Annotated in this window: 105 protein-coding genes (1 of these 105 only partly in view); 44 read left to right on the forward strand and 61 right to left on the reverse strand. The window is 63.2% G+C overall.

The features are described from left to right. Positions 1 to 252: 252 nt before the first annotated feature. Positions 253 to 876, forward strand: coding sequence for a hypothetical protein (locus Q1A71_RS03820; protein ID WP_299671983.1), 624 nt, complete (start codon positions 253 to 255; stop codon positions 874 to 876). Here Q1A71_RS03820 and Q1A71_RS03825 read toward each other — a convergent pair. Then, complete coding sequence (locus Q1A71_RS03825; protein ID WP_299671984.1) at positions 873 to 1,916, reverse strand: quinoprotein relay system zinc metallohydrolase 2; 1,044 nt, start codon at positions 1,914 to 1,916, stop codon at positions 873 to 875. The two genes, Q1A71_RS03820 and Q1A71_RS03825, sit on opposite strands and share 4 nt — an antisense overlap. A gap of 124 nt (positions 1,917 to 2,040) precedes the next feature. Between Q1A71_RS03825 and Q1A71_RS03830 the strand changes: the two genes are divergently transcribed. Next, complete coding sequence (locus tag Q1A71_RS03830; RefSeq protein ID WP_299671986.1) at positions 2,041 to 2,853, forward strand: quinoprotein dehydrogenase-associated SoxYZ-like carrier; 813 nt, start codon at positions 2,041 to 2,043, stop codon at positions 2,851 to 2,853. A 64-nt stretch (positions 2,854 to 2,917) separates the two neighbouring features. On the opposite strand, the gene Q1A71_RS03835 is transcribed toward Q1A71_RS03830, so the two are convergent. The 15 genes from Q1A71_RS03835 to Q1A71_RS03905 all read right to left on the reverse strand — a co-directional run bounded on the left by Q1A71_RS03835 (position 2,918) and on the right by Q1A71_RS03905 (position 16,030). Then, complete coding sequence (locus tag Q1A71_RS03835; protein ID WP_299671988.1) at positions 2,918 to 3,271, reverse strand: hypothetical protein; 354 nt, start codon at positions 3,269 to 3,271, stop codon at positions 2,918 to 2,920. Further along, positions 3,268 to 3,927: a hypothetical protein gene (locus Q1A71_RS03840; protein ID WP_299671990.1), complete on the reverse strand. Its 660-nt coding sequence runs from the start codon at positions 3,925 to 3,927 to the stop codon at positions 3,268 to 3,270. The genes Q1A71_RS03835 and Q1A71_RS03840 overlap by 4 nt, the downstream gene beginning before the upstream one ends. A gap of 46 nt (positions 3,928 to 3,973) precedes the next feature. Further along, positions 3,974 to 6,202: a PAS-domain containing protein gene (locus Q1A71_RS03845; RefSeq protein WP_299671992.1), complete on the reverse strand. Its 2,229-nt coding sequence runs from the start codon at positions 6,200 to 6,202 to the stop codon at positions 3,974 to 3,976. 2 nt (positions 6,203 to 6,204) lie between these two features. Then, entirely contained in the window at positions 6,205 to 7,362 is a 1,158-nt protein-coding gene (locus Q1A71_RS03850) for an FIST N-terminal domain-containing protein (protein WP_299671994.1), read from the reverse strand. A 9-nt stretch (positions 7,363 to 7,371) separates the two neighbouring features. Next, complete coding sequence (locus tag Q1A71_RS03855; protein ID WP_299671997.1) at positions 7,372 to 8,085, reverse strand: response regulator transcription factor; 714 nt, start codon at positions 8,083 to 8,085, stop codon at positions 7,372 to 7,374. Between the two features lie 181 nt (positions 8,086 to 8,266). After that, positions 8,267 to 9,340, reverse strand: coding sequence for a hypothetical protein (locus tag Q1A71_RS03860; protein WP_299671999.1), 1,074 nt, complete (start codon positions 9,338 to 9,340; stop codon positions 8,267 to 8,269). Positions 9,341 to 9,444: 104 nt separating this feature from the next. After that, complete coding sequence (locus Q1A71_RS03865) at positions 9,445 to 10,119, reverse strand: hypothetical protein (protein ID WP_299672001.1); 675 nt, start codon at positions 10,117 to 10,119, stop codon at positions 9,445 to 9,447. Further along, a complete protein-coding gene (locus tag Q1A71_RS03870; protein WP_299672003.1) occupies positions 10,116 to 11,051 on the reverse strand; it encodes a VWA domain-containing protein in 936 nt (311 codons plus the stop codon). The genes Q1A71_RS03865 and Q1A71_RS03870 overlap by 4 nt, the downstream gene beginning before the upstream one ends. After that, positions 11,012 to 11,974: a VWA domain-containing protein gene (locus tag Q1A71_RS03875; protein WP_299672005.1), complete on the reverse strand. Its 963-nt coding sequence runs from the start codon at positions 11,972 to 11,974 to the stop codon at positions 11,012 to 11,014. The genes Q1A71_RS03870 and Q1A71_RS03875 overlap by 40 nt, the downstream gene beginning before the upstream one ends. Beyond that, positions 11,967 to 12,329: a hypothetical protein gene (locus tag Q1A71_RS03880; protein ID WP_299672006.1), complete on the reverse strand. Its 363-nt coding sequence runs from the start codon at positions 12,327 to 12,329 to the stop codon at positions 11,967 to 11,969. Before Q1A71_RS03880 ends, Q1A71_RS03875 begins: the two co-directional genes overlap by 8 nt. Further along, a complete protein-coding gene (locus Q1A71_RS03885; protein ID WP_299672008.1) occupies positions 12,326 to 13,231 on the reverse strand; it encodes a DUF58 domain-containing protein in 906 nt (301 codons plus the stop codon). The genes Q1A71_RS03880 and Q1A71_RS03885 overlap by 4 nt, the downstream gene beginning before the upstream one ends. Then, entirely contained in the window at positions 13,228 to 14,184 is a 957-nt protein-coding gene (locus tag Q1A71_RS03890; protein ID WP_299672010.1) for an AAA family ATPase, read from the reverse strand. Before Q1A71_RS03890 ends, Q1A71_RS03885 begins: the two co-directional genes overlap by 4 nt. 92 nt (positions 14,185 to 14,276) lie before the next feature. Next, positions 14,277 to 15,194 (reverse strand): hypothetical protein, encoded by a 918-nt coding sequence (locus Q1A71_RS03895; protein WP_299672012.1) that lies wholly within the window; start codon positions 15,192 to 15,194, stop codon positions 14,277 to 14,279. Positions 15,195 to 15,269: 75 nt separating this feature from the next. Continuing rightward, positions 15,270 to 15,599, reverse strand: a complete 330-nt coding sequence (gene soxZ / locus Q1A71_RS03900) for a thiosulfate oxidation carrier complex protein SoxZ (RefSeq protein WP_299672014.1) — start codon at positions 15,597 to 15,599, stop codon at positions 15,270 to 15,272. A gap of 5 nt (positions 15,600 to 15,604) precedes the next feature. Then, entirely contained in the window at positions 15,605 to 16,030 is a 426-nt protein-coding gene (locus Q1A71_RS03905; protein WP_299672016.1) for a thiosulfate oxidation carrier protein SoxY, read from the reverse strand. Positions 16,031 to 16,234: 204 nt separating this feature from the next. On the opposite strand from Q1A71_RS03905, the gene Q1A71_RS03910 reads away from it, so the two are divergent. Continuing rightward, positions 16,235 to 16,954, forward strand: coding sequence for an ABC transporter ATP-binding protein (locus tag Q1A71_RS03910; RefSeq protein WP_299672018.1), 720 nt, complete (start codon positions 16,235 to 16,237; stop codon positions 16,952 to 16,954). Next, positions 16,951 to 17,742 (forward strand): ABC transporter permease, encoded by a 792-nt coding sequence (locus tag Q1A71_RS03915; RefSeq protein ID WP_299672020.1) that lies wholly within the window; start codon positions 16,951 to 16,953, stop codon positions 17,740 to 17,742. The genes Q1A71_RS03910 and Q1A71_RS03915 overlap by 4 nt, the downstream gene beginning before the upstream one ends. Positions 17,743 to 17,752: 10 nt before the next feature. On the opposite strand, the gene Q1A71_RS03920 is transcribed toward Q1A71_RS03915, so the two are convergent. Continuing rightward, a complete protein-coding gene (locus Q1A71_RS03920) occupies positions 17,753 to 17,956 on the reverse strand; it encodes a hypothetical protein (protein ID WP_299672022.1) in 204 nt (67 codons plus the stop codon). Between the two features lie 167 nt (positions 17,957 to 18,123). On the opposite strand from Q1A71_RS03920, the gene Q1A71_RS03925 reads away from it, so the two are divergent. The 6 genes from Q1A71_RS03925 (at position 18,124) to pqqE (ending at position 23,081) form a co-directional block, all read left to right on the forward strand. After that, on the forward strand, positions 18,124 to 19,722 hold the full coding sequence (locus tag Q1A71_RS03925) for a HAMP domain-containing sensor histidine kinase (protein ID WP_299672024.1): 1,599 nt from the start codon (positions 18,124 to 18,126) through the stop codon (positions 19,720 to 19,722). A gap of 10 nt (positions 19,723 to 19,732) precedes the next feature. Continuing rightward, complete coding sequence (locus tag Q1A71_RS03930) at positions 19,733 to 20,413, forward strand: response regulator transcription factor (protein WP_299672026.1); 681 nt, start codon at positions 19,733 to 19,735, stop codon at positions 20,411 to 20,413. Between the two features lie 103 nt (positions 20,414 to 20,516). Beyond that, on the forward strand, positions 20,517 to 20,615 hold the full coding sequence (gene pqqA / locus Q1A71_RS03935; RefSeq protein WP_299672028.1) for a pyrroloquinoline quinone precursor peptide PqqA: 99 nt from the start codon (positions 20,517 to 20,519) through the stop codon (positions 20,613 to 20,615). Positions 20,616 to 20,951: 336 nt separating this feature from the next. Continuing rightward, positions 20,952 to 21,701: a pyrroloquinoline-quinone synthase PqqC gene (gene pqqC, locus Q1A71_RS03940; RefSeq protein WP_299672030.1), complete on the forward strand. Its 750-nt coding sequence runs from the start codon at positions 20,952 to 20,954 to the stop codon at positions 21,699 to 21,701. A 1-nt stretch (position 21,702) separates the two neighbouring features. Continuing rightward, the gene (gene pqqD, locus Q1A71_RS03945; RefSeq protein WP_299672032.1) at positions 21,703 to 21,978 is read left to right on the forward strand and encodes a pyrroloquinoline quinone biosynthesis peptide chaperone PqqD; all 276 of its coding nucleotides are present in this window, start codon (positions 21,703 to 21,705) and stop codon (positions 21,976 to 21,978) included. Beyond that, positions 21,975 to 23,081 carry a pyrroloquinoline quinone biosynthesis protein PqqE gene (gene pqqE, locus Q1A71_RS03950; protein ID WP_299672034.1) on the forward strand — a complete coding sequence of 369 codons (1,107 nt, stop codon included), beginning with the start codon at positions 21,975 to 21,977 and terminating at the stop codon, positions 23,079 to 23,081. Before pqqD ends, pqqE begins: the two co-directional genes overlap by 4 nt. 43 nt (positions 23,082 to 23,124) lie before the next feature. On the opposite strand, the gene Q1A71_RS03955 is transcribed toward pqqE, so the two are convergent. After that, positions 23,125 to 24,102, reverse strand: a complete 978-nt coding sequence (locus Q1A71_RS03955; RefSeq protein WP_299672036.1) for a CoA ester lyase — start codon at positions 24,100 to 24,102, stop codon at positions 23,125 to 23,127. Positions 24,103 to 24,180: 78 nt separating this feature from the next. Next, on the reverse strand, positions 24,181 to 24,846 hold the full coding sequence (locus Q1A71_RS03960) for a response regulator transcription factor (RefSeq protein ID WP_299672039.1): 666 nt from the start codon (positions 24,844 to 24,846) through the stop codon (positions 24,181 to 24,183). Between the two features lie 207 nt (positions 24,847 to 25,053). Here Q1A71_RS03960 and Q1A71_RS03965 point away from each other — a divergent pair, with 207 nt between their 5' ends. The 11 genes from Q1A71_RS03965 (at position 25,054) to Q1A71_RS04015 (ending at position 37,448) form a co-directional block, all read left to right on the forward strand. Next, positions 25,054 to 26,301 (forward strand): aminotransferase class V-fold PLP-dependent enzyme, encoded by a 1,248-nt coding sequence (locus Q1A71_RS03965; protein WP_299672041.1) that lies wholly within the window; start codon positions 25,054 to 25,056, stop codon positions 26,299 to 26,301. 27 nt (positions 26,302 to 26,328) lie between these two features. Next, positions 26,329 to 27,528 (forward strand): malate--CoA ligase subunit beta, encoded by a 1,200-nt coding sequence (locus Q1A71_RS03970; protein ID WP_299672043.1) that lies wholly within the window; start codon positions 26,329 to 26,331, stop codon positions 27,526 to 27,528. Then, complete coding sequence (sucD, locus tag Q1A71_RS03975; RefSeq protein WP_299672045.1) at positions 27,525 to 28,412, forward strand: succinate--CoA ligase subunit alpha; 888 nt, start codon at positions 27,525 to 27,527, stop codon at positions 28,410 to 28,412. Before Q1A71_RS03970 ends, sucD begins: the two co-directional genes overlap by 4 nt. Continuing rightward, positions 28,412 to 29,386, forward strand: a complete 975-nt coding sequence (locus Q1A71_RS03980; RefSeq protein WP_299672047.1) for a D-glycerate dehydrogenase — start codon at positions 28,412 to 28,414, stop codon at positions 29,384 to 29,386. Before sucD ends, Q1A71_RS03980 begins: the two co-directional genes overlap by 1 nt. 12 nt (positions 29,387 to 29,398) lie before the next feature. After that, complete coding sequence (glyA, locus tag Q1A71_RS03985) at positions 29,399 to 30,685, forward strand: serine hydroxymethyltransferase (RefSeq protein WP_299672049.1); 1,287 nt, start codon at positions 29,399 to 29,401, stop codon at positions 30,683 to 30,685. Between the two features lie 500 nt (positions 30,686 to 31,185). Continuing rightward, positions 31,186 to 32,319 (forward strand): sugar ABC transporter substrate-binding protein, encoded by a 1,134-nt coding sequence (locus Q1A71_RS03990; RefSeq protein ID WP_299672051.1) that lies wholly within the window; start codon positions 31,186 to 31,188, stop codon positions 32,317 to 32,319. A 72-nt stretch (positions 32,320 to 32,391) separates the two neighbouring features. Next, entirely contained in the window at positions 32,392 to 33,927 is a 1,536-nt protein-coding gene (locus Q1A71_RS03995; protein ID WP_299672053.1) for a sugar ABC transporter ATP-binding protein, read from the forward strand. After that, entirely contained in the window at positions 33,924 to 34,964 is a 1,041-nt protein-coding gene (locus Q1A71_RS04000; RefSeq protein ID WP_299672055.1) for an ABC transporter permease, read from the forward strand. The genes Q1A71_RS03995 and Q1A71_RS04000 overlap by 4 nt, the downstream gene beginning before the upstream one ends. Next, positions 34,961 to 35,941, forward strand: a complete 981-nt coding sequence (locus Q1A71_RS04005; protein ID WP_299672057.1) for an ABC transporter permease — start codon at positions 34,961 to 34,963, stop codon at positions 35,939 to 35,941. Before Q1A71_RS04000 ends, Q1A71_RS04005 begins: the two co-directional genes overlap by 4 nt. 12 nt (positions 35,942 to 35,953) lie before the next feature. After that, positions 35,954 to 36,868: an SMP-30/gluconolactonase/LRE family protein gene (locus tag Q1A71_RS04010; RefSeq protein ID WP_299672059.1), complete on the forward strand. Its 915-nt coding sequence runs from the start codon at positions 35,954 to 35,956 to the stop codon at positions 36,866 to 36,868. 22 nt (positions 36,869 to 36,890) lie between these two features. After that, positions 36,891 to 37,448, forward strand: coding sequence for a hypothetical protein (locus tag Q1A71_RS04015; protein ID WP_299672061.1), 558 nt, complete (start codon positions 36,891 to 36,893; stop codon positions 37,446 to 37,448). Positions 37,449 to 37,572: 124 nt separating this feature from the next. Here Q1A71_RS04015 and Q1A71_RS04020 read toward each other — a convergent pair whose 3' ends face one another. The 5 genes from Q1A71_RS04020 to Q1A71_RS04040 all read right to left on the reverse strand — a co-directional run bounded on the left by Q1A71_RS04020 (position 37,573) and on the right by Q1A71_RS04040 (position 52,820). Further along, positions 37,573 to 49,734 (reverse strand): Ig-like domain-containing protein, encoded by a 12,162-nt coding sequence (locus Q1A71_RS04020; protein WP_299672063.1) that lies wholly within the window; start codon positions 49,732 to 49,734, stop codon positions 37,573 to 37,575. Between the two features lie 9 nt (positions 49,735 to 49,743). Beyond that, positions 49,744 to 50,583, reverse strand: coding sequence for a hypothetical protein (locus Q1A71_RS04025; RefSeq protein ID WP_299672065.1), 840 nt, complete (start codon positions 50,581 to 50,583; stop codon positions 49,744 to 49,746). Between the two features lie 569 nt (positions 50,584 to 51,152). Continuing rightward, positions 51,153 to 51,878: a transporter substrate-binding domain-containing protein gene (locus Q1A71_RS04030; RefSeq protein WP_299672067.1), complete on the reverse strand. Its 726-nt coding sequence runs from the start codon at positions 51,876 to 51,878 to the stop codon at positions 51,153 to 51,155. Beyond that, positions 51,871 to 52,470 carry a short chain dehydrogenase gene (locus Q1A71_RS04035; protein WP_299672069.1) on the reverse strand — a complete coding sequence of 200 codons (600 nt, stop codon included), beginning with the start codon at positions 52,468 to 52,470 and terminating at the stop codon, positions 51,871 to 51,873. The genes Q1A71_RS04030 and Q1A71_RS04035 overlap by 8 nt, the downstream gene beginning before the upstream one ends. Next, positions 52,467 to 52,820: a MerR family transcriptional regulator gene (locus Q1A71_RS04040; RefSeq protein WP_299672071.1), complete on the reverse strand. Its 354-nt coding sequence runs from the start codon at positions 52,818 to 52,820 to the stop codon at positions 52,467 to 52,469. The genes Q1A71_RS04035 and Q1A71_RS04040 overlap by 4 nt, the downstream gene beginning before the upstream one ends. A 221-nt stretch (positions 52,821 to 53,041) precedes the next feature. On the opposite strand from Q1A71_RS04040, the gene Q1A71_RS04045 reads away from it, so the two are divergent. Continuing rightward, on the forward strand, positions 53,042 to 53,962 hold the full coding sequence (locus tag Q1A71_RS04045) for a LysR family transcriptional regulator (protein WP_299672073.1): 921 nt from the start codon (positions 53,042 to 53,044) through the stop codon (positions 53,960 to 53,962). A 12-nt stretch (positions 53,963 to 53,974) separates the two neighbouring features. Here the strand turns inward: Q1A71_RS04045 and Q1A71_RS04050 are convergent, their stop codons facing one another. The 14 genes from Q1A71_RS04050 to Q1A71_RS04115 all read right to left on the reverse strand — a co-directional run bounded on the left by Q1A71_RS04050 (position 53,975) and on the right by Q1A71_RS04115 (position 71,823). Then, on the reverse strand, positions 53,975 to 55,345 hold the full coding sequence (locus Q1A71_RS04050; RefSeq protein ID WP_299672075.1) for an HlyD family type I secretion periplasmic adaptor subunit: 1,371 nt from the start codon (positions 55,343 to 55,345) through the stop codon (positions 53,975 to 53,977). Further along, positions 55,342 to 57,087 carry a type I secretion system permease/ATPase gene (locus Q1A71_RS04055; RefSeq protein ID WP_299672077.1) on the reverse strand — a complete coding sequence of 582 codons (1,746 nt, stop codon included), beginning with the start codon at positions 57,085 to 57,087 and terminating at the stop codon, positions 55,342 to 55,344. The genes Q1A71_RS04050 and Q1A71_RS04055 overlap by 4 nt, the downstream gene beginning before the upstream one ends. Positions 57,088 to 57,150: 63 nt before the next feature. Beyond that, positions 57,151 to 60,321 (reverse strand): CHRD domain-containing protein, encoded by a 3,171-nt coding sequence (locus tag Q1A71_RS04060; RefSeq protein WP_299672079.1) that lies wholly within the window; start codon positions 60,319 to 60,321, stop codon positions 57,151 to 57,153. 527 nt (positions 60,322 to 60,848) lie between these two features. Then, entirely contained in the window at positions 60,849 to 61,274 is a 426-nt protein-coding gene (locus Q1A71_RS04065; RefSeq protein WP_299672081.1) for an SRPBCC domain-containing protein, read from the reverse strand. After that, the gene (locus Q1A71_RS04070; RefSeq protein WP_299672083.1) at positions 61,271 to 61,588 is read right to left on the reverse strand and encodes a metalloregulator ArsR/SmtB family transcription factor; all 318 of its coding nucleotides are present in this window, start codon (positions 61,586 to 61,588) and stop codon (positions 61,271 to 61,273) included. Before Q1A71_RS04070 ends, Q1A71_RS04065 begins: the two co-directional genes overlap by 4 nt. An 82-nt stretch (positions 61,589 to 61,670) precedes the next feature. After that, complete coding sequence (locus tag Q1A71_RS04075; RefSeq protein ID WP_299672085.1) at positions 61,671 to 62,318, reverse strand: RluA family pseudouridine synthase; 648 nt, start codon at positions 62,316 to 62,318, stop codon at positions 61,671 to 61,673. 136 nt (positions 62,319 to 62,454) lie between these two features. Then, complete coding sequence (locus Q1A71_RS04080) at positions 62,455 to 64,899, reverse strand: FAD-dependent oxidoreductase (protein WP_299672087.1); 2,445 nt, start codon at positions 64,897 to 64,899, stop codon at positions 62,455 to 62,457. Positions 64,900 to 64,913: 14 nt separating this feature from the next. After that, entirely contained in the window at positions 64,914 to 65,804 is an 891-nt protein-coding gene (locus tag Q1A71_RS04085; protein ID WP_299672089.1) for a homocysteine S-methyltransferase family protein, read from the reverse strand. Then, positions 65,801 to 68,254, reverse strand: coding sequence for an FAD-dependent oxidoreductase (locus tag Q1A71_RS04090; RefSeq protein ID WP_299672091.1), 2,454 nt, complete (start codon positions 68,252 to 68,254; stop codon positions 65,801 to 65,803). The genes Q1A71_RS04085 and Q1A71_RS04090 overlap by 4 nt, the downstream gene beginning before the upstream one ends. A gap of 12 nt (positions 68,255 to 68,266) precedes the next feature. Then, the gene (locus Q1A71_RS04095; protein ID WP_299672093.1) at positions 68,267 to 68,650 is read right to left on the reverse strand and encodes a GFA family protein; all 384 of its coding nucleotides are present in this window, start codon (positions 68,648 to 68,650) and stop codon (positions 68,267 to 68,269) included. Next, positions 68,650 to 69,270: a LysE family translocator gene (locus tag Q1A71_RS04100; protein WP_299672095.1), complete on the reverse strand. Its 621-nt coding sequence runs from the start codon at positions 69,268 to 69,270 to the stop codon at positions 68,650 to 68,652. The genes Q1A71_RS04095 and Q1A71_RS04100 overlap by 1 nt, the downstream gene beginning before the upstream one ends. Then, positions 69,271 to 69,843 (reverse strand): XRE family transcriptional regulator, encoded by a 573-nt coding sequence (locus tag Q1A71_RS04105; protein ID WP_299672097.1) that lies wholly within the window; start codon positions 69,841 to 69,843, stop codon positions 69,271 to 69,273. Positions 69,844 to 70,081: 238 nt separating this feature from the next. Beyond that, complete coding sequence (locus Q1A71_RS04110) at positions 70,082 to 70,537, reverse strand: GAF domain-containing protein (RefSeq protein ID WP_299672099.1); 456 nt, start codon at positions 70,535 to 70,537, stop codon at positions 70,082 to 70,084. Continuing rightward, positions 70,534 to 71,823, reverse strand: a complete 1,290-nt coding sequence (locus tag Q1A71_RS04115; protein ID WP_299672101.1) for an acetyl-CoA C-acyltransferase — start codon at positions 71,821 to 71,823, stop codon at positions 70,534 to 70,536. The genes Q1A71_RS04110 and Q1A71_RS04115 overlap by 4 nt, the downstream gene beginning before the upstream one ends. Between Q1A71_RS04115 and Q1A71_RS04120 the strand changes: the two genes are divergently transcribed. The 3 genes from Q1A71_RS04120 to Q1A71_RS04130 all read left to right on the forward strand — a co-directional run bounded on the left by Q1A71_RS04120 (position 71,786) and on the right by Q1A71_RS04130 (position 74,431). Further along, entirely contained in the window at positions 71,786 to 72,121 is a 336-nt protein-coding gene (locus Q1A71_RS04120; RefSeq protein ID WP_299672103.1) for an STAS domain-containing protein, read from the forward strand. The two genes, Q1A71_RS04115 and Q1A71_RS04120, sit on opposite strands and share 38 nt — an antisense overlap. A gap of 32 nt (positions 72,122 to 72,153) precedes the next feature. After that, entirely contained in the window at positions 72,154 to 72,606 is a 453-nt protein-coding gene (locus Q1A71_RS04125; RefSeq protein WP_299672105.1) for an ATP-binding protein, read from the forward strand. 250 nt (positions 72,607 to 72,856) lie between these two features. Continuing rightward, positions 72,857 to 74,431, forward strand: coding sequence for a gamma-glutamyltransferase family protein (locus Q1A71_RS04130; protein ID WP_299672107.1), 1,575 nt, complete (start codon positions 72,857 to 72,859; stop codon positions 74,429 to 74,431). A 37-nt stretch (positions 74,432 to 74,468) separates the two neighbouring features. Here the strand turns inward: Q1A71_RS04130 and hspQ are convergent, their stop codons facing one another. Then, a complete protein-coding gene (hspQ, locus tag Q1A71_RS04135; protein WP_299672109.1) occupies positions 74,469 to 74,795 on the reverse strand; it encodes a heat shock protein HspQ in 327 nt (108 codons plus the stop codon). A gap of 249 nt (positions 74,796 to 75,044) precedes the next feature. On the opposite strand from hspQ, the gene Q1A71_RS04140 reads away from it, so the two are divergent. After that, positions 75,045 to 75,629, forward strand: coding sequence for a lytic transglycosylase (locus Q1A71_RS04140; RefSeq protein ID WP_299672111.1), 585 nt, complete (start codon positions 75,045 to 75,047; stop codon positions 75,627 to 75,629). Positions 75,630 to 75,634: 5 nt separating this feature from the next. Here the strand turns inward: Q1A71_RS04140 and Q1A71_RS04145 are convergent, their stop codons facing one another. The 4 genes from Q1A71_RS04145 to Q1A71_RS04160 form a co-directional block, all read right to left on the reverse strand. Further along, positions 75,635 to 76,240: an outer membrane lipoprotein carrier protein LolA gene (locus tag Q1A71_RS04145; protein ID WP_299672113.1), complete on the reverse strand. Its 606-nt coding sequence runs from the start codon at positions 76,238 to 76,240 to the stop codon at positions 75,635 to 75,637. Between the two features lie 118 nt (positions 76,241 to 76,358). Further along, positions 76,359 to 79,169 carry a DNA translocase FtsK gene (locus Q1A71_RS04150; RefSeq protein ID WP_299672115.1) on the reverse strand — a complete coding sequence of 937 codons (2,811 nt, stop codon included), beginning with the start codon at positions 79,167 to 79,169 and terminating at the stop codon, positions 76,359 to 76,361. An 18-nt stretch (positions 79,170 to 79,187) separates the two neighbouring features. Then, the gene (locus Q1A71_RS04155) at positions 79,188 to 80,369 is read right to left on the reverse strand and encodes an aminotransferase class I/II-fold pyridoxal phosphate-dependent enzyme (RefSeq protein ID WP_299673178.1); all 1,182 of its coding nucleotides are present in this window, start codon (positions 80,367 to 80,369) and stop codon (positions 79,188 to 79,190) included. 108 nt (positions 80,370 to 80,477) lie between these two features. Then, a complete protein-coding gene (locus tag Q1A71_RS04160) occupies positions 80,478 to 81,806 on the reverse strand; it encodes an amidase family protein (protein ID WP_299672117.1) in 1,329 nt (442 codons plus the stop codon). An 83-nt stretch (positions 81,807 to 81,889) separates the two neighbouring features. Between Q1A71_RS04160 and Q1A71_RS04165 the strand changes: the two genes are divergently transcribed. Next, positions 81,890 to 83,116, forward strand: coding sequence for an FAD-dependent monooxygenase (locus tag Q1A71_RS04165; RefSeq protein WP_299672119.1), 1,227 nt, complete (start codon positions 81,890 to 81,892; stop codon positions 83,114 to 83,116). 70 nt (positions 83,117 to 83,186) lie between these two features. Here the strand turns inward: Q1A71_RS04165 and Q1A71_RS04170 are convergent, their stop codons facing one another. From Q1A71_RS04170 to Q1A71_RS04190, 5 genes are all read right to left on the reverse strand, one after another. Beyond that, entirely contained in the window at positions 83,187 to 83,372 is a 186-nt protein-coding gene (locus Q1A71_RS04170) for a Trm112 family protein (RefSeq protein WP_299672121.1), read from the reverse strand. Beyond that, complete coding sequence (locus Q1A71_RS04175) at positions 83,369 to 84,013, reverse strand: LON peptidase substrate-binding domain-containing protein (RefSeq protein ID WP_299672123.1); 645 nt, start codon at positions 84,011 to 84,013, stop codon at positions 83,369 to 83,371. The genes Q1A71_RS04170 and Q1A71_RS04175 overlap by 4 nt, the downstream gene beginning before the upstream one ends. Before the next feature lie 27 nt (positions 84,014 to 84,040). Next, positions 84,041 to 84,958: a thioredoxin gene (gene trxA, locus Q1A71_RS04180; protein WP_299672125.1), complete on the reverse strand. Its 918-nt coding sequence runs from the start codon at positions 84,956 to 84,958 to the stop codon at positions 84,041 to 84,043. A gap of 52 nt (positions 84,959 to 85,010) precedes the next feature. Next, on the reverse strand, positions 85,011 to 85,799 hold the full coding sequence (gene xth, locus Q1A71_RS04185) for an exodeoxyribonuclease III (protein ID WP_299672127.1): 789 nt from the start codon (positions 85,797 to 85,799) through the stop codon (positions 85,011 to 85,013). 248 nt (positions 85,800 to 86,047) lie between these two features. Continuing rightward, complete coding sequence (locus Q1A71_RS04190; protein ID WP_263842530.1) at positions 86,048 to 86,734, reverse strand: response regulator transcription factor; 687 nt, start codon at positions 86,732 to 86,734, stop codon at positions 86,048 to 86,050. 161 nt (positions 86,735 to 86,895) lie between these two features. On the opposite strand from Q1A71_RS04190, the gene ribA reads away from it, so the two are divergent. Together ribA and Q1A71_RS04200 are read left to right on the forward strand one after the other, a co-directional pair. Next, entirely contained in the window at positions 86,896 to 87,984 is a 1,089-nt protein-coding gene (ribA, locus tag Q1A71_RS04195; RefSeq protein WP_299672132.1) for a GTP cyclohydrolase II, read from the forward strand. Beyond that, positions 87,981 to 88,490, forward strand: a complete 510-nt coding sequence (locus tag Q1A71_RS04200; RefSeq protein ID WP_299672134.1) for a L,D-transpeptidase family protein — start codon at positions 87,981 to 87,983, stop codon at positions 88,488 to 88,490. Before ribA ends, Q1A71_RS04200 begins: the two co-directional genes overlap by 4 nt. Here Q1A71_RS04200 and Q1A71_RS04205 read toward each other — a convergent pair. After that, complete coding sequence (locus tag Q1A71_RS04205; RefSeq protein ID WP_299672136.1) at positions 88,487 to 89,140, reverse strand: YggS family pyridoxal phosphate-dependent enzyme; 654 nt, start codon at positions 89,138 to 89,140, stop codon at positions 88,487 to 88,489. The two genes, Q1A71_RS04200 and Q1A71_RS04205, sit on opposite strands and share 4 nt — an antisense overlap. Positions 89,141 to 89,246: 106 nt before the next feature. Continuing rightward, positions 89,247 to 90,230: a porin gene (locus Q1A71_RS04210; RefSeq protein WP_299672138.1), complete on the reverse strand. Its 984-nt coding sequence runs from the start codon at positions 90,228 to 90,230 to the stop codon at positions 89,247 to 89,249. 283 nt (positions 90,231 to 90,513) lie between these two features. On the opposite strand from Q1A71_RS04210, the gene Q1A71_RS04215 reads away from it, so the two are divergent. From Q1A71_RS04215 to holA, 4 genes are all read left to right on the forward strand, one after another. Next, positions 90,514 to 91,011: a DUF3576 domain-containing protein gene (locus Q1A71_RS04215; protein WP_299672140.1), complete on the forward strand. Its 498-nt coding sequence runs from the start codon at positions 90,514 to 90,516 to the stop codon at positions 91,009 to 91,011. Positions 91,012 to 91,098: 87 nt separating this feature from the next. Then, on the forward strand, positions 91,099 to 93,636 hold the full coding sequence (leuS, locus tag Q1A71_RS04220) for a leucine--tRNA ligase (RefSeq protein WP_299672142.1): 2,538 nt from the start codon (positions 91,099 to 91,101) through the stop codon (positions 93,634 to 93,636). Further along, positions 93,623 to 94,099: an LPS assembly lipoprotein LptE gene (gene lptE / locus Q1A71_RS04225; RefSeq protein ID WP_299672144.1), complete on the forward strand. Its 477-nt coding sequence runs from the start codon at positions 93,623 to 93,625 to the stop codon at positions 94,097 to 94,099. Before leuS ends, lptE begins: the two co-directional genes overlap by 14 nt. Further along, positions 94,099 to 95,100 (forward strand): DNA polymerase III subunit delta, encoded by a 1,002-nt coding sequence (holA, locus tag Q1A71_RS04230; protein ID WP_299672148.1) that lies wholly within the window; start codon positions 94,099 to 94,101, stop codon positions 95,098 to 95,100. Before lptE ends, holA begins: the two co-directional genes overlap by 1 nt. A 195-nt stretch (positions 95,101 to 95,295) precedes the next feature. Here the strand turns inward: holA and Q1A71_RS04235 are convergent, their stop codons facing one another. After that, positions 95,296 to 95,721: a GFA family protein gene (locus Q1A71_RS04235; protein ID WP_299672150.1), complete on the reverse strand. Its 426-nt coding sequence runs from the start codon at positions 95,719 to 95,721 to the stop codon at positions 95,296 to 95,298. Positions 95,722 to 95,855: 134 nt separating this feature from the next. On the opposite strand from Q1A71_RS04235, the gene Q1A71_RS04240 reads away from it, so the two are divergent. Beyond that, positions 95,856 to 96,440, forward strand: coding sequence for a glutathione S-transferase family protein (locus tag Q1A71_RS04240; protein ID WP_299672152.1), 585 nt, complete (start codon positions 95,856 to 95,858; stop codon positions 96,438 to 96,440). Here the strand turns inward: Q1A71_RS04240 and Q1A71_RS04245 are convergent. Together Q1A71_RS04245 and Q1A71_RS04250 are read right to left on the reverse strand one after the other, a co-directional pair. Then, positions 96,419 to 97,603: a TIGR03862 family flavoprotein gene (locus Q1A71_RS04245; protein WP_299672154.1), complete on the reverse strand. Its 1,185-nt coding sequence runs from the start codon at positions 97,601 to 97,603 to the stop codon at positions 96,419 to 96,421. The two genes, Q1A71_RS04240 and Q1A71_RS04245, sit on opposite strands and share 22 nt — an antisense overlap. After that, a complete protein-coding gene (locus tag Q1A71_RS04250; protein ID WP_299672156.1) occupies positions 97,600 to 98,934 on the reverse strand; it encodes a mechanosensitive ion channel domain-containing protein in 1,335 nt (444 codons plus the stop codon). The genes Q1A71_RS04245 and Q1A71_RS04250 overlap by 4 nt, the downstream gene beginning before the upstream one ends. Before the next feature lie 73 nt (positions 98,935 to 99,007). Here Q1A71_RS04250 and Q1A71_RS04255 point away from each other — a divergent pair, with 73 nt between their 5' ends. Continuing rightward, on the forward strand, positions 99,008 to 99,301 hold the full coding sequence (locus tag Q1A71_RS04255; RefSeq protein WP_299672158.1) for an HNH endonuclease: 294 nt from the start codon (positions 99,008 to 99,010) through the stop codon (positions 99,299 to 99,301). Here the strand turns inward: Q1A71_RS04255 and Q1A71_RS04260 are convergent. Both Q1A71_RS04260 and Q1A71_RS04265 read right to left on the reverse strand, forming a co-directional pair. Then, positions 99,269 to 99,913 carry an enoyl-CoA hydratase/isomerase family protein gene (locus Q1A71_RS04260; protein WP_299672160.1) on the reverse strand — a complete coding sequence of 215 codons (645 nt, stop codon included), beginning with the start codon at positions 99,911 to 99,913 and terminating at the stop codon, positions 99,269 to 99,271. The two genes, Q1A71_RS04255 and Q1A71_RS04260, sit on opposite strands and share 33 nt — an antisense overlap. Beyond that, on the reverse strand, positions 99,910 to 100,659 hold the full coding sequence (locus Q1A71_RS04265; RefSeq protein ID WP_299672163.1) for an SDR family oxidoreductase: 750 nt from the start codon (positions 100,657 to 100,659) through the stop codon (positions 99,910 to 99,912). The genes Q1A71_RS04260 and Q1A71_RS04265 overlap by 4 nt, the downstream gene beginning before the upstream one ends. Before the next feature lie 127 nt (positions 100,660 to 100,786). On the opposite strand from Q1A71_RS04265, the gene Q1A71_RS04270 reads away from it, so the two are divergent. The 6 genes from Q1A71_RS04270 (at position 100,787) to lpxK (ending at position 107,083) form a co-directional block, all read left to right on the forward strand. Next, positions 100,787 to 102,310 carry a DUF2125 domain-containing protein gene (locus Q1A71_RS04270; protein ID WP_299672165.1) on the forward strand — a complete coding sequence of 508 codons (1,524 nt, stop codon included), beginning with the start codon at positions 100,787 to 100,789 and terminating at the stop codon, positions 102,308 to 102,310. 121 nt (positions 102,311 to 102,431) lie between these two features. Next, complete coding sequence (locus Q1A71_RS04275) at positions 102,432 to 103,778, forward strand: TldD/PmbA family protein (RefSeq protein WP_299672167.1); 1,347 nt, start codon at positions 102,432 to 102,434, stop codon at positions 103,776 to 103,778. Further along, entirely contained in the window at positions 103,765 to 104,550 is a 786-nt protein-coding gene (locus tag Q1A71_RS04280) for a 3'(2'),5'-bisphosphate nucleotidase CysQ (RefSeq protein ID WP_299672169.1), read from the forward strand. The genes Q1A71_RS04275 and Q1A71_RS04280 overlap by 14 nt, the downstream gene beginning before the upstream one ends. Before the next feature lie 57 nt (positions 104,551 to 104,607). Further along, positions 104,608 to 104,850: a DUF4170 domain-containing protein gene (locus Q1A71_RS04285; protein WP_299672171.1), complete on the forward strand. Its 243-nt coding sequence runs from the start codon at positions 104,608 to 104,610 to the stop codon at positions 104,848 to 104,850. 6 nt (positions 104,851 to 104,856) lie between these two features. Further along, on the forward strand, positions 104,857 to 106,104 hold the full coding sequence (locus Q1A71_RS04290; RefSeq protein WP_299672173.1) for a glycosyltransferase N-terminal domain-containing protein: 1,248 nt from the start codon (positions 104,857 to 104,859) through the stop codon (positions 106,102 to 106,104). After that, positions 106,091 to 107,083, forward strand: a complete 993-nt coding sequence (gene lpxK / locus Q1A71_RS04295; protein WP_299672175.1) for a tetraacyldisaccharide 4'-kinase — start codon at positions 106,091 to 106,093, stop codon at positions 107,081 to 107,083. Before Q1A71_RS04290 ends, lpxK begins: the two co-directional genes overlap by 14 nt. A gap of 53 nt (positions 107,084 to 107,136) precedes the next feature. Here the strand turns inward: lpxK and Q1A71_RS04300 are convergent, their stop codons facing one another. The 3 genes from Q1A71_RS04300 to Q1A71_RS04310 are packed head-to-tail and all read right to left on the reverse strand — an operon-like array spanning position 107,137 to position 109,461. Next, entirely contained in the window at positions 107,137 to 108,261 is a 1,125-nt protein-coding gene (locus tag Q1A71_RS04300) for a CaiB/BaiF CoA-transferase family protein (RefSeq protein ID WP_299672177.1), read from the reverse strand. Next, positions 108,261 to 108,938, reverse strand: a complete 678-nt coding sequence (locus Q1A71_RS04305; protein WP_299672179.1) for a DsbA family protein — start codon at positions 108,936 to 108,938, stop codon at positions 108,261 to 108,263. Before Q1A71_RS04305 ends, Q1A71_RS04300 begins: the two co-directional genes overlap by 1 nt. Positions 108,939 to 108,951: 13 nt before the next feature. Next, complete coding sequence (locus Q1A71_RS04310) at positions 108,952 to 109,461, reverse strand: DciA family protein (RefSeq protein ID WP_299672181.1); 510 nt, start codon at positions 109,459 to 109,461, stop codon at positions 108,952 to 108,954. Positions 109,462 to 109,545: 84 nt separating this feature from the next. On the opposite strand from Q1A71_RS04310, the gene mutY reads away from it, so the two are divergent. The 3 genes from mutY (at position 109,546) to Q1A71_RS04325 (ending at position 112,338) form a co-directional block, all read left to right on the forward strand. Beyond that, a complete protein-coding gene (mutY, locus tag Q1A71_RS04315; RefSeq protein WP_299672183.1) occupies positions 109,546 to 110,622 on the forward strand; it encodes an A/G-specific adenine glycosylase in 1,077 nt (358 codons plus the stop codon). A gap of 69 nt (positions 110,623 to 110,691) precedes the next feature. Then, positions 110,692 to 111,843 (forward strand): alkane 1-monooxygenase, encoded by a 1,152-nt coding sequence (locus Q1A71_RS04320; protein ID WP_299672185.1) that lies wholly within the window; start codon positions 110,692 to 110,694, stop codon positions 111,841 to 111,843. Between the two features lie 69 nt (positions 111,844 to 111,912). Next, entirely contained in the window at positions 111,913 to 112,338 is a 426-nt protein-coding gene (locus tag Q1A71_RS04325) for a response regulator (RefSeq protein ID WP_299672187.1), read from the forward strand. Positions 112,339 to 112,379: 41 nt separating this feature from the next. Here Q1A71_RS04325 and Q1A71_RS04330 read toward each other — a convergent pair whose 3' ends face one another. The 3 genes from Q1A71_RS04330 to Q1A71_RS04340 form a co-directional block, all read right to left on the reverse strand. Further along, on the reverse strand, positions 112,380 to 113,132 hold the full coding sequence (locus Q1A71_RS04330) for an SDR family oxidoreductase (protein ID WP_299672189.1): 753 nt from the start codon (positions 113,130 to 113,132) through the stop codon (positions 112,380 to 112,382). Between the two features lie 42 nt (positions 113,133 to 113,174). Then, a complete protein-coding gene (locus tag Q1A71_RS04335; RefSeq protein WP_299672191.1) occupies positions 113,175 to 113,735 on the reverse strand; it encodes a TetR/AcrR family transcriptional regulator in 561 nt (186 codons plus the stop codon). A gap of 138 nt (positions 113,736 to 113,873) precedes the next feature. Beyond that, positions 113,874 to 114,381, reverse strand: the 3' portion of a protein-coding gene (locus Q1A71_RS04340) for a site-specific DNA-methyltransferase (RefSeq protein ID WP_299672193.1). Its footprint extends 587 nt past the window's final position; only the last 508 of its 1,095 coding nucleotides appear in the window; its start codon lies off the right edge, out of view; its stop codon occupies positions 113,874 to 113,876.

Genomic DNA, 114,381 nt, shown 5'->3' on the forward strand with positions numbered 1-114,381 from the left:
CGCGGCCCCTCAAGCATCACCTCCATCACCTCAAGCGGCTGACCAGCAGCAACCGCAACCGCTGCGCGGGTTTTCATTCTTCAAGATCCTCCCTTGCGGCATGGCTTTGAAAAGCCGCGCGCTTTCTACCAGAAGTATGCGCGTCGCATCCCGGCCCGAACAATTAAGACAATGGTGGGTATTCGGTGCTGTGGACAGCCCACAACGCCATGGCCCATAGTCGAAAAGATCGCAAAGATTAGGAGAGCCCGGATGCCGTACCGCTTGTCCTCTGCCGTTGTCGCGACGGCGCTCGCCTGTGCGCTATCAGCTCAGGCCGCCGATTATTCGGACCCCACATGGCCCTGCGTCCAGCGCAAGGTCGAGACATTGTCGCTAGGTCTGATGTGGCCGCATCCGCTCGATCCGGAGGCTGCCCCGATCAGCGACGCCATGAAAGCCGATGTTATCGAATTGGCGGGATATCTTTCGCTGCGCCGCGTCGAACTCGAGAGCTTGCAGCCCCGCGTTGCCGCTTTCGCCGAGACCTATGACGGCGATCCCGAGGCACTGGGCCTGGTGTTCTCCGAAGTCTTCGACACGCTCTCCAAACGCAGAAGCCGAATCATGACCGGTATCGAGGATTTCTCACTCGGTCAGATTGCGCTCGCCGACAAGATCGACTCGCTCCGCATGGAGATGGATACGATCATGAGCACGGACGAGCCAGACTTCGACAAGGTCGATATGCTGGAAGAACGGCTGGACTGGGATCAGGTGATCTACACGGACCGGCAGCGTAACATTGCGTATCTGTGCGAGACGCCCACCTTGCTGGAACGGCGTCTGTTCAGCATTGCCCAGATGCTAAATCAATCTGTCCAAGAGCAGGGCTAGTCCCACTCCAGTTCCGTGAACGCCACGGTTGCGTTGCGCGGATTGTAGGCCTCGAACAGCGCCCAGTGCTGCGACTCTCCGGCGGCAATCTCCTCTACCGCCTCGCCCAGCCGCTGGCCCGCGTCAATCGCCGCGCGCGTGTCAGCCTCCAGCACACTCAGGTAGCGGTCCATCGGCACCAGCCCATCCGGCCATTCCACAACCGGACCACCATGCCCCGGGACGACCTGACCGAATGCCTCCGAACCCAATTCCGCCAGAACCGCACGCCACCCGCGCAAACGGCCGTCAAGCGCAGGTGTATGCAAATCAAAGATCAAATCGCCTGCGAAGAAGGTGCCCGTGGTTTCATCCAGCACCGTGAGGTCGGTTCCCGTGTGCGCCATCGGCCAGGCCCGAAGGTGCAGCACCCGTCCACCGAGGTCGATTTCTGCCGTCTTTTCAATGGGCCAGTCTACGGCAACGGCCCGCGTGCCCAGCATGATCTCTGGCCCCACCAACAGACCCAAGCTCTCAAGATAGTTCGCCTGCCGATCCGAAAGAGCCCGCGACAGGTTCGCATGACCGACACTCTCGGACCCTGCCTCGACAAACGGGCTTGCGCCGAGGGAATGATCGGGATGCATATGGGTGATGATGACGTGGCTGATGGGCTTCGAGGTCTCAGCCCGGATCGCGCGCCAGAGCGCCTCGCCCATCCACCGCGCCGTCCCGGTGTCGATCACTGCAACGCTGCTCTCGCCAATGACGAAGCCCAGATTGCTGGTATCGCCTCGGTTGGACCGGTTCGGCTCTGCAATCGCACCCACATGGACAAAGACGCCAGGGCCGACCTCCACAACTTCGAGCGCGGAACCAACGACCTCACATCGTGGCGAGCCCCGCGCCTCCAGACCCGCGAAAACCGTCAAATCGGGCATACGGTCGTCGAGCGCGGCCTCGCAGGCGGCCAGGGTGTCGCTCTCATACCCCGGCAGAAGGTGATCGCGGCACGGACCATCTTCGAGGCTGGCGCAGAGGGCAATGATGGCTTCGAACATGGCGGCTCCTTCCCGCCGCAGCATTCCACAGCGACCGCGCTCACCCAATCAGCCATAGGTATGTGTGTCATTTTCCGCCGTTTTATGCGATATAACCCGCACATCTGTGCTGGAGGAGGCAGATATGGCGATGAAATTTGTGCACACCGCAGCTCTCGTTGCGTTGATGGCAGGGCCCGCCTGGGCGACTGATGCCGTGAAAAATCCGCTGACCGAGAGCGAAACGTGGAACGACCTGCGCGAGGATGTGGTGGGGGATGCCAGCATCGGCTCCGCAGACGGGCTGCTGAGCATCGACGCGCCCTATCGCGCACATGACGCAGCCACCGTACCGATCGTTCTCAAGCAGACCGACCCTTCGGCAACGATTTCAGCCGCGACAGTCGTCATCGACGAAAACCCCGCCCCCGTGGCTGCTGTTTTTGGCTTCTCGCCCGCCATGGGCACGCTGGATTTCGAAATGCGCGTCCGGGTGAATCAGTACTCCAACGTCCGCGTCATCGTCGAGACACCGGATGGTCTGCATATGACCGGGCGCTATGTGAAAGCCTCAGGAGGCTGCTCGGCACCTGCCACAAAGGACCCCGACGTGGCACTCGCCAACATGGGCAAGATGAAACTGCGCAGCTTTGATGACAGCGCCCAGATGTCCACACCGCGCCGCGAGGCGCAGATCATGATACGTCATCCGAACTATTCCGGCCTGCAGCGCGATCAGATCACGCAGCTGTTCATCCCTGCACATTTCATTGACCACCTGGAGGTCTGGCAGGGGGAGGAGTTGCTCTTCACCATGGACGGTGGCATCTCGATATCCGAAAACCCGGTTTTCCGCTTCGCGTATAATGACAATGGTGCCACCGCATTGACGGTGAAGGCGACCGATACGGACGGCAACAGCTTCGAGAGCAATTTGCCGAAGTCCGTCAGTGGCTGACAAAACTGGTTTTTGAAGCAGTCGCGCCTGCCCGAGCGCGGCCTTTTCCCTGGCCAGATCAATCCTAGAAGCAGATGATCTCGGCTTCCGCCTGCGCGCGCCGAAGGTCGGCAACCATATTCTCGGCCATGGCAGCACTTTGGAAGAACGACATCCGCTCGCCACCCACGCGGCGCATGGACAGGACGGTCTCCGCCTCCAGATACTTCTCGTACGGCAGGATCGAAGCGATCTCGTCTATGGAGCAGGCACAGCGGTCGAGCATCTCGCGCGTCTGCCCGTTTGTGACCATGCAGGCGAAGACATAATCCGCCCGCGCAGCTGTGGGGTAATCATTCAATTGCTCCGCCACCGACTGCGCAAGCGTTGCGCCCGGCAAGCTGGCAGCCATCACAACGGCGCAAAGGACATGTCTCATGGCGTGTCATCCATCCGGTCGAACAGGATTTCGGACTTGTAGATCTCCCCACCCGACGCTTCAGCAACGAGGCTGGTGTACCAGCCCGGCACCTCTTCGGACATGGTCACGCGCAATTCCAGATCGCCGAACCCTCGCATCCGGTCGCGGTTGGGATCGTTCGCAAAGGGATAAAGGCGGATGGTCTGCGTGCTGACAGTCTTGCCCGCCACCACCGCCTGGCCGGCCTCGATATCCGACGTCTGAATAAGCGCGTCCTTCACGCGATTGCGAATATAGAACGGGCTGCCACCTGCAGCCTCGGCCATGTCGCGGACCACGGTTTCATAAAAGTACATGATGACGGGGTTTCCAACGCTCGCCGGGAAACTGCCAAGCGCCTTATGTTTGCTGCCCTGCCGGAACTCGAGCAGCGCCATTGGGGCCTCGCCTTCACGGAAGCTCAGTGCGATGTCGCCCGTGTCGCGACCCTCTGCATCTGGCTTCAGTGCGCTCGCCACCTCGCGGCGATAGACCAGCTCCGCATCCCGGTCGATCCGGTCCAGCGTGCCGGTGCGGAACAGCATGTCATAGGTCTTCTCCCCCGCAAGCGGGCTGGCCGAAACCACGCTCGCACAAAGCCCCGCTACAAGTGCAAATGCCGTCAGCCTGATCATTGTCTCTCCTCCCGGTCCTCAGTGTGCGCCCCGTTCCCCGGACCTGTCACCGCCGACTTTTGTCGGTGTCCCTCGCAGCGTCCGCCCCTCGAATTTTCCAGTCAATCAGCGGCAGTAACCGTGACAACTCGGCCGGTTTCGTCAACACCGACATATCGTTCTGTGTCCCAAGGCGCCGCACACTATCGCTGCGGTCGGCGGTGATGAGGATGGCGGGCACATTGGCCTGCGTTGCCGCCCGGATGTCCTGGGTGGCCTGAACTCCGGTGTCGTCGCCATCGAGCTGATAGTCTGCCAAGATGATATCCGGCGGCATGCCCAGATCGGCGACATGGGTGAGCGCTTCCTGCGTCGAGCGCGCAGGCAGCACACTCGCGCCGCGCAGCTCCAGCCATTGCGTGGCGCCATAAAGCACGTCCGCATCGTTCTCGATCACCAGCGCGATGCAATCGAGCGTGCCGTCGAAACTGTCCTCGGCCGGGCCGAAAGGCACGATGTTGACTGCCTGCCGGTCCACCACATCCATCTCGATGCTAAAGACCGACCCAGTTCGGGGTTTTGAACGCACCTTGAGATCATGCCCCAGCAGGCGGCAGGCCCGATCCACCACCGACAGGCCCAGACCGACACCCGAGCCGATGGGAACATTCTCCGCCCGGGTAAACTCGTCGAAAATGCGCAGCTGATCCCGGGCAGAAATCCCGATGCCCGTATCCCAGACCTCCAGCGCCACGCGCGCGCCCCTGCGGCGGCATCCCAGCAGAACGCGGCCTCCGGGGTCGGTATATTGGATCGCATTCACCACCAGGTTCTGGATTGAGCGCAGCAGGTAGACCGGGTCCGACCGCACAACGAGGCTACACGGGACCACGTCGAGCCGGACGTGCTTCTGCGCTGCCACGAGCGCCTGATCGGCGCGCACGCCTTCCATCAACCCCTGAAGGCTCACGTCGGTGACCGTAACCGTATCCGGATCCGCGCTTTCCAGGCGCGAGATATCGAGGAGCGAGTGCAGCAGATATTCGGCAGACGCAAAGGCCCCCTGCAGACGCTCAACCATTGGGCGGAACCGGGTCTCGCGCGTCGTTTCCTCGAGGGAGGAAATCAGCAGCTTTGCCGCATTGATCGGCTGCAAGAGATCATGGCTCGCGGCGGCCAGAAAGCGTGTCTTGGAGGAGACCGCCGCCTCCGCACGCTCCTTGGCGACGCGCAACTCCTCCTCGACCCGTGCTTTTTCCTCGTATTGTTCGGTGAGGCTGGCATTGGCACGCGTCAGCTCTGCAGTGCGCTCCAGCACCCGGTTCTCAAGAATTTCCGTGGAGCGCGTTTCGAGTGTCACGTCCTTCAGCTCCACGATGAACCCGTCATCCGGCAACGCGTTGACCTGCACGTCCAGCACGCGGTCAGCCCCGTGCGAGACACGGGCGGTCAGCGCGCCCTTGCGCGACAGCTCCGCCCGCCAGACCTCCTTGCGTGTCAGCGCTGCATCGTCGATCAGCCCGCGGGTCCGCATGAAATCCAACAGGTCCTGCAATGGTGTACCCGGCTGCACCATCGCCAGCGGCACGCCCAGAATGTCCCGGAAGCGGCCGTTGTGCATCATCACTTCACCAGAGGCCGAAAACGTACAGACACCCGCGGTCATGTTCTGAAAGACCGCCTGCAGATAGTCGGACTGGCGGTCAATCAGATGCTCCTTTTCGCGGCGGTTATGCCGCACGAGCGCCGTGATCTCAGTAAGCAGCAGCACCGTATTCTCATGGGAGGTCTGCTGCGCGCTCAGCTGATACCACCGGTCCCGCGGCACCTCCACGATCACCGACACAACCGCGCCCGCCGCCTGCGCACTGCCGAGCGCGCGGGTCAGCTTCGACAGCTTGCGGTCGGTCGACACCAGGTGTTTGCTCTGCGCCATAAGGCGGAAATACTGCTCCAGCGTCAGCCCCGGCACGATCTGGTCGGAGACATCGGGCAACAGACCGATGAACAGATCGTTGCATATATTGAGCGCCCCATCGGAGAAGAGGGCAAGCCCCTCCTCCATCGTGGCCAGCGCCTCCGCAAGCGTCTTGCGGGTGCGCTCCCGCTCCGACCGCGCGCTTTCCAGCTCGATGGTCTGCGCCGCGACCTGCTGTTGCAGATCAATAGCGGACTGAAACGCACGGTAAGCCGAAGGACCCACGTCTTTCTGACGGCTCGCCCGGCGGATCAACGCGTCGATGATCTTGGCCTGCTTCTCAACCTGCGCCTGAGGCGGGTCGTCTGGGTCAATCATGCTCAATAGAGGTTCCTCTGATCCGGCCCGAAAAACGCCACGCCTACCAGGGTCTGGTTCATGTGCACGCCGCAATGCTGCTCGCCATAGGTGTTGAAACCAACCACGTTTGCCGCACTCAACACCTCCGAGACGGCGCGACCCAGTTGTTTCTGCTCGATCTCCAGCTTGCGCAAGACGCAGTCGAATCCGAGGATGAAATCCGGGCGTCGACCTTGCTCATCCCGGATGTCGAGGCCGCTTTGCAGGGTGTGGACGATCTCCTGCCCCTGCCCAAGTGTCATGATCAGCCCATCGTCAATTGCTGCCAGAAACGACAGTGCGTCATCCTCCCCCGCATCGGAAATCGCACGGACATAATGGCGATCCTTGTACTCGATCAGCATGGGGTTCTCGGCAAAGATCTGGGGCGAGAGATCCGCCACCGAGCAGCCCACCAGCCGCGCATACTCCTGCGCGGCCGGCGCGCCGTTGATCTCGAACACCTTGCGCTCGTCCGGGTCCGCGTCAGTGATCACGATCGGGCTGCCACCCGGCAAGAAATGATCGAACCCGATGCCGCGGAAGGGCAAATCCGTTTCCAACAGCAAAAGCGTCGCCGCATTGCTGTAACAGCGGCCCTGGTGCAGCACATAGGTTTCCTCAAAGCGCAGCGCATCCCCGGCGGACCCCCCGAAGACTGGCAGATCGTCCAGCACCGTCTCCAGTGTCGAGATCAGCACGTCTTCCTGCTTCGACAGCCCATCCGCCAGGATCAGCCCAAGTCTGTTCCACCCGGCCGTGTGGGAGAACGTCTTCTCATGGCGCTGCGCCGCGGCGGCAATGGCTGTGGTCGACAGCGGTTTGAGCGGTTCGAACAGGATCGAAGAACAGCGAAAATGCGCCTTCGGGAAGGCCAGCAGCAGCAGTGCGTCGTTCTCATAGCCATGTGTCGTGATCTGACCCGCAGTCGAACAGCCAAAGACCGGTACACCTTCCAGCGCCTCGTCCAGGGTCGCCGCGACAAGTCTACCATCAAGATCGCCGGGCACGAAGGCCAGAACAAAACACGTGTCGCTGCACTTGATCTGCGCCGCGGCATTGCGCGCCGCATAGGCTTCACCAACCGCGCGGGACACTGCGACGGAGATACAGGAGGGATGAGCGCGCTCATCGAGCATTGGCGCCCCCTATTGCATCAGGAAGGCGCGTGCCTCCGGCTCCGCACCGCGTTGCGAGGCCATCACCCCTTCCACCATGACAACGGCCTGGGTCCGGTTATGCACGCCGAGCCGCCTCAGCAAGGCGGTGATATGCGCCTTCACAGTCGCTTCGGCGAGTGACAGCTCATAGGCAATCTGCTTGTTCGGTTTGCCGCAACAGATCAGCCGCATGATGCGCTTCTGCTGCGGTGTCAGCTCGGCCAGCTTCGGATGATCGAAGACCTCAATGCTTTCAGGACTGTAGTCCGGCGTCTGATAGTCCTTGGGCACATAGGTACGCCCTTCTACGATATCCGCCAAAGCCTTGCGCAACCCGCTGGCCGGGGTGTCTTTCGGCAAGAAACCCGACGCCCCGCGTTTCAGAAGAGATTGAACCAGGTCAAAGGACGCCAGTGACGAGACCACGAGGATCTTCGCATCCGGCAGCTGCTCGCGCAGGCTCTCAAACCCCGAAATGCCGCTCACATCCGGCAGCTTGAGATCAAACATGACAAGCTCCGGGGCAAATCCGGTCTTGGCCTCGTTCAAGGCGTCGGCGAGATTCTGAGCTTTTCGAATGGTCGGCGCGTCAAAGACGATCTCCAGCGCAGATTCCAGCGCATCGCTGTACAGCGGATGATCATCAACAATCAGAATGTCCGAAACCACACCCCGAACAGCAGGCGCACATGCGTGTTCCATTAAGGTTCCTCCCGATGTTGATCGTAACCGGGCTGGTCTCGTTTTCAACCAATAGTGCTCATCTGCGCCCAAAACCGCGGCAAACCTACAAGACTGAAGGGATTTTCCATCCTCCAACCACCTGTTTTGTCACTATTTTGCACAACTTTCCCAATGAGCGCCCAGCGGCGCAGAATCATCGTCAGGCCAGAAAGGACCGTGCAAAAGGTACCAGGGGACAAGTGTCCCGGGCTGGACTGAAGACCGCGGTATCCAAATGGCGCAACAGTTTTGCACGCCTGTCAGACGGGCCATCGCGCTCCAGCATTGCAATTGCTGAACGTCTGACCTCCTGAATCTGTCCGCGCCGCGCAGCGCGCCGCAGCTGCCGCGCAAGCGGATCGAGGGGGCCAAACCGCTGCAGAGCCTTCAGCCCGTGCCATTGGCGCCCGCTGCACCCGTAAATCGTACCGAGAAGGCCGACGACAGAGGCGAGCACTGCCAGGCCCCACCCGGGCAGCCGCGCGGGATTAGGGGTCGCGTCCGGCGTGGCGGCAAGCGCATCCGGCACGACGTCGCCATAAGCCACGCGCTGCGCGCTGATCGTCACGCTGCGCACAACCCGGTTTGCAGTGTCGAAATAGTCAAAACTCAACGGCTCGACGATGGTGGAGGTGTCGTTGCTGGGCCGGATCGTCCAGCGCCAGAACGCGAAGGACTGCGGCCCGTTCGGCGACAGCTCGACGAAACGCTTCTCAGGGTGGGGAAAGATCATCGCCGAGGGCGATGTCAGCTCCGGCATCGGGGGCAGCATCTCGGGCGTGACCCCCAGCGCCTCGATCCGCACCACACGCAGCACCCCCTCGCCCGGTTTCAACTGATCCGGCGAATTTGACCACTGATCGGAAATCTTCAGGTCGCGCACCGGGAACCACCACGTGCCCGCATCAGGTGCCGGTGCCACTTCGAGCGTGACCGGTTCGGACAGAACCGCATGCTCGAACCAGTCATCCTTCTCATCGGTCAGGGTCAGCTGATGCGCAAATGCGCCAATGGTCAGTGAGCCGGCGCGGTCCGGGTAAACCGCCATACGGCGCCGGAATGTCTTGACCTTCTCGCCGTTCAGCCGCTCCTCGCGCCAGTCGTCATTGCCAAGCTGCGTCCAGTTGAACCCCTCCAGATCCGGCTGCGTCAGTTTCTCACGCGTGATGTGGCGCCGATAGATGCCACGGATGGTGATCAACACCATCTCCCGCACCAACGGTGGATGTGCCATCTCCTCCACCTCGATCCATAATTCGAGATCCGAGGGCGAGACCGTCCTCGACTGTGCGAGAAGCCCGGTTGGCAGCAACAGGCAGAGGAGACACAGCAGCGCCCTCATCGCGGATCGTCCGGCGGTGGGGGGGCCACGCCGGCCTTCACCCGCCGCTTGTGCTCCTGCGCAATCCGCGCCGCCATGTACTCGCCGGGCACATCCGCAAGCTGCTCAAGCCAGCGTGCATCGGCAACCATGAACTTGTCATCAAAAACCCGCCGCACCCCCAACCGCCCCCGGCTCTGCAACTCGGCCAGCCCCAGCATCGTGTTGGTGTTGGTGACCTCGTCCCCGGTGCCAGCCGCGCGGCCATCACCACGCGCGACAAAGCTGTCCTTGCTCGGACCGTCCTTACGCTCCGGAAAGAGCCCGAGCGCCTCGGGATCTATACCCAAGCCCGCATAGTAAGCCGCCACCACGTCGAAATTCGCCTGCGCATCGGGGTGTCCACGCGCCCGCGCCAGATCGAACGCCTCAAGGGCGGCGGCATGCCGGCCCCGATGCGCTTCGGCATTGCCAAGGTTGAACGGGTCGCGGGCCTCGGCAAACCGCGCCGCTGCCGCATCATAGCGCCCCGCCCGGTAGAGCGCCGCCCCCTGCCAGTCTGCCGAGGCAAAGAAAGGGACCGCAAATTGCGGCAACCCCCCGGCCATCAAAACCCGGCCGAACGGCGCCGGACCTCCCAGCAGGACGGCGACGCCCAGCGCCAGGGCCGATATCGCGGCCAAGACCCTCATGCCACCTCTTTCCGGAATAGAAACAGCATTGGGACGAGTGCCAAAAGCAGGAGATATCGCCCCACGTCCTGCCAGAAGAGCAGCGGATAGTCCTGCTGCTCCAACTGCGTTCGTGCTGCCGATGAAAGCCAAGTCGCCAGATCCTCGGTTTGATCAAGGGTGAAGACCCGGCCCTGCCCCGCCGCCGCGTGGGTCTCGAAACCGGCCGACACCCCGTCCAGCGCGACCAGCGACAGGCGCGCGCCCCGAGCCGCGATCGCCCAAGCCATCTGCAGGGAGGGCGAGGCCAGCCCGGCGCCGTCAGTCAAAAGGATCACATCCCCCGCCAAAACCTCCGCATCGTCCAGCATCTCCACCGCCCTCTGCAACCCGCGTTCGGGCCGCGATCCGGGGTCGGGCACCGTTTCCGGACCGATCAGCGACAGCGTCTGCCCCAACTGCAGATGATCGAGCGTCACATCGCTGGCCACATAGGCATCGCCCGCAAAAACAATCAGCCCGCCGGGACGCGTGCCAAGCGCGGCAAGGCCGAACCGGCCCATCGTCAGCATCTGCGGCCAACGCGTATGCTCGGTCACACTGGGCGAGGCATCAATCACAAAAATCACGGCGTCGAGATTGCGAAAGGACAGCGTATCGCGCCGCTCGACCGCAGGGCCAGCCAGGCCAATCACCACCAGTCCAAGTGCTGCCAGCAGTGCCAGCAACGGCGCGCCGCTGGCACTTTTGTCCACCCGCCCCAGCGCCACCATGGCGCGGAGCAGCGCCGGATCGGACGCCCTTTGCCAATCGCCCAGCCCGCCGCGCCGCCGGTAGAGCCACCAGCCCGCCACACCGAGCACCGGCAAGGCCAGCAACCACAACGGCCGCAGCAGGGTCAACTCCAGCCCGTTCATGACAACTCTCTCCAGCCCAACCACAGCCCCAGGCATACGGCGAGACCTGCGGGCCACATCCAGTAGTCGCGGAAGACCTCAGCCGCCAGCCCGTCGCCATCGGTCGCCTCCAGCCGGTCCAGCGCCTCCGCCACAACGGCCAGATCATCCGTTGTCCTGACCCGAAAGCTCTCGCCGCCTGAAATGTCCGAAATCGCCCGCAAGGTCGCGGCATCGACCACTCCGCGCTCGCCCTCCGCGGCGGTGCTCAGATCCTTCGGTCCCAAAGCAATCGTATGCACGCGAATGTCCATGCTGGCGGCAAGTTCCGCGACCCCGCGCGGGTTGGTGGCGCCGGCGTTGTTCACCCCGTCCGACAGCAGGATGACCACCCGACTTGCCGCGTCGCTATCGGCCATGCGCTTGATGGCAAGGCCCAACCCGTCCGAGATATTGGTCGCCCGCCCCGATATGCCAATGACAGCCTCGTCGATGCGCTTGGCGATGGCCTCCACGTCGAAGGTGAAGGGTGCCGCGTAATAGGCTTCGGAGCCAAAGACGATCAGCGCCACACGATCCCCGCCGCGGCGCCGTGCGAAATCGGCCCCTACGGCGGTGACCGCCTCCAGCCGGGTGATCTGGCGATCATTGAGATAGAAGTCATCGCGGACCATCGAGCCGGAGAGGTCCAACACGATCGCCAAATCACGCCCGGTGACCTTCAGCGCCGAAACAGGTGCCAGATCGCGCGGACCCGCCGCTGCCAGCAGGAGCAGCGCCCAAACCCCACACAGCACAGACCGCCGCATCCGCAGGTCGGTTGGCCCTGCGCGCCGCTCTTCCGCTGCGATCATGGCACCACCGATCCGGTCCGGCACCATGATCGCCCCACCAACCATCTGCTCGGCGCCAAGCAGCCGCATCGCGAGCAGGGGCAGCGGCAAAAGCAGCAGGATCCAGGGATCGGCCAGCTCAAGCATGCGCGCGGACCTCCGCTTCCAGCGTGGCCAGATCGACCCCACCGCCAGGCGCATAAATCGCCCCGCGGATCGCGGCATAGCGTTCCGGCGCCGCCTCCCGCAGAACATGCAACAGTGCCACTCGGCGCTCGGCCTCCGGCAAGTCCTGCACCGCAACCAAAGGGTCAGCAGGCGCCGGTTTGCGCACTCTTAGGCTCAATAAACGGATCAGCCCGGCAAAGAAAAGCGCGCCGAGGCAGCCCAGCCCGATCACCGCAGCGACGTCCGCCGCGATCCCCCCGGCTGCCTCTGCGGGCAGGTGGATGTCGCGCAGGCTCGCAAGCATCGCCTCCTCGCTGAGCGCACGGTCGGTCACGCCGCGTGCTCCGCCGGAGCGCCCGCAACGATGCGACGGGCCGTGTCCTCGACGCTCTCGCCGGCATCCAGCACAAGCGTGGCGCGACCGACGATAGGACGCATGTGCGTCTCCGCCTCAGACGCGACACCGCCCAGGCGCAACCGCAATCGCCGCCCATCCGCCAGGCGGATTGGATAGCGGCCCTGCGGCATGCGCCCGATCTGCGCGTCCGTGACCAGCAAGAGCCGCGGCCTGCGGCGCCGCGCCAGCGCATCCAGCCGGTCGTCAAAAGCAGGCCCCGGCGTATCGAATCCCGAAGCGATGACCAGCTCCGATCCCGACGGCACCAGCCGGTCCGCCCGCGACAGCGCCTGATCGAGGGGCGGGTCTCCACCCCGGCCCGCTGCCATTTCCGCAAGTGCTCCCTGATGCGCCTCGACCAGGCCGCCGATGACGTCAAGCATGCCTCGCGTCCGTCCCCGGGCGGGCACGATGAGCGGCTGCGCCGCAGTAAGCGCGAGCAAACCGACACGCCCGCCGCTTTCCACCACGCTCCAGCCAATGAGGCTCAACGCTTCGGCGACACAGACCGAGCGGAAGGCCCGCCGCAGGCCCCAGAACATTGCTGGGCGAAAATCGGCGATCAGCAGGCTCACACGGTCGCGCTCCTCCTGGAACTGTCGCACGTGCAACCGCCCCGTCCGCGCTGTGGTGCCCCGATCCAGATGCCGTAGATCATCACCGACCACATATTCGCGCATGTCGGCGACCTCGAGCCCATGCCCCTTGCGTCGGGTCGCGAAACCACCTGGCAGCGCGGCCAGCACGGGCGCACTCTGGGCGGCCAGCGCCACACGGCGCAATGCAATCAGATGGTCGGAACGGAGCGAAACGCCCGGGACGTCGAGCACCGCGCTCATAAGGGCGGGGTGGCGGCCAGGATATCCGCCACGACGTCGCGTGGCCTGCGCCCGTCGGCGACAGCGCGCCAGCTCAAAACCATCCGATGCGCCAGCGCATCTCCGGCCAGAGCCGTCACGTCCTCCGGCATCGCATAGGTGCGCCCCTGCAAGTAGGCGCGCGCGCGCGCTGCAGCGGCCAGGGCGAGCGAGCCGCGCGGCGAGACCGCATGTTCGATATCCTCCGACAGCGGCCCCTCTCGGGTCGTATGCACCAACCTCACGATGAAGTCCCGCAGCTCGGGCGCCAGATGTATGGCGCGAACCGCCCCGCGCGCGTCGGACAGCGCGTCCAGCGTGAGAGCCTGCGCCTGCGGCGCACCACCTTGCGTTTCCGCTTCGACCAGATCGAGGATGCGCCGCTCCGTTTCCAGCCCCGGCAACTCCAGAACCACATGCATCAGGAAGCGGTCGAGCTGCGCCTCGGGCAGCGGGAAGGTCCCGTCATGTTCAATCGGGTTTTGCGTCGCCACCACGAGAAAGGGGTCAGGCAGCGGATGCGTCTCGTTCCCGGCCGTGACCTGATGCTCGGCCATGGCTTCCAGCAGCGCTGACTGCACCTTGGGCGGCGCGCGATTGATCTCATCGACCAGCACCAGGTTGTTGAAAACCGGGCCGGGCACGAACTCGAAAGTCCCCTCCTGAGGCTTGTAGACAGGCGTGCCAGTGAGATCTGAAGGCATCAGGTCAGGCGTGCACTGAATGCGAGCAAAGCTGCCCTCCACCGCGTCCGACAGCCATTTGACCGCGCGCGTCTTGGCGAGCCCGGGCGGTCCTTCCACAAGCAGATGCCCGCCGGCGAGCAAGGCCACCAACAGCCGCTCGATCAGAACCTCATGGCCCACCAGGCCATGCGCCAGCGCCGATGACAGCGCCGAGACGCCATGATCCGAAGGCTCGGGCCTTGTATCCATCTCTCCTCCCGGCCGCCTCATCGGGCGGCCCTACCGAGATCACGGTACCCCTGCGGGTCCCTCGCGCAAATACACCCGAAAGTATGAGACCCTCAGACCGGGGCGCGTTGACACCGCGGCGCGATCAGCGCGGCAAAGCGCGTATCCGCCATGGTCTCGGCCGCCTGTGCCGCCAGCGTATCATAGGCGGTATCCACATAGTCGATGAACCCAGGCTCCGTTGTCTGATCGACCGGCGCCTCAGCCACCGCGTGCATCATGAACACATCAAAGGCACACAGGCCCCTCGGATTGGACTGCAACAGCGCCCGCATGAAACCGCGCGATTCCCAGGGCATCCGCTCCAGGTTCAACGGTGTCTCCTGCAGCTTCGACTGAAACGCCGCGGCCCGGTCGAATATCAGGATGTCCATGCCAAAAGTGAAAGACTGGAACAGCTCCTCTACGAGAATGGATGTATAAAACGACTGCTCCAAAGCGCCCACCGTGCCGCGGCGTGGCTGCTTGACCATGATATGTGTGCCCAGCCCCCGCCGGCCAAAGAATGTCTGGGCCATCGCGGGCGAGGTCGCAGCAAAGTATCGGCGGCTCGGCAGCCCCAGCTGATAGACCGCGTTCATCCAGCTCAGATCATCCGACAACGCCTGATTGGGCGGATGTCCGGAGTAGAGCCGCAACACCACAGTGCGCCCCGATCCGCAGTTTTCGGCGCCAGCGCCCGCATAGCGCATAGGCAGCGGCTTGCCGAAGACATGGCGCGCCAGTGCGCGAAAGGCATTGATCACCTCCAGCGAGTTGGGATGCGGGCGTTCACCCACAAGACACAGGCTGGCGCCCGCAAGGTCGCGGCCATTGATATGCACAGGGATCGACAGATCCCGCCCGACCATCGTCGTTCGCAGCTGATAGTTCCAACCCTGCCGCGCGAGATCCACGTAGGCAGCTCTGTCGGCGACCGCATGAGTGGCTGACAAGAGCAGCAGACACAGACACATCACAGCTTGGCGCATGGGGCAAATCCTCCGGTGGTCCGGAACCTAGGTCGCGTGCCCCAAGCCGTCCACGGATTTATGATGCACCTATTCTTACGTGACCGTGATCGCACGGCTATCGGCATAGACCGCACCATCGTCGTCATACCAGGTGAAGGTGAACGCCCCGCTCTGCATCACCCGCGCACGGAACTCAAAGAACGGATTGGTCGCGACACCGGGGTGCATCTCGACATCAACGACCGTCTCGCCTTCGAAACCGCAGACAAAGCGGTGAATGATCGAGCGCGGGATCACCGCTCCCGTATCGTCTCGCCGCAGGCCACTCTCCATGCGGTGGGTGATCAGCGTCTTTATTGTGATCACCTCGCCCGCCTTCGCAGTCTCCGGCAGCTTCACCCGTGATTTCACCCCGCTCGCCATCGCGCTTATGCCCCACAGCCGCCGACGACCACGTCGACCCGTTGGCTTACCTGCCGCACTGAGCCATCCGGCATCCGTGCCAGTGCCAGCACCTCCTGCGTCCGGGCCAATCGGACGCGCGTCGCCAGTTGCTGCTCCGCTGCCTTGGGGCCAAACCGCGCAAGTGCAATGGGAGGCACGGGGTTCTCCGGAGCCACGATCATCAGCGCCTCCGCCCCCTCGGCCGCCACCCGGATCGGCACTCGAAAGCCATCCTCGGCCACGACTTCCACCGTCAGGATCACGCCACCGGGCGTCACCCGAGCGCCCTTGGCAAAGGCCGCAATCGCCTGTTCGGCTGTGATTTCGTCGGCCCAGAGATCGCCTGGAAAGCCTAGCGCCAAAAGCGTGGCCGATCCAGACGCCAGTAATCTGCGCCGCGTCAGTTCCAAGGTGAGTCCTCCTCCCGGACCTCTCCAGGCTATGCGATCGCGCCACCGGCCCACAGTTACAACTTCGTGAGGTGCCAGGTGCGGTTGCGACCAAAGGCGCAGTCGCTGCGCTTGTGGCGCCACGGCTTTCCGGGCAATCTGCGCCCATGGCCGGGCCGAGTGGGGAGGACGCGTGACCAGACCATCTTCAGCGCGGCCGCAGCCATGACCGAGGGGCTGAGCGTCCAAGGCTTGAGTTTTCACTATGGGCCGAAGACCGCGCTCGATGCTGTGTCGCTCGACGTGGCCCCTGGACGATTCTGCGCTTTGCTGGGTCCCAACGGTGCGGGCAAATCGACGCTGGTGTCCTTGCTCACGCGGCTGCTTGTGGCTCCTGAAGGCGAGATCAGCATCGCGGGGCACGACCTGCGCACCGCCCCGCGCAAGGCGCTCGCCGCGCTGGGAGTGGTCTTCCAGCAGCCGACGCTCGATCTGAACCTGACCGTGCGCCAAAACCTGGGCTACTTCGCGGCCCTGCACGGGCTGCCACGCAGCGAGGTGCCGGGCCGGATCGACGCTGCGCTCGACCGGCTCGACATGCGCGCGCGGGCAGATGAAAAGGCGCGCGCGCTGAACGGCGGGCACCGTCGCAGGATGGAACTCGCCCGCGCGCTGCTGCATGACCCTAAGGTGCTGCTGCTTGACGAACCTACGGTGGGGCTCGACGCCGCAGCCCGTGCGGCGATCACCGCGCATGTGCATGACCTCGCCGAGCAGGGTCTCTGCGTGCTGTGGACCACACATCTGACCGACGAGGTGCGCGACAGCGACGCGCTTCTCGTCCTGCACCGCGGGCAAATCTTGCACAGCGGCGTCACCGGCGAGATCCGCGGCGGTACCCCGCTTTCCGACTGGTTTCTCGCCCAAACCGGAGCCACAGCGTGAGCGGCTTCTGGGGGGTGACCCGCGCCATAGTGGGTCGCGAATTCCTGCGCTTTATCCACCAGCGCGAGCGATTCATCGCTGCCCTCGTGCGCCCGCTCGTTTGGCTTTTGATCTTCGCAGCGGGGTTTCGGGCAGCCTTGGGCCTCTCGATCATTCCGCCCTATCAGACCTATATCACCTATGAGACCTACATCGTGCCGGGCCTTTGCGCGATGGTGCTGCTCTTCAACGGCATGCAAAGCTCGTTGAGCCTGGTCTATGACCGCGAGATGGGCTCTATGCGGCTGTTGCTCACCAGCCCCTTCCCGCGCTGGTGGCTGCTGTTCTGCCGCCTGTTCGGGTCCACGGCCATCTCGATCCTGCAGGTCTATGCCTTCCTGGGGATCGCAGCTCTTTTCGGCATCACCCTGCCCACGTTGGGCTATATTGCGGTGCTGCCCGGGCTCATCCTCGGCGGGCTGATGCTTGGCGCCCTGGGTCTTGTGCTCTCCAGCTTCATCTCGCAACTGGAGAACTTCGCGGGCGTGATGAACTTCGTCATCTTCCCGATGTTCTTCCTCTCTTCGGCCCTCTACCCCCTGTGGAAGATGGCGGAAAGCTCACCGCTCCTGCGCGATATCTGCGCGTTCAACCCCTTCACCCATGTGGTGGAGTTGATCCGCTTCCTGCTCTATCTGCAGTTCAATCTGCACGCCTTTGCCTGGGTCGTCCTGAGCACGGTCGCGCTCACCCTGCTTGCGGTCTGGGGTTATGACCCGGCGCGGGGCCTGATGAAGCGCAAGGGCTGAACCGGTGGCCTCAGGCGTCCTTTTCGGCCAAGGTCACTGTACGGCAGCGCCAGCTTTTGATTTCCTGGTTGGGATGCGAGGCCGTCCACTTCGCCAGTTCCGGCTGCGCGCCCATCAGGCACTGCATCGGAGAGATATCGGTGAAGAGGAGACTGCGCTCACGGCACTCCTCCGGTGCGGTCGCGAGGCACGCGACAAACAAAAGCTCGATCATGGTGCGAAAGGTCCTGTAGTTGTTTTCTGCTCATGCGCACGGCCAAAACCTATACTTAAATCGGTAAAATACTCCTTAACCGTGCCTCCGGCACCCGATTTTGGGATCAAACGGCGCGATTTCCGCCCAATTCTTCTGCATCTGCCTCTTTTCCGAGACCTCGCAGAATGAGTTCGCCCGAGGCACATACGGCGCTTTCGCTCAAGCTGAGGCTCACCTTTGGCGCCGCGCTGCTTGGCGCTGGCACCATACTGACCGCGTTGATCCTTTACTTCGGCCTCAACGAGGTGGCCGAGCGGCTCGACGAGGCGCTCGCGTCCGAGACCCGTATTGCGCGCTATGCGAGCCTCTCAACGCAGGCCTCCACGTTCCTCGTTGTTGCCACAGAGGCGGTGCAAACCGGCCAGCCGACCGAGATCCGCATCGGCCGGATCACTCCTGTGATGGACCAGATGCGGCGCACCTTCGTGCAACTGCATGCGGATGTGGAGGACGCCGTCCAAACCGCCGAAGCACTGGGGATCGACGCACAATCCCGCTATGGCACACAGTCCCTCGGCATCGCGCGGATGCAAGCCGCGCTCGACAGCACCGAGACCGGCCTTTCCACAGATGACAGCGACGTGGCCGGACTGCGCGCCTATCTCGATGCTTTCGCATCCCAGTTCGACCAGTTGCTGAGCCAGGCCGTGAACACCGAGGTGCTCTTCCGCAACAACATCCTCGCGGGCATTGACGCGCTGCGCGACCGGTTGACCCTCATCGCGCTGTTGATCGCCGCAGCGACAGCGCTTGCCGTCGCCGCCTTCTCCTTCGGTCTGATCCGCCCTCAGTTCGCGCGGCTGGACCGCCTGCGCGCCGCCGCCCATCAGATCGGAACCGGGGATTTCTCTGTGGATCTGCCCGTCACCCGCCCGGACGAAATCGGCCAGCTCTCCAGCGAAACCAACCGCATGGCCGCCGCCCTGCTTGCGCGCCAACAGGAGGTGCAGGCGGAATGGGCGCGCCTCAACGAGACGATTGCGGAGCGCACCGAGGCGCTGCGAACCGCAAATGCGCAACTGGCCGAGATCGACGACAGGCGCCGCCGGTTCTTCGCCGACATCAGCCACGAACTGCGCACGCCGCTCACCGTGATCCTGATGGAGGCCCAACTGGGCAAGAGCGGGAGCCCCGAGCCGGAGGCGGCCTTCGCCACCATCGAAGCGCGGGCCGCGCGGCTCAACAGGCGCATTGACGATCTGCTGCGGCTGGCGCGATCTGACACAGGTGAGTTGGCCCTGGACCCGAGCGTCACGCCTCTGCCCACGCTGATGGAAGAGGTCCGGACCGAGAGTCAGGCCGAGGTCGACAGCGCGGGACTGGAACTGCAGATCGGCCCGATGCCCGACATCACGCTGATCTGCGATCCCAACTGGGTGCGGCAGGTGCTGGTCAGCCTGATCCGCAACGCCATCCGTCACGCGCGAGCAGGAAAGGCGCTCAGCCTCGAGGCAACGGCCAACCGCGCCGCGGTGCAGCTTGATATCATCGACAACGGCCCCGGCGTGAAAGGCGACGAGCAAGCGCAGGTTTTCGACCGCTTCACGCAAGGAGCATCCGCCACCGCAGGCGAAGGGTTCGGCGTCGGTCTTGCACTGGCAAAATGGGTGATCGAGGCACAGGGCGGGCGCATCACACTGACCAGCCCTGTGCCCCACAAGGAGGCGCTCGGCACGGCACCCGGGACCAAAATCTCGGTTCGCCTTCCCCGCCAGACCGACTAGGCTTCGGCGCGTGAAGACCCTGCTGATCATCGACGACGATCCCGAGATCACCTCTGCGCTGGCGCGGGGCCTGCGCTTGCATGGCTATGCCACAGAAACGGAAAACCGGGCCGACCGGGCGCTTGAGCGGCTGCAGACCGGAGAGCACACAGGCGCTATCGTCGATGTCATGCTGGGTGCGGACAGCGGGCTTGACCTTGTGCGCACCGCCCGCGCGGCCGGGGTCACCCTGCCGATCCTCATGCTCTCCGCGCTCTCCGATGTGGAAGACCGCACCGCAGGTCTGGAAGCGGGGGCCGATGACTACGTGGTCAAACCCTTCAGCTTCGATGAACTGGTCGCGCGCCTGCGGGTGCAGGAGCATCGCGCAGGCGCCCAGCGACCTCAACCCGCACGTCTCTCCGCCACCGACCGCACTCTTGAAAACACCACAGATCAGGTGATGCTGACCGAGCGCGAATTCGAATTGTTGCAGCTGCTGATGCAGTCTCCTGATGCTCCCGTGCCCCGCATTGACATCTACGATACCCTTTGGGCATCCGAAGGATCAGGTAACGAAAATGTGGTTGATGTCTACATCGGTTATCTGCGCAAGAAACTTGCCAAGTCCGATTTCAACATCGAAATCAAGACTTTACGAAACAAGGGGTTCTGTTTGACCGGGCAGATGCCAGTGTTGATCGAACCCTGATGCAGCTTAGCGTTCGGCGCGTTCTCATAAATTAAGAGTCGCTCCCACCGCAAAGCTCTGACACCTTAGCATCGATCAATTTCAGTTTTTCAAGGAGACCACCATGGCCTGGACAAAACCGATCATCCGCGAAATTGAATGCGGCATGGAAATCAACATGTACGGACCTGAGCACGACGAAGAGCGCGAAGTCCTGTTCTAAGGCGTTAGCCTGCGGGGATATGGGCAGACCGCTTCAGAGCGTGGTCGGCCCCCCTTCGCCTTCAAGAGATTTCTCCCTCGCCGCCATCCGGCGGTGCTCCCTGTGCGGCGAGTGCATGGGGGCAATATTGCGCTGTCGCATCCTTTTCTCTCCATCTTTCCGGGACGCGACAGCGCCTTTCCGCATGTCCGATCCAACCGTCAGTGATGAACGCCGAGACCCTCATTCAGGTGCGTCAAAGAGCGCGTGCACCGCTCGCAGAAATCTGCAAAGATTGCGCCGGAGGACGGGCTGCGGCGCACTGAAGGGGCGCGCAGAAGAGAGGAGACCCATCAGATGACCCAAAGCCGCGATGCTTTCGAAGCGCGCCTGCGTCAAATCGGAGCGGAGCGCTATCACGATTTGCACCCGTTTCACGACCTTCTGCACGGCGGCGGCTGCACGCCCGATCAAGTGCGTGCCTGGGTAATCAACCGCTACTACTACCAACATACAATTCCAATGAAAGACGCGGCCTTCATGTCTCGCGTCGAGGAGCCCGCCCTGCGGCGGGCCTGGCGCTCCCGGATCGAGGATCACGACGGCACAGACAACAATGAGGGCGGCATCCGGCGCTGGTTGCGCCTGGCCGAGGCCGTGGGGCTCGACTCCGATTATGTGGCCTCGCGGCAAGGCGTCTTGCCAGCCACCCGGTTTGCCTGCGACGCCTACGTCCGCTTCGTGCGCGAAAGGACCCTGTTGGAAGCGGTCGCCTCCTCGCTGACCGAACTCTTTGCGCCCAAGATCCACGCCAACCGCATCGAGGGTTTGCTGAAAAACTACGACTTCGCCGACGACAGTTCGCTCAGCTATTTCAAGAACCGCCTCAAGGAAGCACCAAAGGACGTTGCCTTTGGCTTGGCCTGGGTGCTTGACCACGCCGATACCGCCGAGAAACAGGATGCCGCAGCAGCGGCACTGACCTTCAAGACCGATGTACTCTGGTCGCAGCTCGACGCGCTCTGGGGGGCTTATGTGGAGCCTGCACGCATCCCGCCCGGTGCCTGGCAACCGGATGAGGGCCTGCTGATGAAGAAGGCCTCCTGAGATGCTGGCGAGCGACATTCCCGCCCTGCCCCGCGGCGTGCGCCTGCACCGTGACCGTGTGCGCGGCACCTGGGTGCTCTTGGCGCCCGAGCGGGCTGTGACGCTTGATCAGATCGGCCACGCGATCCTCAGCGAAGTGGATGGTCACCGCAGCTTCGGCGAAATCACGCAGGCGCTCGCCGACCGCTACAGCGCACCGGTTGAACAAATCCGGGATGACAGCGCGAGCTTCCTGACCGCGCTGCGCAACCGCCGCTTTCTGGACGTGACCCCGTGACGGTGCCGCCGCCCATCGCCATGCTGGCAGAGCTCACGCATCGCTGCCCGCTCTCCTGCCCCTATTGTTCCAACCCGTTGGAAATGGTGCGGCAAGAAACAGAGCTTGACACGGACACCTGGACACGTGTCTTTCGCGAAGCCGCAGAGCTGGGGGTGTTGCAGCTGCATCTGTCTGGCGGCGAGCCCGCCTCACGCCGCGATCTGACCGACCTGGTAAAGGCCGCCCGCGAAGCAGGGCTCTACACCAACCTCATCACCTCCGGGATTGGGCTCACCGAACGGCGCCTGGCCGAGCTCGATGCGGCAGGCCTCGACCATGTGCAGCTCTCCCTGCAGGGCACAAACCCCGAAATGGCCGATGAGATCGGTGGCTACAAGGGTGGCTACAAGCGCAAGATGCAGGTTGCCGAGTGGATCGGCCAGATCGGCTTTCCGCTGACGTTGAACGCGGTACTGCACCGGCGCAACCTGCACCAACTCCCGCGGGCGCTGGAGATGGCCGAAGAGATGGGTGCGCGCCGGATCGAGGTCGCCACCGTACAATTCCACGGCTGGGCGCTCAAGAACCGAGACGCGTTGATGCCGACCCGCGAGCAGGCCCGCGAAGCAACGCGGATCGTGACCGAAGCACGCAAGCGCCTCAAGGGGCGGCTGGTGATCGACTACGTGCCCGCCGACTATCACGAAGACTACCCAAAGCGCTGCATGGGCGGCTGGGGGACCTCCGGCCTCAACGTGATCCCGGACGGCACCGTGCTGCCCTGCCACGCGGCTGAATCGATCCCGCATCTGAGCTTCGAGCGGGTGCAGAATCGCAGTCTCAGCGAAATCTGGTACGAAAGCGCGGCCTTTAACGCCTATCGCGGCACCGAGTGGATGGCCGAGCCCTGTCAGAGCTGCGAGCGCAAGACCATCGACTTCGGCGGCTGCCGCTGCCAGGCCATGGCGATCGTGGGGGACGCCGCTGCGACCGATCCGGTTTGCATCAAATCCCCGCACCACGGGGCCTTGCAGGCCCAGGCTGATGCCCATGCGGCACAAGAGGGCGCGTCGCTGGTCTATCGCGTCGCTCCAGGCAAGACAGCAGAACCAGCGGAATGACGCCTTCGTCCTGTGTGCCGCTCACACACCAGGTGGCCCCGCATCAACTGCCAGAAATCTGCTTTGCTTTCTCCACCAGAACCTCGGCCTGCCGAATGGAGGCATAATCAATGAGCCGCCCGTCGAGGGACACGGCGCCTTTGCCAGCTGCTTCGGCTTCGGCCATCGCTTCGAGAATGCGCTGTGCCTTGGTGATTTCCGCCTCCGAGGGGCTCATCACCTCATTGGCGAGCGCGATCTGGCTGGGGTGGATGGCCCACTTGCCCTCGCAGCCGAGAACCGCAGCACGGTAGGCGGCGGCTTTATAGCCGTCGGGGTCCTTGAAATCGCCGAAGGGTCCGTCGATGGGGCGCAATCCGTTAGCCCGGGCGGCGACGACCATGCGGGCCAGCGCGTAGTGCCACATGTCCCCCCAATGGGTGTCGCGGTTGCCGCTTTCGTCCGGGTCGGTCAGCACCGCATAATCCTCGTTCACACCGCCGATGATCGTGGTGCGGGCGCGGGTCGAGGCGGCGTAATCGGCCACGCCGAAATGCAGGCTCTCATTCCGCTTGGAGGCGCCCGCGATTTCGGTGATGTTCTGCATGCCCAGGGCGGTTTCGATGATATGCTCGAAGCCGATGCGTTTGTTGTACCCCTTGGCGTCTTCGATTTGCGTGACCATCATATCGACGGCATAGACATCCGCCGCGGTGCCGACCTTGGGGATCATGATCAGGTCGAGCCGTTCGCCCGCCTGCTCGACCACGTCGACCACGTCGCGGTACATGTAATGCGTGTCGAGCCCGTTGATCCGCACGGACATGGACTTGCTGCCCCAGTCGATCTCGTTCAGGCCCTTGATGATGTTCTTGCGGGCCTGTTCCTTTTCATCCGGCGCGACGGCGTCTTCAAGGTCGAGGAAGATCACGTCCACATCAGATTGTGCCGCTTTTTCAAACATTTGCGGCTGGCTGCCGGGGACCGCAAGCTCAGAACGGTTGAGGCGGCCGGGGGCTTGTTGCACGGGGTGGAATGACATCTCGGTGACCTTTCGCTGAGACATAAAATTGCGCCACAAAGGTCAGCGACGCAGGATAATGTCAAGCGGGAGTTCGGTCTATTTCGGTATACCGCTCATCTCGTCGCGCTCGAGGACGAGGCGCGAGGAATAGTAGAAGGCGATGGCCTGCGCGCGGTTCTTCACGCCGAGCTTTTCGTAGAGGTTCGAGAGGTGGAATTTCACCGTGTTGATGGTGACGCCCAGCTCCTTCGACAGCTCGCGATTGGTGAGGCCCTTGGAGAGCGCCTCGAGCATCCCGCGCTCCTTGCGGGAGAGCTGGTGGATCGGGTCGTTCTGCAGATCGCGCACGTCGAGGAAGGGGAAGACCATCTTGCCCGCGGCCACGTCGGCGCAGGTGTCGAGCAGGGTGGCCGCGTCGCTGGAGCGCGGGGCAAAGGCGGCGGCGCCCGCGGTCATGGACATGCGGGGCAGGTCGCCGGTGTTCTCGGCGTAGACGACGATGCGGGGCGCGTTGGCCTGGTCACGCAGCACTTCGATCAGCTTGGCGCCGCCGAGCGCGGGCAGGTTCCAGTCGATCACACCGACCTGCACAGGGACACGCATGACGGTGCCCAGGAACCCTTCGGCGGTGGCGGCGGAGGCCACAAGAGAGAATCGCGGATCCCGGTCGATGATTTCGGACAGGGCCGAGAGCACCAGCGGGTTGCTGTCGGCGAGCATGATGTCGATGGGTGGGGTGTTTTGACTAACAGATTGATTCATATTGGCTTTTTCCAACAAACTACCCGCTTGGATAGGGCAATATACGGTATACCCCGGTATTCCATCTGAAAGTATAGGAATTTTCCCACCCATTTAGCTACCCAAAAGTAGGCAAGCGGGCGTTTTCATTTCTTAAGGTCGCGTTAATTCTCTAGCATGGGTAGTTTTTGACGTCACGGTCTGTACCGGACGCACGAAGGAGGAAAGATGACCAACACCGTTCCATTCGCACAGCTCGAGATCCCCGAAACCATCGCGGCAGGCCCCGGGCCGGGTAATACCGATGCGCGTGTTCTGGCGCGCTATGCCGGGGCAGGGTTGGCCGATCACATGCACCCGGATGTGCTGCGCGGCATGGTTGAATGCAAGGAAATGCTGCGCGCGGTGATGGGCACGGAGAACACCTATACCTTCGGCGTGGCGGGCACCGGTTGGAGCGGGCTCGACATGATGTTCTCGGCGGTGATGCCGGGTGACAAGGTGGTGATGTTCGTGAACGGCACGTTTTCGGGCATCGACGGGCTGACCGTGCGCATGAAGGCGGCGACGGAGGAGGAACTGGCGGAAAACCCGCTCGATCCGCAGGCGGCCAGCGTCGTGATCATCGACGTGCCGCATGGGCAAAGCGTGACGGGCGAGATCGTTGAGGCGGCCCTGGCCGAGCACAAGCCCAAGTGGGCGGCGATGGCGCATTGGGAGACCGGGTCGGGCCGGGTGAACGACATCGAAGGGTTTAGCGCGGCCTGTGAAAAGCACGACGCAATGGGGCTGGTGGATGCGGTCTCGAGCCTCGGGGTTGGCGATTTCCGCATTGACGACTACCCGGGCATTCACGGCTGGGCGTCGTGTCCGCAGAAGGGCATTTGCTGCCTGCCACTGACATACGCGCCCGTATCTTTCACCGATACCTATATCGAGACGTTGCAGGCCACTGGCACGCGCACCTTCTGCCACCATCCGATCCTCGAGGCGCGCCACTGGGGCGTGATCGACGGCAAGGATGTGGAAAAGGGCACCTATCACCGGACCCATTCGGCCTATGCGGTGTCCGCATTCCATGAGGCGCTGCGCATCTGCCTGCAGCAGACGATTGCGCAGCGGGCGTCCGATTACACATTCCACGAAGCGGCGCTGCGCGAGGCGGTCGAGGCGATGGGCTGCGAGGTGACCTCGAACATGCCGTCGCTGGTGGTGCTGAACCTGCCGGAGGCTCTGGCGGGGCGCGAGATGGAGCTGGTGCAGCATTGCCGGGCGCAGAATTTCGGCATCTGGCCGACGCTGTCCGAGCCCGTGCAGGTGCGCATCGGGATCCTTAACCTGCTGAGCGAAGCGGCGATTTCGGACATTGTCCAGCGGTTTGGAGCCGCGCTGCGTGATCTCGGGGGTGAGGTCAATCAGGATCACATCGATACGGTCCTGCAGCGCCACTACGGGAGAGCGCTCGCGGCCGAATAAGTCACGTCATCATGGGAGGAGAGCGTCATGGATATTCACGAATATCAGGCGAAAGAGGTGTTGGCGAGTTTTGGTGTGGTGAGCCCGGACGGGGCGCTGGCCTATAGTCCGGAGCAGGCGGCTTACCGATCGCGCGAGCTGGGTGGCGAGCGCTGGGTGGTCAAGGCGCAGGTGCACGCGGGCGGGCGCGGCAAGGCTGGCGGTGTACATATCTGCGACAGCGACACGGCGATTTATGACGCCTGCGAGACGCTTTTTGGCGCGAAGCTGGTGACGCATCAGACCGGGCCCGAGGGCATGGGCGTCTACCGTGTCTATGTGGAAAAGGCGGTGCCGATTGCGCGCGAAATCTACCTGGGCTTCGTGCTGGATCGCACCTCGCAGCGGGTGATGATCGTGGCCTCGTCTGAAGGCGGCATGGAGATCGAGGATATCTCGGCTGAGAAGCCCGAGAGCATCGTGCGCGCCACGGTCGAACCTGCCGTGGGGCTGCGCGAATTTCAGTGCCGCCAGATCGCCTTCAAGCTCGGCGTTGAGGCGGGGCTGGTGCAGCAGATGGTGCGCACGCTGCAGGGCTGCTACCGCGCCTTCACTGAACTGGATGCGACCATGGTCGAGATCAACCCGCTGGTGATCACCGAAGACCACCAGGTCATCGCGCTTGATGCCAAGATGACCTTTGATGACAACGCGCTCTTTCGTCACCCGCAGATCGCCGAGCTGCGCGACAAGAGCCAGGAGGACCCGCGCGAGAGCCGGGCTGCGGATCGCGGGCTGAATTACGTCGGATTGGACGGGAACATCGGCTGCATCGTGAACGGCGCGGGGCTGGCGATGGCGACCATGGACACGATCAAGCTGGCGGGCGGCGAGCCCGCGAATTTCCTCGACATCGGGGGTGGGGCGACGCCTGACCGGGTGGCCAAGGCGTTTCGCCTCGTGCTGTCGGACAAGAAGGTGCAGGCGATCCTCGTGAATATCTTTGCCGGCATCAACCGCTGTGATTGGGTCGCCGAGGGCGTCGTGCAGGTGCTGCGCGAGATCGAGGTGGATGTGCCGGTGGTGGTACGGCTGGCGGGCACCAATGTGGAGCAGGGGCAGAAGATCCTCGCGGGCTCCGGCCTGCCGATCATCCGGGCGACGACGCTGAACCAGGCGGCAGAGCGGGCGGTGCAGGCTTGGAAGAACGATCAGGCGCAGGGCGTGAAGATGAGGGCGGCATCATGAGCATTTTGTTGGATGGCACCACCCGCGTGATCGTGCAGGGCATCACCGGCAAGATGGCGCGGTTTCACACCAAGGATATGATGTCCTACGGCACCAATGTCGTGGGCGGCGTGGTGCCGGGCAAGGGCGGTGAGACCGTCGAGGGGCTGCCGGTCTTCGACACGGTGGAGGAGGCCGTGGCGGCGACGGGGGCCGAGGCCTCGCTGGTCTTCGTGCCGCCACCCTTTGCCGCGGACGGCATCATGGAGGCGGCGGATGCGGGTATCCGGTATTGCGTCTGCATCACCGACGGCATTCCGGCGCAGGACATGATTCGGGTGAAGCGGTATATGTACCGCTATCCCAAGGAGCGGCGCATGGTGCTGACGGGGCCGAATTGCGCGGGCACCATCAGCCCGGGAAAGGCACTGCTGGGCATCATGCCGGGGCATATTTACCTCAAAGGGCACGTCGGGATTGTGGGCCGGTCGGGCACGCTGGGCTACGAGGCGGCGAGCCAGCTCAAGGAGCGCGGCATCGGGGTGTCGACCTCGGTGGGCATCGGCGGTGATCCGATCAACGGCTCGTCCTTCAAGGATATCCTGGAGCGGTTCGAGAACGACCCGGAGACCCATGTGATCGCGCTGATCGGCGAGATCGGTGGGCCGCAGGAGGCGGAGGCGGCGGAATACATCCGCGATCACGTGACCAAGCCCGTGGTGGCCTATGTGGCGGGGCTGACCGCGCCCAAGGGCCGCACCATGGGGCACGCGGGGGCGATCATCTCGGCCTTCGGCGAGAGCGCGTCCGAGAAAGTCGAGATCCTGTCGGCGGCAGGTGTGACGGTGGCGGAGAATCCGGCGGTGATCGGCGAAACAATTGCAAATGTGATGGAGGCCGCGTGATGGTCAAACCCAGCGTTCTCGTGACCCGGCGGTGGCCGGCGGCGGTCGAGCAGAAGCTCGCCAGCGACTTCAATGTTGAGCTGAACCGCAGCGACCGCCCGCTCACGCCGTCGGAGCTGCGGGAGGCCTTCCTGAAATATGACGCGGTACTGCCCACGGTGACAGATCAGATCGGGCCGGATGCGCTCGACGTGCCGAAGGCGCAGACCAAGATCCTGGCGAACTACGGCGTGGGCTACAGCCACATCGATCTGGAGAACGCCAAGCGGCACGGTATGGCGATCACGAACACGCCTGATGTGCTGTCGGACTGCACCGCAGATCTGGCGATGACGCTGATGCTGATGGTGGCGCGCCGGGCCGGGGAGGGGGAGCGGCAGCTGCGCGCCGGAGACTGGGACGGCTGGTGCCCCACGCATCTGGTCGGCACGAAGGTCTCGGGCAAGACGCTGGGCATCATCGGCTTTGGCCGCATCGGGCAGGAGGTGGCGCGGCGCGCGCATTTCGGGTTCGGCATGAAGATCGTGGTCTTCAACCGCTCGCCCGTCGCTTCTGACGTGCTGGCGCGCTTTGACGCAGTGCAGATGGACAGTGTCGATGACCTGCTGCCGCTGTGCGATTTCGTTTCGCTGCATTGCCCCGGCGGGCCCGAGACCCGCAAGCTGATCAACAGCCGCAGGCTCGATCTGATGAAGCCAGATGCGTTCCTGATCAACACATCGCGCGGCGAGGTGGTGGATGAGTTTGCCCTCGCGCAATCGCTGATGTTCGAGACCATCGGCGGGGCGGCGCTGGATGTCTTCGAGCGCGAACCCGCGATCCACCCGATGCTGGAGCAATGCACCCGCAACCTGGTGATGCTGCCGCATCTGGGCAGTGCCACGCGCGAGGCGCGGCAGGCCATGGGCTTTCGCGTGCTCGACAACCTGCATGACTTTTTCGACGGAAAACCCCCGCGCGACCGCGTGGCGTAAGAGGAGATAAGAATGAACGTAGCGCATCGCGACACCGGCTTTTTTACAACCGATCTGGCCGAGCGGGACGCCGAGCTTTTCGGCGCGATCTCGAAAGAACTGGGCCGTCAACGGGACGAGATCGAGCTCATTGCCTCCGAGAACATCGTCTCTAAGGCGGTGTTGCAGGCACAGGGCTCGGTGCTCACCAACAAATACGCCGAAGGCTACCCGGGGCGGCGCTACTACGGCGGTTGCCAATATGTGGATGTGGCTGAAAACCTCGCCATTGAGCGGGCCTGCAAGCTCTTTGGCTGCGCGTTTGCCAACGTGCAGCCCAACTCGGGCAGCCAGGCCAACCAGGGGGTGTTTCAGGCGCTGCTGACGCCGGGCGACACCATCCTGGGCATGAGCCTCGACGCGGGCGGGCACCTGACCCACGGCGCGCGGCCCAACCAGTCGGGCAAGTGGTTCAACGCGGTGCATTACGGCGTGAAAGCGGACACGCTGGACGTGCACTACGACCAGATTGAGGCGCTGGCGCTGGAGCACAAGCCGAAAATGATCATCGCCGGAGGCTCGGCCATTCCCCGGCAGCTTGATTTCGCCCGCTTCCGCGAGATTGCAGATAAGGTCGGGGCCTATCTGCTGGCCGATGTGGCGCATTTTGCGGGGCTCATTGCGGCGGGTGTCTACCCGTCCCCCTTCCCGCATGTGGACGTTGCCACGACCACCACGCACAAGACCCTGCGCGGGCCCCGCGGCGGGCTGATCCTGACCAATGACGAAGGGATGGCGAAGAAGTTCAACTCGGCGATTTTCCCCGGCATTCAGGGCGGGCCGCTGATGCACGTGATCGCAGCCAAGGCCGTGGCCTTTGGGGAGGCGCTCATGCCGTCGTTCAAGGATTACCAGAGCCAGGTCATCAAGAACGCGCAGGCCCTGGCCGCGCGGCTGCAAAAGGGCGGGCTCGAGGTGGTCACCGGAGGCACCGATACGCACCTGATGCTGGTGGACCTGCGGCCCAAGGGCGTGAAAGGCAACGCGGCAGAAACCGCCCTGGGCCGCGCGCATATCACCTGCAACAAGAACGGCATCCCCTTCGACACCGAGAAACCGACGATCACCTCGGGGCTGCGCCTTGGCTCGCCGGCGGGAACGACGCGCGGGTTCACCGAGGTGGAGTTCGACCAGATCGGCGGCTGGATCGTCGATGTGGTGGACGGGCTGCAGGCCAATGGCGAGGACGGCAACGCCGAGGTCGAAGCGCGGGTGAAGGCAGACGTCCTGACCCTCTGTGCGGAGTTCCCGATCTACTGATCGTCCCATGGGCGACCGTCAAGAAGCCCTCAGCCCACATGTGGCTGTGGGCTGTCTCTGCGTCGCGCCGATGAGATCATCGGTGCTGACTGACAGCTGCGCTCCGGTGAGTGCAGGCAGCATTCATCGCGAGGCTGGCGCGGCGCATCATCCGCCACATCACGACGGGTCTCCGACCTAGCCCCCGGCGGCCCCGGGTCGCGGCGATTCAGGCAAGCCAAATGCCCGCAGCTCCACGCCTCTCTCCAGAGGCTGACCCTTCATGCAGAAATTGGCAACGTCATCGGTCCCGGCGTGATGGCGTGGTCAAAATCTTTCCAAGGGGCGAACAACTCCGCCCGGTAACGCAGGACAACCGGCAAACGCCAATGCCTTGCAAAGAAACCAAATTCGGATATCGTCGAAGAAAAAACGGATTGCCAGGCGCCAGACATCCGCGCCGTGTTACGAATTTATTAATGGGCAAATGACGCCCGACAACAACACGTGGAGGAGACAGAATGTTCAATCTCAAGAGGGCCATTGCCCCTTCGGCACTGGCGTTTGCCATGATGGCCGGTGCCGCCGTTGGTGCCCCGAATGAAGTATCGGGGCCCGGATTCGACCCAGAGTGTTTTGCACCTTGGACCGATGACATTGGCTACTTCCAGTGGGACAAGCGCGAAGGGCCGCACAAGATCGCCATCGTCAACGGCTTCGTCGGCAACACCTGGCGGATCCAGATGATCCAGACCGCAAAGGCCTATGCGGCACAGCCCGACATCGCCGCCCAGATTGAAGACTTCAAGGTCGTCTCCACCGGGACGGACGTGGCCGCGCAGCTGGGCGCCATCGAAGATTTCATCAATCAGGGATATGACGCCATCGTGACCATTGCCGTCTCGCCCGAAGGGTTTGACCGCGTGATCCGGCTTGCCGACCGCAACGATGTGGTGCTGGTGCCCTTCGACAACGTGCTCGACACCGACAAGGTGATGCAGGTCAACAAGGACCAGCTCGAGATGGGCCGCATGTATGGCCGCTGGCTGCTGGAGCAGTTCGGCGACAAGACCGAAGGCAAGATCCTCGAGGTCCGTGGCCTGCCGGGCAACTCGGTGGACCGTGACCGCAACATCGGCTTCCACGAGGTCATGGAGGCCTCGGGCGGCAACTGGGACATCGTCGAAGTCGTCGGCAACTGGGACGACGGCACCGCGCAGAAGGTCACGGCGGACGCCATTGCCGTGCACAGCGAATTCGATGGTGTCGTCGTTCAGGGTGGCACCACCGGTGCGGTGCGCGCGATGCTGGACGCGGGTCACCCGATGGTGCCTCTGGCCGGCGAGGCAGAGAACGGCTTCCGCAAGATCCTGGCAGAGCAGGCCGACAACGGGTTGAAGGCCATTTCCATCGGTCAATCGCCGGGTATGGTCTCGGTTGCGATGAAGGCCGCACTGGCCGCGCTCGACGGTCAGGTGATGCCACAGCTCATCTCCATCCCGATCCCGGCAACACGCTATGACGAGTTGGAAGCGGGCAAGAACTATTGGCCTGACCTGACGGACAACTTCTTTACCGTGAACGAGTTCCCTGCCTGCGGTGTGAACATCACGGCGCGGGAGATTATGACCAACGACGCGGAAAACCTCGAATAACACTTCGCAAAACGACGCCGGGCCACTGGTCCGGCGTCGCCGATTTATCCTTTTGAGTGTTTCGGGACTTCCATGTCGACATCCCCACGCGAGCCTGCGCAAGCGCACGTCCAGTTGACCGGCGTCACCAAACGCTACGGCGGGGTGACGGCGCTGGATAGCGTTGATTTCTCTTGCGAACTCGGTTCTGTCCATGCGGTCCTTGGCGAGAACGGCGCGGGAAAATCCACGCTGATCAAGATCATGTCGGGTGTGGTGCAGCCTGACGAGGGCGAGCTCCGTCTGAACGGCACGCCCACGAGCTTCTCACACCCCGCGGCGGCGAACGCGCAGGGGATTGTTTGTATCTTTCAAGAACTCTCGCTGTTGCCGGATCTGTCGGTCGCGGACAATATTTCCATCGCCGACCCGCCACGCCGGTTTGGCCTGATCAACGGCAAAGCCCAACGCAGGCGGGCTGAAGAGCTACTGGCGCGCATCGGTTGTGAAGACGTCAACCCGATGTCCCGGGTGCGCGATCTGCCCCTGTCGCGCCGCCAGATGGTCGAAATCGCAAAGGCCCTGGCGAAGGACCCGAGCGTTCTGATCCTGGATGAAGCCACCTCCGCCCTGACCGCTGCCGATGTGGACACCGTCTTTGAAATTCTGCGGCGGCTGCGGGAAGACGGGATTTCGATCCTGACGATTTCCCACCGGATGCACGAGATCGAAGCCATTGCCGACAAATGCTCCGTCTTTCGCAACGGGCGGCACATCGAGACCTTCCAGCAGGGCGCGCGCTCCGAGGGCGAGATCGTGCAGATGATGATCGGTCGGGAAATCACCGCGCATTTCCCGCCCAAGCCCCCACCGCCCGATGCGGCCAAGCCGATGCTGCAGCTTCAAAACTACTCCTGGGAGGACAAGCTGACATCCATCGACCTGACCGTGGGCGCCGGTGAAATCGTGGGCCTTGGCGGGCTCGACGGACAAGGGCAGAAAGAACTCTTGCTGGGCCTTTTCGGCGTGCTCAAGGGCACCAGCGGAACGGTCACGGTGCAGGGCAAAGACGTCACCATTCAGTCCCCGCAAGACGCCAAGAAGGCGGGCGTCGACCTCGCCCTCATTCCCGAAGACCGCAAGACCGAAGGGCTGATGCTGCCGATGTCGATTGCCGACAACCTGACCATCGCGTCGCTGAAACGGCTGTCGCGCGGTCTGTTTGTCGATACCGAAGCACTGTCGGCGGCGGTCGAGGATGGCATCCAGCGTATGCAGATCAAGGTCGGCTCAAGCGCCGATCCCGTCTCGACGCTCTCGGGCGGCAACCAGCAGAAGGTGGTCATCGCGAAATGGCTGATGACAGACCCAAAGATCATCCTGCTGAACGACCCCACGCGCGGCATCGACGTGGGCACCAAGCAGGAGATCTACCGCCTGCTGCGCAGCCTCGCGGAAACCGGCGCGTCGGTGATCTACTATTCAACGGATTACGAAGAGCTGATCGGCTGCTGCGACCGTGTTGCCGTGATGTACGACGGCGAAATCGTGCGCGAACTGCAAGGCGATGAGATCAACGAGCGCAACATCATCGCATCCGCGCTCAAAATGGATGAGGCTGCCGAATGAATGACCTTCGCATACGGCTGTCCCAGAATGCAGCGTTGCTGACCGCGGTCGTGATCTTCATCCTGTTCTATGTGTTCTACAACATGAACCACCCGCGCGGCTTTTCGGTCGCCGTGCTGATCCAGAACTCCAACGAGGTCTTCACCCTCGCCATGGTGGCCATGGCGCAGACGGTGCCGGTGCTGATGGGGGGCCTCGATCTGTCGGTGGGGGCGATCATGACGCTGGTCAATACCATCGCCAGCCATCTGCTGAACGGCAGCCCGGCGCAGATGGCCTTCGGAATGGCCGTTAGCCTGGCGGCGGGGGCGGCCTGTGGGTTCGTGAACGGCTGCGTTGTCGTCTATGGCCGGATCCAGCCAATCATCGCCACACTGGCCACGGGGGCGATTTTCCTCGGCCTTGCCCTCTTCCTGCGCCCCTCGCCGGGCGGCAATGTGGATGATGATCTGTCCTGGGCGGCGACCAATGATCTTTACGAGATCGCAGCCACCTACGGCTACGCGCAGGGCGGTGATGCCGCATGGTTCCAACCCATTGCGTGGATCCCGGTGCCCTTGGTGCTGCTGTTGCTGGTGGTGGTGCTCGTCTGGGTGCCTTTTTCCCGGTCGGTGACCGGACGCACCGTCTATGCCGTAGGCTCAGGCGAAGGCGCGGCCTATATGTCCGGCCTGCCGATTGACCGCGCCAAAATCGCGGCCTTCACGCTGGGGGGCTTTTTTGCCGGGATCGGTGGGCTCTACCTGACGCTGCAAACCTCCTCCGGCAACGCCGATATCCCCCAGGCCGGGGCCTATACGCTCAACTCCATCGCGGCGGTGGTGATTGGCGGCACCTCGCTTCTTGGTGGCGTGGGCACCGCCATCGGGTCGATCTTCGGCGCCCTGATCCTGCGCACCATCTCATTCAACTTCCGGATTTTCGAAATTGATCCGCTGATGCAACCGCTCTTTGAGGGCGTCGTTCTGCTCGCCGCCGTCAGCCTGGGCGCGTTCCGGGTCCTGCGGGTCAAGAACACCCTGGAGCTCTTCCGATGACGTCCATGCCACAAGGTCCCGCGCCCTCGCGCTTCAGGCTTGGCGAGGATGACAAGCCCATTGTCATGTCCGCCGCCTTCATCCTCGTGATCCTCGCGGTCGGCACGGTCTACACGCTCTATACCCAGGGCACAGCGACCCTTCTGTCGCCGGAATATCTGCTGCAGCAGCTGCAGGTCGGTGCCTTTCTCGGCATCGTGGCCGCCGGTATGATGCTGGTGATCCTGCTGGGCCATATCGACCTCTCCATCCCCTGGACCATCGCCGCCGGAGCCATGATGGCGACGACCGTGGGCGGGCCCATGGCAATCCCCGTTGGGCTTGGGGTCGGGCTCTTGGTGGGGCTGGTGAACGGGCTTGGGGTCGCATACCTGCGGATCCCGTCGATGATCTTCACGCTGGGGGTCAATGCGGTGATGCGGGGCCTGATGGTGGCGCATACGGGGGGGTTTGCGCCGCAAACGGCGGCCACCGATCTCATGCAATATCTCGCGGTGGGCAAGATCCTCGGCATTCCCGTGGCCCTGATGGTCTGGGCCGTGGTGTCCATTGCCGTGATGCTGCTGCTCCAGCGCACAGCCGTCGGCAAGAGCATATATGCCATCGGCAACAAGGAAGCCGCCGCCTATCTCGCCGGGGTGCCCACGCGCTGGGTGATCGTCGCCGCCTTCTGCCTCTGCGGTATGCTGGCCGGCCTCTCCGGCACACTGCTCGCGGGCTATTCCACCAAGGCCTATCAGGGCATGGGCGATGCGTACCTGCTGCCCGCCATTGCCGCCGTGGTGATCGGCGGCACCCATATTCTCGGCGGGCGCGGGCGGTATCTCGGCACGCTCATCGGCGTGATCCTGATCGTCCTGCTCAACTCGGTCCTGTCGATCATGCAAATGCCGGAATCCGGACGCCAGGTGATTTACGGCAGCGTCATCATCTTCATGCTGCTGGTCTACGGGCGCGGACAGAAGGTCACAAGTTAGGGAAAAACGCCAATGCTCACCGATGCCTTTGAAGTGATCGACAAGAGGTTCACGCGCTATGCCATGGCCAACGTCCACCTTGAGACCCTCTATACCGGGACCCGCTGGGCCGAGGGCCCGGCTTACTTCCCGGCCGGCAAATATCTGATCTGGTCCGACATCCCCAACGACCGTCTGCTGCGCTATGACGAAACAACCGGCGCGGTCTCGGACTTCCTCAAACCCTGCCGCAATCACAACGGCCACACCGTCGACCGGGAGGGCCGATTGGTCTCCTGCGAGCATCGCGGGCGCTGCGTCAGCCGGATCGAAGTGGACGGCTCCACGACCATTCTCGCGGACCGGTTCGAGGGCAAGCGCCTCAACTCCCCCAACGATGTGATTGTGAAATCCGATGGCTCGATCTGGTTCACCGATCCGACCTACGGAATCGACGGGGAGTACGAAGGCGACAAAGCCGAGGCCGAGATCGACGGCTCCTACGTCTACCGCATCGACCCCGACAGCGGCACAGTCTCCGCCATGATCACCGATATGGTCAAGCCCAACGGTCTCGCCTTCTCGCCCGATGAACGCCTGCTTTACGTGGCCGACACCGGGGCGACCCATGTGGAAGACGGGCCGAGACACATCCGCACCTTTGCGGTCAGCGACGATGGATCCCTGGCCGGTGGAGACCTCTTCGCAACCTGCGACATCGGCCTCTTTGACGGGTTCCGCGTGGACATCCACGGCAACATCTGGACCTCGGCAGGGGACGGCGTGCACTGCTACACGCCCGAGGGCGATCTGATCGGCAAGATTCTCACCGGCGAGGTCGTCGCGAATGTCGAGTTTGGCGGGATCAAGCGCAATCGTCTGTTCATTTGCGCCACGACGACACTGCGCGCGGTCTACCTCAACACGCGGGCCGCCTCGCGCCCGTGATCACACCAAGGGGGAGTGCACGATGAAAACGGAAAGCTATGCGTCGAAACCGGAAGGCAGGATCCCGAACAGCCGGTTTCCGCTTCTGATCCACCGGGGCGCCGTTCCGGGCGGCGGTGTCGATGCCGTCAAGGCACGCTTCCGCGAAAACGGCTGGGGCAACAACTGGGAGTATCCGGGCATCTACGAATACGCCCATTTCCATTCCACCTCACATGAATGCCTGGGCTGCGCGGCGGGATGGATGGAGTTCAATCTCTCCGTCGAAGGCTGGACGAAAGTGCGCCTCGACGTAGGGGACGTGATCGTCATGCCCGCAGGCGTCAGCCACGAAATGATCGGCCATTCCGACGACATCATGATGTGCGGCGGCTATGCCGGTGGTCGGGATTGGGACAATATTCAGGAAGCCTATCTGACCGATGATCTCTACTATCAGGCCTGCAAGCGGATCATGATGCTCCCGATCCCTGGCCGCGATCCGGCCACGGGCGAGGTCTTGCACCAATGGCATGACGCGCCCTCCTCCGTGGACGGCGGCTGGAACGACTTCCGCGACGGCCTGGACGCCAGCGGCTGATCGGGCGCCCGCTCACAGCAACACACCGTCGTTCTACCCGCCAGCGACCGCCAAGGATCCAAACAGATCCGTCCGGCAGACTGCCTGCGCTGGTCGGCCCTCAATCGGCCCCCAGAGCCCCGGCTCAGAAGAGGAAGCCGTCCTCCAGTGCAAACCATCCGATGACCTCGTTGGTATGCTTCAGCTCCGTATCACTGGATTGCTCTTCGGCGATGAAGGCCGAGAAGCCGCTCTCATCCGCCTCGGTCAGCCGCACGTTCGAGGTATCGCCACCGTCGCGGGTTTGCATGTCACTGAGCAGCACAGGCGTCTCGGCATAGGTCTCTGCGAAGACGAAACTGTCGGCGTCATGCCCCACGCTGTCGCCGGAGAGACCGACATCAAGGCCCGCACCGCTGCCCGCTTCAACCGCAATCCACGAGATCTCCTCGGCGACATGCGCGGTGCCCTGCTCCTGTTCCCGGATACGCACCTGGAAGCCCGCCTCATCGACGTTGCGGACCCGGCTGACCACCGCATCCGGATCGTTGACCGATGTCACCTCGTGCAGCACAACCGCGTTGGTCAAGCTGGCGCCGAAGGAGACGGAGGCATACCCGGTGCCTGCCGATGCTGTCCCCGCAACAAGGGTCGCGCCATTGGCCAGCGTGTGCACACCCTCCGACATCGCCAGCCAGCTCACGGTTTCGGCGCCGTGGATCCCGTCCTGATAATCGTATTCGTCGATCTGGAAGTCGAAGCCCGTGTCCGTCACATTACGGACCCGCATGGTCGCCGGATCGGTGTCATTGTTGGACAGCGGCCCAAGCACCACGACTGCGTTGGCGATGGCCGCGCCAAAGCTGACGCTGTGCCACTGGTCCGGCCCGGCCTGCGATACGGTGAGCGTGCCGGCCTCGCCAATGGGTGACGCTGCACCGCCATCGCCGTCGATCGTGACCTCGATGGTGGCCGGGCCGCTGTCGGTTTGACCATCGGAGACACGGTAGTCGAAACTGGCAACGGCAGTTTCGCCGCTGTTCAGACTATCGAAAGCCCCGTTTTGCGCAAAGGCCAGCTGCCCGTCCGCGAGCAGCTCTACCGTCGCGCCGGAGGCCAGGGTCACAACAGTGCCAACAGTGACCGCCTGCCCCTCGATTTCACTGATGGTCAGCGGATCGCCGTCAATGTCGCTGTCGTTGGCCAGCGGTGCCAGCGTGAGCGCCGCGCCCTCCATCACGCTCGCCGTATCGCCTGCAGCAACCGGAGCATCATTCTCGGGCGTGATGGTCAGGGCAAGGCTGCCCGTGTCCGTTCCACCGTTGCCGTCACTCACGGTGTAGGTCAGCGTTTCCGTGCCGTTGAAATCGGCGTCGGGATCGTATCGGATCTGCCCGTTCTCGATCACAGCCGTGCCGTTCACCGCGCCACTGACATCCGCAAGCACAAGCGTGTCCCCATCGGCATCGCTGTCATTCGCCAGCACGTCGACCAGAACGCCTCCGTCTTCGCTCAGCGTGGCGCTGTCATCGACGGCGACGGGGGCCGTGTTCGACGCCCCGCCCGCTGCGAAAAGCTGGCCGCCCTGCAGCGCCAGATACCCGGCGGTTTCGTTGGTATGGCCCAGTTCCGTGTTGGCCGATTGCTCTTCTTCGGTGAAGAGCGACACGCTGGTCGCGCTCAAGGCGGTGAGCCGCGTGACGGTCGTGTCACCGCCATCGGTCGACTGCATATCGGCAAGCAACACAGGAGGCGCCGCGAACGTCGTGGTGAAAGTGAAGGTATCGACCCGTTCATCCAGCTGATCCGGCGTACGCACCGCCTCGATCCCGGTGCCGCTGCCTGCCTCGATGGCGATCCATCCGACGGTCTCCGCCGCATGGGCGCCACCAGCCTCCTCTTCCTCGATCTGAACCTCGAAGCCATCGGTTGCGACATTGCGGATGCGTGTTGCAATGGCGCTCGCCTCGTTCACGGTCGCGGCCTCCGCAAAGACGACCGCGCCCACCAAGGATGTGCCGAAGCTCTGGGTGCTGAATTCGGTGCCCACACTGGCGCTGCCGGCGACCAGGGTCTGACCGCTCTCCAGAACATGGGTGCCCTCGCTCACGGCGAGCCAGCTCAACGTCTCGCTGGCGTGAACGCCGTCGAGATAGTCCCACTCGTCGATCTGGAACTCGAAACCGGTCTCCGTCACATTCCGCACCCGGGTCGTGGCCTGTTCGGGGTCGTTTGTCGACAGCGGGCCCAGCACAACAACCGCATTGGCAATGGCGTCCGTAAAGGTGACGCTGTGCCACTGGTCGGGGCCGGACTGCGCGACCGTCACGGACCCGCTTTCGCCGATGGGCTGAGGCCCTGTGCCGACAGGCTCGACGGTGAAGGTCACCGTACCCGTATCGGTGCCGCCATTGCCGTCGCTGACGGTATAGGTGACCGTATCCTCACCGCTGAAACCAGCATCCGGCGTATATCGCAGCTGGTTGCCTTCGATCACCACCGCACCGTCCGCAGGCGTACCTGCCGCAACCAGGGTGAGCGGATCGCCATCGGCATCACCGTCGTTGGCCAGCACATCCACCAGGATGTCGCCGCCCTCGGTCAGGGTCGCGGTATCGTCAACCGCAACCGGCAGGTCGTTTACCGCATCGACAGTGATCGTCACCGCGCCGGTGGCCGTCCCGCCGTTGCTGTCACTCACAGTGTAGGTTAGCACCTCGGTGCCGTTGAAGCCCGGCGCAGGCTCATACCGCACCTGGCCCGCCTCAATGCTGGCGGTGCCGTTGGCCGCCGTGGAGACATCAATCAGCGTCAGGCTGTCGCCATCCACATCGCTGTCATTGGCCAGCACATCCACCAGAACAGAGCCGTCTTCCGCAACGCTGGCACTGTCCTCCGTTGTGACGGGGTCGTCATTCTCCGCCGTCACCGTCACCGTGATGGTGCCGGTATCCGTGCCGCCACTGCCGTCGCTGACCGTATAACTCAGGGTCTCCGACCCGTTGAAATCGGCGTCGGGAACATACCGCACCTGGCCGGCCTCGACACTCACCGTGCCGTTCAGCGCGCCGCTGACTGCCGAGACGGTCAGCGTGTCACCGTCCGCATCCGTGTCATTCGCCGCCGCATTGATCAGGACCGTGCCATCCTCCGCAACACTGACCGCATCGGCAACGGCGACCGGTGCGCTGTTGGTGGCAGGCACCACGGTCACAAAGACCGTGCCCTCGTCCTCGCCACCGCCAAGGGAGGTCACGGTATAGGTGATCTCCGCCGGTCCGACATAGTTGGTGAACGGGTCATAGCGGATCATGCCGTTTTCAAGCGAGACGCTGTTCGCCGCCGTCGCAAAGACCGACGAGATATAAAGGAAATCCCCCTCAGGATCGAAATCATTGGCCAGAGCGTCGATCAGGACCGAGCCATTCCTCTCGACCGTCGCAGTGTCGTCCACGGCGACCGGCCCGTCTTCGACGGCCGCGACCGTGATCTGGACCGAGGCCGACGCGGTGCCGCCCTGCCCATCCGACATCGAATAGCTCAAGACCTCGCTGCCGTTGAAATTCGCATCCGGCGTATAACGGATCTGGCCTGCCTCGATCACCGCCGTGCCGTTCAATGCGCCGTCAACCGACAGAATGGAAAGCGTGCCGCCGTCGACGTCACTGTCATTGGCCAGCACGTCAATCAGAACATCCGTGTCTTCTGCCAGGATCGCGCTGTCATCAACCGCGGTTGGCAGGTCGTTGACGGAGTTCACGGTGATCTGGATCGAGGCGGTATCGCTGCCACCGCGTCCGTCAGACACCGTATAGCTGATGGTCTCGACACCGTTGAAATTCGCATCCGGATCATAGCGGATCTGGTTGGCGCCAATGACGGCGGTGCCATTTTCCGGCGTCTCCACCGACACAATCGTCAGCGCATCACCGTTACCGTCCGTATCGTTGGCCGTCACGTCGATCAGAACGAAGCCATCCTCGTCTACGTTGGCAACATCATCGGCCGCCACCGGCGGGTCGTTGACCTCATTCACCGTCAGCGCGAGCGTCCCCGTCGCGGTGCCGCCCTGCCCGTCATCCGCCGTATAGGTCAGCAGTTCCGCACCGAAGAAACCGGCGTTCGGTGTATAGCGGATCTGATCGCCCTCGATCACCGCCACGCCGTTGGTCGCCCCGATCACCGAGGCAAGGCTCAGCACGTCGCCATCCACATCCGTGTCATTGGCCAGGACGTCCACGAGGATCGACCCGTCTTCGTCCAGCGCGGCACTGTCCGCTGCCGTGACCGGCAGGTCATTGACCGCGTCGATGGTGATGGTGACGGTGGCCGTATCACTGCCCCCCAAGCCGTCATTGACCGTATAGGCCAGCGTCTCCGATCCGTTGAAATCCGCGTTCGGCGTATAGCGGATCTGCCCGGCATCGATGTCTGCCGTGCCGTTGAGCGCTCCGGCCACGTTCTCAAGTGTCAGGGGGTCGCCATCGCCATCACTGTCATTGGCGAGCACGTCGATCAGAACCGTGCCGTCCTCCGCCACCGACGCGGTGTCATCCCCCGCCACCGGCGCCGCATTGGAGCGTTCGATGGTGAAGGAGACGCTGGCGGTCGCTGTCCCGCCGTTGCCATCGCTGACGGTATAGCTGACGGTATCCGCCCCGCTGAACCCCGGCGTGGGCACATAGCGCAGCTGGCCGGCCTCGATGCTGGCCGAACCGTTTGCCGCCGTGCCGACGGAGGACAGCGCCAGGACATCGCCATCGACATCCGTGTCATTGGCCAGGACATCCACGAGGATCGACCCATCCTGATCCAGCGTGACCGCCTCACCACTGGCCACCGGCAGGTCATTGACCGCATTCACGGTGATGGTGATCGTGCCTGTATCGGTCCCGCCATTGCCGTCGATGATCGTGTAGCTCAGGGTCTCCGATCCGTTGAAATCCGCATTCGGCGTATAGGCCACCTGCCCCGCGTCGACCACCGCGACACCGTTGGCCGCCCCTGAAACGCCCGTCAGGACAAGCGCATCGCCATCCGCGTCCGTATCATTGGCAAGAGCGTCGATCAGAACCGACCCGTCTTCGTCCAGCGAAACCGTATCCGCGGCGGCCTCCGGCGCGATGTTGCTCGGTCCACTGCCGTCAATCGGTGCGGTGGAGGTCACCAGGCTCCCGCCCGCAGGCACGACGGCATCTGCACTGTTGCCAGTCGCATCCACCACAGCCGCGTCGATCCCGTCGAAGGTGTAGAGCCGCTCCAGCCCGGGGGCGTCCGGCGCCACCGTCGCGTTCAAGGCCGACTGGATCTGCGCTTCGCTGCGCTCAACCGTCCAGATGCGGAATTCGTCAAAGGAGGCCTCCGATGCCCCCAGCCGCGACGCGCCGATCTGGTGGACATTGACAGCACCGGAATAGCTCCCCGTCGCGTCCAGCTGCCCATCGACATAGATGCGCAGGACATCGCTGTCGTCCCGCGTCAGGGCAAAGTGCATCCACTGGCCCGTGGTCGCCGGCGTATTCGCAACGATCACGTCACCGGGCGCATAGAACCGCAACAATCCGTCGAAGAAGTTCAGGCTTTGATTGCCATCCGTGACCAGACCATCGACATTCCCAATGGTGGTGCCGGGTGTGAAGTTGACCCAGCTTTCGATCGTGAAGGCCCCGGTCAGCGCCAGATCTTCGACATCGACACCTGCGGTCCCGTCCAGAACCAGCGCACGCGTTGTCTCCGCCACGGTCAGCTCCAGGGTCGCCGTGTTCGTCCCGCCGTTGCCATCGCTGATCGTATAGGTCAGGGTGTCCTGTCCGGTGAAATCCGCGTCCGGGGTATAGCGCAGCTGGTTGCCCTCGATCACGGCGCTGCCGTTCGCCGGATCCGACAGACCGATCAGCGTCAGCGCATCGCCATTGGGGTCGCTGTCATTGGCCAGCACATCAATCAACGCGCTGCTGTTGACCGCAACGGTTGCGGCATCATCGACAGGCTGCGGCGCCACATTGCTGCCGGTGTCGACCGCAAGTTTCTCGGCAATTCCAGCCGCATCCAGGGTTTCGCCACTGAAAGCGATGGCAGACAGCCCGCCGCCGGAGAGCTGCCCTTCGACCGTCACCACCGCGCCGTCGCCGAAATTGATCAGCAGATTGCCGAGGCCATCGTCGCCGAATGACACATCCGCACCGGCAAACCCCGACAGATCCAGCGTGCCCGTGGCGTCACTGTCACTGATGACGTCATTGCCGCCACCCACCGCATAGACATAGGTATCGTCACCCACACCCCCTTCGAGACGGTTCGCCGCGGTGGAGCCGATCAGCGTGTCATTGCCCGCACCCGACCTCACGTTTTCGATGTTGGTAAAGACCTCCTGGAACCCCGATCCGAAAGTCAGCATCTCGGCCTGCAGATCAAAGGTGTTGTTGTCGGAGTTGTAGATGAATTCGAGCGTGTCGTTGCCTTCGCCCCCGTCGAAGTAATCCGCGCCGAGGTTGCCGATCAGAAGGTCATCGCCCAGCCCGCCTTCATGGGTGTCATCGCCATCTTCACCGTCGAGCGTGTCATTCCCGTCGCCACCGACAAGGGAATCGTTGCCGTTGTTGCCAAGGAAGCTGTTGGCCAGAGCGTCGCCGAGGATCGTATCATTGCCCCGCCCGGTCTCGACATTTTCGATGCCGCTCACGACCGAGTTGTAGATCCCGGTCTGCATCGTCCCCGCGACGAGGTCGACCGCGGTCGAGCCATAGCCGAATGCGAGGCGCAGGTTGTCGGTGCCCGCGCCACCCAGGATGGTGTCGTTGCCGCGGTGCCCCGGATCACCGGCATAGCTGCCGCCGCTGTAAATCGTGTCGTTGCCCGCGCCTGCGTCGAAGAGATCATTGCCGAAGCTGGTGCTGTTGAAATAGTCGTCACCGTCCCCTCCATAGAGCTCATTGTCGCCACGGCTGTCGGTCAGGGTGTCGTTGCCCGCGCCGCCGATGACGGTGTCATTGCCACCGATCCCGTCGAGCCAGACCCCGCCGTCATTGCCAAGCATATAGTCGTCGCCACTGGCACCGACGACCATTTCGATGTTCTCGAACCGCTCGATCCCATAGGAGAAGTCGGCCCAGCCAAAGTAGCCAAGCTGCATGTTGACGATCAGACCGGGTGCGGAGCCCCCCGGGTACTCGTTCTGAAGCTCAAGTTGATCGAACCCGTCGCCGCCGTCGAAGAAGTCGATGCCGCGGCCGCCATAGAGCGTGTCATCGCCGTCGCCCCCATTCAACGTGTCGTTGCCGTCGATCCCCTGCAGCGTGTCGTTGCCGGAGCCGCCATTCAGCGTGTCATTGCCGTCGCCCCCGATCAGCCGGTCGTTGTCGGCACCGCCGTAGAACAGGTTCGACCCGCTGTTGAAGCCATCGAGCGTATCATTGCCCGCGCCGCCCAGCGCCACATTGTCTCCCGCGGTGAACTCCAGATCGTCATTGCCCGCACCTCCGACGACCACATCGTTGCCTGCGCCCGCCCGCACGCGGTCATTGCCGGCCCCTGCGTTGATGGCGTCGTTGCCGTCCGTGCCGTCGATGGTTTCGCTGGCCGCCGTTCCGATGGTCTGGTTGCCCGCCGCATATTGCCAGGTGTCGAGCGCCACATCCTTCAGCACAACCGCGTCGTCGCCGCCATAGGTGATGAACGTATCGCCGTTGATCTCCTCCACCGAATACCCGGCCGGCACGTCATTGGGGTCGATATACTCCTCATCCACGATCAGGATCGTGCGATTGACATCGAAATTCCCGATCCGCAGCGCGTCCGCCGCATCGGGGTTGGTCTCGGTGATATAGACGTCACCCTCGAGATGGATCTGGTCGGAGGCTGTCTCCACGCCATCCACCACCAGCGTCGCCGTCGCGGTCTTGCTGACCAGCGTCGAATCGATTGCGGTATAGGTCAGCTCCGTCAGGGCCGATTCATTGGCATCCAACCAGGCATAGGCCCCCCCCTGGTCGAGCGTCAGGCTGCCGTCTTCCTCCACCGTGATCGTGGCACCGCTCTCCAGGCGAATGACCCCGCCGACCTTCACCGCCAGCCCGTTGACCGACTGGATGGTGATCGGGTTGCCATCGTATTCGAGATCATTGGCCAGGAAGTCGAGCGTGACCGTCGCGCCCTCTTCCACCCTGATGTAGTCGTCGATCACCGCAAATTCCGTGATCAGCCCGGCAGCGAGGTCCTGGAAGGTGCTTTGACCGTCCGCGAACTGGATGAACTCGACATCGTCGTAGATCGTATAGCTGGCCGAGCCCTGGTTGAGTGTCAGCCCGCCCTCGATCAGCTCAATGGTGACGTCGGCCTGGTTCCAGAGAACATGCGCGGTGTCGATGCCCGAGCCACCGAAGATGACCGCGTTGTCCCGGAAACTGAAGGTGTCCGCATAAAGCTCGTCATTGCCACCACCGCCGACCAGAGTGTCGTCGCCGCCATCGCCGACAAGAACGTTATCCTCGCCGCCGCCGATGATCAGATCGTCTTCGCGGCTGCCGATGATGCCTTCGACATCAATCAGTGTCACCTCTTCCGTACTTCCCACGTAGCGACCGATCCCGGCGCCCAGATCGACCACGATGGCCCCGTTGAAGAAATGGACCGTATCGAGGCCCGCGCCGCCGTCCACCGTGTCATTCCCCGGCGTGCCGGGAGAGAAGATATTGACGAAGTTGCTCAGCTCGACGAGGTCATCCCCGTCGCCCCCGGAGATATAGTCATTGCCGCTGGACGACCGGATCGTGTCGTTGCCGTCACCGCCGTACATGTCCGCATCCGAGATGAAGAGGTTGCTGTCGTCATCGACATATTCCGCGGCCCTGATCGAGTCGTTGCCCGCCCCACCCATGAGGGTATCGAGCCCGCCAAGGCCCCGAATGGTGTCATCGCCCGCCCCGCCTTCGATCAGGTTGGCCGCTTCGTTACCATTGAGGTTGTCATTGTGAACACTGCCCGTGATGTTCTCGATGCTGTCGTAGGTGTCTCCTTCCGCATCGCCGGTGTCATTGACGATGAAGAACCTCTCCGGGTCCAGATAAACGCCCACACCAGAGCTGGCCGTGACATAGCTCGCCGTGTCGGTGCCCGTGCCGCCGAACAGGGCATCGCCCCCCGCGCCACCGATCAGAATGTCCGCCCCGGCACCGGCGAGGATCCTGTCATTGCCGCCACCGCCGTTGATGGAGTTCGACGACGTGTTGCCGTACAGGTCCTCGTCGGTCTCATCCCCCTCGATCTCATCCTCGGTCTGGTCCCGCTCGGCCTGCGCCGCACCGCGGGCCGCAAAGGCATTCTCGCCAAGCTCCGAATTCTCGAACGTGTAGAAGTTGTTCGACGCATCCAGAACATTGTCCGGCCAGCTCATCAGACCGTCGTCAAACTCTACGACGAAGGGCACCGACATCGACGCCTCGATACCGCCCAGCGGCGACGGGTTATCCCCCCGCACATGGGTGCCATAGACGTTCTCGACCACGATGCTGCTGCCGGTGGCATTGACGCGGATCTCATAGGACCCGATGGTCTGGTAGTATTCGTATGTCGCCGGCGCGAAGGTGAACGTCCACCAGAAGAACGGGTTGAACTCGGCCACCGCCTCGCCGATGAACACCTCTTCGTAGCTGTAGGAGATGGTGACATCGGAGGAGCTGATCCCTTCGAGGCGCACCCGGTCCACGCCACGCCCGTCACCGATGATCAGATCGTTGCCAAACCAGGTCTCCGGGTCTGCGACATCCTCGCTCAGGACAATCGTCAGATCGTCCTGAGTGCCGTAAGTGCCATGCACCTCCGCCGCCGTCAGATAGGTATCGTTGCCGGGCCCGCCGATGATGGTGTCCGTCCCGCCGGAGTAAAAAATGAAATCCGAGCCCGCGCCCGCGTCAATCGTATCGTTGCCATCGGGGTCGTAGGCGATCACCCGGTTCAGGAACGCATCAAAGCTCTCGTCTTCCCCGATCGGCGAGGCGGCCCCATTGTCATAGAGGAAATCCGCGCCGTCGCCGCCCAGGATTTCATCGTTTCCGAGCCCGCCATAGATATCGTCATGGCCTAGCCCGCCATCGACGGAATCGTTTTCCGCAGCGGCATAGATGGTATTCTTGAGATCACTGCCGATGATCGTATCGGCAAACTCCGTCGCCACCACATCGTCGAAATTGTTGATCTGCAGCGTCTGGCCGTTGGAGATGATGCGCCCGGGCATGTACTCTTCTTCGTCGCCCTGGGTGGTATCATTGTTCATCGCGGCGAAGCTGACGGACATGACCGGGTCGTCGGGATCGGGCTCCTCCTCCTCGAACTGCAACTCGATGTCGACCGCCGTCGCCATGCGGGACACATCCAGAAGATCGCCCCTGTCGAGGTTCAGGAAGGCGTCGATGATGGTGATTTCATTGTCGTTGATCAGGGGCTGAAGGTTGTCCAGTTCGACGGTGTCGCCAAATCTGGTTCCAATCAGCGCCTCGATATTGGACATCTCCAATCGTTCGAGGAAACCCGCAATATTGGCCGAGGCCGTCAGCGCATCGCCCGTGAAGGAGAACTCCACCGCCCCCAGCTCCACGTTGTAGTCCTCGAACGAGAGGCTGTCGGTGCCCTCGCCGCCATCGATCTTGAGGTTGCGGTTGAGCCGGTTCAGAAGGAAGGTGTCATCCTGATCGGTTCCGACGATTTCCTCGATGCCGTAAAGCAGGTCCTTGAAGGTCCAGCCGAGCGTGTAGTACCACCCGCCATAGGTGACCGAGCCGATAAAGCTTTCGGCCACCACATTTCCGCCCTGAACCATCTCATTGGCATCGAACAGCGAAAACCGAAGACCGTCTTCGATAAAGCCATAGTGAACGACATCGTTCTCATTCTCGCGGTCGCCGGTGAAATTGGCGCCGCCATCAATGATGTCCGAGCCCAGCCCGCCATAGATGATGTCGTTGCCGCGCCCTCCGTGCACCAGGTCGTTTCCGTCCGAGGTGTCCCGTATACCGCTGCCACCCGATGGTCCGCCCAACGTATCTCCAGATGGGTTATTGGTGCCGATGGTCAGCTTGCCGCCGACCCCGAGGCCTTTCTGCGCAAGATCGAAAGTATCGTTGAACGTGTTCAGCAGCTCGCCCAGAAGCTGCGGTGCCCCTGGGGCCCCGCCCGACAGCAGCGGGCCGAAGGTGCTCGCAAGCCCCCCGATGGAGCCATAGGACTGATGCAGGAAGTTCTCCGTCTTCAGAAGAAGCGCCGCGATATTCTGCGTATTTTCGACCGTCCCGGACACGCTCGCACCATTGATGGCATCCAGCGCTTCGCTCGCCGTCGCCCAGAAATTCAGCCTGTCGAGAGAGATCACACCCGCATCCACGAAGGATTGCGTGAGCGCTATCAGGTCATAGGCCGTCGTATTCTGATAGACGATGTCATTTCGATTGAAGGTGGGCGAAAACGTCCGCTCCACGTAAGGTGGCGCGCCGAGGTTGCTGCTCTTGTAGTGCAGGATATCGCGATCAAAAAACCCCGGCTCGTTCAGCAGGGCAAAGAAGGGCGTCCCGGCCCATCCGCCAATGTCGGCGCCCAAGTCAAGCGGCCCCGGCCCATCTTCTCGCCAAATGACGCCCGCCCCAACCTGGCCATCCTCCTGGCCGAGGTGAAACAGAGACGGAAACGTGCGGGAGTTGACCGACTCCTCGATGACCGTATTGACGATCGCATCGGCAATTCTGTTTGACGCCGCTTGGGTTTCACTTTCGGGCAAATCCCGACCGTATCGAAGCTTGTATTGCGCGTCATTGTATTCGACGCCCATAATTCCAAAGGCCGTTTCACCGGCAAATCCATTTGCATTCAGGTTCGTCGCCCGCGCGCCTTCAAGAAAAACCCAGGTGAATTCATCCACAATCGGAAGCGGATTCAAAAACGTGCCGCTGGCATCTCTCTCTGCAAAACCGTCTTGCCCCTTAGCGCTGATGAATTCCAGGATCAGAGAATACCCGTCGAAAAAAGAGATATTCCGCGTCTCATCCGTTGGCACGCTCCCCGTCGTGACGAGCGTCGCATTGCGCGTCAGGATTTCACGCATGTAGTCGACCGGAGCAATATTGGCGCCTGTCGCACCTGTCGGAATAAACAGCAGGCTCGGCAGATCGCCACTGGTGACCGCCGTCGCCACATCATCAAGAACGTCCTGAATTGTGCTGCCTGATGCCTCACCGGCAGGTCCACCAACGGCAGCGGGGAGCGCAGATTGCAGGATTTCGAGAAGGGTTCTTTGCTCCGCAGTCAGTTCAAGTATGGTCATGTCGAAATCCTACTTTTCTGGGAATTGTCTGGCCGCATCCAGCATGTCGTCCATGGTCTTCAGCATCGCCGGAACCTGGTCAAAAACATCGGGCGCGGCATCGCATCCGGTCTCATGCTCCGCCCCGGTGCAAAGAAACATCTTCTCCTGCGTCAGCGTCATCCAGCGCAGCGAAACATGTGCCCGGCCGTTCTGCGCCTCGTCGGCAAAGGAGAGCGTGCTGAACGTGCAGGAGGTGTCACAGTCGCCAAAGACGTGGCGGTCGTTCAAAAGCGGGTGCTTGGACAGCACGCGAAAGCGTCTGACATCCTGCGCATTGGGCGCATCGACACTCAGCAGCCAAAAATCATCGTTGAATGACAATTGGTTATCCCCAATGACCGCGCCGATAGACGGTACCTCATCGGAGGCAGCCGCAAAGCGCCGCTGCGCCGAATTGTCCGGGTGCGGTCTGTCGTGCGCCGACAGGATTGTCGCCGCAGGCGGCATCCGATTTCCTTCGCGAGGCATTCCGAACTCCGGAAAGCCCTCTGCAAGCCCGTAATGGGAGAGCAGGTGATGACAGCAATTGGCGATCGTAAGTCGGGGGGTATTGCTGAAAGACCTCAACAGCCTCTCTCCGGCGCCAACCTCGAAGAACCGGCCCGCCTTGACTCCCCCGGCCAAGACATCCGGCGGTTTTTCCGTCATCGTATCGTATTGGGGAAAATAAAAGACGTCGCCGCCAATGGCATAGGTCGCATATCCAATTGGAAACTGATCGCAATCTGTTATCTCACAAAGCGCCTGCCAGTCCGCGACAGCCTCCAGGCGCGTGCGCTCCGGCACATCAGTGACTTGCGCCGACACTTGCCCAAACATCAGACTGAGAAAAAGAGTATTTGCCAGAAAGGAGATCACCTTACACGAGATTATCCGCGCACCTGGCTGCACCCTCCTACCCTATTCCGCGATAAAGTCTGATACTGGAAAAGACAGGGACACCTGTGGCGGTCATTCTGCACATCACGTTCCGTGGCACGTCATACCAGAATCGCAATAGAATTGATCTTGCCAAATCGGAATACGAATACGCGCATCCTGTAAGAAAAGAAGAAGGTGCAAAGTTCTTTTGCAATACCGCATTATCCATCCCGAATTCCAATAAAGCACCCCGGCAACTCGCACGAGTCGCGTTTGCCCTTCTCCAAGAGCGGTAGTTTTCACTGACAAAAAACCCCAATTGGTTGAAGCGTACCCAGTAAGAAATCATCGGGCAACCCCCCAATTTCGATAATCTCCGGGCCAGCCATCGCAAGATCCGTGTGACGGCTGCCGGGCTCTGCGGGCGCCGTCATCCACCGCAAAATGACAGGCGCCGCACGCCATCAGCCAATATCACTAAACCCTGACAGCTGACGCGCCTTCGCCGCAACCCGTCACAGCAGCAGATCAATCTCATCGTCCGACACCCCGAACCCGCGCATCATCCGGCGGTGCGCCGCACTGCCTATGATGGTCTCAAGGGCGCCGTCGACAGCGTCCCGCAAGCCGGGCTCGGTCCTTGCAATCCCGAAACATCCGAAACCCGCGGGCGTCTCCGTGGCCGGCACAACGGCCACCTGCATGTCACCACCCGGGCTCCGGTCCAGATACCCCTGATGAGCCCGCGCCACACTGGCATAAGCGCTGACGCCACCCTCTCTCACAGCCTGGGCGGCTTCGCCGTAGGTCTCGAAAACCGTTATCTGTTCCGGCAAAACGCCGATCCGAAGGGCGGTCTGGTGCTGCGCCTGATCACGTATGACCGCAAGCCCGAGCGTGCGGTCCAAGGCAAGGCTGCGATAGCCTGTGATCCGGTGGCTCTCCGCAGCCCGCATCAGGAGACCGTCCGGCAAGGCCCAGATCGGACGGCTGAACAAGGCATGCCGTTCCCGTGCATCGGTGGCAAATAGACCGGTTGTCATCTGCCATGCGCCACGCTGCAGCCCGGGCAAGAGATCGGCGAACTCCGTCTCCACGAAGGTGACCTCTCCCACGTCCAGCACGTGAAAAACCCGTCGCGCAAGCTCGATATCGCAGCCCGTGATCCGCCCCGCGCCATCGCGAAAATTGAAGGGCGGTTCGATGAGATAGGCGACCTTCATCTCCCGGGCCTCATGCAACGATCACCACCTGCCCGGTGATGGCCCCCTCAACGCATTTGGCAAAGGCACGACCGACCCGCGCGGAGGAGACACGCTCATGCCCCGGGAAAAACGCGCCATAGCGCGCTTCGGAGGCCTCCAGCAGACCGGGACTCACGACATTGACCCGCAGCCCGCGTGGCATCTCGATGGCCGCTCCGGTCACGAACCCGGCCAGGGCTCCGTTGGCAGTGGCGGCACCAACCCCGGTCACGATCGGGTCGCGGTCCAGAACGCCACTCGTCAAGGTGAACGATCCGCCATCGGCAATGCGGCTCAGCCCCTCCAGCACGAGGTTGACCTGTCCCATGACCTTGGTGTCGAGGCCGGTCCTGAAATTGGCATCCGTGTAATCGGCGAGCGGTGCGAAATGCACATTCCCCGCCGTCGAGACCACGGCATCGAACGCCCCGACCGTCTCATACATGGCTGCAATCGAGGCTCTGTCGCCGATATCAACGGTCACGTCCCCGCTGTTCCGGCCCGCCCTGATAACCTCGTGTCGGGGCGACAGTTCCGCATACGCGGCCTGCCCCACATCGCCCTGCGCCCCCACCAGGATGATCTTCATTTCAGATACTCCTCATAGATTTCGAGTTTGCGGTTGAGGATGTCCTCGCAGCGGTCGAGGTCGTCACGACGCCTTTCCAGCCGTTGGGCATGGTCCAGGAGAATGGCCTTTCGCTCGGCGATCGTCCCGTCGCCCTGCGCGTAGAGCTCCGCAAATCGCTGCATGATCTTCATCGGCATGCCCGATGCGCGCAGCCAATAAAGCAGCGTGAGCCAGTCCACGTTCTCCTGCGAGAACCGTCGCTGCCCGTCCGAACTGCGCGTGACCTTGGGCACCAGCCCCTTGGCTTCGTAAAATCGGATCGTATCGACATTGAGCCCGGACGCAGACGCGGCTTCGGATATTCGCATGGGGCGGTCCTCCTGACACAGGACATACCGGCCTGGAGTTGCTCCAGGTCAAGAGAAATTCCGCGGACCCGCGCGCGCCAGTGCGGCGGCACGAGACGGCACGAAAGGGTGGAGCCGAACGGTACGGCCGAACGGTCCAGCTGCGCGCGGACCAGAGAGCCTTTCTTCCAATCGCCGCGATGTTCTTCTATGACGAAGACAAATATATGCCGTGAGCTCAGATGAATTTACGAGACCTAGAATATGCCGTGGCCGTGGCCCGGCGCGGCAGCTTCAGTGCAGCCGCCGACGACTGCAACGTGTCGCAGCCCGCACTTTCGAACCAGATCAAGAAGCTGGAAAACGAGTTGGGCACCGAACTGTTCCTGCGGCTGAGCGGCAAGGTCAGGCCAACCGCCTGCGGCCAACGGGTCATCGCGATTGCCAAAGAGGTGCTGGGCGGCGCCCAGGACATCAGGGATGTCGCCGCCGAATATCACGATCCCGAGGCCGTGCCGTTCAACATCGGCCTGACCCCGACGCTCGCCCCCTATCTGACGCAGTATTTCTCGGAGCTCTTCAGCACGCTGTTTCCAAGAATGCGCGTCACCATGATCGAGGATCTGCCGCAGAACATGCTGCAGATGGTCGAGGACCACGCGCTTGACGTGGCCCTTGTCGCCCGGCTCAATCACAACCCCACGCTCGAATTCACCTCGATCTGGGACGAGCCGCTGTTTCTCGCGTTGCGCAAGGGTCACCCGCTCGAGGGGCTCCCGTCGATCACCCCGGAAGACGTGCCCGTGCATGATTTCATCCGGTTGCCCCATTCCTTCGGCTACGAACTCGAGGCGCGGTTGCCAACCCCGGGGCCCGCGTCACGCGCGGCAAAGCGGTTCGACCTCACCGCCCTGCGGTTCGAGACGATCTGCCGGCACATCTGTCATTCGGATGACTGCACGATCGTGTCCGCGCTCGCAGCGGAGCAGTTTCGCCAGGACAACTGGCCCCTGGTCTTCATCCCGTTCGAGGCGCCGGGCCACCTGCGCAACCTCGGCGCGGCCTGCCGGTCGAACTGCCCCAGAAAGCCGCTGCTGGCCAAGATCGGGGCCTATATTCAGGCCAACCCGCCCAAGGGGGTCACGCCCACATTCGGGGCGTGACCGGGCCTTTGCTCACTCGATGAACGTCCGGGCGAGCCTGTCGCTCAGCGGCTGCGTCAGATAGCTCAGCGCCGTGCGCTCACCGGTGTTGACGAAGAGATCCGCAGGCATGCCGGGCACCAGATCCAGCGCGGCGACCTCGGCGGTCTGCTCCGCATCCAGCTTCACCCGCGCCACGTAATAGAACTGGCCCGTGCGCGCGTCCTCCAGACTGTCGGCGGAGATATCGACAATCGTGCCCCCGGCCTCGGGCACATCACCCTGGTCAAAGGCCGACAACCGCACCCGTGAGGACTGGCCGACATGGAGCTTTTCGATATCCGCCGTGTTCACGCGCGCTTCGACGACCAGCGGCTGATCAATGGGCACGATGTCAAGGATGGGCGCACCGGGACGGACGACACCCCCCGCCGTGAACACCGTCATCTCGACCACCCGCCCGCTGACCGGCGCGGTGATCGCCACCCGTCTGAGCCGCTCGGTCGCGCCCAGAAACTGCGGCTCCAGCGTGGCCAGCGCCGCGTCGATCTGCGCCAGCTCGGTCGAGGCGGCCTCGCTCCGCAGGGTCTCCGCCCCGATCTGGGCCAACCGCAGCTCACCGATGTCGTTGCGCGCCCGCGCCTCCTGTGTCTTCAGCGCGGCGTCCACGCCGTTCAGCCGTTCCACCTCGACCCGGCGGGCATTCACGCGCGCCGCGGCCACCAGCCCCTTCTCAAGCAAGGTCTCCAGATTGCCCAACTCCTGCAGCGTGATCTCCAGCTGACGCCTGTTGGCCATGCGTTGCGCCTCGACGCCCCGCATCTGGTCTTCAAGATTGGCGATGCGCTGCGCGGTCAGCGCCGCTTCCGCATCGCGTGAGCGCCGCTCGGCCTCGAACAGCAACTTCTGCGTGCCATAGGCAGGCTGCCATCGGGCGGGTTCGAGCGCGACGCGCAGCGACGTGGCCACATCCGGCGGCTCAAACGCCCCCGTCCCGTTCAGCTGTGCCAGAAGACGCGCGCGGCGCACCGACAGATCGCCGATCTGACTGGTGATCACATCGAGCTCGACCCCCAGGTCCGTCTTGTCGAGCTCCAGCAGGATCTGGCCCGCTTCGACCAGATCGCCATTGCGCACCCGAATGTCGCGGACGATCCCGCCGTCGAGATGTTCAACCGTCTTGCGGTTTCCCTCCACCACGAAGGAGGCTGGCGCCACCACGGCACCGTCAAGCGTCGAGGCGGTCGCCCAATAGGCCGCGCCGCCGACGAAACCGGCAACCACCAGCAGGCCAACCACCACAAAGCGGGTGATGCCGGTGCCCGCCGCCTTCGGCTGGACGCGGTTATAGTCTTCCAGCCGCAGCAGGTCGCGGTTGCGGGTCGGGGTGAGAGTGCGGGTCATTGGGTCGCTCCTTCCTGGGTTGGGGCCGCGGGAGCGCGCATGGCCAGGTGCTGGGCTGCGGGGCGGGCCACGGTGGCCTGCTGCCGCGGGCGCAGGATGTCATCCTTGTCGCCAAAGCCGGTCTGCGTGCCCCGGCTCAGGGTGAGGACCTTGTTCACCGCCTCAAGCGTGCTGGGGCGGTGCGTCATCACGAAGGTGATGGCTCCCCGCGCCCGCGCGCGCCCAATCGCGTTGCGCAGCGCAAGCTCACCCTGCGCATCGAGATCGGAGTTCGGCTCGTCCAGCACCAGGATGAACGGGTCGTCATAAAGCGCGCGGGCCAGCGCAATCCGCTGACGCTGCCCGCCGGACAGATGAAACCCATGGCCGATCTCGGTGGCATAGCCCTCCGCCAGGCCACTGATCAGGTCATGAACATCCGCCGCACGGGCCGCCGCAAGCACCTTGGCGTCGTCGATTGCCGTGGAAAACCGCGCGATGTTCTCGCGGATCGTCCCGTCAAAGAGCTGCACGTCCTGCGGCAGGTAGCCCACGAACCGCCCCAGCTCGGCGGGGTCCCATTTCGCCATCGGAGTGCCATCCAGGCGAATGGACCCGCGCTGCGGCATCCAGATGCCCGCCAGCATCTTGGCGAGCGTCGACTTGCCGGAGCCGCTGTGTCCGATCACGGCCACCACGTCCCCGGCCGACAGGGCAAAGTCGATGCCGCCAATCGTGGCGGTCTGGGCCAGCGGCGGCCCGGCCTGCGCGATACGCGCGGTGAGCGAGATCTGCGGGCGCGGCAACGACAGCCGCTTGGCCGACTGCGGATAGGTCTCCGACAGCGCCCGTACGCTCTTGTAAGACCCGCGCGCCGCCAGAAAGCTGCGCCACTGGCCGATCAGCTGATCAATCGGCGCAAGCGCCCGGGCCAGCACGATGGTGGCCGCAATCATCACGCCCGCCGTGGCCTCACCGCTGATCGCCAGTGCCGCGCCAAGGCCCAGCATCGCGGATTGCAGCGCCATGCGGATCGTCTTGGACATGACCGAAAAGCTGGCCAGCCGATCCGAGACTTTGGACTTCAGATCGTGCGCGGTGTGTTGCAGAGCCGTCCAGCGCCGGACGAGATCACCAGTCATACCCATTGCGTGGACAAGCTCTGCGTTTTGCTCACTGGAGGTGAACAAACTGTCGGACCTGGTGCGCGCGTGGGCGGCGTCTTGCATCACGTCGGCAGAGCGCGCGTTGTTGATCAGGGCCATAAGGGTGAGAAGCAGCGCCCCGGCCAGACCAAGCGCGCCCAGATAGGGGTGCAGGATATAAAGCACCCCCAGATAGAGCGGAATCCAGGGCGCGTCGAAAAAGGCGATCAGCGTGGGCCCCGAAATGAAGTCGCGCAAGCCGCTGACGTCGGCGGCCGGGCTGTCGCCTGTCGCCTTGCCCTGCACCCGGCGGCGGATGGCCGAGGCAAGGATCGGCGCGCCGATCTTCAGCTCGAAGCTGGCGCCCAGGCGGCTGAGGATCCGCATCCGGACCAGATCCAGCAGCCCGGTGACGAGGAAAACACCGCCCAGCAGAAGGCTCAGGGCGATGAGTGTGTCCATATTCTGGCTGGTCAGGACGCGGTCATAGACCTGCAGCATGTAAAGCGGGCCGGCCAGCATCAGCAGGTTCAGGATCATGCTGAAAAAGCCGATGGCAAGAAATCCGCGGCGCAGCGTGGCCCAGGCGGATGAGACGGTGGATGGGGACTGAAACATGGGGGTGATCTCTTTTCAGGGTGAAGAGGTGGCGACAGGCGCCGCCACCTCGGGGGTCTTCGATCAGGCGATGAAGCCGTCTTCGGTGTCGAAGCTGTCGACACCGGCCAGAAGCACGGAGCCGCTGTTGCCGAGGGTCAGCAACGTGCCATCCTCGACCGCTTCGACGGTCAGCGCGGCGCCGAAGTCGGGGCCGAAGTCGGAGAAGTCCAACCGGTCGATGCCGTTTTCGAAGTCCGTGATCGTGTCGTTGCCAAAGAGACCGCTGAAGGCGAATGTGTCCGATCCCTCACCGCCGATCAGGATGTCATTGCCACCCTCACCGCTCAGCAGGTCGTCGCCGTCTTCGCCCGACAGGGTGTTGTCCGCATCCGACCCGATGATGACGTCACCATCGTCCGACCCGATCACATTCTCGATCGAGCTCAGCGTGTCGGTCTCGACCACCTCCTGGATCACATCGAGACCAGAGACACCCGTGGGCGCATCGGCGTCGATGCTTGCACCGGCATCCACCAGCGTGTCCTGCGCGATGGGCCCGTTCACGCCGGCCGGCGCGTTGTGCAGATGGATGGCGGAAACCACCCCCGGCACCGGCGTCTGCAGATCCGCTTCGTTCAGACCGGTCACGCTCAGCTCGGAGCTGTAAACCACCTCGCCCTGCTCATTGAACCGGATCGTCAACGTCGCCTCACCGGTGGCCGCGCTGTCGGACGTGGGCCCCGGCTCCTGGCTTGCATCCAGCGATCCCGCCAGTTCGATCACCCGCCCGTGGCCGGTTCCGGCATCGCTGACGACCGACAGCTGACCGCGAATCTCACCGCCCGGGAACTCCGAAGTGTGGACGTTGTAATAGAGGTTCCCCGCGAGGGCCTCCGCCACAAATCCAGCCCCATCGTTGATGTTTGCCGTGGGTTGCAGCGATGCACCGACGCCGACGTCCTGCACCGAAACGGAGAACCCGGTTTCACGGGTCGCCGTGCCGTTGCCGTCTGCACCGAGGGTGACGGTCACCGCCACGTCCTGATCCGAGAAATCCGCCGTGTCGATCCCGTCGCCGCCGTCGATGAAGTCATTGCCGAGGCCCCCGACAATCACATTGTCAGCCTCCCCAGCGATCAGCACATCATCGCCTGCGCCGCCATCGACGACACCGTTGATCCGACCGAGGTCCACAACGATGTCGTCTCCGGCACCCAATACCACGTTACCATTTACCAAACCTGTGTCGTCATTGACGAAGGTCACATCACCTGCATCGCGCGCATCGATGGCGTTCACCGTGCCGGTGATCTCCCCTTCGTTCAGGATCGCGCCCAGCAGGGTCAGGCCGCCGTCAATGCGGATACCCGCTGCGGCCTCACTGTCGGCAGAGCCCGCAATCACACCCTCGTTCTGCACCAGGCCGGCAAAGCTCGCGTCCTCCTGGTTGCTGAAGAGGCGCAGACCGTCGCCGATGGTGTTGCCTGTGGCCGCGTCTCCGCGCCCTTGCAGCGTGCCTTCGTTGAAGATCGCCGCAGAGACGACATCGCCTGCCACATCGCCGGTTTGCAGCGCCACGGCAGAGCCGTTGTTGCCGAGGCCTGCGTCCACCAGACCTGTGTTGGTGAAAGTGTAGTTGTCCGCGGTCCCATCCGCGTAGACGGTGCCGTTGCGCTGGTCGCCGGTGCCAAGGATCTCGCCGGAGTTCACGACCTCCAGCCCCTCGCCGTCGATGTTCACCGCGCGGCTGCCCGAAGACACGACGCCCGCGTTCACGAAAGACCCGCCGGTGTGATCCCCGGTGCCGAAGTAGACACCATTCTGCACCCCAGAAATGGTGCCGGAGTTGGTCAGGCTGCCCTGAAAGTTCACACCGTTCACGACGCGGACACCCGCGACCGTGCCGTTGGCCCCCTCCGACAGGATCTCGCCCGAGTTGGTGATCGTCGCGTCTGTCGTGCCCTGATTGCCGACATTGCCGATCCGCACGCCATCCCCTGCGAGGTTCGTCCCCGCAGCGGCATTGCCGCGCCCCTGGATGGTGCCGGCATTGTCCAGCGAGAAGGTGTTCGCACCGTCCGCAGCACCCCCAATCTCGGCCCCAAAGCCCGAGCCCTGGTTGCCCGCGCCCGCATCAATCGTGCCATTGACCAGATTGGAAACCGAAAAGTCATCCGCCGTGCCATCGGCATAGACCGTCCCGTTGCGCTGATCATCGGTGCCGAGGATGTCTCCGCCGTTGATCAGGTCCACGCCGGTCCCGTCGATGTTCACCGCCCGGCTGCCCGACTGGATCGTGCCGAAGTTCAGCACGTCGAGGTCATGCTCGGCCTCGCCGATGTAAAGACCATTGCGCACGCCCTCGATCACACCGGTCGAGGTGTTGAGGATCTGACCCTCCGCCGACAGACCATCCGCAATGCGGATCCCCGCCGCCGTGCCCTGATCGCTCTCGGAGGAGATCAGACCGCTGTTCACGATGTCGGTGTCCGACACGGCGCCGTCGGCCCCGTTGTTCAGCCGGATGCCGTCACCCGCGCCCGGGGTGTCGGACGCCGCCTGACCGCGGCCCTGGATCGTTGCGCCAAACCCGTTGAAGAGGGTGTTCGACACAACATCGCCCGCCGTATCCCCGACCTGGAAGGAGACACCCGCACCGCTGTTGCCTGCGCCCGCGTCGATTGTGGCGCCCGTGAAATTGGAGATGCTGACATCTTCCGCTGTCGCATTGGTATAGATGGTGCCGTTGCGCTGATCGCCGGTGCCGAGGATGTCGCCGAAGTTGCGCAGGCTGACGCCATCGCCTTCGATTTCAACAGCCCGGCTGTCGGACGAGATCACACCGCCGCGGAAATTGTCGAGCGTGCCCGAGCTGGTCGCACCGCTGAATTCCACGCCGTTCAACTCCCCGGCGATGCTGCCGAAGTTGCGGATGTCCGCGCTCGAGCCATCGGTCACCTCAATGCCGGTTGCAACGGGCCCGTTGGCCTCGATGCTGCCGGTCCGGAAGTTGAAGACCTGCACGTCTTCGGCCTCGACCGAGACGGCCGAGGGGGCCCCGTTGGTTTCGACCTGGCCAAAGTTGAGGAACCGCGCGAGGTCGTTGTTCAGAACGAAGGCCGGTGTGGTGTCGACCACGGTGTTCTGGAAAAAGCCGTTGCTCAGGGTCTGTCCGTCCCGGACGGTCTCCTGAGGCAGTGTCGATGTTGTGAGGAGCCTGGCACGCAGGCTGGCGAGAATTTCGGAAAGCATCGGAGATCTCCGCATGAGGTTTGGTTAGCGCAGAGATCAGACCGAACCAGTGGCCTCCCTGCCGCTTTACCAAGTGCGGACGCGGCTGCTTTATTGAAATTCTTCTTCCGAATACCACGCATAAGAATGCGTAATAGTCACACATACCGTGATCGGCGGCGCTCCAAATCTCAACGAATCCAATGCGTTGGAAAATCGCGATACGGCTCGCACCTGCCGTGGTTAACGGCGGATCACGAAGGTGTTCCCGATGGTGACCGCCTTTTGCCACATCTCGAGCGTGGGAGCTGACAGCCTGCCTGCCCCGTTCCGGATCAGACCCGTGGCACTCCGGCAATCGGATGATCTGTGGGGCTCAGCCTGCCGAACCGCCATGGCCCATGTGGCGGGGGCGCGTGCCGGCCACCTCTCATCGCCGGTCGGGGGGGTCACCCCCGCCCATGGAGCTACACGGCGGATGACGGCGGGCACAGCCGGCGGCGGCGGGGAGAGGCGCGCTGCCCGTAGCGGCACCCCCCCTGGTGGATCTAGGCTGGCACCGGCTCGTGCAGCGCCGCGCGCATCTGGCCCAGGTGCTCGTCCCATCCCTTGTCGAGCGAGAGCACCACACCAAAGCCCTCTGCCGTGGCGGGCAGCCCGGAGTGCTCCAGCGAGAGCTGCGTGCCGCCCGTCACGTCCGTCAGCGTCCATTTTACCAGGCTCACCGCATCGCCCATCGGTTTGACCGTGAAGGTGTGCTCAAGATACTCCGGCGGGCGCGCCACCTTGACCTCTCCCCAGATCAGCAGATCGCCGCTGGTGGCGCCGTACATCTCCAACCTCTGCCCCGCGGCCAGCGTCTGCTTGGGCGGGTGGAACCATTTGGCCAGGTGCTCCGGCTCGGTCAGGAAGGCCCAGACCTCGGCGCGGGTGGCTTTCAGGAAAATCGTTTTGCGCAAGACGGGAGCTGTCATGTTCTGTCCTTTTCAATTTCGGTTTTGAGTTTGGCAAGGCGGTCGTCCCAGAAGATGTCAAAGTATGTCAGCCAGTCCATCACGGGGTCGATGCCGGTGGGGTTGAGCGCGTTGATGCGCTCCCGCCCGCTGGTGCGGGTGGTGATCAGCCCGCCGTCGCTCAGCACAGTCAGGTGCTTCTTGACGGCGGCGCGGGTCATGTCGAAGTTTTCGGCGACCTCGGCGATGGTGAGGTCGCGGTCGCGCAACATCACCAGGATGTCGCGGCGGGTCGGGTCCGCAAGCGCGCGGAAGGCGGATTGAACCGGGGGCATGGGCACTCCTAAAGCGATACCTTTCGGTATCCCTTTTATGATACCAAACGGTTTCGCGTCAAGCCCCGAGGCACGTCCCGGGTCAGAAAGGCGCCGCCGCCCTTATTTTCATGGAGCGCCCGCCCTGCGGATGTTTGAACCGCAGCTCCTCGCTGTGCAGCATCAGCCGCGGAAAGTCGCGGGCCGGGCCGGTGGCATAGAAGGGATCGCCGAGAATCGGGTGGCCCAGCGCCAGCATATGCACCCGCAGCTGATGGCTCCGCCCGGTCTTGGGGTGCAGCCGCATGCGGGCGGTATCCCCCTCGTCCTTCAGCACCCGCCACTCCGTCTGTGCCGGTTTGCCAGCCTCGTGATCGACCTTTTGTCGGGGCCGATTGGGCCAGTCGACAATGAGCGGCAGATCCACGGTGCCGGTCTTCTCGGACGGCACCCCCCAGACCCGCGCCACATAGCTCTTGCGCGTCATGCGCTTTTCGAACTGCAATCCGAGGTGCCGCTGTGCATGCGGGGTCAGGGCAAAGATCATCACCCCGGAGGTGTCCCGGTCGAGCCGGTGCACCAACAAGGCATCGGGGAACGCGGCCTGCACGCGCGTGAGCAGACAGTCCGCAAGCTCCGCCCCCTTACCGGGCACGGAGAGCAGCCCGGCGGGTTTGTCCACCAACAGCACCTCCGCATCCTCATGCAGAATGACCAATGGATCCTGGGGTGGGGCGTAGACGTCACTCATGCCGTCTGCTGGCAGATGATGCGCAGATGTTCAAGTGTTGGCGACTCTGGCCGAGGCGGCGGCCTGAAGCCCGCCGGACCTGCCAGCACACCGGTCAGGACAGGCAGGTGCGGTGGGCTTTCAGGCCACCGCGGCCTCAGGCTTTCACGCGCTCTGATTTGGGGTCGTACATTGGCCTCAAGGAGGCCTCGGCCTTCACCCGTGTGCCCGCCACGTCGATCTCATAGGTCGAGGCCAGCACCTCCGCTGCGGTCTCTCCCGCGCAAGGCACATAGCCCAGACCCATCGCACCACCGAGCGTGTGACCGTAGGCGCCGGACGCCAGATAGCCCACAATCTCGCCATCCCGCAGAACCGGTTCGTTGTGATAGAGCAGCGGTTCCGGATCGGTCAGCTTGAACTGCACCAGCCGGGTCTTCAGCCCCTCGTCCTTCCTGCGCAGCACCGCGTCCCGCCCGATGAAGTCCGGCTTGTCGGTCTTCACCGCAAAGCCAAGCCCCGCCTCCAGCACGTGATCCTCACAGGTGATGTCGTGCCCGAAGTGGCGGAAGCCTTTCTCCATCCGGCAGCTGTCCATCATGTGCATGCCGCAGAGCTTGAGGTTCAGGTCCGCGCCCGCCTCGATCAGCGTCTCACACACATGCGCGGCCATCTCGGAGGAGACATAGACCTCCCAGCCCAGCTCGCCCACATAGGTCACGCGGTGCACCCGCGCCAGACCCATGCCGATCTCGATCTCCTGCGCGGTGCCGAAGGGGTTCTCCTCATTGGAGAAATCATTGGGCGAGACGAGATTCAGCAACGCGCGGGAATTCGGCCCCATCACCGCCAGCACGGCCTCGCCTGCGGTCACATTGGTGATCACCACGTTGAAGTCGCCCACGTGGCGGCGCATCCAGGTCTCATCAGCGAGGCGCGTCGCCGCAGGTGTGACCACAAGATACGCTGTGTCCGACAGCCGCGTGACGGTCACATCCGCCTCGATCCCGCCTGTGGGGTTCAGGAACTGGGTGTAGACGATCTTGCCCACCGGCACGTCGTACTGGCCACCGCCCACAAAGTTCATGAAGGCCGTCGCGTCCTTGCCCTCCACGCGGATCTTGCCGAAGGAGGACATGTCGTACATGCCCACATTGTTGCGGATGGCGGTGTGCTCTTCGGCGATGTTGTTGAAAAAGCTCTGGCGCTTCCAGCTGTATTCATACTCCGGCGTCTGCGTGGGCTTGGCGATCCAGTTGGGCCGCTCCCACCCGGCAAACTCGCCCATGACCGCGCCGCGATCCACAAATTGCCAGTAGACCGGCGAGCGGCGGATACCCCGCGCCGTCTCTTTCTGCCGGAACGGGAAGTGGTCGGCATAAAGCAGGCCCAGCGTCTCTTTCGAGCGCTCGAAGAGGTACGTCTTGTTGCCCTGAAAGGTCTCCATGCGGGAGATATCGACGTCGCCCAGGTCAAACGGCTTCTCGCCGCCTTCCATCCACTGCGCCAGCGCCATACCCGCACCACCGGCCGACTGAATGCCGATGGAATTGAAGCCCGCCGCAACCCAGAAGTTATCAAGCTCCGGCGCCAGCCCCAGATGATAGGAATCATCCGGCGTGAAGCTCTCTGGCCCGTTGAAGAACGTATGGATGCCCGCTTCCGCCAGCATGGGCAGGCGCTCGACAGCGGCCTCGAGGATCGGCTCGAAGTGGTCGAAATCCTCGGGCAGCTGATCGAACTCGAAATCGGGCGAAATGCCCTCCATGCCCCAAGGCTTGGCATTGGGCTCAAACGCGCCCAGCAGCATCTTGCCCGCATCTTCCTTGTAATAGGCGCATTCATCCGGCACCCGCAGCACCGGCAACTGCGTCAGGCCCTCGATAGCCTCGGTCACGATGTAGAAGTGCTCGCAGGCATGCAGCGGCACGTTCACGCCCGCCATGCGACCCACTTCATGCGCCCACATGCCACCGCAGTTCACCACCATATCGGCGGTGATATGGCCGCTCTCACCGCCCTGCTCCCAGTCCACACCGGTGACGCGCTTGCCCTCGCGCGCAATGCGCGTGGCCTTGGTCCGCTCGATGATCTGCGCGCCGCGTTGCCGCGCGCCCTTGGCCAGCGCCAGCGCGATATTCGCCGGGTCACCCTGCCCGTCCTTGTCGAGGTACACCGCACCGGTGACCCCCTTGATGTTCAGGTGCTCATAGCGCGTCTTGACCTCGGAGGGCGAGATCTCCTCGACTTCGACGCCAAAGGCGCGTGCCATGGCGGCTTGCCGGTAGATCTCCTCGCGCCGCTCTTCGGTCAGTGCCACGGTGATCGACCCACAGCGCTTGAAGCCTGTCGCCACGCCGGTCTCTTCCTCAAGGCTACCGTAAAGCTCCTGGGAATACTTCGCCAGCTTGGTGGTGTTCTTCGTCGCGCGCAGCTGCGCGATCAGGCCCGCCGCATGCCAGGTGGTCCCCGAGGTCAGCTGCTTGCGCTCCAGCAGAACCACATCCGTCCACCCCAGTTTGGTCAGGTGATAGGCGACGGAGCAGCCGATCACCCCTCCTCCGATGATGACAACGCGCGCGTGAGACGGTGGCAGAGCCATGAGCAGTGTTTCCTTTAAACGATGGTATGACCGACAGCGTCCAGCCGCCGGGCGAGTTCAGCGATATGGGCGGGGCTGACTTCACAGCATCCGCCGACAATGGTGGCGCCCAGACCAACCCATTGCAGGGCGTACCCCGCATAGGCGCGCGGCCCCATGTCCCGCCGGGCAGTCAGCGCCTCGACGGTGGGTTTGGCCTTGAGGAAATCTTCGGTGATCATCTCGAACGCATTGGCATAGCCGCCAAAGGGCTTGCCGAGCGGTGCAATGATCGGCAGCGCTTGCGTGACCGCTTCGGGGGCCGAGCAGTTGATCAGCACCGCATCCGCTCCGGCGGCCACCTCCAGCGCATCGGCCAGCGGCTCATCCGAGCGCAGGCGCGTGCCATCGGTGTCAGACACCGTCAGCGACAGCCAGACCGGCAGATCGGTGGAGCGCGCGCCCGCCAGCGCATCCCGCGCATGGGCGACGGAGGCGCAGGTCTCAAGGATCAGCAGGTCGCAGTCGGGGGCCAACACGCTGGCGATCTCGGCAAAAAGCGGCACGGCCACCTCCGCCTCCGGGTGCAGATCCGGGCGATAACTTGCACGGAGCGGGCCGATCCCTCCCGCGATGCGGCCCGCTCCGTGTGCCGCGCGTGCGGCCTTGGCCTCTGCAAGCGCTGCCGCATGCAGAGCCTCGAAACGCCCCTCCATGGCTGTATCTTCCAGGCGGTCGCGATGGATCGCGTAGGTGTTGGTCGTCGCAATCGTGGCGCCTGCGGCAAAGAAATCCGCATGCACCCCCTGCACCATGCCGGGATGCTCCGCCATGACCTGCGTCGACCACAGGGGCGTCGGTCGGTCGCCCGCCCGGTGGATCAGCTCCTGCCCCATGCCTCCGTCCAGAAGCGTGATTTCTGTCACGCACGGATCCTTTCGTTTTCCGGATCCCAGAGCGGCTGGTCGGGCTGCACGGTGGCCTTGTAGCGGTGGCCGTAGATCTCGACCTCCACCTCACTGCCCGGGTCCGTCAGATCCTTGCGCAACATGCCCAGCGCGATGGATTTGTTCACGCGATAGCCCCAGTCGCCCGATGTGGTCTCGCCCACGACTTCGCCGTTGTGGAAGAGCGGCGCCATATACGGCGCGTCCTGATCGCCCGCATCGACCACCAGCGTGACGAACTGCTTCTTGGAGCCCTGCTGCTTTTCATTCTGCAGCGCGGCCTTGCCGATGAAATCCTGCGGCTTGTCAAACCGGATGAACCGCTCCATCCCGCCTTCGAGCAGGGAGTAATCGGTGGAAAGATCCCCCTTCCAGCTGCGATACCCCTTCTCGATCCGCATGGAGTTCAGCGCATACATGCCAAAGGGCGCCGCCCCCGCGTCGCGGATCGCGGTGTAAACGTCCGCGCTGTCCTCGAACGACGTATGCACCTCCCAGCCCAGCTCGCCCGCAAAGGAGATGCGGAAGAGCTTGACCGGCTTGCCCGCAACAGTTGCCTCCTGAATGGTCAGCCACCCGGTCGACAGATCCGCATCGTTGGTCAGGCCCGCCAGCATGTCGCGCGATTTCGGCCCGGTCAGCAGATGCGTGGACCACTCCCGCGTGATGTCCGTCAGGCTCAGGGATCCATCAGCAGGCAGGCGGCTTTGCAGGAACTCAAAGTCGTGCCATTGCGCGACCGCCGCCGTCATCAGCCAGAAGTCATCCTCAGCCCAGCGAATAATGGTGACCTCGGTCACGATACGGCCCCGACTGTCGGTGAAATACCCCAGGTTCATCCGACCCGCTTTCGGCAACGCCCCCGCGATCTGCCCGCGCAGCCATTCCGCGGCCCCCTCGCCCTGCAGCGTATAGCGCGAGAATCCCGGCATATCGAGCACGCCCGCCCCATCGCGCACGGCCTCGACCTCTTCCTTCACGCGCACCGCCCAGGGGCCATTGCGGTCCCATGTCTCGGTGGCTGCCTCCGAGGTGTCATCCCCGTCCTTGGCAAACCAGTTCGCCCGCTCCCACCCATTATAGGCACCCATCTGGCCGCCATCCGCCAGCAGGCGGTCGTGGTTCGGAGACAGCTTCTTGTCCCGCCCCGCAGGCCACTCGTGATGCGGGAAATGCATCGCGTATTCATGCCCATAGGTCTCCAGCGCCTTGCCCAGACAGTAATCGTGATCCGCATAGTCGGTATAACGACGCGGATCGACGGCCCACATGTCCAGCTCGGTCTCACCGTGCATGATCCACTCGCTGAGGCACTTGCCCGCGCCGCCGCCCTGCGCAATTCCGAAGGTGAACGAATGCCCCTCAAAGGCGTTCTTCACCCCCGGCATCGGGCCGATCATCGGCAACCCGTCGGGCGCATAAGGAATCGGCCCGTTGATATTCCGCCCCACACCTGCCGTGCCCAGCGCAGGCACCCGCTCCATCGCGTCCTCGATGTAGAACTCCAGCCGCTCCAGATCATCCGGGTACAGCTGGAAGGAGAAATCCTCGGGCATCGGATCCTCCGGCGTGACCCAATGTGCCTTGCAGTTGCGCTCGTACGGCCCGAGGTTCAGGCCGTTCTTGTCCTGCCGCAGATAATACGAGATATCCACGTCGCGGATCATGGGCATCTTGTGACCCTTCTCCTTGGTCCACGCCGCCAGCTCGGGGATCTCATCGGTCAGGAAATACTGGTGGCTCATCACCACCATCGGCACGGTGCGCCCGCCGAAGGGCTTGAACATCTCGCCCACACGCTGTGCGTAATAGCCCGCACAGTTCGCGACATACTCACAGCGGATCTCACCCTTCTCGGTCTTCACGATCCACTCGTCGCCATCCCGCTCGATACCCGTAACGGGGCAGAACCGCTCGATCCGCCCGCCCGCGTCGCGCGCACCCTTGGCCAAGGCCTGGGTCAGCTGCGCGGGGTCGATATCGCCATCCAACGGATCCCAAAGCCCCCCCTCCAGATCATGCGTCTCCATGAAGGGATTGTGTTCCTTCAGCTCCTCGGGCGTGCAGATGCCCATCTCCAGCCCCTGGTACCGGCCCATGGAGGCGACCTTCTCGAACTCCATCATCCGGTCCTTGGAATGCGCCAGCCGCAGCGCCCCGGTCACGTGGTAGTTCATCGGATAATCGACGTCCTTCGCCAGCGTCCGGTACATCGACAGCGAATAGCGCTGCATGTTCATCACCGCCCAGGAGCCCGCGAAGTTCGGACAGTTGCCCGCCGCGTGCCAGGTCGACCCGGCGGTCAGCTCGTTCTTCTCCAGCAGCACACAGTCAGTCCAGCCCGCCTTGGCCAGGTGATAGAGCGTCGAGGTGCCGACCACCCCGCCCCCGATGATGACAACCCGCGCCGTTGTTGGAAAATCAGCCATGCCTAGTGCTCCCTATTGGTCGTGTTGCGGAAGATCATCCGCGATGTCGTAATAGTCGCCCTTATCGGCGACGAAGATGTGCTTCTCGGTGGCGATCCCGGTGGACCCATCCAGCGTGCCGGACATGACCGAGACTGCGCCGTTGTCATCCACATGGCGCCAGAACAGCGAGGATCCGCACCGGTTGCAAAAGCCGCGGTGCGCACCGGGCGAGGATTGGTACCACGCCAGCGTGTCGTCCTTGGTGACGTCAAGCTGACCGGGCTGCACCTGTGTCGCCGACACGTAATGCCCGCTGGTCTTGCGGCATTGCCGGCAATGGCAGGCGACCGAATTGCGCAACGGCCCCGTCAGCCTGTAAGTCACGCCCCCACACAAGCAGCTTCCTGACAGCATCACGCTCTCCCCGGCGTAGACGACGTGCCCAGCAACACGCCGTAGATGATAAAACAGCCCGCCAGCACCCGCCGCACCCAGATGTTGAAGACAGCCCCCAGCGCCGCGCGCCCAAGGCCCGCGCCGAGGAGTGTAAACCCGGTGTAGCTCAGCGCGGTAACGGTCAGCGCCGTGGGCACGATCACCACCATCTGCTCCCAGATCGGCACGCCCGGCTGTACGAATTGCGAAAACGCGGCGAGATAGCCCGCCACGCTCTTGGGGTTGATCGTCGCAACCGCCAAAGCGTGCAGATAGATGGACTTCGCAGGCCGGTCGCCCACAACCACGGGGCGCTTGGCCAATATCCAGCCGCGCACGCCGAGGTAGATCAGGAAGCCCGCGCCCACCAGCTTGGCGATGAAGAACCCCGTGGGCGAAGCGGCGATCAGCGCCGTGATCCCCAGCGCCGAGAGCAGCAGGAACAGCGTCGCCTGCGTCAGGATCGCCAGCACGCCCACCATCGCGCGGGGAAACCTCAGGTGCATCCCGTTGGTGATGCAGTTGACCGCATTCGGCCCCGGCGTCGTCACGAAGACCACCCAGAACAGCGCAAATATGGTCCAGGCCTCAAAGCTCATCTAATACACCGGCGGCGCGATGACCCAGATGGCCACGGCAGGTTCGTCGTAGGGATTGGCCCAGCGGAACGCCTCGCCGCGAATGCGGAAGCTGTCGCCAGGGGTGATCGTGTGCGTGGTGCCGCTGATCTCCAGATCGAGCCGCCCCGACACCAGATAGCCCACCTCCTGCGTGGGTCGCGAGACGGCCTCGGTGATCCGGCTCCTCGGCTCGAAGGTGGAATGCACCATCTCGAAATCATCGGTCAGGTCCGGCGAGAGCAACTCCTCGACCAGCCCTGCGACCGTGTTGCCGATCCGCCGCCGCGCGCTGTGGCGCACCACATATCCCGCCTCATGGGCCGGGGCGGCCGCGTGGCGGAACAGGATCGAGACGGACACCTCCAGCGCTTCGGCCATGTGCCGCAGATCGGTGATCGACGGCTCGGATTTGTCCCGCTCCACCTGGCTCAGCCAGCCGACCGAGCGGCCAAGTTTCTCCGCCAGATCGCTCAGCGTCAGCCCGCGCGATTTCCGCAAGGCGCGCAGGTCCGCACCAAGCGTATCGGGGTGAGAGGGCAGGTCGTGGCGCATCTGTTCCGTGAAAAAAACGGTGATTTGTTCACGTTAACGATTCCGGTGAAAAAATCCAGTGGTTTTTCACGGTCGACCAAGGCATCCCCAAGCGCATCGGCGACCCATCGCGCGCCCTGTTAACCGGGCCCATGTCGGTGCAAAACACCGACGCAATACCGACGTTATACCGACGTGAAACCGACGTTAGATTTGCGTTGAAAAACAGGCGTTAACGGGTGATTCGCGGCAGGCGCCGTCAAATCCGCCCAAACACCCCCTCCAGGATGTCCGTCAGCGCCTCGGCATCTGCCGCGCGGAAGGCATCCGGCTGGTCACTGTCGATGTCAAAAACGGCGATCACCTCGCCCGCCCTATTCCGCACCGGCAGCACCAGTTCTGACCGCGTGGAACTGGCGCAGGCAATGTGCCCCGGGAAGGCGTCCACATCGGCGACCCGCTGCACCGCGCCCGTGCGCGCCGCCGCTCCACACACGCCCCGCGAGAACGGAATGACAAGGCACCCGTGCCCGCCCTGATACGGCCCGATCTTCAGCACCTCCGGCTCCGTCACGCGATAGAACCCCGTCCAGTCGAACCGGTCGTCGGCATGATGCACCTCGCAGACCACCGTGGCCATAAGCGCCACCGCATCCGTCTCCCCCTCCGTCAGCGCCGCGATGGTCTTGCGCAGGTGGTCATAGTCCGCGGTCATGCCCGCTCGATCGCAATGGCCGTGCCCTCGCCGCCGCCAATACAAATCGCCGCGACCCCACGTTTCACATCGCGTTTTTCCATTGCATTCAAGAGGGTTACGATGATCCGCGCGCCGGACGCCCCAATCGGGTGGCCCAATGCACAAGCCCCCCCATTCACATTGACGATCTCATGATCGAGCCCCATCTCCCGCATGAAGGCTAGCGGCACCACCGCAAAGGCTTCGTTCACCTCCCACAGATCGACACTGGATTTCTCCCAGCCAATCCGCTCCAGCAGCTTCTGAGCGGCAGGCACGGGTGCTGTCGTGAACAGCCCCGGCGCCTGCGCATGGCTGGCGTGCCCCACCACCCGTGCCCTGACCCGCAAACCCTGCGCCTCTGCAGCCTGCTCCGACGCCAGAACCAGCGCCGCCGCCCCATCCGAGATCGACGAGGAATTCGCCGCCGTGACCGTCCCCCCCTCCCGGAACGCAGGCTTCAGATGCGGGATCTTGTCGGGCCGAGCCGCGCCCGGTTGCTCGTCCGCCGCCACAGTCACGGCCCCCTTGCGCGACGTGACCTCCACCGGGGCGATCTCACCCTCAAACGCGCCCGTCTTCTGCGCGTCCAACGCACGCGACAGAGACGCCAGCGCATAGCCGTCCTGAACGTCTCGCGTGAACTGATAGCTCTCCGCGCAATCCTCCGCAAAGGTGCCCATGAGCCGCCCCTTGTCATAGGCGTCCTCAAGCCCGTCGAGGAACATATGGTCGATCACCTTGCCATGACCGAGCCGTGCTCCGCCGCGCATTTTTTCCAGCAAATACGGGGCGTTGGTCATGCTCTCCATACCGCCCGCAACCATCACGTCGGTCTGCCCCAGCGCGATCTGATCCTGCGCCATCATCGCCGCCTTCATGCCAGAACCGCACATCTTGTTCAGCGTGGTGGCCGGGATCTCCTCGCCCAATCCGGCCTTGAACCCCGCCTGCCGCGCCGGCGCCTGTCCCTGCCCCGCCGGCAGCACGCAGCCCATCAACACCTCCTGCACGGTCGTCGACCCGGCATCGTCCATCGCCGCCCTAATCGCGACTCCACCAAGTTCCGCCGCCTGCAGCCCGGAGAAGGTCCCCTGAAAGCCGCCCATCGCCGTTCTGGCCGCTCCCGCGATCACCACGTTGCGCATGATTTGGATCCCCCGATGCCTAACAGATTCGTAACACTTGCAGATTAGGAACGCTGCGAAAGAGTAGTGAGGCCATTTAATGCAACTCTCAACCAAAACAGAAGAGCAGTTGCGCATCGTGTCGGTTCGCGAAGAACGGATAGATGCCGCCGTTGCGCTGGAATTCAAGGATGCGATGCGGGTCCAGACCGAGGATGGGCCGCACACGGTCGTGCTGGACCTCAGCGAGGTGCAGTTCATTGATTCCAGCGGTCTCGGGGCGATTGTGGCTTCCATGAAGACCCTTGGCGCAGAACGAAAAATGGCGCTTGCTGGTCTGACGCCGACCGTAGAGCGGGTGTTCCAGCTGACCCGCATGGACTCGGTCTTCAGCGTCTTCTCCACAGTGGATGGTGCCCTGGCGGAACTGCGCTAACCCTAATGATGTCGCTCGAAAAGGCCGCACCGATGCCGATCTTGCCACCCTTCACGGTCTCCATCTCCAGCAGCGAGATGGCGGTGCGCGATGCCCTGAAGCAGGTGCTGACCGCCCTCGACCCGCTGGAGCTCGGAGTGGAAGAAGCAGGTACGGTCGAACTGGTTCTCGCGGAAGCTCTCAACAACGTGGTCGAGCATGCTTATCCGGAAGCAGAGGGGACGATCTCAATCGCTTGCGCTCACAAGCTTGACGGGCTGCACCTGCGGATCGTCGACGAGGGCGAAGCAATGCCAGATGGGACCACGCCGCTGGGTCAGCTTGCGTCGCTCGATGTGGATTTCGAGGATCTGCCCGAGGGCGGCTTTGGCTGGTTCCTCATTCGGGATCTGGCCAAGGACGTGCTCTATCGCCGTGTCGGGTCGGAAAACCAGCTCTCCATGCGGCTCGCCGTGGCGCTGCAACCCGATGGCCCGCGTCACTGAGTGACCCACGAGGCCTTAATTCCTCCCCATTCTTTCCCGAAAGCGCCCGGATACGATCATATTGACGCCTTGATCGACGCGCATAACGGTGGGGTAGCTGCATATAGCTTCCCTCGGCGCCGCGCGTAATAGCCCCCACCCAGTGCGTGGCGTCGAGGACTTCTCCCAAAAAACACGGCAGAGAATGCGCGCCATGGACTTTGGCGCTGGTCCCATTAGGTTGCGCAAAACCGGTTCAGAGAGGCCCCCCATGCGCGACTTCCATTTCCCCGGGCGCTCGCCCGTTCTTGCCACCAACGGAATGTGTGCGACCTCGCATCCCCTGGGCGCAAAAACAGCGATCGACATCCTCGAACGTGGCGGCAACGCGATGGATGCGGCAATTGCAGGCGCTCTTATCCTGGGCATCTGCGAACCCCAGATGACCGGGATTGGCGGAGATTGTTTCGTCCTTTGGCACCATGGCGATGGTGACGTTCAAGCCTTGAACGGATCGGGCCGCGCACCCGCTGCGTTGGATGCCGCGCAACTGCGCGCAGAGGGCGAAACGGTTGTGCCGATCCAAAGCCCACACGCCGTCACCATCCCCGGCGCAATCGATACCTTTTGCCACCTGTCTGAAACTGTTGGGAAAATCGGTCTGGATGCGCTTCTGGGACCGACCATCACCGCGGCCGAAAAGGGTATACCCGTCGCACCGCGCGCTGCCTTTGATTGGCATAATGACGCATGGGTGCTGCAAGGAAAGGCGCGTGATGTCTACCTGCTCAACGGGCAGGTCCCGCAAGTGGGCCAGATGTTCCGCGCACCGCAGCAAGCCGAGGTCCTGCGCCGCGTCGCCGCCGCTGGCCGCGACGGGTTCTACGCCGGCGAGGTCGCCGAGGACATGGTCCGCACACTCAATGCGCTTGGCGGCCACCACACGATGACCGATTTTGCCGAAACGTCCTGTACCCCGACGACACCGATTGCCGGCGCCTACAAGGACATCGAAATCGTCGAGCATCCGCCGAACGGTCATGGCGCCACTGCGCTGCTGATGCTCAACATTCTTGCCCACTTCGACATCGCGAGCATGGATCCGGTTGGCACCCAGCGCGCGCACATCGAAGCGGAAGCGGCCAAACTGGCCTACGACACCCGCAACCGGTTCTTGGGGGATGCCGACTATACCACGCGGCTTGACCATATGCTGAGCATGGACACCGCAAAGGCCTTGGCAGGCCTGATCGATCCGCGTAAGGCGATGCCCGAGGCCACATCCATCTCGGAGAACATCCACAAGGACACGATCTACATCACCACCGTTGACCGCGATGGGATGTCGGTTTCTCTGATCTATTCCATTTTCAATGGCTTCGGCTCGGGTATCGCCTCTGAGAAGTTTGGCATCCTGCTGCAAAACCGCGGATCGGGCTTCACTCTGGAAGAAGGCCATCCCAATGAGTTGAAGGGTGGAAAGCGCCCGATGCACACCATCATCCCGGGGATGGTACGTCGGAATGGCAAGGTCGTTATGCCCTTTGGCGTGATGGGCGGCGCATATCAGCCCAACGGTCACGCCCGCCTTGCCTCGAACATCGCCGACTTCGGGCTGGACCCGCAGGCCGCCATCGACCTGCCCCGCGCATTCTCGGATCGCGGCGATATGAAGGTCGAGAAGGGTTATTCAGATAAAGTCCGCCAGGAATTGTCAGACCTGGGTCATGCCGTAAGCGTCCCGGAGACGCCGATTGGTGGCGCTCAAGCGATCCTCATCCGCGACGATGGTGTGCTCGAGGGGGCCAGCGACCCCCGCAAGGACGGTTGCGCGCTCGGGTATTGACCAGCAGGTAGGGTGGGCTTTCAGGCCACCCCCGGCTTCAGTTCAGTTGGAAGTGCAGCGGATAGGTGCCGTTCTGGAACGGGCCGAAGAGATCCGGTATGTCCGGGTGATCCACCGGCTCACCAGAGTAATCCGCAATCAGATTCTGCTCAGACACATAAGCCACGTAGTAGCTCTGCTCATTCTCGGCAAGCAGGTGATAGTAGGGCTGTTCCTTGTCGGGACGACTGTCTTCGGGGATCGCCTCGTACCATTCTTCGGTATTTGCGAACTCGGGATCGACGTCAAAGATCACCCCACGGAAGGGGTGTTTCTTATGTCGGACAACCTGTCCGAGGTGGTATTTGGCACGCGTACTTAACATCACAAACAAGTCCCTTACCGGTCGAGCCTAAACGGTTCAAGTGCGATTTGTCCAATCACAGCCTGCATATCTTGCGAAACAGTTTGTGAAGCCTTTGCCGACAGTGGGGGCACCATGCTGCCGGTGGCAAATTTCAGCAGGGATGATCAAAAACAGTGCGTTTTGGGCCGTGTCCTCCAAAACGTGATTCCCCCTGCAGTGCTTTTCGGTTAAGCTGTGGAAAAACATAAAAAGAGAAGCGAGAGGCAGATGAGCAGAACTCTTCGCGCTTTGGCATTGGTTGTGTTGGTGGCTTCCTGCGGTGGTGGCCAGGGCACGGCACCGCGGCATCTTGATGACGCGTGCAGAATCGCCGATGAGCGCCCTGAATATATCAAAGCGTTTCAGCGCACAGAGCGAAAATGGGGCGTCCCGGTACACGTCCAGATGGCAACCATGCATCAGGAGAGCAAGTTCATCTCCAATGCGCGGACCCCCTATCGCTATGCACTCGGCGTCATTCCCATGGGACGCGTCTCCAGCGCCTATGGCTACGCCCAGGCGCTCGATGGCACGTGGGACGACTACAAGAGAGCTACCGGCAAACGCTTTGCCCGGCGCGACCGTATCCGCGATGCCTCTGATTTCATGGGCTGGTATATGGTCACCAGCCGCTCCAAGAACGGCATCCCGCTGCACGACGCGCGCAATCAATACCTGGCCTATCACGAAGGACATGCGGGCTATGCGCGGGGCAGCTACAACCGCAAGTCCTGGTTGCTCAACGTTGCCAACAAGGTCGATGCGCGCGCGGATGTCTACCAGGCCCAGCTTGCGACCTGTCGACTTCGCTAAACCGCTCAGCGCTCCTGTTCGCGCAGCGCGACACCCGGATCAAACAGGGTGTTGCGCAAACTCACACCGGTCTCGAACGCGCCAAGTGCCACGGTGGTCTGCCCGCCATTTGCGTCGTTGATCACCCACTGGCGCAGCTGCACCGGATTGTCGGTAAAGCTCATCTGAATGGTGCCGTATTCCGCGTTTTTGGGGTCCTGCGCGGTCACAATCGTGGCCGTGCCGTCAAAGTCGTGCCCGACCACCATCCGCGCCTGTCCCAGATTCACCTGCCGCGCCAGGATCAATGACAGCGGCGTGCGGCTGAGAGGGTAGGTCTCGGGCGGCTGGTTCGACTTCTTGTCAATGATCACCACCGCATTGGCACTGGCCAGCACCAGCGCTTGTTCGGGCGGGTCGTACTCGAACCGCATCTTTCCGGGTCGGCTGATATAGAGCGTGCCCGTGCTGATCGAGCCATCATCGTTGATCTGAGTGAATTCGCCCTGTGCCGTCTTCAGACTGTTGAGATAGGCGGAGATCTCGTTCAGAGACAGTTTTTCAGCCACCGCCGTGCCTGCCGCAAAGAGGCTCAGAAACAAGGCCGCAATGGCCGGGACCAGACGTGTCATCAAGTGCTCCTCGCGCGTTCGATGTCCTACCCGACATAGGTCGGCGTGGGCTGATATGCGATAGCAGCGGCGACACGCCGGTCCAAATCGCTTTAATCAGGCAGGTAACGCGCCAGCGTCAGCCTTGTTCCGGAACGAGGATTTCGCGCTTGCCCACATGGTTGGCGGCGGAGACCAGACCCTGCTCTTCCATCTGCTCCACAAGCCGCGCGGCCTTGTTGTAGCCAATGGCGAGTTTCCGCTGAATATAGCTGGTCGAGCATTTGCGGTCGTTGATCACCACCTGCACCGCCTGATCATATAGCGCGTCTTCGCCGTCGGTATTGCCACCCAAGCCGAGTACCAGATCGATATCGCTTTCCTTGTCATCGGACGGCCCCTCAACCACGCCCGACACATAGTCCGGCTCGCCGTAGGCCTTGAGGTGGTTCACGATTTCCTCAACCTCTTCATCCGACACAAACGGTCCGTGACAGCGGGTGATCTTGGCGCCACCGGCCATATAGAGCATGTCACCCATGCCCAGAAGCTGCTCGGCGCCCATCTCGCCCAGGATGGTGCGGCTGTCGATTTTCGAGGTCACCTGGAAGGAAATCCGCGTGGGGAAGTTCGCCTTGATCGTGCCGGTGATCACATCGACCGACGGGCGCTGCGTGGCCATTATCAGGTGGATTCCGCTCGCCCGCGCCATCTGTGCCAGACGCTGGATGCAGGCCTCGATCTCTTTGCCCGCGACCATCATCAGGTCGGCCATCTCATCGACGACCACCACGATGTAAGGCAGCGCCTCGGGTGTGTTCTCTTCCGTCTCAAAGACCGGTTCACCCGTCTCGTCATCAAAGCCGGTCTGCACAGTGCGGGTGAACATCTCACCCTTGGCCAGCGCCTCGCGCACGCGCCCGTTGAACCCTTCGATGTTGCGCACGCCCATCTTGGACATCTTGCGATAGCGCTCTTCCATCTCGCCCACGACCCATTTCAGCGCGACAACCGCCTTCTTCGGGTCAGTCACAACGGGCGAAAGCAGATGCGGGATGCCGTCATAGACGCTGAGCTCCAGCATCTTGGGGTCGATCATGATCATCCGGCACTCTTCCGGGGTCAGCTTGTAGAGCAGGCTGAGGATCATGGTGTTGATCGCCACCGATTTACCCGAGCCGGTCGTCCCCGCGATCAGCAAGTGGGGCATCTTGGCCAGATTGGCGACCACCGGGTCCCCGCCGATGTCCTTGCCCAAAGCCAGCGGCAGGCGCTGGTTGCTGTCTCCAAAGTCGCGGGCCGAAAGGATCTCGCGCAGCACCACCTTTTCGCGGCTGTCGTTGGGCAGTTCGATGCCGATCACCGAGCGCCCGGGCACGGTTGAGACCCGCGCCGACAGGGCCGCCATGGACCGCGCAATGTCATCCGCCAGCCCGATCACGCGAGAAGCTTTGAGGCCCGGTGCCGGTTCCAGCTCATACATGGTCACAACAGGACCCGGGCGGACGGCGACGATCTCGCCCTTGACCCCGTAGTCATCCAGCACCGATTCCAACATGCGCGCGTTTTCTTCCAGTGCCTCATCGCTGAGTTGCAGCCGCGGCACGTTGACCGGATTTTCCAGCAGGCTAAGCGGCGGCAGCTCAAAACCCGGGTGCGTGTCATCGAATGACAGTTTGGGCTGCGCCTCCGCCTGCGCGCGCGTCGAGGGCTGCACGGGTTTACGCGTGGGCTGCTGTACCACGCGGCGCGGCTCTGCCACCGGGACCGAAGGCGCTTCGACCATGGGCTCCGCAAGAGGAGGTTCGCCGAAGTCCATCTCCTGCGGAGCAGGCGGGATTGCAGGGGCGTGCTCGGCGGTCAGAGGCGGCTCGACCCGCGCGCCACTGGTGTCAAGCACCAGCGCATCCGGGCCTCGCCCCCGGCCACTGGTCAGCGGCGCTGTCACCGGTGTCTGCACCGCTTTGCTGGTGCGCGCGCGGGACTTGATCACATCGGCAATCCGCGCTTTGATCCGATCTTCACCAGGCACGTCATCCACGTCCACGGCCATGTCGCTCTCAACCAATTCCGGCTCGGGCATTGCGTCCGCCCGCTTGATCAGGCCTGGCATGCGCGAGAAAAGGCCAACCTTGTGTTCTTGCCGGAGCTCTTGGAACGCGGGAACGCCCTCTGCCGGTGCGACTTCGGTATGCACGGCCTCTTCGGCGATTCGGGCGGCCCGCGCTTCGCGGGCCTCGGCGCGGCGCTCGGCATGGCGGGTGGAAATCGCGTGTGCCGTGGCCAACGCACCGCTCGCTCCCCGACCCAGAAGCGCCATCAGCCCCGCATAAAGCATCACGACGCCAACCAGCAGGAATCGCCCTAGGCGCATCAGCTCGGGCTTGGTGAACCCCGTGACGAAGGCTCCGAAGGCCAGGATCCCAATCGCCATCAGGACGGACATCAGCTTGACGGTGAAGGTGGAGCCAATGGGCAGCAGCGTCAGCAGAAAACCCATGACCGTGTCGCCAAAGAGGCCGCCGAGGCCGAAGCTGTGCGTATCGAGCCAGTTGCCATCCGGCGAGAGGGTTGCCGCATAGATCGACCCCAGCGCGATCGCGATAGGTGCAAAAATCAGCCGCCCAATCGCCCGCTCCGACCCCTGATGCAGCGCAAACCGCACACCCCAGGCGACCAGCACAAGACCGATGCCCCAGGCCCCCCAGCCCACGATCATAAAGAGCGGGGCGGCCAGCGACGCCCCTGGCCGCCCCATCCAGTTCTGCACCGGCGCGTCAGTGGACACCATCCAGTTGGGATCATCCGGGGTGTAGGAGGCGATCATCGCGCAGGCCATGCACCCCAGCACGATCAGGACCAGCCCCAGAAGCTCCTTGCCACGTTTCTCAACCGCCTCCGCCATGGAGCTGTCCAGGAGTGGGTCGCGCCCGCGTGTCTGATATGCCATGCTCTGATCCCTCGTTATCTACTGCGCGTAGAGGCAGTCGCGGATCAATTCGATCCCGCGTTCCGTCTCCGCTTTTGGGGCCACCATCGCGACCCTGATGTATCCTTGCCCCGGGTTGCTGCCGTCCCAATCCTGCGCAAGATAGCCGCCGGGCAGCACCCGCACACCGGTTTCGCGCCAAAGCTTCACCGCCGCGGCTTCATCGTTCTCGACCGGAAGCCACAGGAAAAACCCCGCTTCGGGGCTCGCATAGCCCGGCACGTTGCCCAGGATGCGGTCGGCCAGCTCGTATTTCTCCACATAGAGCGCGCGGTTCTCTTCCACATGCGCCTCGTCATTCCAGACGGCGGCAGCAGCAGCCTGCAAGGGCTGCGGCAGAGGCGTGCCTGCAAAGTTGCGCAACTGCTGGATTTCACGGACGTTCTCCGCCCCGCTCGCCACGAAGCCCGAACGCAGCCCCGGCAGATTCGACCGTTTGGAGAGCGAATGAAAGATCACCACACGGTTGAGGTCGACCCCCTGTTCGTACGCCACCTGTTGTGCGCCGACAGGCGGCGTATCTCTATAGATCTCGGAATAGCACTCATCTGCGAAAATCTTGAAGTCATACTTCTCGGCCAGAGCAAGCAGCTCCTGCCAGTACTCCCGTGTCGCCACGGCCCCTTGCGGATTTGCGGGCGAGCAGATGTAGGCTGCCGTCGTCCGGTTCAGTAGGTCGTCCGACAGGCTTGCGAAATCGGGCAGATGGCCGTTTTCACGAGTGGCGGGCACCATGATCGGGTCCGCATCCACCGAGAGCGCTGCGATCATATAGACCTGATAGAAGGGGTTCGGCATCAGGACCGCCGGACGCTGGCCGCCTTTTGTCTCCGGGCACAGCGCCATAACCGCGTTGTAGAGCCCCTCGCGGGTGCCGTTCAGCGTCATGGCGTGGCGGTCCGGGTCAAGCGGCACACCATAGCGACGCTGTACAAACCCGGTGATTGCCGCCCGTAAGTCCGGCGTGCCATCGTTTGGCGGATAATTGTTAAAACCGCCCGCATTCTCGGCAATCACGTCCATGACCCAGGCCGGAAACGCATGTTTCGGCTCCCCTATGGTCATGTGAATGGTCGGCCCGCCGCCCTCAGATATGTCAAGCAATGCGCGCAGGCGCGGCCAAGCATGTGCCGGAAGGTTCGAAAACCGCTCAGGATACACCATTAAACTGCCTCAGATCGGGATCGTTCGCGTCCCGTTTCCCTCAAACTACCGAAGGGCGCCGCCGCCGTCCACAAAAACGCGCGGCTTTGTTGGAGTTTGTGACTTTTAGGCCAACGCCGCCTCGGCTGCTGCACCAAGCCGCAGAAGGGCCGCTTCACTGTCCGGTGGTGCCATCATCATCACGCCACAGCTGGGCACGCCTGTGAGGAGCGTCAGAGCACACCCCCCCATGAGATTGCCGATGCGTGTGTTGCGCAGGGTCAGCAGGTTTTCCCGCACATAGTAGTCATGATCCGTGTTCAGACGCTCCAATTTCGGCGGCAGAATCGCCGCGGTGGGCAACAACACCGCATCATAGGCGCATGTCGCCCGATGATAAGCTGCGCGGACAGCATCAAGTGCCGCCCAGGCGGCCACATAGTCGGGTCCGGAATAGGTTTTACCCAGCCTGAACCGCTCCAGGACTTCGCTGTACATGGCCTGAGGGTTGGCTTCGATGACGTCGCGCCACAGGCCGTAAGCCTCTGATGTATAGAGGCAACTGGCGTGATCCATCGCAGTTCCGATCTTGGGAATCTCAATGTGCTCGACAGATGCTCCCGCAGTGGTGAACTTCAAAAGCGCCTGCTGGAAGGCCTCCATCGGTTCATCGCGCAGATCGTCAAGCGCGATGGTGTTGAGCACGGCGAACCGTTTGCCCTGAAGGCTTGCGCCGCTCAAGTCCGGCGCCGGGCGCCCCTCCATCACCGCCAGCAGGAGGGCCGCGTCCTCGACAGACCGACACAGCGGGCCAACCGTGTCGAATTTCAGAGCCAGAGGCACCACCCCTTCAAGGCTCAGCCGTCCGGAGGTGGTCTTCAATCCGACAAGGTCGTTCCATGCCGAGGGGATCCGCACCGACCCGCCCGTGTCCGACCCGATGCCTGCTGCGGCAAGGCCAAAAGCAACCGAGGCGGCAGCACCCGACGATGACCCGCCCGGCACGGCCTCAGCGTCATTGACACACGGCGGCGTGCCGGTATTGGGGTTGTAGCCAAGCCCGGAAAAGGCGAGCTCGGACATATGGGTCTTGCCGAGGCAAACGAGCCCCGCCGCCGTGGCATTGGAGAGCACGCGCGCATCGGCGTCCGGAATCCGACCCTCCAGCAGTTTGGATCCCGCTTCCGTGACCACACCGGCTGTGTCGAAAAGATCCTTCCAGCTGATCGGCACCCCATCGAGCGGCGACAACCGTTGACCAGAAGCGGCCCGCGCGGCAGCGGCTTGTGCTTCGGCCAGCGCGCGTTCAGGCGTCACACGCGCATAGATGCGGTCTTTCAGATCATGCGCGTCGATGGCGTCGAGATACGTCTGCGCAAGCGCCAAAGGATCTATCTCTCCCGCTCCGATCCCGCGCCCCAAATCCGCCGCCGTCATCACCAACCATGCCTGCATCTCGATCTCCCGCTCTGCCGGGCGCGACGGTAGCGACGCAAGCGCGCATGGACAATCCCCCGCGCAGCCCCCTATTGAGACCTATGAGCTTTGACAGTGATATCGTGATCGTCGGCGGTGGCCTGAATGGACCGGCGCTTGCACTGGCGTTGGCCTCCGTCGGGCAGAGTGTCACAGTGATCGACGCCCTCCCGGTCAAGACCCGCAAGAACGCGGCATTTGATGGCCGCTCCTATGCGCTGGCACTCACCTCTACGCGCCTTTTCAAGGCCTTGGGTGTCTGGGATGCACTGGACGACGTGGCGCAGCCGATGCTGGATATCAAGGTTAGCGACGGGCGGGCAGGTGAAGGGCCCGCGCCCTTTTTCATGCATTTCGATCACGCCGAAATCGAAGAGGGCCCAATGGGCTACATGGTTGAAGACAGGCACCTGCGGCCAGCGTTGCTGGATGCGGTCAAGACCACCAAAACCATCAAGCAGATCAGCGGAGACGCGGTGACCGCGCAGACTGTGGAGGCAAGCGGCGTGCGGGTCACTCTTGCGTCGGGCACTGACGTCCGAGCCCGGCTGCTGGTTGGCTGCGACGGACGCGGCTCCGGGACCGCACATCGGGCGGGCATTTCGCGCATCGGCTGGGACTATGGACAGACGGCGCTGGTCTGCGCGTTGAATCACACACAGCCGCACCAGGGTGTTGCGCATCAGTTCTTTATGCCGCCGGGGCCGCTGGCGATCTTGCCGCTGACCGGCAACCGCTCGTCCATTGTCTGGAGTGAGACCGCAGAAAACGCGCAAGCCATCAATGCGCTGCCCGATGCGGAGTATCTCGATGTTCTGCGGCCACGCTTCGGCAGTTTCCTTGGTGATATCTCGCTGGCTGGGGGCCGTTTTACCTACCCGCTGTCCTTGTCGCTGGCCAATACGCTGATAGCCCCGCGTGTCGCTCTGGTAGGCGACGCGGCGCACGGGATTCACCCGATTGCAGGACAAGGGTTGAATGCTGGCATTCGCGATATCGCTGCCTTGGCGGACGTGATCACTGACGCTGCCCGGCGCGGCGAAGATGTTGGCTCCGCCCCGATCCTCGGTCGCTATCAGCAATGGCGCAGGTTCGACAACACCACGCTTGCACTTGCAACCGATGCGTTCAACAGGCTGTTCTCAAATGATAACTCCCTGGTGCGCAGCGTGCGCGATCTCGGAATGGGTTTGATTGCGCGGACGCCACGGTTGCGCCGCGGCTTCATTCGGGAAGCTGCCGGGCTGACCGGAGATCTGCCGCGCCTGTTGCAAGGCAAACCGCTTTAGGGCCGTCCTCCAGATCCTGAAAACCACTGAGACGCCGTCCACCAAAGCTGCAAGTGAGGGGTGACCTGCTCTAGTCGAGCACCCGCGCTTCGTCCTCCAGCATAACCGGGATCCCATTTCGGATGGGATAGGCCAGATTTGCCGTGGTCGAGATCAGCTCCTGCCGCTCCGCATCATACTGCAAAACCGTCTGGCTGCGCGGGCAGATCAGCGCCTCCAACATGCGCCGGTCGAACTCCGGTGGGATATCTGTCATTGGATCATCTCGCTTTCGCTGCCGCCACGCAGCTGGTACTCGATCAAGGTGATCAAGGTCTCCCGACGGGTCGGCAACGACGGCGCCTCCAGCAACGCCTGCTTGTCCTCCGGGTCGAACTCCAGCATCATCGACAGCGAATTGATCAGCAATTCGTCATCCGCTTCTTTCAACGTATCCCAGTCCGCAGAAAGCTGCCGGGCGTCAAAATACCGGCCCAGTAGCGCCATGAACTCCGAACGGTCAAAGCAACTGTCCTTCTCTTCCGGCCCCAGGTCCCGGTCGAACCCATCCCATTTGACGTCACAGCGTCGGTACGGCGTGAACCCCTGTACCTCCTGCACCACACGGAAACGGGACGTCCCCCCGAGGGTGATCAGATACCGGCCATCCTCGGTCTCGGAGAATTGCATGATGCGGCCCGCGCAGCCGATGGAATGCAGCCCGTTGCCGCCGCGCCCGGGGACTTCGTTGGGCTGAATCATTCCAATCAGGCGCGTGGGCGTTTTCAGGGCATCTTCCAGCATCTGCAGATAGCGCGGTTCAAAAATATGCAGAGGCAGGCGAGCCCGCGGCAGCAACAGAGCACCGGGAAGCGGGAAAATCGCAATGGTATCGGGAAGCTCTGCGGCTTTAATCATAACGAACCACCTAGCCCGGTGGTGGCCTCAGGCAAATATCATCGAACTCAGCTTGCGGCGTCCGTTCAGGACAATCGGGTCATTGGGCTTCAACGCCTCAAAAATGGTGAAAAGCTGTGCCTTTGCAGCACCTTCATTCCACTCCCGGTCGCGCCGGAACAACTCCAGAAGGGCTGCTACTGCCCCTTCCACATCGCCGCTTGCGTGCATGGCAAGCGCCAGATCGAAGCGCGCCTGATGATCGTCGGGGCGGGCTTCCACTGCGGCCTTCAGTTCATCAAGCGGTCCGGCCTTTTCCGCCTGCCGCGCCAGTTCAAGCTGCGCATGCGCCGCCTCCAGCTCCGCTGAAGCCGATATCTCGGCTGGTGCACCATTAAGGATCGCCTCGGCCTGATCAAGTTGGTCCATGGCGATATGCGCACGCACCATGCCGCCATAGGCGCCCGCATGGTTTGGATCTTCCCCAAGGATCGCGGCAAAGGTCTGCGCCGCATCGGTCGCTGCCCCTTCGGCCAACATCTCTTCGGCCGCCGCGACCGCTTCATCGAGGCTATCGCCCGGCGCTTCACCACCAGCGGCCTTCACAACCCGGTCGATGAACGCCTTGATCTCGGACTGCGGCACAGCGCCCTGAAATCCATCCACCGGCTGCCCCTTGGAAAAGGCATAGACGGTTGGGATCGACTGGATTTGCAGCTGACCGGCAATCATCTGCGCCTCGTCCACATTGACCTTCACCATCCGGACCGCGCCCTTCGCAGCCCGCACGGCCTCTTCCAGCTGGGGTCCAAGCGTTTTGCAAGGACCGCACCAGGGCGCCCAGAAATCGACGATCACCGGCACGGTCTGCGATGCCTCGACCACATCCGCCATGAAGGTCGCTTCGGTCGAGTCCTTGATCAGATCGGCATCGGTCGGGGTGGCGCTCAGGTTCAGATCCATCATCTTTTGTCCTTCCGGGTTGCGTCAGGGGTTATATGGGAGGTGGGTCGCCAATTCAAAGGTCAAAACTGGCGAAGACGGGCGCGTGGTCGCTTGGTTTTTCCCAGCCCCGGGCATCGCGCATGATCCGGCTGGAATGGGCGGCGGTCGCGATGTCGGGGCTGGCCCAGATGTGATCCAGTCTGCGCCCCTTGTCAGCGGCATCCCAATCCCGCGCGCGATAGGACCACCAGCTGTAAAGACGGCCGTCCGGGATATCCTTGCGTGTGACGTCGATCCAGCCACCCGCCTCCTGCGTGTCGCCCAGATGCTCCACCTCCACCGGCGTGTGGCTGACAACCTTCAGCAGCTTCTTGTGGTCCCACACGTCGTCTTCGCGCGGAGCAATGTTCAGATCACCGACGAGAATCGCTTTCCGAGGCCGGTTGTCGCGAAACCAGTCTCTCATATCGGTGAGATAGTCGAGTTTCTGACCGAACTTCTCGTTCACGGCGCGGTCGGGCACATCGCCACCGGCAGGCACATAAAAGTTGTGAACGATCAATCCATTATCCAGCTGCCCGGCAATATGTCGGGCATGGCCCAGGCTTGCGAAATCATGTGAGCCCACTTCCTGCATCGGCTGTTTCGACAGGATCGCGACGCCGTTGTAGCCCTTCTGTCCGCGGGCCACGACATGCCCATATCCGGCCTCGGCGAAGGCCTCGAGCGGCATCTTGTCGACCGGACTTTTGCACTCCTGCAGGCACAGGATGTCCGGGCCTTCCTCGAAGAGCAGTTTCAGCACAAGATCGGAGCGCAACCGCACCGAATTGATGTTCCAGGTCGCCAGGGTCAAACTCATATGCACGCTCCCACCAGATGTGGCGGCACACTAGCCCGTCCACCGCGGCACCGCCATGCCGAAACATGACCATCCCGCCCAGGTTCGATCCCGAAGCGATGCGCAAAAAAAGACCGGGCACAAGGCCCGGCCAAGTCCAACAGGGAGGTTGCATGTCATAACCCGGACATGCACGGGATTCTGAGAGGCGTGAATGACTTCGCCTGTCATCCATATAAGCGTAAATTGGTTAATAAAAACCCAACGCCTCACGCCATAAGACGATATCCGCCTGATTCTGTCACAAGAAGACGTGCATTGGACGGGTCCGGTTCGATTTTCTGCCGCAACCGATAGATATGCGTCTCCAGCGTATGGGTCGTGACGCCAGCGTTGTACCCCCAAACCTCATGCAGCAGCACGTCGCGGGGGACAACGCCATCGGTCGAGCGATAGAGAAACTTGAGGATGTTCGTCTCTTTCTCGGTCAGGCGGACCTTTTTGTCATCCTCGGTCACCAGCATCTTCATCGACGGCTTGAATGTATAGTGCCCGAGTTGGAACACGGCGTCTTCCGATTGCTCATGCTGGCGCAGCTGTGCACGGATGCGCGCCAGAAGGACGGGAAACTTGAACGGTTTGCTCACATAGTCGTTGGCGCCCGCATCAAGACCAAGGATCGTATCCGCGTCGCTGTCATGGCCGGTCAGCATCAGAATCGGGCTCTTGACGCCCTGCTTGCGCATCAAGCGGCACAGCTCGCGGCCATCCGTGTCGGGCAGACCGACATCAAGGATCACCAGATCGTAGAGCGCCTCCTTGGCACGCACCATCGCATCAGCGCCGTTCGCGGCCTCAAAGACATCGAAATCCTCCGTCATGATCAGCTGTTCGCTCAGCGCTTCGCGCAGATCATCATCGTCGTCGACCAGCAGTATCTTCTTCAGTTGCGGCATGCGTTGTCTCCCTTGAGTGCCACAGAAATGTGTCCTACTGCGTGATCTCGCAAGCTTCAGGCAATTTCTCTCACGCGCTCGTGTTGCTGGCCCGGTGAAATGTTTCAGTTTTGTCCGAATTGGCCTAGATCACCCGCCAAAAATGCAGGCATTGTAACATCATGACCTTGGGGCCGAACATCACGGAACAGCTGGCACGGGCGCGGGCGGACCTGCGAATGGGTGTCCCGGTTGTACTGGAGAGCGAACAGTCCGCGCTGATCTCGGCCGCCGAAACGCTGACTGCGGAGCGGCTGGATCTGCTCCAGAAGATGCCCGGCGTCAGCGTAATCGCCATCACCGCACGGCGCGCGGAGACGCTGAAGGCCCGCGTCTATGATGGCGATCTGGCACGGGTCCTTGTATCTGAGGACGCCAGCCTTGGCTGGGTGCGCGGCATTGCGGATCCGTCGGGCGATCTCATGACACCCATGAAAGGCCCCCTCGCCTGTGCGCGCGGCGGCGATGCGCGCGCGCACAGGGCCGCGCTCCGCCTGACAAAATCCGCGCGGCTTCTGCCCGCCGCGGTCGTAACACCTCTGGACAATCCGCTGCAGTTTGCAAGCGAACAGGGTCTGACACATCTTCTGCTACGCGACGCCGAAGCTCACCTGGCGGAACGCAGCCCGCTGCAGCAGGTCGTACATGCGCGCCTTCCAATGGAAGTCTCCGAAGCGGGCCGTCTGCATGTCTTTCGCCCGGAAGATGGTGGAGAAGAGCACTATGCCATCGAGATCGGCTGCCCAGATCGAGCCAAACCCGTGCTTGCGCGTCTGCATTCGGCTTGTTTCACAGGAGACCTCATGGGCTCGCTGAAATGCGATTGCGGGCCACAGCTGCGCGCGGCGCTCGCACAAATGGGGCAGGCGGGCGCGGGCGTCTTGCTTTACATGAATCAGGAAGGGCGCGGGATCGGTCTTGCCAACAAGATGCGCGCCTATTCTCTGCAGGATCAGGGCTATGACACGGTGGAGGCCAATCATCGGCTCGGGTTCGAGGACGATGAGCGGGACTTCCGGCTCGGCTCCGATATCCTGACCTCACTGGGGTTCTCGAGTGTCCGCTTGCTGACGAACAATCCGCGCAAAGTCCAGATGATGAGCGCAAGCGGGATCGAGGTGACCGAACGTGTGCCGTTGGCGGTTGGCGAAAATCGCCACAATGCAGCCTATCTCGCGACCAAGGCGCGCAAATCCGGGCATCTGTTGTGAAACCAGATGATCTCGTCCTGACGCCCCGGGGGCTGCGGTTTCGGGGCCGACTCTATCCATGCACCTTGGGCAAATCCGGCTGTACCACGCAAAAGCAGGAAGGTGATGGCGCCACACCCGTCGGGGTACATCGACTGGTCGGCATGCTCTACCGGCCCGACCGGATGGCCCGTCCGGCAGATTGGGCGCTACCCATCGGGCCGCTTGATCTGTGGTCCGATGATCCGGATGACCCCGCCTACAACATGATGGTCCGCGCGCCCTATGCCGCGCGCCACGAAAGACTGCGCCGGGCCGATCCCCTCTATGATCTGATTATTCTGACGGACTGGAACTGGCCCTATGCCGTCAAGGGGCGTGGCTCGGCGATTTTCATCCATCAGTATCGTCGCCCGGGCTATCCCACCGAAGGCTGCATCGCCCTGGCCCGAGCAGACCTGCGGCGGATCGCAGCCAAGATCACATATGACACCCGGCTGATCGTTCCCGAGGTCAATGCAGCTTAGCCGGAGGTGCGTGCGCCAAAGATGGCAGAGCCAACCCTTACGTGCGTCGCACCAAGAGAGATCGCCTTTTCGAAATCGGCACTCATCCCCATACTGAGACCCTCGAGACCATTGCGTGCTGCGATTTTGGCAAGCAGCGCAAAATGCAGCGATGCTTCCTCGTCGATTGGCGGAATGCACATCAGACCTTGCACAGGCAGATCCATGGCAAGGCACTCAGCCACGAACGCATCTGCCTCGGCTGGCAGCACGCCCGCCTTCTGCGGCTCTTCCCCGGTATTGATCTGAACAAAGAGCTTTGGGCAGTGCCCCATCTCCTGCGCCAGCCGCGCGAAGGTTTTTGCAAGCTTCGGTCGGTCGAGCGAATGGATTGTCTGAAAATGGTCAAACGCCTGTCGGGCCTTATTCGTTTGCAAAGGTCCGACAAGATGCAGGTCTATGTCGTTGAACTGCGTCCTGAACTCCGGCCATTTGGCAGCCGCTTCCTGCACTCGGTTCTCACCAAAACACCGATGCCCCTGAGAGAGGACAGCCTCAACACGCGCGTTGGGCTGCACTTTGGATACAGCGATCAGCTTGACCGAACCAGCGGGACGCTCCGCCTGACGTTCAGCGTCCGAGATCCGACTGGCAATCTCTTGCAAACCCATCTGCTGCTCCGCTCTTTCTTTCCGGTCACAAGATAATAGCCTCGAGAAAAAGAAAAGGGGCAGGCCCGAAAGCCCGCCCCCAAACTCATGGATGGCTCAGATCGACTTAGAAGTCGAAGCGAACACCCAGGTCGGCAATGGTGTTGCCGGCTTCGTTCGAACCGACCATACCGTCGAGACGGACGCCACCACCCAGCGAGTGGCGGAAGCCGATGCCGTAGGATGTGTCGTTGCCGTCTGCACCGCCGTCAGAGACGGATGCCAGGATGTTTGTTGCTGCGCCAACCGGGATGGAGGCAGAAGCACCGAACACGGCGTCGTCGTCACCTTCGAAGTCGGAGATCAGGAACGAAACGTCCGCGATGCCGATGGTGCCGGACAGAGTTGCAACGATCCAGTCGTTCTTCGCACCGTCTCCGGGCGACGCTTCGAACTCACCGTAAACCAGGCCGAAAGTCCATGCGCTGAAGGTGTAGGATGCGCCAATCTCGTACGAGTCACCGAATGCGTCAGTTGCGTCGTCGCCACCGATTGTGCCGCCGTCATTCACGGCATGGTCGTCGGTGTAAGATGCCATGAACGCGAAGTCGCCCATTTCGTACTTGACGTTGATACCGTTAACACCCGCGCCTGTGCTGGAGAACGCTGGCAGCGACACGCCGCTGTTTGCGTACTGACCAGTTTGGCCAACGAGGCCCGGCTCGTGGCCGAAGTAGTCAACAACTTCTGCCGCGTCTGTCACGCCGGAGATGTTACCGACGCGAACGCGCAGGCCGCCGGACGACACTTGGAAACGTGCGCCGGAGAAGGAACCCGCGTTTGCGGAGTTGTCGGCGTTTTCGTTGGCTTCAACACGGATACGTGCTGCGAAGCGGATGCCGCCATCTGTTTCTGTCGACGAGTCGATGTTCAGACGGTAGCGGCTCTCGATGCGGGTTTCTTCCTGCAGGTTTCCATCGGAATCTGCACGATCTTCTTCGTAGAGGATACCGAACCGGCCGTAACCGTTGAAATTAAAGTTTGCTGTGTCAGCTGCTACGACACCGGCTGTTCCGACCAGCGCTGTTGTAGCGATGAGAAGTTTTTTCATGAACTTGTCCTCGGTTTCATTCTTTGTCCAATGGGAGAATCCCTTTTGAACCTGGGATGTGTTTCACTCTTTCAGCCCTCCTTTTGCAAGGACTTGGATGACGGCAACGTGAGAGCTGGGGAAAATGGTGCAGCTTTGCCACACTCCATTTGCAGCCCGGAGAGAAGGCGCGTCCGCCCGCACCTCTCGGGCCAGCGGATGACGACTTCAGAACGATAACGCTCTTGTCCCTCCGTGCTCTGTTGGATTAACGTGCAGCACGAATTGAGCAGCGGACAGTGATATGACATCAACCAGTATTTTCAGGCTTCTTGCCGCCCTCGGCGTTGCGGTCGCGCTGTCTGCCTGCGCGCAAGGTGACGCGCCCAGCAGCAACCCTCGCCCCTTTGACGATCCCGACATCGACAGCGACATAGCGCGGGTCTCGGATGGTCGGGGGGCAGAGACGATCTGGGATGCCTTTGGACGGCGCAACACCGAAACCAATGTAGCGGTGAACAAGTACATCTGGAGCGCCTCTCTCGAGGTGTTAAACTTCCTGCCCGTGCAATCCGTGGACCCGTTCACCGGCGTCATCATCACCGGCTTCGGCCGCCCCCCGGGCGGCGGGCGCGCCTATCGCGCGACGGTGCTCATCAATGATCCGGCGTTGGATGCGCGCTCGCTCAACGTGTCATTGCAAACGCAGGGTGGCCCAGCGAGCGCCGCGACGGTGCGCGCTGTGGAAGACGCGATCCTAAGCCGCGCCCGACAGCTGCGTATCGCCGATAACAGGCTCTAAAGTCAGGATTTTTCAGACCCAAGGATACCAGCGCCGGGCCCCGTCGAAAAACGGCTCCCGGCGCTCTTACGTGAAAAGGACGTGATCATGGCACGTTACACACCCGCAGAGATCGAAGCCCGGTGGCAAGAGGCGTGGTCGCGGGACGAAATCTTCAAGGCGGTCCGAACCGCTGACAAGCCTAAATACTATGTGCTTGAGATGTTCCCCTACCCCTCGGGCCGCATCCACATGGGGCACGTGCGCAACTACACGATGGGCGACGTGATCGCGCGCTACAAGCTCGCAACGGGCCACAACGTGCTGCACCCCATGGGCTGGGATGCCTTCGGGATGCCCGCCGAAAACGCGGCCATGGCGATCGGCGGTCATCCGAAGGATTGGACCTATGGCAACATCAAAGACATGCGGGACCAGATGAAGCCGTTGGGCCTCTCGATTGACTGGTCCCGCGAGTTCGCCACCTGCGATCCGGAGTACTACGGCCAGCAGCAGGCGTTGTTTCTCGACTTCCTTGAAGCAGGTCTCGTCTACCGCAAGAACGCGCAGGTGAACTGGGACCCGGTCGACATGACCGTGCTCGCCAATGAACAGGTGATCGACGGCAAGGGCTGGCGCTCGGGCGCTGAGGTGGAACGGCGCGAGCTCACGCAGTGGTTCTTCAAGATCTCGGACATGGCGGGCGAGCTGAAAGACGCGCTCGACGGGCTGGAGAACTGGCCCGCCAAGGTCCGCCTGATGCAGGAGAACTGGATCGGCGAGAGCCGCGGCATCGAGATCCCCTTCCAGCGGACGGATGGCGACGGCACGATCCTGTGCTATTCGACGCGGCCCGACACGATGCGCGGCGCGTCTTTCATCGCCGTCTCGCCGGATCATCCGGTGTCAAAGGCCTTGGAGGGCAGCAACCCGGAGCTCACCGCCTTTATCGAAGACTGCCGCAAGATGGACACCACCGAAGCGGCCATGGAGAAGGCGGAGAAGAAGGGCATTGATACTGGCCTGCGGGTGAAACACCCCGTCTATGAGGGGGTCGAACTGCCCGTCTGGATCGGCAACTTCGTCCTGATGGATTATGGCACCGGTGCGGTCTTCGGTTGTCCCGCGCATGACCAGCGTGACCTGGACTTTGCGCGGAAATACGATCTGCCGGTGCGGAATGCGTTCTATATGCCCGGTGATGAAACCGAGGTGGGCACCGAAGCGCTTGTTCCTGCAAAAACCGAAAAGGTTGTCTATATCGACCATTTCACCGGCATCACCGAGGCGACCAGCCAACAGGGCATCGACGCCACCATCGACTACTTCGAAGCGAACAACCGCGGCACAGGCCAGACCAAATACCGCCTGCGCGACTGGGGGCTCAGCCGCCAGCGCTATTGGGGCTGCCCGATCCCCGTGGTGCATTGCGACGCCTGCGGCGTGGTGCCCGAGAAGAAAGAAAACCTGCCTATCGAGTTGCCCTATGACGTCAGCTTTGACGTGCCCGGAAACCCGCTTGACCGCCACCCGACCTGGCGCGACGTGGCCTGCCCCGCCTGCGGCAAGCCCGCCAAGCGCGAGACGGACACGATGGACACCTTCGTCGATTCGTCATGGTATTTTGCCCGGTTCACGGCACCGGACGCGAAGACGCCGACCGACATCGAGGACGCCGCCTACTGGATGAACGTCGATCAATACATCGGGGGGATCGAGCATGCGATTCTGCATTTGCTCTACTCGCGCTACTTCGCCCGCGCCATGCGGATTACCGGGCATTTACCGCAGGGCACCGAAGAGCCTTTCGACGCGCTCTTCACCCAAGGCATGGTGACCCATGAAATCTACCAGACACGCGACGAGAAAGGCCGCGCTGTCTATCATCTGCCCGAGGACGTAACCGACGGGAAGCTCGCTGACGGCACCGAGGTTGAGATCATCCCTTCGGCCAAAATGTCGAAGTCCAAGAAAAACGTCGTCGACCCGGTCAACATCATCTCCGCATATGGCGCGGACACCGCGCGCTGGTTCGTGCTGAGCGACTCGCCGCCCGAGCGGGATGTGGAGTGGACCGCCGCAGGCGCCGAGGCGGCTTTCAAGCACCTCACCCGGGTCTGGAACCTCTGCGACCGCATCGGCGCGATGGACAAGACTGCCAAGGGTGAGGGCGATCAGGATCTGCTGCGCGCCATGCACGGCTGCATTCACGACGTGACCATCGGCATCGAGAGCTTTGGCTTCAACGCGGCCATTGCCAAGCTCTACGCCTTCACCGCAACCTTGCAGAAATCCAAGGCGAGCCATGCCGCGCAGCGTGAGGCAGTCATGACCCTGGCGCAGCTCATGTCGCCGATGACACCGCATCTGGCCGAGGATATTTGGGCGCATCAGGGTGGCGACGGGCTGATCGCCACGGCCCCCTGGCCCAAGGCGGATGAGGCGATGCTGGTTTCCGACACGGTCACCCTGCCCATTCAGGTGAACGGGAAACGGCGCGCGGAAATCACCGTGCCTGCGGACATGCCCAAAGAAGAGGTTGAAAAGGCGGCGCTCGCAGATCAGGCTGTGATCAGAACGCTTGATGGCGCAAGCCCCAAGAAGATCATCGTGGTGCCCGGACGGATCGTGAATGTCGTTGTTTGATCGCAGATCGCTGTTGATGCTGCCGCTGGCCCTTGCGGCCTGCGGCTTCACACCGGTTTATGCACCCGGCGGCAGTGCCACACAGCTGCAAAACAACGTCACGGTCTCCGAGCCTGACACCCGCAACGGCTTTCTCATCACCCAACGGATCGAGGAGCGACTGGGCCGGGCCGCAGATCCTGAGTATCGGCTGGCGCTCAGTGTCAGTTCCAGCCAGGAAAGCCTCGCCGTTGATCGCGAGGGCGACATCACACGCTATAACATCCTTGGTCGTGCCGATTACTCGCTGGTGGAGAGCAGCACGGGGCGGGTCATCACCTCGGGTCGCGCGGAAAACTTCACTGGCTATTCCGCCGCGGGCACCACCGTCGCCACCCTCGCCGCTCAACGGGATGCTCAGCGGCGTCTAATGGTGCTGCTTGCTGACCAGGTCGTGACCCGCGTTCTCGTCGCCGATCTCTGATGAAGCTCTCTACCAGAGATGCCAACGCCTATTTTGCCAAACCGGATGAGACCAAAACGGGCCTCCTGATCTATGGCGCCGATGGCATGCGCGTGGCGCTGAAGCGCCAGCAGGTCCTCGCGGTGCTGCTGGGCGATAGCGCCGAGGAGGAGATGCGCCTCAGCCGGATGAGCGGAGCCGACATCCGCAAGGATCCGGCGCTGCTCATGGACGCGGTGAAGGCGGTGGGGTTCTTCCCCGGCCCCCGCGCCGTCTTTGTGGAAGAGGTGAACGACACCGCCGCCCCCGCCGTGCTGGCGGCACTGGACGATTGGCAATCGGGCGATGCTCAGATCATCATCACCGCCGGCGCGCTCAAGCCCACGTCGAAGATCCGCAAGGCCTTCGAGTCGCATCCGCAAGCCTATGCCGCCGCCATCTATGACAACCCGCCAACCCGGGACGAGATCGAAACCGCTCTGCGCGATGCAGGCCTCGGCCACGTGCCGCAGGAGGCGATGGGCGCGTTGAACGATCTCGCGCAAGCGCTCGATCCGGGTGATTTCAGGCAGACCGTGGAAAAGCTCGCGCTTTACAAACTGGGAGACGATGCACCGGTGACGGAAGCTGACATCGCCGCCTGCGCACCCACATCGACCGAAGCGGATATCGACGACATCCTCATGGTGGTCTCCGAGGCCCGCACACAAGAGATCGGCCCGGTGATGCAGAAGCTGGTGGCGCAGGGGGCGACGCCCGTCGGGCTCTGCATCGGAGCCATGCGCCACTTTCGTGCCCTGCACCGCGCGGCCAGCGACACCTCCGGGCGACCGGCAATCTTTGGCCCGAACCGCGACCGCATGCTCGCGCAGTCGCGAAAGTGGGGCGCTGCCAAGCTGGAAACGGCAATCACCCTGCTGACCGACACGGACCTGCAGCTGCGATCCGCCGGCCAGACCGCTCCCGGCATGGCGGTGGTCGAACGTGCCTTCATCCGGCTCTCGATGCTCGGAGGGCGGTAGATCTCAGGCTGACCAGGCACCTGGCCACCGGTTTTCGCCGACCGCAGCACCCAAGCCCAGGATAAAGAGCGCGCGCCCTATCGGGGTCTGCTCGGGGCAAAAAGGGCGAGACAAAGGGGCTGCGCCCGGTGCGCCCGACGGTTCCTCCCGGTCGCGGCAGTACGCTCATTGGATCCGGATGAGCTGTGATATCGCCTATTCGGGCGCGAACATCGCCATGACCTCTTCGGTCGTCATCTGATGCGTCTTCTCGGCAAAGCTATAGCCTTTTGGCTTGTTGTCGATGAAGAGCTCACCCGTCATCTTCGCATCCCCCAGATCATCCACCGTGCCCGCACCGAAGTGATAGGTGCCCTCATGCGGGCCCGGTACCGTCACGCGATAATACAGGTTGCTGCCACACGTCGTGCAGAACGCCCGTTCCGCCCACTCCGACGACGCATAGGCCTTGAGGTTCTCCGCGCCCTTGATCTCAACGGCATCCGGCTTGGCCTCCAGCCCGATATAGATGCCGCCACTCCACTTGCGACACATGTTGCAGTGGCAGGCCCCGATCTCGGCCGGTTCGTCTTTCAGCGTATAGGTTACGGCGCCGCACAGGCACCCACCGGTCTTCGGCATGGTTTCACTCCACCTATCTGTTGATCCAACACCTTGATCGCACGGCCTGCTGACGGTTTCTGTCATGAGTTGTCAGCAGCCCCCATGCGTGAAACTGTGGCCGGGCCGAACGTTCAACCGGGAGAGATCTGACCATGTACACCGTAATCGGAGCAACGAAATCACGCGCATTACGGGTTTTGTGGACGCTGGAGGAACTGGGCGAACCCTACACGCACATCGCCGCTGGCGCCCGCACAGATGAGGCGCGCACCTACAACCCGCTGGGCAAGATCCCGGCGCTGGTCGATGGCGATGCGGTTCTGACCGATTCCGTGGCGATCATGACCTATCTGGCCGACAAACACGGCAAGCTGACCGCGCCCGCCGGGACGGTCGGGCGCGCGCATCAGGATGCCATGACCCTCTGGCTGGTCGACGAGTTCGACGCGATTCTCTGGGCAGCGGCCAAGCACAGCTTTGTGCTGCCGGAGGAGCGCCGGGTCCCCGCAGTCAAAGACGCGCTGAAGTTCGAGTTCGAGCGCTCCGCCGCCGTGTTGTCGGATCGGCTGGAGGGCCCCTTCTTGATGGGCGACGACATCACACTACCGGATATCCTCGCCTGCCACTGCCTGAATTGGGCTGTCGGCGCCAAGTTTCCACGCACCGATGACAAGCTCTTCGCCTATGCCAAGGCCCTGCGCGACCGACCCGCCTTTCAGGCAGCCTCCGCCAAATAGGCCGCTGCAGCGCGCCCGGCCCATCGTCCCGTCGCAAGACAGGCAGTGATCAGATAGCCACCTGTCGGCGCCTCCCAATCGAGCATCTCTCCAGCACAGAACACGCCCGGCACCTCCTTCAACATCAGATCGGGGGTCAGCGCGTCAAACCGCACACCACCGGCGACCGAAATCGCTTCATCGAGCGCGCGCAGACCCTGATGCGATACGGGCAGTTCCTTCAGGACCCCCGCCAGCCGCGCAGGTTCCCGCGGGAGCGGGCGTGCGAACTCCTGGGCCAGCGCGATCTTCAGCGGGTCGAGCTTCAAATGCTTGCGCAGCCGGTTCGACAGGCTGGTCTTGCCGGAGGCCTGACCCAACCGGCCTGCCACCGTTGCAACGTCGAGATCCGGCACCAGATCGACGGTGAGAGCGTGGTTGAGCCGCACGGCGCGGCTCACCTCGTAGATCCCGCCCCCTTCCAGACCACCGACACCAATCACCGCTTCGCCGCGGGAGGACATTGGCCCGGCGGTGAACCGGACCCCTTTCAGCGCGTGACCCATAAACTTCGCCATATGGCGAGACCAGCGCAGCTGCAGACCCACATTGGCCGGCGCAAACGGGCTCAGCGCGACGTTGCGGGCGGCAAGATGCGTGGTCCAGCTCCCGTCCGATCCCAGCCGCGCCCAGCTCGCCCCGCCGAGTGCCAGCACGGTCACATCTGCCGACACCGTTTCGAGCCCCTCGCGTCCCTCGAAAACAATCGCTCGATCCCGCCAACCTTGCCAGCGCATGTTGGTCTGCAGCACCACGCCCGCCGCGTCCAGTCGCTGCAGCCAGGCCCGCAGCAGGGGCGAGGCCTTCATCGCGCGCGGAAACACCCGCCCGGTGGAGCCGGTGAACACCTCCTGCCCCAGCCCGCGCGCCCAATCCTGCACCGCCTCGGCGTCGAAGGCCTGCAAGATCGGGCGGAGACGCCCAGCCGCCTCGGCATACCTTGGCAGCATCGTCTCCAGCGGCTCGTCCTTGGCGAGGTTGAGACCCGACTTGCCCGCCATCAGGAACTTGCGCCCGACCGATGGCTTCGCCTCGCAGACCGTCACCCGCACGCCCGCGGCGACCAGCTCCTCCGCCGCCATCAGGCCGGCAGGCCCCGCGCCAATCACCAGCGCATGGCTCACCCGGCAACCTGCGGGGCGTCTCCCTTGAACTCCACCACCCGGTGCGGATAGGGAATCTCAATGCCGTTGTCCTTCAGCGCATTCCAGATCAGGAACAGAACGTCCGAGGTGTATTTGTTCGGCCCGTCATCGAGGCCGTTCACCCAGAACTCCACAGCAAAATCAATGCCGCTGTCGCCGAAACCGCGCAGCTCGCAATCGGGCGGATAGGGCGCATCGAGCACGTCCGGGTGCGTGGCCACCGCCGCCTCGATGATCGCAGGAACCGCGTTGATGTCGGTGTCGTAGCTCACCGAGAAGGGCGCCTCATAACGGTTCGCGGATCCGCTGTCGGAGTAGTTCACCACCCGCGTGGTGATGAAATCCTCGTTCGGCACAACGATCCAGCGACCATCGAAAGTCTCCAGAATCGCCGCGCGCGCGGTCATCTTCACGATTTGTCCCGCCTCTCCGCCATCAAGCTCCACATAGTCGCCCACGGTCGCCTGCCCCTCGACCAGAAGGATCACGCCTGAAATGAAATTCGACGCGATCTTCTGCAGCCCGAAACCAAGGCCCACGCCGATGGCGCCTCCGATCACGGCCAGCGCGCTGAGATTGATGCCCATGATGTTCAGCAGCAGCAGGAAGGCGACGGCGAAGATCGCGAACTCGATCGCCTTTGCCATAAGTTGCCGCAGCGACGGGCGCATGTCCTCCTGCGCCTCGATGAATTGCGAGGTCTGCCGCGTCGACCAGCCTCCGAGCCAGAACAGCACACCGCCCGCGATCACCCCGCGCACAAGCGACATCACCGAGAAGGAAATGTTGCCAAGCGTCACCGTCATCTCGTTCAGCTTCACGACCAGCGGGTCGAGCAGCCCCACGGCATAAAGCGCCGCAACCGGCAGCAGCACATAGCGTCCCAGCAGCTTCAGGAAGGGATCCTTGATGATCTCGCGCACCAGGGTCCGCGCCGCGAGAAAGATGAAGAGCCTCTTGCCGAAGGCGATGACCGCGCCGCTGTCAAAGAGCGACCGCACAACGCTTTCCCCCAATGCCGTGAACAGATAGGCCAACAGCGGCAACAGCAGGGGCAGGCCCGAAAGAAGCGCGCGCCGCGCCTGGGACAGCAAGGTCTCCGATTCGTCGGGAGGGGTCAGCAGCCGGCCGAGCGCGCCGCGCAACCGCCGTGCGACCAGCACCGCCAGCACATAGGCGACGATCAACAGGGCGAACTGCGACCAGGCCGCCGGGCTCAGAGCCCAACTGCGGGCCAGATCCCAGACCATGACGGCGTATCCCGCCACCTGCTGTACGATCTCCGGCTGTGCAGAGAGGTCAAATTCCACGGGCGCGCCCTCTTTTCATCCCCAAACTCGCCCCTAGACTCTTGCCCGTCAGAGACTGGTGGAGCAAGCCCAGATGTCCGATCCAATCTGCCCTCTGTGTGATCGTCCGATCCCGGCGGAGGTCAAGCAAAGCCATCACCATCTGATCCCCAAGCTGAAGGGCGGTAAGGGCGGGCCGACGGTGCTGTTGCATCACATCTGCCACCGGGAGATTCACGCCACGCTGACCGAGGCAGAACTCGCCCGTGACTTTGCAACCATCGACGCCCTGCGCGCCCATCCGCGCTTACAAAACTTCATTCGCTGGGTGCAGAAACGTCCGCCCGGATTTCTGTCAAAAGTGCCCGGCGGGCGGCGCAAGCGATAGCGGCGAATGACACATATCCTTGATCTGGCGTGCGAAGTCCGGCTCGGCGGCGCGGGTGTCCGCGACTAGCTCCTGCGCCTCGGCCAGCAGTTGCTCCGCCGGAACAATCCTGTCGATCAATCCGAACCTGAGCGCATCCTCCGCGTCGATCTTCTGGCCACCCATCAGGATGAGCTTGGTGCGGGCCGGCCCGATCAACGCGGCCATGCGCGGCGGATCGCTCGGCTGCGGCAGAAACCCCAGCTTCATCACCGGATAAAAGAACCGCGCACCGGGCACGGCGATCCGCATATCGCAGGCCAGTGCCATCCCCATCGCCCCTCCTGCCAGCGTGCCATTGAGTGCTGCCACCGTGAGCCCCGGAAGGCTGGCCACGGCGGCAGACAGCTCTTCCCAGGTCGATGAGGTTGCAAGCCCTGCCCGCGCGGCCTCCAGATCGGCACCGGCGCTGAACACCTTGCCCGCACCGGTCAGAATCACCGCACGCGCCTGCTGCGCCTCGCGCATGACGCGCGTCAGATCGCGGAGCATCTCCTCGGTCAGCGCGTTGGCTTTGTCGGGCCGGTTCAGCGTGACCGTCCAGACATCCTCCTCCCGCGCGACATCGATCATACGAGACCTGCCTTGCGTCGAATCTCTTCGTCACGCAGGGAAATCTCCTGTCCGCACCAGCCGTCGGCCTCCGCGCCGCACATCCACAGGAGCGCCCGCGCGGGCCAGTCCGCAGGGATGTGCACATCCCAATCCAGCTGGCTCACAGGGTTCACACCGCTCGCCTTGATCTCCCGCTGCATCTGCGTGGCGACGGTGCCGGGTGACAGACCCATCGCGCGGATGCCATGCGCGGCTTCTTCTTTGTCGAGACAGCGGGTCAGCATGTTCACCGCCGCCTTCGACGCGCAGTAATGGCTCCAGGCCTCGATCGGTCCGTGCGCGGCTCCGGAACTGATCGTCAGCACCGTCCCGCCGCCAGCCGCCTTCATCACCGGCACCGCCGCGCGCATCCCGTAGTAGACGCCTTTCAGGTTGATATCGATGACATCGCCCCAGGCCTGCACGTCAGAGGCGCTCAGGTGCGAAATCGGCTCGATCACGCCTGCATTGTTGATCAGCACGTCGAGCCCGCCGAAGGTATCGACCGTGGTCTCCACCGCAGCACTCACCTCGCGGTTGCTTGCCACGTTGCAAGGGATGGCAATCGCCTTCGAGCCGATCTCGCCGGCCAGATCGGCGATCTGTGTCTGCCCGCGCGCCACCAGCGCCACATTCGCACCTGCCTCGGCAAACACGCGCGCCGTCTCCGCTCCGATGCCCCGGCTCGCCCCGGTGATCAGAACCGTCTTTCCCGTCATATCCATCAGAAGCCCTCCTTTGGTTGCCCGAGTCGTAGAGGGCGGAGGCAGGCGGGTCCAGAGCCACTTCCACTTGACCATCCCCAAGCCTTGGCAGACCATGCACGCAAATGTTGGTGATAAGGACAAAAGCATGACTTTTCTTGGTATCCGGACGGTCTCCGGAATGACGACGGCGCTGCTCTTGGCTGGCGCCGCGCAGGCCGATATCACGGCGCAGGACGTCTGGGCGGACTGGACGACCTACATGACCGCCGTCGGCTACGACATGACAGCGGACGAGGAACGCTCCGGCAATACGCTGACCGTGAACAACATCGAAATGACGGCGCCGGACCTGGGTGACGGCAGCTCCATGGTCATGCGCCTGGGCGCGCTCACGTTCCGGGAAAACGATGACGGAACGGTCAACGTGATCTACCCCGATGTTATCCCGCTGCAGGTCAAACTCAAAGATCCCGAAGCCTCGGAAGTGGACATCGGGATGGAGCTCCGCTCCGCCGCGACAGACATCCTCGTGACGGGCGTTCCGACCGACATGACCACGACCTACAGCGCGGATCGGATGGAGATGGTGCTGACCGCGCTGACCGTCGATGGCGAGGAGATCAGCGCCGAGGATGCCGCCGGGCGGCTGCTGCTCAGCGGCTTCTCGGGGACGACACAATCCACCGTGGCGGGCAAGCGGGTCTATGACCAGCGGATGCAAGCCGACACCGCCTCCTACGAGGTGCGTTTCAACGATCCGGAAGGCACCGGCACGTTCGACTTCGAGAGCACGATCGGCGGGCTGAATTTCGCCGGCAGCAGCGCGCTGCCTCTGGCGGTCGTTCAGGCCACCGATATGTCGAGCCTGCTCTCCGCCGGAATGACCGCGGATGGCACCTTTGGCTTCGCCAACGGCTCCTCGAACATGAGCGTGGTCGAAGACGGGGCCCAGACCTTCACGGCCCAGACCTCCTCCGAGGGTGGCACGCTGACGGTGGCCATGGGCGCGGACGGTCTGGAGTATTCCGGCGATCAGAACGCGCTCAAGATGGCCATCGCGGGCAGCCAACTGCCGCTGCCGCTCGATCTCGACATGGAGACCGCGCGTTTCAACCTCGCCATGCCGGTGCAGAAAACCGACGAGATGCAGGATTTCGCGTTGGGTTTTGCGTTCAACGAGTTCTCCATGTCAGAAGCGCTCTGGGCCTTGTTCGACCCCGGTCAGCAACTGCCACGCGACCCGGCCACGGTTGTACTGGACCTCGCAGGCAAAGCGAGGCTGCTCTTCGATTTCCTCAATCCGTCCGGCGCGGCGGTGAGCGGTGACCCGAACATCACGCCTGCCGAAATCGAGTCGCTCGACATCAATCGTCTGCAGATCAGCCTTGCAGGGGCCGAGCTCACAGGTGACGGGGCCTTCAGCTTCGACAACTCGGACCCCGCCGGCCCCCCCAAACCCACCGGCGGCGCCGATCTGATGCTTGTCGGCGGCAATGCGCTGATCGACAGTCTGGTCAAGATCGGCGTGCTCCCCGAGGATCAGGCGATGGGAGCCCGGATGATGATGGGTCTGCTGGCGGTGCCGGGTGATGCACCGGACACGCTGACCTCCAGGATCGAGATCAACGACCAAGGCCATGTCCTCGCCAACGGCCAGCGCATCCAGTAGCGCCGCAAACGGCACCGTCTGAACGGGCCAGGAGGCGCATCGCGCCTCCTTTTTCGGCTCCGGCCTTGCAGGCACCCGATGACACCGCTACCTCACGGGCACCTGACTTGGAGCTGATGGCATGACACCCACCCCCGAGGCCCTCGCGGCCCAACTGCTTGATATGGCGCGCAGCGCAGGCGCCGATGCCGCCGATGCGGTGGTGGTCCAGGGCACCTCGCTCAACATCGACGTCCGAGCCGGAACACTTGAACAGGCAGAGCGCGCAGAAGGCACCGATCTCGGCCTGCGTGTCTTCCTCGGCCATTGCAGCGCCACGGTGTCCGCCTCCGACATCCGCGAAGCGACGCTTGGCGAAATGGCTGCGCGGGCCGTCGCCATGGCCCGCGAGGCACCGGAAGACCCGCATGCAGGGCTGGCGGACCCCGACCAGCTCGCGCAGGATCTCGACGCAGCCGCGCTTGAACTGCACGACCCCGCAGCCGAACCCTCGCCCGATGCCCTGCAAGACGACGCGCAGACCGCCGAAGCCGCCGCGCTTGAGAGAGATGGCATCACCCAAGTGCAGTCGGCCTCCGCGGGATACTCCGCGCAAACCATGCACCTGGCTGCCACCAACGGCTTTTCCGGCGGCTATCGGCGCACCCGCCGCGCCCTCTCATGCGTCGCCATCGCCGGCACCGGAACGGGTATGGAGCGCGACGTGGACGGCGACAGCCGCACCTTCCAGGCCGATCTGCGCAGCGCCCAGGACATAGGCGCCCGCGCCGCCGAACGTGCCTTGCAACGAATGGACGCGCGCAAGCCTCCCACTGGAAGCTACCCCGTTCTTTTCGATGAACGTGTCGCCGCGACCCTCATTGGCCATCTACTCGTGGCCGCGAATGGCGCGTCCGTCGCGCGCGGCGCGTCCTGGCTACGGGACGGGATGGGAGAACCGGTCCTGCCCGATCACCTGTCGCTGGTCGAGGATCCTCATCGCCCCCGCGCCTCCGCGTCGCGCCCCTTCGATGGAGAAGGTCTGCCAACCCAGAACCGCACCATCGTGGAGAATGGTGTCCTGACCGGATGGACCCTGGATCTGGCCACCGGACGCAAACTCGGACTGCCGTCGACCGCCAACGCCGCACGCGGCACCTCGTCGCCGCCGTCTCCCTCCACGTGGAACGTCGCGCTCACACAAGGCACCGCCAGCCGAGATGACCTGATCCGCGACATGGGCACCGGGCTGCTGGTCACGTCGATGATCGGGTCCACGATCAACCCCAACACGGGCGACTACTCGCGTGGTGCCGCCGGTCTCTGGGTCGAGAATGGCGAAATCACCCATGCCATCAACGAATGCACCATCGCCGGCAACCTGAGCGAGATGCTGCGCCGTATCGTGCCGGCCAATGACGCCCGCCCGCATCTGAGCCGCGTGGTGCCCTCGTTGCTGGTGTCGGGAATGACCCTTGCAGGAAACTGACCTCGCCCTGATTACCGATGCGATCCGGCTCGCCGGGCAGGTGGCCACCGGCTTTGTCGGCAAAGACGCCCGCAGCTGGGACAAACCGGGCGGCGCGGGTCCCGTGACCGAGGCCGACCTCGCGGTGAACAGAGCGCTGGAAACCACGCTGCGCAGCGCCCGGCCCGACTATGGATGGCTTTCTGAGGAAAGCGAGGACAGCGACAGGCGCCTGTCGGAGGACACGCTCTTTATCATCGACCCCATCGACGGGACGCGCAGCTTCGTGGAAGGCTCCCGGACCTGGGCGCACTCGGTGGCCATCGCCCACCGGGGGTACGTCACCGCCGCCGCTGTCTACCTGCCGCTGCGCGACAAGCTCTATACGGCGGCGTTGGGCCGGGGGGCCTTCTGCAATGGCGCGCCGCTGACCGCCTCCGAAACGCAGGATCTCGAGGCCGCCGAAATCCTGGCCGCCAAACCCGTGATGGAGCCGCAGCACTGGTCCTCCGGCGAGCCGCGGTTTCATCGCTCGCACCGGCCGTCTCTGGCGTACCGGCTCGGGCTGGTCGCGGAAGCGCGTTTTGATGCCATGCTGACGTTCCGCCCCAGCTGGGAGTGGGACATCGCCGCGGGCGCGCTCATCGTGACCGAAGCGGGCGGCATATGCACCGACAAATCCGGCGCGCCGCTGCGGTTCAACAATGCCCGCCCCCAGCTCAACGGCGTGATCGCTGCTGGCCCGCGCCTGCATGGCGAAGTCCTCGCCGCGCTTGCGTCCGAGGCGTCTTGACCCCAGACCCCAGACACGCGACATTCCGCCCACTCTCCGTTTCGAAGGACAAAACCCATGACGCAGCGGCTGCATCTCGTCTTCGGGGGCGAATTGGTCGACCCCTCGCAAAATACGTTCAAGAATGTGGATGACATTCATATCGTTGGGATTTTCCCCAACTACGAGGCCGCCTTCAACGCCTGGAAGTCCGAAGCACAACGGACAGTGGACAACGCGCACATGCGGTACTTCATCGCGCATCTGCACCGCCTGCGGGATGAGGAAACAGCAGCCTCGGCGACCGAAGAACTGGGCTGACGCGCCATGGGCCGCTCTTTCAGCATGGCGGCGTACCGGGCGCTGTCACGCAGATCGGCGGCCCGGTCCTTTACGCCCAGCGGCCCCCGCCCGCCAGGCGAACTCCTCTGGCTGCATGCGGGGGAAACGGGCAACCTTCTTGCCATCCAGGATCTCGCGTATCGGCTGTGCCTGGCCAGAGATGGGCTGCAGGTGCTGATCACCCTGCCCGATGCAGGCAGCCTCGACGCGGCCCGTTCGACACGTCCGAACACCGCGCTGATCTGTCTCGACGCACTGCCCTCGGAGCACCCCTCCGCCGTCGGCCACTTTCTGGAGCACTGGGCACCCGACATGTGCATCTGGGCCTGGGGCGGGTTACGGCCCACGCTCTTGCATGAGGCACGTATCGCGGACTGCCCCATGGTGCTGATCGACGCGGATACGGCTGGTTTTGACGGGCGCCGCGACCGTTGGCTGCCCGACCTCACGCGCGAGCTGCTGGCGGACTTCGTCGCTCTGATGGCCCGCTCATTTCCCGCCGCCGCCCGGCTGGAGCAACTCGGGCTGCGCCGACAGGACGTTGAAGTCACCGCGCAGCTGCAGGCCGGGGGGCAGGCGCTGCCCTGCGATGACACCGACCTGGCGGAGGTGAGCGCCGCGCTCGGCGGGCGCCCGGTGTGGCTCGCCACAGCCGTGCGCAAGGAAGAGACGGCGGTGATCTTCGCCGCGCATCGCCACGCGCTGCGGTATTCGCATCGGCTGCTGCTGATCCTACAGCCCGCGATGCCAAGCACCGTCGCCAAGATGTCGGAAGAGGCCGCGCTTGAAGGCTTCCGGGTCAGCGCCTGGTCCACACCCGGCGAGCCGAGCGAGACCACGCAGGTGATGGTCGCCGAAGATGCAGATGATCTGGGCCTCTTTTACCGCCTCGCGCCCGTGTCGTTCCTGGGCAGTTCGCTGACCCCGGGGCACGGTGGCTGCAACCCTTTCGAGGCGGCGGCTCTGGGCTCGGCGGTGCTGTACGGGCCCAATGTGCGGCGCTATCTGCCCTTCTACACGCGGCTCGCCAACGCCGGTGCAGCCCGTATCGTCAAGGACGCCCAGACGCTGGGTGCGGCCATCACGCGGCTGATCGCGCCGGATCAGGCTGCGGCCATGGCGCATGCGGGCTGGGACGTGATCAGCCACGGCGCCGAGCTCACCGATCGCGTCATCGAGCTTGTCGAGGACACGCTTGATGCGCGGCTGGAGCAGAAGAATGCGCACGCCTGACTTCTGGTTCAACGCGCCGGACCGCCCCGGCCCGCTGGCCCGGATACTCGCTCCGCTGGGGTCCCTCTATGCGCAGGCCACGGCCCGCAGGTTGGCGCGGAGCACACCGGAACGGCTGGAAATCCCGGTGATTTGCGTCGGCAACATCAACGTGGGCGGCACTGGCAAGACGCCAACGGTGATGGCGGTGCTCGACCGCCTCACCGCGGCCTACCATACGCCCCACGTGGTCAGTCGCGGCTATGGCGGACGGTTGAAGGGGCCGGTGCGCGTCGATCCCACGACGCATAAGGCCGAGGATGTGGGCGACGAACCGCTCCTGCTCGCCGCCTTCGCCGAGGTCTGGGTGGCGGAGGATCGGGCCGCCGGAGGCCGGGCCGCAGCCGCAGCGGGCGCGACCGCCGTCGTGCTCGATGACGGCTTTCAGAACCCTGCGCTGCAGAAAAGTCTGAGCATCGTTGTGGTCGATGCGCAACGCGGCTTCGGCAACGGGCGTTGCCTGCCCGCGGGCCCTCTGCGCGAGCCCGTCGCCGAGGGTCTTGCCCGTGCCGATGTCCTGCTCACACTGGGAGATGCGGCGGCACAGGCGCGCTTCCGCGTCCCGGTCCCGACGGATGTGCCACGGGTGGAGGCGGAATTGACGCCGCTTGAAACGGGCATGGACTGGCAGGGCGAACGCGTCGTCGCCTTTGCCGGCATCGGCCATCCGGAGAAGTTCTTCGCGACCCTGCGCGCCCTGGGTGCGGAGGTCGTACACGCCGAACCGCTGGAAGATCACCAGCCGCTTACCCCGGCGCTCATGGCCCGTCTGGAGGCCGATGCCAAGGCGCGGGGGGCCCAATTGGTGACCACGGAGAAGGATGCCGTGCGCCTGCCCGCGAGCTTCCGCACACAGGTGATCACCCTGCCCGTGCGCCTGGCCTTTGCGGAGACGGAGAACGCACTTTTTGCCAAACTCGCTGCGGTACCTGCGCCCTAAGAGCAGGCAGCAGCGGCCATGCCCTTGCATATCTGATAACTAAAGACGGTCGATCAGCCAGTCGTGGGATCGTGCTCGCCCAGCTTTGGCGAGGGGCGGTCCAGCACCAGCTCCGCATCGGAAAACGTGAACGGCGAGCGCACGCCCGGCACACCATCAAGATCGAGCTGCATCCCCCGCGCCTGCACCTGCGGGTCGGCCATGACCTCCGCCATGTCATTGATCGGCCCCGCGGGCACGCCCTCGGCCTCACAGGCGGCCAGAAGATCGGCCCGGGTCCGGGTCCGGGTCACCGCCGTCAGCCGCGCATCCATCTCCGCCCGATTGGCAATGCGGTCCACGTTCTTGAGGAACTCCGGCGCCTTGGCCATCTCGTCGAGGCCGAGCAGGTGACAGAGCCGCCTATACTGGCCATCATTGCCCGTCGCGATCACGATATGCCCGTCGAGACAATCGAAGACCTGATAGGGCGCGAGGTTGAGATGCGCGTTGCCCATGCGCTTGGGTGGCACGCCGGTCGTCAGGTAGTTCATCGCCTGGTTCGAGGTGATCGCCACCGCCACATCCATCAGGGCCATATCGATGTGCTGTCCGCGCCCGGTGGTCTCGCGCTGGTGCACGGCGGCGAGGATGGCCGTGGTCGCATAGACGCCCGTCAGAATATCGGTGATCGCAATCCCGTATTTCTGCGGCTGGCCCTCCGGCTCGCCAGTCACGGACATCAGACCCGACATGCCTTGCACGATAAAGTCATACCCGGCCCGCGGTGCGTAAGGTCCATCGTGGCCAAACCCCGTGATCGAACAATAGATCAGCCGCGGAAAGTCCTGCGACAGGCTCTGGTAATCCAGGCCGTATTTGGCCAGGCCGCCGGTCTTGAAGTTCTCGATCAGGATGTCGGCATCTTCCAGAAGGGCGCGCCCCTTGGCCCGCCCCTCGTCTGTCCGAAAATCAGCCGTGACCGAGGATTTCCCGCGGTTGGTCGAATGAAAGTACGCCGCCGAGGCATCCTCATCCCGGGTCACGAAGGGCGGACCCCACTGGCGCGTGTCATCGCCTGTGGGGCTTTCCACCTTGATCACGTCACAGCCGAGGTCCGCAAGCGTCTGACCGGCCCAGGGGCCTGCCAGCACACGCGCCAGCTCGACAACCTTGAGGCCGACGAGAGGGGCGGCCATTACTCCGCGGCAGCGTCGATCAGCTCCGCCATCTCCGCATAGGACATGTTGGAATACTTCTGACCGTTGATCACGAAGCTCGGCGTGCTGTCGATGCCGTGCTCCTCGGCGTTTTCCTGATACCAGGCCACCAGCGTGCGGGCCCGGTCGCCATCCTGCAGGCAGGCTTCCATCGTGTCCGCATCAAGCCCGGCGAGCGCGCCGATCTTGCGCAACTCGCCCACGATCGCCGTGGGATCGCCTGCGCGCGCCCAGGAGGATTGACCTTCGTAGATCAGATCGCTCATGCCAAAGAAGCTCTGCGGCGTGCCCGCACATCGTGCGATCATCGACGCCCAGAGGCCATAGCGGTCGAAGTAGACCTCGCGATAGACAAAGTTGATTTTACCGGTGTCGATATAGTTGGCCTTCAACTGCTTGAAGGGCCCTGCATGAAAGGAGGCGCAATGCGGGCAGGTGTAGGAGGCGTATTCGATCACCGTCACCGGCGCATCGGGATTGCCGAGGCTCATCTCGGCGATAGTTGAGGTGTCGATATCCGCCTCGGTGCCCTGCGCGTAGGCCGCGCCCAGCGGATCGGCAGGCGACACCGACGTGGACGACCCCGGTGAGGTGACGACATAGGCGCCGACCCCCAAAACAGCCACAGCGGCAGAGAGTATCAACAGTCGCGACATCAGCGTTTCCTTTTCAGCGGTTTGTCTTGGTAAGGATGTTCTCGCCAAGGCGGGTCAGCGCATCGCGCAGCGCTCCATCCTGGACGGGTTCAGCGGTTTCTTGGGCCTGCCGCCGAACCGTTGGATCGACAGGCGCCTCTTCTTTGACAGGTTTGGCGGGGGCAAAGGCGACCTGGCCTTCGGCAAAGCCCGTGGCGGCGGTCTGGGTGACCCGCACCCGCGCGATGGCATTGTAGCCATAGACAGCGTTGATCTTTTTGCGCAGGCTTTCTTTCTGCATCTCCAGCATGGGCGCCTGTGCGCCGGTCGTGAGCAGCGTCAGCGTGGCGCCCATCCCGCCACGGCCATAGCTGACGTCGACGGGGCGCGCGACAGCGGCCACATCTTGACCCACGACCTCGGCCCATTGGGTGAGCAATCGGCTCTGCGCGAATCCACGGCTTTCGGACGCCGCCCGGATACGGCCCGTCAGCAGGCTGGCTGTGCGCGTAAATCCTTTTGTGCTGGCACGTCTGCGCGTCATCGCTATCTTCTCGAACACCGGTTGGCGCAGCATAGCCGTTCTGTGTCCAAGCAACCAGCCAAAGCAGATGGACCATCATAAACATTGCGTGACCTTGCCCCTGCTCCCGAAGATTTGAACGCCGCCCTGCTGGAGTGGTACGATGTGCACGCGCGCAAGATGCCGTGGCGCGTGCCGCCTGCCGAGCGCAAGGCGGGTGTGCGGCCCGATCCCTATCGGGTGTGGATGTCCGAGGTGATGCTGCAGCAAACCACGGTCGCGGCGGTGAAGGACTACTTCCACAGGTTCACCGCGCGCTGGCCCACTGTTCGCGATCTGGCAGCCGCGGAGGACGCGGATGTGATGGGGGAATGGGCGGGGCTGGGGTATTACGCACGCGCGCGCAACCTGCTGAAATGCGCGCGCGCGGTCGTGGCGGATCACGGCGGCCAGTTTCCCGCCGATCATGCTGCCTTGCTGAAGCTGCCCGGCATCGGCCCCTACACCGCGGCGGCTATCGCCTCCATCGCCTTTGACATGCGCCACACGGTGCTCGACGGCAATGTGGAGCGTGTGATGGCCCGCCTGCATGACATCCACACGCCCCTGCCCGCGGCCAAGCCCGACCTGATGCAAAGAGCCGAGGCTCTGACACCGCGGAGCCGCCCGGGCGACTATGCGCAGGCGGTGATGGACCTGGGCGCGACCATCTGCACGCCGAAATCCCCCGCCTGCGGTCTGTGCCCGTGGCGGGCGCCGTGCCAAGCGCGCGCGCTTGGCACGGCGCCCGACCTGCCGCGGAAAACGCCCAAAAAATCCAAACCAACACGCCACGGCATCACCTTCATCGCATGCCGCGCAGATGGCGCATGGTTGCTCGAAACCCGGCCCGAGACCGGTCTTCTCGGCGGCATGCTGGGCTGGCCCGGAACGGATTGGGTCGACACCACCACGGCGCTGCCGGACGTCACCCCGCCCGCGGAGGCCAACTGGGAAGCGCTGAGCGGCGAGGTCCGGCACACCTTCACCCACTTCCACCTGCGACTGGAGATCCGCGTCGCCCGTCTTGACGCTGACGCCCCGATCACACGCGGCCATTTCGTTGCCCGGGATGACTTCCGGCCCAGCGACCTGCCCACGGTGATGCGCAAGGCCTTCGACCTCGCCCGCGACCAGTTTTGAGCGTGACGTCACACTTGGATGGACCAGCCCCGCTGGCTTAGACTTGGCCCGAACCGAAAAGACCCGAGCATGCAACCGACCCAACCCACTGTCCCCTTGGCGGACCTAATCCGCCTGACGCGCGCAGCGCCCTTCTGGATCTCGCTGCTGCTGGTGCCGGTCGCCTGGATCAGCGCGACCCAAGGCGGCTGGACAGTGGCGCTGCTGCCCGTGCTCACGTGGTTCCTCTTTTCCGCGCTCGATGCACTCTTTGGTCATGAGACCAGCAACGCGGACCCCAACACAGAGGAGCACCATCTCTTCTGGTATCGCGCCATCACGCTGATCTGGGCCCCGGTGCAATTCTGCCTGCTCTTCAGCCTCATCTGGTACGTCCCGCAAGCCGAGCACCTTGGCACGCTCGAACGCGGTGTCCTGTTTTTCGGCGTGGGCGTGATCACCGGAACCATCGGCATCAACTACAGTCACGAGCTGATGCACCAGAGAAACAAGACCGAACGCTGGATGGGCGATATCCTTCTCGCCATGGTGCTCTATTCGCACTTCCGCTCCGAACATCTTCTGGTGCACCACCGCTATGTGGGCACGCCCAAGGACGCGGTGACTGCGCGCTATAACGAGGGGTTTCACCGCTTCTACCCAAGGGTGCTTCTGCAATCCCTGCAGTCGGCCTTTCTGGCGGAGAAACAGATGCTCGCGCGGCGCAACCTGCCGTGGCACCATCGCTCGAACCCCTTCTTTCGGTACTGGGCCCTGCAAGCGGGCATGCTGGCGCTGGCCTTCATCCTGGGCGGCTGGTCGGGGCTCGTTCTGTTCTTTGTCCAGGCCGGCACGGCGATCTGGCAGCTGGAGCTGGTCAACTACATCGAACACTATGGCCTGACCCGCAAACACCTCGGCGACGGAAAATATGAGCATGTGAAGCCGCAGCACTCGTGGAACGCCGATCACCGCATGTCGAACTGGCTGCTGATCAACCTGCAGCGCCACTCCGATCATCACTTCAAACCGGACCGGCGCTTCCCGGTCCTGCAGACCTATTCCGACCAAGAGGCCCCGCAGCTGCCCTATGGCTATCCGATCATGACCATGGCGGCGATGATGCCCCCCCTCTGGCGGCGCATCATGAACCCGCGGGTGCGCCGCTGGCGGAACACGTACTATCCGGAGATCACCGACTGGAGCGCCTATAACCACGCGGAGAACCCGATGCCGCGGTGAGGCAATCACCATATCTTAAGCATTTTACGGGTATTGTCCGACGCAGGTGGTTTCATGTGAGAGCAGACAATGCCGCAGCAAAATGCAGCACAACACAGCGGGGCATCGACCCGGACATGCTTGATCGTCGAAGACAGCACGTTTGATCAGGAGAAGATCAAGCGTATCCTCGACAAGAGCTTCAAGGATGTCTTCGTGGCCGTGGCCGCGACGATCGAGGAAGCGCGCGAACACATGGCGCGCTACCAGACCAGCTTCATTCTGCTCGATAATCACCTGCCGGACGGCACCGGCGCCAACTTCGCGCTTGAGCTTTCCGCAAATCCGGACTTCTCCAAGATCCCGATTGTGATGGTCAGCGACTGGCCCACACCCTTCATGTTTGACAAGGCGCAATCAGCAGGCGTGATCCACGTGGTCAACAAGTCGGATTTCGGGGCGCGCTACATTCATGCGGCCCTGAACCACAACGCGCGCCCCAAACGCGCCAGTTGACGCGCGGGGCCTGACCCGACGATCACCGCCCCAGGCGTGCCTCAGTTCCGCCCCGCCATTACACCGCCACCCACGGGCAGGACCGTCCCGGTGATCCAGGCGGCCTTGTCGGATGCCAAAAAGAGGATCGCCTCCGCGATGTCCTTGGGCTGCCCATTCCGACCAAGCGGATGAAAGGCATTGAAACCCGGCAAGGTCGCCGCGACCTCCTCATCGGACATGAAGGTATTGTAGACCGGCGTCTCGACAACGGCAGGCGCCACCGCGTTGATCCGGATGTTCTGGTCGGCGAGTTCCAGGGCGAGGTTGCGCACCATCTGGTGCACGCCCGCGTTGGCGGCGGAATATGCAGCAGAGGGGGTCGCCCCAATCGCCTGCAGCGCCCACATGGAGCCGGTCTGCACAATCGCGCCGCCACCGCGTTTGATCATGGATCTGGCTGCCGCCTGCGCCATGAAAAACTTGCCCTTCAGGATTGTATCGACAAAGGCGTCATATTCCGCCTCGGTCTGCTCCAAAAACGGCTTGGGCGCGAAGATGCCCGCGTTGTTCACGAGGATATCGACGCCGCCGAACACCTCCTCCGCCTTGGCCACCACCCGAGCTGTCGTTGTCACATCGGCAATGTCACCGGCAACGGCGGTCGCACCGATCTCCGCCGAGACCCGGTCCAGCTTGGCTGCATCGCGCCCGTTGATCACGACATTGGCCCCGGCTTGGGCAAACCGGTCGGCAACGTCCTTGCCGATGCCAGACGCGCCGCCCGTTACGATCACAGTTTTGTTGTCAAACATGAGTATCATCCTACTAGTTGGTTGGTTCTTGGTGAAATTTTTTTACCTGATACGCTGTGCTATCACGCGGACCGCCCCATCGAAGTCGCTCATCTGGCCGCTGGCGCGCGCGATGAGCTGCGCGCCCTCTGCCACGGCAAGACAGGCCTGAGCCTCCTCCGATGGATCGCCCACCAGGGCGATGGACCCCTCCGCCTTGCCCCGTTCGAAGACCCGTTCGAGCCAGGCGAGGCTTTCGGCATGAAACCGGTTGATCTGGCGCACGACTAAGGGGGCGAAACTGCTCACACTCACGCTGAACGACACACAGAGGCACACCTGCGCGCCGCCTCGCATCGCAGATTTATAGACGTCGAAATACGCCGCCAACTGTTGCCCAGCGGTCCGCTCGCGCTGCTCAATCGCGCTGAGCTCTGCCATGAATGTCTCGCGATACCGCGTCACCAGTTCCGCGGCCAGGTCAGCCTTCGTCGGAAAATGATGGTGGATGCTCGCCTTGCGAATGCCCACGTTCCGAGACAGATCTGCATAGCTGAACGCATCAAAACCACGCTGGCGTGCGAGCCGTTCGGCAGATTCGAGGAGAGCGGTTTTCGTATCCATACCTACCAAGTAGTAGGCAGGCAATATGGCGTCAAGAAAAAAACCTCGCCACCAGGGGCGAGGTTCAGGTGTGTGCCTTTCAAAGGCAGCCCTTGTGCAAAGGCCGCAGGCACCGGCGGTGTTCGGTAAGTCTGTGAGTTATTTCGCCATTTCTGATCTTATCTGCTGACGCAGCACGTCGATCGGCACCTTTTCGCCTTCACGCTTGAAGGTCCAATAGGTCCAACCATTGCAACTCGGCGCCCCTTCCAGATGCGCGCCCACCTGGTGAATCGACCCCTTCACGTCGTTGCCGATCAGCGTGCCGTCGGCACGGACCTTCGCGATCTGACCCCGCGGCGAATAGAGCTCCTCGCCCGGGCGCAGCATGCCGCGCTCCACCAGTTGCCCGAAGGGCACGCGCGGCTCGGCCCGTTTCGAGGTGCTGACCTGCAGCGCCTCCCGGTCGAATTTGCGCACCTTCGCAATCCGCTTTTCGGCCACTTTACGATAGGCCGCCTCGCGCTCGATCCCGATGAAGTCGCGCCCCAGCATCTTGGCTACGGCCCCGGTCGTCCCCGTGCCAAAGAACGGGTCCAGCACCACATCGCCCGGATTGGTCGAGCCCACCAGAACGCGGTGCAGCAACCCTTCCGGCTTCTGCGTC

It is taken from the genome of uncultured Roseobacter sp., from assembly GCF_947493125.1.
Lineage (GTDB): Bacteria > Pseudomonadota > Alphaproteobacteria > Rhodobacterales > Rhodobacteraceae > Roseobacter.

Bases quoted from the DNA above. Each gene is read 5' to 3' on its own strand.
- Q1A71_RS03820 (WP_299671983.1), top strand. From the start codon at position 253: ATGCCGTACCGCTTGTCCTCTGCCGTTGTCGCGACGGCGCTCGCCTGT.
- Q1A71_RS03825 (WP_299671984.1), bottom strand. From the start codon at position 1,916: ATGTTCGAAGCCATCATTGCCCTCTGCGCCAGCCTCGAAGATGGTCCG.
- Q1A71_RS03830 (WP_299671986.1), top strand. From the start codon at position 2,041: ATGGCGATGAAATTTGTGCACACCGCAGCTCTCGTTGCGTTGATGGCA.
- Q1A71_RS03835 (WP_299671988.1), bottom strand. From the start codon at position 3,271: ATGAGACATGTCCTTTGCGCCGTTGTGATGGCTGCCAGCTTGCCGGGC.
- Q1A71_RS03840 (WP_299671990.1), bottom strand. From the start codon at position 3,927: ATGATCAGGCTGACGGCATTTGCACTTGTAGCGGGGCTTTGTGCGAGC.
- Q1A71_RS03845 (WP_299671992.1), bottom strand. From the start codon at position 6,202: ATGATTGACCCAGACGACCCGCCTCAGGCGCAGGTTGAGAAGCAGGCC.
- Q1A71_RS03850 (WP_299671994.1), bottom strand. From the start codon at position 7,362: ATGCTCGATGAGCGCGCTCATCCCTCCTGTATCTCCGTCGCAGTGTCC.
- Q1A71_RS03855 (WP_299671997.1), bottom strand. From the start codon at position 8,085: ATGGAACACGCATGTGCGCCTGCTGTTCGGGGTGTGGTTTCGGACATT.
- Q1A71_RS03860 (WP_299671999.1), bottom strand. From the start codon at position 9,340: ATGGCACATCCACCGTTGGTGCGGGAGATGGTGTTGATCACCATCCGT.
- Q1A71_RS03865 (WP_299672001.1), bottom strand. From the start codon at position 10,119: ATGAGGGTCTTGGCCGCGATATCGGCCCTGGCGCTGGGCGTCGCCGTC.
- Q1A71_RS03870 (WP_299672003.1), bottom strand. From the start codon at position 11,051: ATGCCTGGGGCTGTGGTTGGGCTGGAGAGAGTTGTCATGAACGGGCTG.
- Q1A71_RS03875 (WP_299672005.1), bottom strand. From the start codon at position 11,974: ATGCTTGAGCTGGCCGATCCCTGGATCCTGCTGCTTTTGCCGCTGCCC.
- Q1A71_RS03885 (WP_299672008.1), bottom strand. From the start codon at position 13,231: ATGAGCGCGGTGCTCGACGTCCCGGGCGTTTCGCTCCGTTCCGACCAT.
- Q1A71_RS03890 (WP_299672010.1), bottom strand. From the start codon at position 14,184: ATGGATACAAGGCCCGAGCCTTCGGATCATGGCGTCTCGGCGCTGTCA.
- Q1A71_RS03895 (WP_299672012.1), bottom strand. From the start codon at position 15,194: ATGCGCCAAGCTGTGATGTGTCTGTGTCTGCTGCTCTTGTCAGCCACT.
- soxZ (WP_299672014.1), bottom strand. From the start codon at position 15,599: ATGGCGAGCGGGGTGAAATCACGGGTGAAGCTGCCGGAGACTGCGAAG.
- Q1A71_RS03910 (WP_299672018.1), top strand. From the start codon at position 16,235: ATGACCGAGGGGCTGAGCGTCCAAGGCTTGAGTTTTCACTATGGGCCG.
- Q1A71_RS03920 (WP_299672022.1), bottom strand. From the start codon at position 17,956: ATGATCGAGCTTTTGTTTGTCGCGTGCCTCGCGACCGCACCGGAGGAG.
- Q1A71_RS03925 (WP_299672024.1), top strand. From the start codon at position 18,124: ATGAGTTCGCCCGAGGCACATACGGCGCTTTCGCTCAAGCTGAGGCTC.
- pqqA (WP_299672028.1), top strand. From the start codon at position 20,517: ATGGCCTGGACAAAACCGATCATCCGCGAAATTGAATGCGGCATGGAA.
- pqqC (WP_299672030.1), top strand. From the start codon at position 20,952: ATGACCCAAAGCCGCGATGCTTTCGAAGCGCGCCTGCGTCAAATCGGA.
- pqqD (WP_299672032.1), top strand. From the start codon at position 21,703: ATGCTGGCGAGCGACATTCCCGCCCTGCCCCGCGGCGTGCGCCTGCAC.
- Q1A71_RS03955 (WP_299672036.1), bottom strand. From the start codon at position 24,102: ATGTCATTCCACCCCGTGCAACAAGCCCCCGGCCGCCTCAACCGTTCT.
- Q1A71_RS03960 (WP_299672039.1), bottom strand. From the start codon at position 24,846: ATGAATCAATCTGTTAGTCAAAACACCCCACCCATCGACATCATGCTC.
- Q1A71_RS03965 (WP_299672041.1), top strand. From the start codon at position 25,054: ATGACCAACACCGTTCCATTCGCACAGCTCGAGATCCCCGAAACCATC.
- Q1A71_RS03970 (WP_299672043.1), top strand. From the start codon at position 26,329: ATGGATATTCACGAATATCAGGCGAAAGAGGTGTTGGCGAGTTTTGGT.
- sucD (WP_299672045.1), top strand. From the start codon at position 27,525: ATGAGCATTTTGTTGGATGGCACCACCCGCGTGATCGTGCAGGGCATC.
- Q1A71_RS03980 (WP_299672047.1), top strand. From the start codon at position 28,412: ATGGTCAAACCCAGCGTTCTCGTGACCCGGCGGTGGCCGGCGGCGGTC.
- glyA (WP_299672049.1), top strand. From the start codon at position 29,399: ATGAACGTAGCGCATCGCGACACCGGCTTTTTTACAACCGATCTGGCC.
- Q1A71_RS03990 (WP_299672051.1), top strand. From the start codon at position 31,186: ATGTTCAATCTCAAGAGGGCCATTGCCCCTTCGGCACTGGCGTTTGCC.
- Q1A71_RS03995 (WP_299672053.1), top strand. From the start codon at position 32,392: ATGTCGACATCCCCACGCGAGCCTGCGCAAGCGCACGTCCAGTTGACC.
- Q1A71_RS04000 (WP_299672055.1), top strand. From the start codon at position 33,924: ATGAATGACCTTCGCATACGGCTGTCCCAGAATGCAGCGTTGCTGACC.
- Q1A71_RS04005 (WP_299672057.1), top strand. From the start codon at position 34,961: ATGACGTCCATGCCACAAGGTCCCGCGCCCTCGCGCTTCAGGCTTGGC.
- Q1A71_RS04010 (WP_299672059.1), top strand. From the start codon at position 35,954: ATGCTCACCGATGCCTTTGAAGTGATCGACAAGAGGTTCACGCGCTAT.
- Q1A71_RS04015 (WP_299672061.1), top strand. From the start codon at position 36,891: ATGAAAACGGAAAGCTATGCGTCGAAACCGGAAGGCAGGATCCCGAAC.
- Q1A71_RS04020 (WP_299672063.1), bottom strand. From the start codon at position 49,734: ATGACCATACTTGAACTGACTGCGGAGCAAAGAACCCTTCTCGAAATC.
- Q1A71_RS04035 (WP_299672069.1), bottom strand. From the start codon at position 52,470: ATGAAGATCATCCTGGTGGGGGCGCAGGGCGATGTGGGGCAGGCCGCG.
- Q1A71_RS04040 (WP_299672071.1), bottom strand. From the start codon at position 52,820: ATGCGAATATCCGAAGCCGCGTCTGCGTCCGGGCTCAATGTCGATACG.
- Q1A71_RS04045 (WP_299672073.1), top strand. From the start codon at position 53,042: ATGAATTTACGAGACCTAGAATATGCCGTGGCCGTGGCCCGGCGCGGC.
- Q1A71_RS04050 (WP_299672075.1), bottom strand. From the start codon at position 55,345: ATGACCCGCACTCTCACCCCGACCCGCAACCGCGACCTGCTGCGGCTG.
- Q1A71_RS04055 (WP_299672077.1), bottom strand. From the start codon at position 57,087: ATGTTTCAGTCCCCATCCACCGTCTCATCCGCCTGGGCCACGCTGCGC.
- Q1A71_RS04060 (WP_299672079.1), bottom strand. From the start codon at position 60,321: ATGCTTTCCGAAATTCTCGCCAGCCTGCGTGCCAGGCTCCTCACAACA.
- Q1A71_RS04065 (WP_299672081.1), bottom strand. From the start codon at position 61,274: ATGACAGCTCCCGTCTTGCGCAAAACGATTTTCCTGAAAGCCACCCGC.
- Q1A71_RS04070 (WP_299672083.1), bottom strand. From the start codon at position 61,588: ATGCCCCCGGTTCAATCCGCCTTCCGCGCGCTTGCGGACCCGACCCGC.
- Q1A71_RS04075 (WP_299672085.1), bottom strand. From the start codon at position 62,318: ATGAGTGACGTCTACGCCCCACCCCAGGATCCATTGGTCATTCTGCAT.
- Q1A71_RS04080 (WP_299672087.1), bottom strand. From the start codon at position 64,899: ATGGCTCTGCCACCGTCTCACGCGCGCGTTGTCATCATCGGAGGAGGG.
- Q1A71_RS04090 (WP_299672091.1), bottom strand. From the start codon at position 68,254: ATGGCTGATTTTCCAACAACGGCGCGGGTTGTCATCATCGGGGGCGGG.
- Q1A71_RS04095 (WP_299672093.1), bottom strand. From the start codon at position 68,650: ATGCTGTCAGGAAGCTGCTTGTGTGGGGGCGTGACTTACAGGCTGACG.
- Q1A71_RS04100 (WP_299672095.1), bottom strand. From the start codon at position 69,270: ATGAGCTTTGAGGCCTGGACCATATTTGCGCTGTTCTGGGTGGTCTTC.
- Q1A71_RS04105 (WP_299672097.1), bottom strand. From the start codon at position 69,843: ATGCGCCACGACCTGCCCTCTCACCCCGATACGCTTGGTGCGGACCTG.
- Q1A71_RS04110 (WP_299672099.1), bottom strand. From the start codon at position 70,537: ATGACCGCGGACTATGACCACCTGCGCAAGACCATCGCGGCGCTGACG.
- Q1A71_RS04120 (WP_299672103.1), top strand. From the start codon at position 71,786: ATGCAACTCTCAACCAAAACAGAAGAGCAGTTGCGCATCGTGTCGGTT.
- Q1A71_RS04115 (WP_299672101.1), bottom strand. From the start codon at position 71,823: ATGCGCAACTGCTCTTCTGTTTTGGTTGAGAGTTGCATTAAATGGCCT.
- Q1A71_RS04125 (WP_299672105.1), top strand. From the start codon at position 72,154: ATGCCGATCTTGCCACCCTTCACGGTCTCCATCTCCAGCAGCGAGATG.
- Q1A71_RS04130 (WP_299672107.1), top strand. From the start codon at position 72,857: ATGCGCGACTTCCATTTCCCCGGGCGCTCGCCCGTTCTTGCCACCAAC.
- hspQ (WP_299672109.1), bottom strand. From the start codon at position 74,795: ATGTTAAGTACGCGTGCCAAATACCACCTCGGACAGGTTGTCCGACAT.
- Q1A71_RS04140 (WP_299672111.1), top strand. From the start codon at position 75,045: ATGAGCAGAACTCTTCGCGCTTTGGCATTGGTTGTGTTGGTGGCTTCC.
- Q1A71_RS04145 (WP_299672113.1), bottom strand. From the start codon at position 76,240: ATGACACGTCTGGTCCCGGCCATTGCGGCCTTGTTTCTGAGCCTCTTT.
- Q1A71_RS04150 (WP_299672115.1), bottom strand. From the start codon at position 79,169: ATGGCATATCAGACACGCGGGCGCGACCCACTCCTGGACAGCTCCATG.
- Q1A71_RS04160 (WP_299672117.1), bottom strand. From the start codon at position 81,806: ATGCAGGCATGGTTGGTGATGACGGCGGCGGATTTGGGGCGCGGGATC.
- Q1A71_RS04165 (WP_299672119.1), top strand. From the start codon at position 81,890: ATGAGCTTTGACAGTGATATCGTGATCGTCGGCGGTGGCCTGAATGGA.
- Q1A71_RS04170 (WP_299672121.1), bottom strand. From the start codon at position 83,372: ATGACAGATATCCCACCGGAGTTCGACCGGCGCATGTTGGAGGCGCTG.
- Q1A71_RS04175 (WP_299672123.1), bottom strand. From the start codon at position 84,013: ATGATTAAAGCCGCAGAGCTTCCCGATACCATTGCGATTTTCCCGCTT.
- trxA (WP_299672125.1), bottom strand. From the start codon at position 84,958: ATGATGGATCTGAACCTGAGCGCCACCCCGACCGATGCCGATCTGATC.
- xth (WP_299672127.1), bottom strand. From the start codon at position 85,799: ATGAGTTTGACCCTGGCGACCTGGAACATCAATTCGGTGCGGTTGCGC.
- Q1A71_RS04190 (WP_263842530.1), bottom strand. From the start codon at position 86,734: ATGCCGCAACTGAAGAAGATACTGCTGGTCGACGACGATGATGATCTG.
- ribA (WP_299672132.1), top strand. From the start codon at position 86,896: ATGACCTTGGGGCCGAACATCACGGAACAGCTGGCACGGGCGCGGGCG.
- Q1A71_RS04205 (WP_299672136.1), bottom strand. From the start codon at position 89,140: ATGGGTTTGCAAGAGATTGCCAGTCGGATCTCGGACGCTGAACGTCAG.
- Q1A71_RS04210 (WP_299672138.1), bottom strand. From the start codon at position 90,230: ATGAAAAAACTTCTCATCGCTACAACAGCGCTGGTCGGAACAGCCGGT.
- Q1A71_RS04215 (WP_299672140.1), top strand. From the start codon at position 90,514: ATGACATCAACCAGTATTTTCAGGCTTCTTGCCGCCCTCGGCGTTGCG.
- leuS (WP_299672142.1), top strand. From the start codon at position 91,099: ATGGCACGTTACACACCCGCAGAGATCGAAGCCCGGTGGCAAGAGGCG.
- lptE (WP_299672144.1), top strand. From the start codon at position 93,623: ATGTCGTTGTTTGATCGCAGATCGCTGTTGATGCTGCCGCTGGCCCTT.
- holA (WP_299672148.1), top strand. From the start codon at position 94,099: ATGAAGCTCTCTACCAGAGATGCCAACGCCTATTTTGCCAAACCGGAT.
- Q1A71_RS04235 (WP_299672150.1), bottom strand. From the start codon at position 95,721: ATGCCGAAGACCGGTGGGTGCCTGTGCGGCGCCGTAACCTATACGCTG.
- Q1A71_RS04240 (WP_299672152.1), top strand. From the start codon at position 95,856: ATGTACACCGTAATCGGAGCAACGAAATCACGCGCATTACGGGTTTTG.
- Q1A71_RS04255 (WP_299672158.1), top strand. From the start codon at position 99,008: ATGTCCGATCCAATCTGCCCTCTGTGTGATCGTCCGATCCCGGCGGAG.
- Q1A71_RS04260 (WP_299672160.1), bottom strand. From the start codon at position 99,913: ATGATCGATGTCGCGCGGGAGGAGGATGTCTGGACGGTCACGCTGAAC.
- Q1A71_RS04265 (WP_299672163.1), bottom strand. From the start codon at position 100,659: ATGGATATGACGGGAAAGACGGTTCTGATCACCGGGGCGAGCCGGGGC.
- Q1A71_RS04270 (WP_299672165.1), top strand. From the start codon at position 100,787: ATGACTTTTCTTGGTATCCGGACGGTCTCCGGAATGACGACGGCGCTG.
- Q1A71_RS04275 (WP_299672167.1), top strand. From the start codon at position 102,432: ATGACACCCACCCCCGAGGCCCTCGCGGCCCAACTGCTTGATATGGCG.
- Q1A71_RS04285 (WP_299672171.1), top strand. From the start codon at position 104,608: ATGACGCAGCGGCTGCATCTCGTCTTCGGGGGCGAATTGGTCGACCCC.
- Q1A71_RS04290 (WP_299672173.1), top strand. From the start codon at position 104,857: ATGGGCCGCTCTTTCAGCATGGCGGCGTACCGGGCGCTGTCACGCAGA.
- lpxK (WP_299672175.1), top strand. From the start codon at position 106,091: ATGCGCACGCCTGACTTCTGGTTCAACGCGCCGGACCGCCCCGGCCCG.
- Q1A71_RS04300 (WP_299672177.1), bottom strand. From the start codon at position 108,261: ATGGCCGCCCCTCTCGTCGGCCTCAAGGTTGTCGAGCTGGCGCGTGTG.
- Q1A71_RS04305 (WP_299672179.1), bottom strand. From the start codon at position 108,938: ATGTCGCGACTGTTGATACTCTCTGCCGCTGTGGCTGTTTTGGGGGTC.
- Q1A71_RS04310 (WP_299672181.1), bottom strand. From the start codon at position 109,461: ATGACGCGCAGACGTGCCAGCACAAAAGGATTTACGCGCACAGCCAGC.
- Q1A71_RS04320 (WP_299672185.1), top strand. From the start codon at position 110,692: ATGCAACCGACCCAACCCACTGTCCCCTTGGCGGACCTAATCCGCCTG.
- Q1A71_RS04325 (WP_299672187.1), top strand. From the start codon at position 111,913: ATGCCGCAGCAAAATGCAGCACAACACAGCGGGGCATCGACCCGGACA.
- Q1A71_RS04330 (WP_299672189.1), bottom strand. From the start codon at position 113,132: ATGTTTGACAACAAAACTGTGATCGTAACGGGCGGCGCGTCTGGCATC.
- Q1A71_RS04335 (WP_299672191.1), bottom strand. From the start codon at position 113,735: ATGGATACGAAAACCGCTCTCCTCGAATCTGCCGAACGGCTCGCACGC.